This is a genomic window from Paracoccus sp. (in: a-proteobacteria), assembly GCF_030604785.1.
In the GTDB taxonomy this organism is placed as follows: Bacteria; Pseudomonadota; Alphaproteobacteria; order Rhodobacterales; family Rhodobacteraceae; genus Paracoccus.
In genome coordinates, this window is sequence record NZ_JAUVVF010000006.1 from 1 (window position 1) to 99,640 (window position 99,640).

Annotated in this window: 88 protein-coding genes; 39 read left to right on the forward strand and 49 right to left on the reverse strand. The window is 66.9% G+C overall.

Annotated elements, in window-relative coordinates; genetic code table 11:
* Nucleotides 1–168 precede the first annotated feature (168 nt).
* The 5 genes from dnaN to QAR72_RS03445 all read left to right on the forward strand — a co-directional run bounded on the left by dnaN (nucleotide 169) and on the right by QAR72_RS03445 (nucleotide 6,486).
* The gene (gene dnaN / locus QAR72_RS03425; RefSeq protein WP_304615964.1) at nucleotides 169–1,287 is read left to right on the forward strand and encodes a DNA polymerase III subunit beta; all 1,119 of its coding nucleotides are present in this window, start codon (nucleotides 169–171) and stop codon (nucleotides 1,285–1,287) included.
* Nucleotides 1,284–2,360 (forward strand): DNA replication/repair protein RecF, encoded by a 1,077-nt coding sequence (gene recF, locus QAR72_RS03430; RefSeq protein WP_304615965.1) that lies wholly within the window; start codon nucleotides 1,284–1,286, stop codon nucleotides 2,358–2,360. Before dnaN ends, recF begins: the two co-directional genes overlap by 4 nt.
* Nucleotides 2,357–2,992, forward strand: a complete 636-nt coding sequence (locus QAR72_RS03435; RefSeq protein ID WP_304615966.1) for a LysE family translocator — start codon at nucleotides 2,357–2,359, stop codon at nucleotides 2,990–2,992. Before recF ends, QAR72_RS03435 begins: the two co-directional genes overlap by 4 nt.
* 102 nt (nucleotides 2,993–3,094) lie before the next feature.
* Nucleotides 3,095–5,530, forward strand: coding sequence for a DNA topoisomerase (ATP-hydrolyzing) subunit B (gyrB, locus tag QAR72_RS03440; RefSeq protein WP_304615967.1), 2,436 nt, complete (start codon nucleotides 3,095–3,097; stop codon nucleotides 5,528–5,530).
* 260 nt (nucleotides 5,531–5,790) lie between these two features.
* Complete coding sequence (locus QAR72_RS03445; RefSeq protein ID WP_304615968.1) at nucleotides 5,791–6,486, forward strand: outer membrane protein; 696 nt, start codon at nucleotides 5,791–5,793, stop codon at nucleotides 6,484–6,486.
* 51 nt (nucleotides 6,487–6,537) lie between these two features.
* Here the strand turns inward: QAR72_RS03445 and pdeM are convergent, their stop codons facing one another.
* The 7 genes from pdeM to QAR72_RS03480 all read right to left on the reverse strand — a co-directional run bounded on the left by pdeM (nucleotide 6,538) and on the right by QAR72_RS03480 (nucleotide 15,111).
* Nucleotides 6,538–7,200 carry a ligase-associated DNA damage response endonuclease PdeM gene (gene pdeM, locus QAR72_RS03450; protein WP_304615969.1) on the reverse strand — a complete coding sequence of 221 codons (663 nt, stop codon included), beginning with the start codon at nucleotides 7,198–7,200 and terminating at the stop codon, nucleotides 6,538–6,540.
* A complete protein-coding gene (locus QAR72_RS03455; RefSeq protein WP_304615970.1) occupies nucleotides 7,197–9,572 on the reverse strand; it encodes a ligase-associated DNA damage response DEXH box helicase in 2,376 nt (791 codons plus the stop codon). The genes pdeM and QAR72_RS03455 overlap by 4 nt, the downstream gene beginning before the upstream one ends.
* Complete coding sequence (locus QAR72_RS03460; protein ID WP_304615971.1) at nucleotides 9,569–11,119, reverse strand: cisplatin damage response ATP-dependent DNA ligase; 1,551 nt, start codon at nucleotides 11,117–11,119, stop codon at nucleotides 9,569–9,571. The genes QAR72_RS03455 and QAR72_RS03460 overlap by 4 nt, the downstream gene beginning before the upstream one ends.
* Nucleotides 11,116–12,108, reverse strand: a complete 993-nt coding sequence (locus tag QAR72_RS03465) for a ligase-associated DNA damage response exonuclease (protein ID WP_304615972.1) — start codon at nucleotides 12,106–12,108, stop codon at nucleotides 11,116–11,118. Before QAR72_RS03465 ends, QAR72_RS03460 begins: the two co-directional genes overlap by 4 nt.
* Before the next feature lie 59 nt (nucleotides 12,109–12,167).
* The gene (locus QAR72_RS03470) at nucleotides 12,168–13,058 is read right to left on the reverse strand and encodes a DMT family transporter (RefSeq protein ID WP_304615973.1); all 891 of its coding nucleotides are present in this window, start codon (nucleotides 13,056–13,058) and stop codon (nucleotides 12,168–12,170) included.
* A 122-nt stretch (nucleotides 13,059–13,180) separates the two neighbouring features.
* The gene (locus QAR72_RS03475) at nucleotides 13,181–13,480 is read right to left on the reverse strand and encodes an HU family DNA-binding protein (RefSeq protein WP_304615974.1); all 300 of its coding nucleotides are present in this window, start codon (nucleotides 13,478–13,480) and stop codon (nucleotides 13,181–13,183) included.
* Between the two features lie 146 nt (nucleotides 13,481–13,626).
* On the reverse strand, nucleotides 13,627–15,111 hold the full coding sequence (locus QAR72_RS03480) for an AMP nucleosidase (protein ID WP_304615975.1): 1,485 nt from the start codon (nucleotides 15,109–15,111) through the stop codon (nucleotides 13,627–13,629).
* A 94-nt stretch (nucleotides 15,112–15,205) separates the two neighbouring features.
* Here QAR72_RS03480 and QAR72_RS03485 point away from each other — a divergent pair, with 94 nt between their 5' ends.
* The 3 genes from QAR72_RS03485 to QAR72_RS03495 are packed head-to-tail and all read left to right on the forward strand — an operon-like array spanning nucleotide 15,206 to nucleotide 18,306.
* A complete protein-coding gene (locus QAR72_RS03485; RefSeq protein ID WP_304616047.1) occupies nucleotides 15,206–16,063 on the forward strand; it encodes an SDR family oxidoreductase in 858 nt (285 codons plus the stop codon).
* A gap of 49 nt (nucleotides 16,064–16,112) precedes the next feature.
* On the forward strand, nucleotides 16,113–17,336 hold the full coding sequence (locus tag QAR72_RS03490; protein ID WP_304615976.1) for an FAD-dependent monooxygenase: 1,224 nt from the start codon (nucleotides 16,113–16,115) through the stop codon (nucleotides 17,334–17,336).
* A gap of 58 nt (nucleotides 17,337–17,394) precedes the next feature.
* Entirely contained in the window at nucleotides 17,395–18,306 is a 912-nt protein-coding gene (locus QAR72_RS03495; RefSeq protein ID WP_304615977.1) for a glutaminase, read from the forward strand.
* A gap of 80 nt (nucleotides 18,307–18,386) precedes the next feature.
* Here the strand turns inward: QAR72_RS03495 and QAR72_RS03500 are convergent, their stop codons facing one another.
* A complete protein-coding gene (locus tag QAR72_RS03500; protein WP_304615978.1) occupies nucleotides 18,387–19,808 on the reverse strand; it encodes a UdgX family uracil-DNA binding protein in 1,422 nt (473 codons plus the stop codon).
* Nucleotides 19,808–21,040: a putative DNA modification/repair radical SAM protein gene (locus QAR72_RS03505; RefSeq protein ID WP_304615979.1), complete on the reverse strand. Its 1,233-nt coding sequence runs from the start codon at nucleotides 21,038–21,040 to the stop codon at nucleotides 19,808–19,810. Before QAR72_RS03505 ends, QAR72_RS03500 begins: the two co-directional genes overlap by 1 nt.
* Nucleotides 21,041–21,192: 152 nt before the next feature.
* Here QAR72_RS03505 and QAR72_RS03510 point away from each other — a divergent pair, with 152 nt between their 5' ends.
* Together QAR72_RS03510 and QAR72_RS03515 are read left to right on the forward strand one after the other, a co-directional pair.
* Entirely contained in the window at nucleotides 21,193–21,780 is a 588-nt protein-coding gene (locus tag QAR72_RS03510) for a LolA family protein (protein ID WP_304615980.1), read from the forward strand.
* A gap of 87 nt (nucleotides 21,781–21,867) precedes the next feature.
* On the forward strand, nucleotides 21,868–23,115 hold the full coding sequence (locus tag QAR72_RS03515; protein ID WP_304615981.1) for an MFS transporter: 1,248 nt from the start codon (nucleotides 21,868–21,870) through the stop codon (nucleotides 23,113–23,115).
* Here QAR72_RS03515 and QAR72_RS03520 read toward each other — a convergent pair whose 3' ends face one another.
* Both QAR72_RS03520 and QAR72_RS03525 read right to left on the reverse strand, forming a co-directional pair.
* A complete protein-coding gene (locus tag QAR72_RS03520) occupies nucleotides 23,116–24,990 on the reverse strand; it encodes a glycosyl transferase (RefSeq protein WP_304615982.1) in 1,875 nt (624 codons plus the stop codon).
* A 2-nt stretch (nucleotides 24,991–24,992) separates the two neighbouring features.
* On the reverse strand, nucleotides 24,993–26,108 hold the full coding sequence (locus QAR72_RS03525; RefSeq protein ID WP_304615983.1) for a hypothetical protein: 1,116 nt from the start codon (nucleotides 26,106–26,108) through the stop codon (nucleotides 24,993–24,995).
* 193 nt (nucleotides 26,109–26,301) lie between these two features.
* Between QAR72_RS03525 and QAR72_RS03530 the strand changes: the two genes are divergently transcribed.
* The 3 genes from QAR72_RS03530 (at nucleotide 26,302) to QAR72_RS03540 (ending at nucleotide 29,106) form a co-directional block, all read left to right on the forward strand.
* Nucleotides 26,302–27,291 (forward strand): glycosyltransferase, encoded by a 990-nt coding sequence (locus QAR72_RS03530; RefSeq protein ID WP_304615984.1) that lies wholly within the window; start codon nucleotides 26,302–26,304, stop codon nucleotides 27,289–27,291.
* 102 nt (nucleotides 27,292–27,393) lie between these two features.
* Entirely contained in the window at nucleotides 27,394–28,539 is a 1,146-nt protein-coding gene (gene glf, locus QAR72_RS03535; RefSeq protein ID WP_304615985.1) for a UDP-galactopyranose mutase, read from the forward strand.
* Nucleotides 28,540–28,563: 24 nt separating this feature from the next.
* Nucleotides 28,564–29,106 (forward strand): hypothetical protein, encoded by a 543-nt coding sequence (locus QAR72_RS03540; protein WP_304615986.1) that lies wholly within the window; start codon nucleotides 28,564–28,566, stop codon nucleotides 29,104–29,106.
* A 3-nt stretch (nucleotides 29,107–29,109) separates the two neighbouring features.
* On the opposite strand, the gene fghA is transcribed toward QAR72_RS03540, so the two are convergent.
* The 6 genes from fghA to hrcA form a co-directional block, all read right to left on the reverse strand.
* The gene (gene fghA, locus QAR72_RS03545; protein ID WP_304615987.1) at nucleotides 29,110–29,943 is read right to left on the reverse strand and encodes an S-formylglutathione hydrolase; all 834 of its coding nucleotides are present in this window, start codon (nucleotides 29,941–29,943) and stop codon (nucleotides 29,110–29,112) included.
* Between the two features lie 12 nt (nucleotides 29,944–29,955).
* Nucleotides 29,956–30,468 (reverse strand): GNAT family N-acetyltransferase, encoded by a 513-nt coding sequence (locus QAR72_RS03550; RefSeq protein ID WP_304615988.1) that lies wholly within the window; start codon nucleotides 30,466–30,468, stop codon nucleotides 29,956–29,958.
* A complete protein-coding gene (locus QAR72_RS03555) occupies nucleotides 30,465–31,103 on the reverse strand; it encodes an ATP-dependent Clp protease proteolytic subunit (RefSeq protein WP_304615989.1) in 639 nt (212 codons plus the stop codon). The genes QAR72_RS03550 and QAR72_RS03555 overlap by 4 nt, the downstream gene beginning before the upstream one ends.
* An 81-nt stretch (nucleotides 31,104–31,184) precedes the next feature.
* Nucleotides 31,185–32,312, reverse strand: a complete 1,128-nt coding sequence (locus QAR72_RS03560) for an S-(hydroxymethyl)glutathione dehydrogenase/class III alcohol dehydrogenase (RefSeq protein WP_304615990.1) — start codon at nucleotides 32,310–32,312, stop codon at nucleotides 31,185–31,187.
* Nucleotides 32,313–32,437: 125 nt separating this feature from the next.
* Nucleotides 32,438–32,977, reverse strand: a complete 540-nt coding sequence (locus QAR72_RS03565) for a nucleotide exchange factor GrpE (RefSeq protein ID WP_442953542.1) — start codon at nucleotides 32,975–32,977, stop codon at nucleotides 32,438–32,440.
* Entirely contained in the window at nucleotides 32,977–34,032 is a 1,056-nt protein-coding gene (hrcA, locus tag QAR72_RS03570; RefSeq protein ID WP_304615992.1) for a heat-inducible transcriptional repressor HrcA, read from the reverse strand. Before hrcA ends, QAR72_RS03565 begins: the two co-directional genes overlap by 1 nt.
* A gap of 85 nt (nucleotides 34,033–34,117) precedes the next feature.
* On the opposite strand from hrcA, the gene rph reads away from it, so the two are divergent.
* From rph to QAR72_RS03595, 5 genes are read left to right on the forward strand one after another with little or no spacing between them, the layout of a single operon-like run.
* Nucleotides 34,118–34,831, forward strand: a complete 714-nt coding sequence (gene rph / locus QAR72_RS03575; RefSeq protein ID WP_304615993.1) for a ribonuclease PH — start codon at nucleotides 34,118–34,120, stop codon at nucleotides 34,829–34,831.
* A complete protein-coding gene (locus tag QAR72_RS03580; protein WP_304615994.1) occupies nucleotides 34,828–35,436 on the forward strand; it encodes a non-canonical purine NTP pyrophosphatase in 609 nt (202 codons plus the stop codon). The genes rph and QAR72_RS03580 overlap by 4 nt, the downstream gene beginning before the upstream one ends.
* Complete coding sequence (locus tag QAR72_RS03585) at nucleotides 35,429–35,803, forward strand: RidA family protein (RefSeq protein WP_304615995.1); 375 nt, start codon at nucleotides 35,429–35,431, stop codon at nucleotides 35,801–35,803. Before QAR72_RS03580 ends, QAR72_RS03585 begins: the two co-directional genes overlap by 8 nt.
* Nucleotides 35,800–36,963, forward strand: coding sequence for a radical SAM family heme chaperone HemW (gene hemW / locus QAR72_RS03590; RefSeq protein WP_304615996.1), 1,164 nt, complete (start codon nucleotides 35,800–35,802; stop codon nucleotides 36,961–36,963). Before QAR72_RS03585 ends, hemW begins: the two co-directional genes overlap by 4 nt.
* A gap of 1 nt (nucleotide 36,964) precedes the next feature.
* Nucleotides 36,965–37,318, forward strand: coding sequence for a YbaN family protein (locus tag QAR72_RS03595; RefSeq protein ID WP_304615997.1), 354 nt, complete (start codon nucleotides 36,965–36,967; stop codon nucleotides 37,316–37,318).
* A gap of 39 nt (nucleotides 37,319–37,357) precedes the next feature.
* Here QAR72_RS03595 and QAR72_RS03600 read toward each other — a convergent pair whose 3' ends face one another.
* The 7 genes from QAR72_RS03600 to QAR72_RS03630 all read right to left on the reverse strand — a co-directional run bounded on the left by QAR72_RS03600 (nucleotide 37,358) and on the right by QAR72_RS03630 (nucleotide 44,622).
* Complete coding sequence (locus QAR72_RS03600) at nucleotides 37,358–38,260, reverse strand: ParB/RepB/Spo0J family partition protein (RefSeq protein WP_304615998.1); 903 nt, start codon at nucleotides 38,258–38,260, stop codon at nucleotides 37,358–37,360.
* Complete coding sequence (locus QAR72_RS03605; RefSeq protein WP_304615999.1) at nucleotides 38,260–39,042, reverse strand: ParA family protein; 783 nt, start codon at nucleotides 39,040–39,042, stop codon at nucleotides 38,260–38,262. The genes QAR72_RS03600 and QAR72_RS03605 overlap by 1 nt, the downstream gene beginning before the upstream one ends.
* A complete protein-coding gene (gene rsmG, locus QAR72_RS03610) occupies nucleotides 39,035–39,625 on the reverse strand; it encodes a 16S rRNA (guanine(527)-N(7))-methyltransferase RsmG (protein WP_304616000.1) in 591 nt (196 codons plus the stop codon). Before rsmG ends, QAR72_RS03605 begins: the two co-directional genes overlap by 8 nt.
* Nucleotides 39,622–41,487 carry a tRNA uridine-5-carboxymethylaminomethyl(34) synthesis enzyme MnmG gene (gene mnmG / locus QAR72_RS03615; protein WP_304616001.1) on the reverse strand — a complete coding sequence of 622 codons (1,866 nt, stop codon included), beginning with the start codon at nucleotides 41,485–41,487 and terminating at the stop codon, nucleotides 39,622–39,624. The genes rsmG and mnmG overlap by 4 nt, the downstream gene beginning before the upstream one ends.
* A gap of 11 nt (nucleotides 41,488–41,498) precedes the next feature.
* Complete coding sequence (gene mnmE, locus QAR72_RS03620; protein ID WP_304616002.1) at nucleotides 41,499–42,764, reverse strand: tRNA uridine-5-carboxymethylaminomethyl(34) synthesis GTPase MnmE; 1,266 nt, start codon at nucleotides 42,762–42,764, stop codon at nucleotides 41,499–41,501.
* Between the two features lie 10 nt (nucleotides 42,765–42,774).
* Nucleotides 42,775–44,046 (reverse strand): transcription termination factor Rho, encoded by a 1,272-nt coding sequence (gene rho, locus QAR72_RS03625; RefSeq protein ID WP_304616003.1) that lies wholly within the window; start codon nucleotides 44,044–44,046, stop codon nucleotides 42,775–42,777.
* Between the two features lie 129 nt (nucleotides 44,047–44,175).
* Complete coding sequence (locus QAR72_RS03630) at nucleotides 44,176–44,622, reverse strand: CopD family protein (protein WP_304616004.1); 447 nt, start codon at nucleotides 44,620–44,622, stop codon at nucleotides 44,176–44,178.
* 484 nt (nucleotides 44,623–45,106) lie between these two features.
* Here QAR72_RS03630 and QAR72_RS03635 point away from each other — a divergent pair, with 484 nt between their 5' ends.
* The 4 genes from QAR72_RS03635 to QAR72_RS03650 are packed head-to-tail and all read left to right on the forward strand — an operon-like array spanning nucleotide 45,107 to nucleotide 48,197.
* Nucleotides 45,107–45,952, forward strand: coding sequence for a shikimate dehydrogenase (locus tag QAR72_RS03635; protein WP_304616005.1), 846 nt, complete (start codon nucleotides 45,107–45,109; stop codon nucleotides 45,950–45,952).
* Entirely contained in the window at nucleotides 45,949–46,536 is a 588-nt protein-coding gene (coaE, locus tag QAR72_RS03640; protein WP_304616006.1) for a dephospho-CoA kinase, read from the forward strand. The genes QAR72_RS03635 and coaE overlap by 4 nt, the downstream gene beginning before the upstream one ends.
* Complete coding sequence (gene dnaQ / locus QAR72_RS03645; protein ID WP_304616007.1) at nucleotides 46,529–47,230, forward strand: DNA polymerase III subunit epsilon; 702 nt, start codon at nucleotides 46,529–46,531, stop codon at nucleotides 47,228–47,230. Before coaE ends, dnaQ begins: the two co-directional genes overlap by 8 nt.
* Nucleotides 47,231–47,267: 37 nt before the next feature.
* Entirely contained in the window at nucleotides 47,268–48,197 is a 930-nt protein-coding gene (locus QAR72_RS03650) for a YihY/virulence factor BrkB family protein (RefSeq protein ID WP_304616008.1), read from the forward strand.
* Here QAR72_RS03650 and QAR72_RS03655 read toward each other — a convergent pair whose 3' ends face one another.
* A complete protein-coding gene (locus QAR72_RS03655) occupies nucleotides 48,198–49,001 on the reverse strand; it encodes a response regulator (protein WP_304616009.1) in 804 nt (267 codons plus the stop codon).
* 131 nt (nucleotides 49,002–49,132) lie between these two features.
* Here QAR72_RS03655 and QAR72_RS03660 point away from each other — a divergent pair, with 131 nt between their 5' ends.
* The 7 genes from QAR72_RS03660 to QAR72_RS03690 are packed head-to-tail and all read left to right on the forward strand — an operon-like array spanning nucleotide 49,133 to nucleotide 55,766.
* Entirely contained in the window at nucleotides 49,133–49,243 is a 111-nt protein-coding gene (locus QAR72_RS03660; protein WP_304616010.1) for a NepR family anti-sigma factor, read from the forward strand.
* A 37-nt stretch (nucleotides 49,244–49,280) separates the two neighbouring features.
* Nucleotides 49,281–49,847 (forward strand): RNA polymerase sigma factor, encoded by a 567-nt coding sequence (locus tag QAR72_RS03665; RefSeq protein ID WP_304616011.1) that lies wholly within the window; start codon nucleotides 49,281–49,283, stop codon nucleotides 49,845–49,847.
* 12 nt (nucleotides 49,848–49,859) lie between these two features.
* Complete coding sequence (locus tag QAR72_RS03670) at nucleotides 49,860–51,638, forward strand: sensor histidine kinase (protein ID WP_304616012.1); 1,779 nt, start codon at nucleotides 49,860–49,862, stop codon at nucleotides 51,636–51,638.
* Between the two features lie 38 nt (nucleotides 51,639–51,676).
* Complete coding sequence (locus QAR72_RS03675) at nucleotides 51,677–52,399, forward strand: paraquat-inducible protein A (RefSeq protein WP_304616013.1); 723 nt, start codon at nucleotides 51,677–51,679, stop codon at nucleotides 52,397–52,399.
* Nucleotides 52,396–53,085: a paraquat-inducible protein A gene (locus tag QAR72_RS03680; RefSeq protein WP_304616014.1), complete on the forward strand. Its 690-nt coding sequence runs from the start codon at nucleotides 52,396–52,398 to the stop codon at nucleotides 53,083–53,085. Before QAR72_RS03675 ends, QAR72_RS03680 begins: the two co-directional genes overlap by 4 nt.
* Nucleotides 53,078–55,132, forward strand: a complete 2,055-nt coding sequence (locus QAR72_RS03685; protein ID WP_304616015.1) for a PqiB family protein — start codon at nucleotides 53,078–53,080, stop codon at nucleotides 55,130–55,132. The genes QAR72_RS03680 and QAR72_RS03685 overlap by 8 nt, the downstream gene beginning before the upstream one ends.
* A 1-nt stretch (nucleotide 55,133) precedes the next feature.
* Nucleotides 55,134–55,766: a PqiC family protein gene (locus QAR72_RS03690; RefSeq protein ID WP_304616016.1), complete on the forward strand. Its 633-nt coding sequence runs from the start codon at nucleotides 55,134–55,136 to the stop codon at nucleotides 55,764–55,766.
* Here QAR72_RS03690 and QAR72_RS03695 read toward each other — a convergent pair.
* The 3 genes from QAR72_RS03695 to QAR72_RS03705 form a co-directional block, all read right to left on the reverse strand.
* On the reverse strand, nucleotides 55,763–56,542 hold the full coding sequence (locus tag QAR72_RS03695) for an inositol monophosphatase family protein (RefSeq protein WP_304616017.1): 780 nt from the start codon (nucleotides 56,540–56,542) through the stop codon (nucleotides 55,763–55,765). The genes QAR72_RS03690 and QAR72_RS03695 overlap by 4 nt on opposite strands.
* Nucleotides 56,529–57,893: a TldD/PmbA family protein gene (locus tag QAR72_RS03700; protein ID WP_304616018.1), complete on the reverse strand. Its 1,365-nt coding sequence runs from the start codon at nucleotides 57,891–57,893 to the stop codon at nucleotides 56,529–56,531. Before QAR72_RS03700 ends, QAR72_RS03695 begins: the two co-directional genes overlap by 14 nt.
* A 91-nt stretch (nucleotides 57,894–57,984) precedes the next feature.
* Complete coding sequence (locus tag QAR72_RS03705; RefSeq protein WP_304616019.1) at nucleotides 57,985–59,490, reverse strand: DUF2125 domain-containing protein; 1,506 nt, start codon at nucleotides 59,488–59,490, stop codon at nucleotides 57,985–57,987.
* Nucleotides 59,491–59,564: 74 nt separating this feature from the next.
* On the opposite strand from QAR72_RS03705, the gene QAR72_RS03710 reads away from it, so the two are divergent.
* Nucleotides 59,565–60,185, forward strand: coding sequence for an enoyl-CoA hydratase/isomerase family protein (locus QAR72_RS03710; protein WP_304616020.1), 621 nt, complete (start codon nucleotides 59,565–59,567; stop codon nucleotides 60,183–60,185).
* A gap of 27 nt (nucleotides 60,186–60,212) precedes the next feature.
* Here QAR72_RS03710 and QAR72_RS03715 read toward each other — a convergent pair whose 3' ends face one another.
* The 3 genes from QAR72_RS03715 to QAR72_RS03725 form a co-directional block, all read right to left on the reverse strand.
* Complete coding sequence (locus tag QAR72_RS03715; RefSeq protein ID WP_304616021.1) at nucleotides 60,213–60,641, reverse strand: hypothetical protein; 429 nt, start codon at nucleotides 60,639–60,641, stop codon at nucleotides 60,213–60,215.
* 87 nt (nucleotides 60,642–60,728) lie between these two features.
* Entirely contained in the window at nucleotides 60,729–62,135 is a 1,407-nt protein-coding gene (locus QAR72_RS03720) for a sensor histidine kinase (RefSeq protein ID WP_304616022.1), read from the reverse strand.
* Nucleotides 62,128–62,832 carry a response regulator transcription factor gene (locus QAR72_RS03725; RefSeq protein WP_304616023.1) on the reverse strand — a complete coding sequence of 235 codons (705 nt, stop codon included), beginning with the start codon at nucleotides 62,830–62,832 and terminating at the stop codon, nucleotides 62,128–62,130. The genes QAR72_RS03720 and QAR72_RS03725 overlap by 8 nt, the downstream gene beginning before the upstream one ends.
* Nucleotides 62,833–63,014: 182 nt before the next feature.
* On the opposite strand from QAR72_RS03725, the gene QAR72_RS03730 reads away from it, so the two are divergent.
* The 7 genes from QAR72_RS03730 (at nucleotide 63,015) to QAR72_RS03760 (ending at nucleotide 74,563) form a co-directional block, all read left to right on the forward strand.
* Nucleotides 63,015–64,256, forward strand: coding sequence for an ABC transporter substrate-binding protein (locus tag QAR72_RS03730; protein ID WP_304616024.1), 1,242 nt, complete (start codon nucleotides 63,015–63,017; stop codon nucleotides 64,254–64,256).
* A gap of 71 nt (nucleotides 64,257–64,327) precedes the next feature.
* Entirely contained in the window at nucleotides 64,328–65,200 is an 873-nt protein-coding gene (locus tag QAR72_RS03735; RefSeq protein WP_304616025.1) for a carbohydrate ABC transporter permease, read from the forward strand.
* Entirely contained in the window at nucleotides 65,190–66,044 is an 855-nt protein-coding gene (locus QAR72_RS03740; RefSeq protein WP_304616026.1) for a carbohydrate ABC transporter permease, read from the forward strand. The genes QAR72_RS03735 and QAR72_RS03740 overlap by 11 nt, the downstream gene beginning before the upstream one ends.
* Before the next feature lie 3 nt (nucleotides 66,045–66,047).
* Nucleotides 66,048–67,154 (forward strand): ABC transporter ATP-binding protein, encoded by a 1,107-nt coding sequence (locus tag QAR72_RS03745; RefSeq protein WP_304616027.1) that lies wholly within the window; start codon nucleotides 66,048–66,050, stop codon nucleotides 67,152–67,154.
* Nucleotides 67,155–67,166: 12 nt separating this feature from the next.
* Nucleotides 67,167–68,102, forward strand: coding sequence for a glucokinase (locus QAR72_RS03750; RefSeq protein ID WP_304616028.1), 936 nt, complete (start codon nucleotides 67,167–67,169; stop codon nucleotides 68,100–68,102).
* Nucleotides 68,103–68,210: 108 nt separating this feature from the next.
* Nucleotides 68,211–70,082 carry an autotransporter assembly complex protein TamA gene (locus tag QAR72_RS03755; protein ID WP_304616029.1) on the forward strand — a complete coding sequence of 624 codons (1,872 nt, stop codon included), beginning with the start codon at nucleotides 68,211–68,213 and terminating at the stop codon, nucleotides 70,080–70,082.
* Nucleotides 70,082–74,563, forward strand: a complete 4,482-nt coding sequence (locus tag QAR72_RS03760; protein ID WP_304616030.1) for a translocation/assembly module TamB domain-containing protein — start codon at nucleotides 70,082–70,084, stop codon at nucleotides 74,561–74,563. The genes QAR72_RS03755 and QAR72_RS03760 overlap by 1 nt, the downstream gene beginning before the upstream one ends.
* On the opposite strand, the gene QAR72_RS03765 is transcribed toward QAR72_RS03760, so the two are convergent.
* The 11 genes from QAR72_RS03765 to glpD form a co-directional block, all read right to left on the reverse strand.
* The gene (locus QAR72_RS03765; RefSeq protein ID WP_304616031.1) at nucleotides 74,557–75,882 is read right to left on the reverse strand and encodes an ABC1 kinase family protein; all 1,326 of its coding nucleotides are present in this window, start codon (nucleotides 75,880–75,882) and stop codon (nucleotides 74,557–74,559) included. The genes QAR72_RS03760 and QAR72_RS03765 overlap by 7 nt on opposite strands.
* Nucleotides 75,879–76,820: an NAD(P)/FAD-dependent oxidoreductase gene (locus tag QAR72_RS03770; protein ID WP_304616032.1), complete on the reverse strand. Its 942-nt coding sequence runs from the start codon at nucleotides 76,818–76,820 to the stop codon at nucleotides 75,879–75,881. Before QAR72_RS03770 ends, QAR72_RS03765 begins: the two co-directional genes overlap by 4 nt.
* 97 nt (nucleotides 76,821–76,917) lie before the next feature.
* Nucleotides 76,918–78,027: a Hint domain-containing protein gene (locus tag QAR72_RS03775; RefSeq protein ID WP_304616033.1), complete on the reverse strand. Its 1,110-nt coding sequence runs from the start codon at nucleotides 78,025–78,027 to the stop codon at nucleotides 76,918–76,920.
* A gap of 171 nt (nucleotides 78,028–78,198) precedes the next feature.
* Nucleotides 78,199–79,683: a glycerol kinase GlpK gene (glpK, locus tag QAR72_RS03780; RefSeq protein WP_304616034.1), complete on the reverse strand. Its 1,485-nt coding sequence runs from the start codon at nucleotides 79,681–79,683 to the stop codon at nucleotides 78,199–78,201.
* 69 nt (nucleotides 79,684–79,752) lie between these two features.
* On the reverse strand, nucleotides 79,753–81,456 hold the full coding sequence (locus QAR72_RS03785) for an ABC transporter substrate-binding protein (protein ID WP_304616035.1): 1,704 nt from the start codon (nucleotides 81,454–81,456) through the stop codon (nucleotides 79,753–79,755).
* Between the two features lie 76 nt (nucleotides 81,457–81,532).
* On the reverse strand, nucleotides 81,533–81,808 hold the full coding sequence (locus QAR72_RS03790; protein ID WP_219828945.1) for a DUF2160 domain-containing protein: 276 nt from the start codon (nucleotides 81,806–81,808) through the stop codon (nucleotides 81,533–81,535).
* Between the two features lie 12 nt (nucleotides 81,809–81,820).
* A complete protein-coding gene (locus QAR72_RS03795; protein WP_304616036.1) occupies nucleotides 81,821–82,681 on the reverse strand; it encodes a carbohydrate ABC transporter permease in 861 nt (286 codons plus the stop codon).
* A gap of 4 nt (nucleotides 82,682–82,685) precedes the next feature.
* Complete coding sequence (locus tag QAR72_RS03800; RefSeq protein ID WP_304616037.1) at nucleotides 82,686–83,552, reverse strand: carbohydrate ABC transporter permease; 867 nt, start codon at nucleotides 83,550–83,552, stop codon at nucleotides 82,686–82,688.
* Between the two features lie 26 nt (nucleotides 83,553–83,578).
* On the reverse strand, nucleotides 83,579–84,649 hold the full coding sequence (locus QAR72_RS03805; protein WP_304616038.1) for an ABC transporter ATP-binding protein: 1,071 nt from the start codon (nucleotides 84,647–84,649) through the stop codon (nucleotides 83,579–83,581).
* Between the two features lie 12 nt (nucleotides 84,650–84,661).
* A complete protein-coding gene (locus QAR72_RS03810; RefSeq protein WP_304616039.1) occupies nucleotides 84,662–85,744 on the reverse strand; it encodes an ABC transporter ATP-binding protein in 1,083 nt (360 codons plus the stop codon).
* 28 nt (nucleotides 85,745–85,772) lie between these two features.
* Nucleotides 85,773–87,371: a glycerol-3-phosphate dehydrogenase gene (gene glpD / locus QAR72_RS03815; RefSeq protein ID WP_304616048.1), complete on the reverse strand. Its 1,599-nt coding sequence runs from the start codon at nucleotides 87,369–87,371 to the stop codon at nucleotides 85,773–85,775.
* Nucleotides 87,372–87,629: 258 nt separating this feature from the next.
* On the opposite strand from glpD, the gene QAR72_RS03820 reads away from it, so the two are divergent.
* Nucleotides 87,630–88,394, forward strand: a complete 765-nt coding sequence (locus tag QAR72_RS03820; RefSeq protein ID WP_304616049.1) for a DeoR/GlpR family DNA-binding transcription regulator — start codon at nucleotides 87,630–87,632, stop codon at nucleotides 88,392–88,394.
* 49 nt (nucleotides 88,395–88,443) lie between these two features.
* On the opposite strand, the gene putA is transcribed toward QAR72_RS03820, so the two are convergent.
* Entirely contained in the window at nucleotides 88,444–91,842 is a 3,399-nt protein-coding gene (putA, locus tag QAR72_RS03825; protein ID WP_304616040.1) for a bifunctional proline dehydrogenase/L-glutamate gamma-semialdehyde dehydrogenase PutA, read from the reverse strand.
* An 81-nt stretch (nucleotides 91,843–91,923) separates the two neighbouring features.
* Between putA and QAR72_RS03830 the strand changes: the two genes are divergently transcribed.
* Nucleotides 91,924–92,421: an Lrp/AsnC family transcriptional regulator gene (locus QAR72_RS03830; protein ID WP_442953543.1), complete on the forward strand. Its 498-nt coding sequence runs from the start codon at nucleotides 91,924–91,926 to the stop codon at nucleotides 92,419–92,421.
* Here QAR72_RS03830 and QAR72_RS03835 read toward each other — a convergent pair.
* The 6 genes from QAR72_RS03835 to galU all read right to left on the reverse strand — a co-directional run bounded on the left by QAR72_RS03835 (nucleotide 92,418) and on the right by galU (nucleotide 99,548).
* Nucleotides 92,418–93,806 (reverse strand): sulfotransferase family 2 domain-containing protein, encoded by a 1,389-nt coding sequence (locus tag QAR72_RS03835; RefSeq protein ID WP_304616041.1) that lies wholly within the window; start codon nucleotides 93,804–93,806, stop codon nucleotides 92,418–92,420. The two genes, QAR72_RS03830 and QAR72_RS03835, sit on opposite strands and share 4 nt — an antisense overlap.
* A complete protein-coding gene (locus QAR72_RS03840; RefSeq protein ID WP_304616042.1) occupies nucleotides 93,803–95,503 on the reverse strand; it encodes a DUF5927 domain-containing protein in 1,701 nt (566 codons plus the stop codon). Before QAR72_RS03840 ends, QAR72_RS03835 begins: the two co-directional genes overlap by 4 nt.
* Nucleotides 95,500–96,531: a glycosyltransferase family 2 protein gene (locus QAR72_RS03845; protein ID WP_304616043.1), complete on the reverse strand. Its 1,032-nt coding sequence runs from the start codon at nucleotides 96,529–96,531 to the stop codon at nucleotides 95,500–95,502. Before QAR72_RS03845 ends, QAR72_RS03840 begins: the two co-directional genes overlap by 4 nt.
* An 80-nt stretch (nucleotides 96,532–96,611) precedes the next feature.
* Entirely contained in the window at nucleotides 96,612–97,664 is a 1,053-nt protein-coding gene (locus tag QAR72_RS03850; RefSeq protein WP_304616044.1) for a glycosyltransferase family 2 protein, read from the reverse strand.
* Complete coding sequence (galE, locus tag QAR72_RS03855) at nucleotides 97,661–98,647, reverse strand: UDP-glucose 4-epimerase GalE (protein ID WP_304616045.1); 987 nt, start codon at nucleotides 98,645–98,647, stop codon at nucleotides 97,661–97,663. Before galE ends, QAR72_RS03850 begins: the two co-directional genes overlap by 4 nt.
* 4 nt (nucleotides 98,648–98,651) lie before the next feature.
* The gene (gene galU, locus QAR72_RS03860) at nucleotides 98,652–99,548 is read right to left on the reverse strand and encodes a UTP--glucose-1-phosphate uridylyltransferase GalU (protein WP_304616046.1); all 897 of its coding nucleotides are present in this window, start codon (nucleotides 99,546–99,548) and stop codon (nucleotides 98,652–98,654) included.
* Between the last annotated feature and the right edge of the window lie 92 nt (nucleotides 99,549–99,640).

A 99,640-nucleotide genomic window follows, 5' to 3' on the forward strand; every position in this document is an offset into this window, starting at 1 on the left:
AGTCTGGAGCCTAGACAGGCAAAGATTATCAGTATCTGAGCCACATGTAACCCCCGATCCCTTGTTCGGGGGTTACTCTTGGCGACGAAAATCTTGTGACCGCTTCGCCGGGCCGTTAAAGATCAGGTCCGACGAACGGGCAAAAGGCCCAAGGGACAGGGGAAGCTGATGAAATTCGCCATCGAACGTGCCGTTCTGGTCAAGGCCGTGTCTCAGGCCCAGTCCGTCGTCGAGCGCCGCAACACGATCCCGATCCTGGCCAACGTCCTTATCGAGGCCAAGCCCGAGGGCGTCAGCTTCCGCGCCACCGATCTGGACACCGAGGTCGTGGACCGCGCCATGGCGCAGGTGGACCGCCCCGGCGCCACCACGGTCAGCGCCGTCATGCTGAACGAGATCGCCCGCAAGCTGCCCGATGGCGCGCTGGTGCAGATCAGCAGCGACGACGCTTCGGGTCGGCTCTCGGTGCAGGCCGGCCGCTCCAGCTTCAGTCTGGCGACGCTGCCGCGCGAGGATTTCCCGGTGATGGCCAGCAGCGAATACAGCGCGAATTTCAAGGCCAAGGCCGGGCTGCTCAAGCGCCTGTTCGACAAATCGAAATTCGCCATCTCGACCGAAGAGACGCGCTATTACCTGAACGGCGTCTACATGCATGTGGCCCAGGCCGAGGGTGGCCCGATGCTGCGCTGCGTGGCGACCGACGGGCACCGTCTGGCCCGCATCGACGCCCCCTTGCCCATCGGCGCCGAAGAGATGCCCGGCGTGATCGTGCCCCGCAAGACCGTGGCCGAGCTGCGCAAGCTGCTCGATGACGACGATGCCGAGATCGCCGTCTCGGTCAGCGAGACCAAGGTCCGCTTCGCCACCGCCGAGATCACTCTGACCTCGAAGGTGATCGACGGCACCTTCCCCGATTACAGCCGCGTCATTCCCGCAGGCAACCAGCGTAAGCTGGAAGTGGACGCGACCGATTTCGCCCGTGCCGTGGACCGCGTGGCCACCGTCAGCAGCGAACGCTCGCGCGCCGTCAAGCTGTCGCTGGATCAGGACCGGCTGGTCCTGTCGGTGAACGCCCCCGATGCGGGCGCCGCCGAAGAGGAACTGATCGTCGCCTATGCCGACGACGCGCTGGAGATCGGCTTCAACGCCAAGTATCTGCAAGAGATCGCGGCCCAGGTCGATCGCGACAATGCGGTCTTCCTGTTCAACGGCTCGGGCGATGCCGCGCTGATCCGCGAAGGCAGCGACGACAGCGCGGTCTATGTCGTCATGCCGATGCGCGTGTGACGCTGTCGCGCCTGTCGCTGGCGCAGTTCCGGTCGTGGAAGCGGCTGGACCTGTCGCTGGACGCGCGGCCCGTGGCGATCTTCGGGCCGAACGGCTCGGGCAAGACGAACATCCTTGAAGCCGTCTCGATGCTGGCGCCCGGTCGCGGGTTGCGGGGCGCGCCTGCGCCCGAACAGGCGCGGCAGGGGCCGGATGCAGGCTGGCGCATCCGCGCCACAGCCGATGGACGCGCGGTCGAGACGGGCGCCCTGCCCGGCCAGTCGCGCAGTGTTCTGCTGGACGACAAGCCCGTGCCGCAGACGGCGCTGGCGCGGCTGGTGCGCGTCATTTGGCTGGTGCCTGCGATGGACCGGCTGTGGACCGACACGCCCGAGGGGCGGCGCCGCTTTCTGGACCGGATTACGCTGTCGCTGATGCCCGATCATGCCGATCTTTCGCTGGCGTATGACAAGGCGATGCGCGAACGAAACCGCCTCTTGCGTGATCAGATCGGCGATCCCGGCTGGTATCGCGCGCTGGAAACGCAGATGGCCGAGGCAGGCGGCGCGATCACCCGCAACCGTCTGGACGCGCTGGCCGCGATCATGGCGCATCAGCAGGGTGGCGACTTTCCTGCCGCGCGGCTGGTGCTGATGCCGGGCGAGGGCTTTGCCGACGATCCCGACCCCGCCAGCATCGCGGCGCGCCTGGCCGCGATGCGGGCGCGCGATCTGGCGGCGGGGCGCACGCTGACGGGGCCGCATCGCGCCGATCTGGGCGCAAGCTGGGGACCGCAGGACATGCCCGCCGCCCTGTCCTCGACCGGGGAACAGAAGGCCCTGCTGCTGTCGCTGATCCTGGCCAATGCGCGGGCTTTGGCGGATCAGCCTGTCCTGCTGCTTCTGGACGAGGTCGCGGCCCATCTTGACGCCGACCGCCGCGCGGCGCTTTACGACCTGATCTGCGCGCTTCCGGCGCAAAGCCTGCTGACCGGCACGGGGGCCGAATTGTTCGACGCGATGGGCAGCCGGGCGCGACACTTGGCGGTGCTCCGCGAGGATGGCGCATCCGTCGCAACCGAGGAAACGGAATGACTTTGGGCTTCGAGGCGCTGTGGCTTTACGCAGGCGCAATGGTGGCGATCTGGCTGACGCCGGGTCCGGTCTGGGTGGCGATCATGGCGCGCGGCCTCTCGGGCGGCTGGGCGGGCGTCTGGCCGCTGGCCTTCGGCGTGGTGATCGGCGACCTGCTCTGGCCGCTTGTGGCGATCTTCGGGCTGTCGCTGGTCGCGGGGCAGCAGGCCGAGATCCTGTCGCTGCTGCGCTGGATCGCGGTCGTGGTCTTTCTGGGCATGGGCTGGGGGCTGATCCGCCATGCCGCGCGTCCCGTGGAGACCGACGGGCGCCTGACCCGCGCCGGGGGCTGGGCGGGCTTCAGCGCCGGGCTTCTGGCGATCGTCGGCAACCCCAAGGCGGCGCTGTTCTATGTGGGGGTGCTGCCGGGCTTCTTCCCCATCGGCCGCCTGACTAGGCCGGACATCGTGGTGATCGCGCTGATGTCAGGGCTGATCCCCTTCGCGTTGAACCTTGCGATGGGCGGCGGCATCGCCATGGCGCGGCGGCGGCTGGCCACGCCCGCCGGGATGCGACGGATGAACCTGATCTCGGGCTGGCTTCTGATCGGGGTGGGGCTGGTTCTGGGGCTGGGCCAGATCCTTTCCGCCTGAAGGGCAGCGAATCGCCACTTGACGGGGAAAAAACCCCGCCATCGCGTGACTTTGCCCCGGCAGGTGGCTATATCGGGACAAGAGTTACAGGAAACCTGACGCATGAGCGAAGCCGCATCCCAGCCTGCCGAATATGGCGCCGATTCCATCAAGGTTCTCAAGGGCCTGGAAGCCGTGCGCAAGAGGCCCGGCATGTATATCGGCGATACCGATGACGGGTCGGGCCTGCATCACATGGTCTACGAGGTCGTCGATAACGGCATCGACGAGGCGCTGGCCGGTCATGCCGATTTCGTGCGCGTCAAGATCCACGCCGACAGCAGCGTCAGCGTGCGCGACAATGGCCGCGGCATCCCCGTGGACATGCACCCGTCCGAGGGCGTCAGCGCGGCCGAGGTCATCATGACCCAGCTTCACGCGGGCGGGAAGTTCGACCAGAACAGCTACAAGGTCTCGGGCGGTCTGCACGGCGTGGGCGTGTCGGTGGTGAACGCGCTCTCCGACTGGCTGGAACTGAGGATCTGGCGCAACGGCAAGGAACATTACGCCCGCTTCGAAAAGGGCGACACGGTCGAGCATCTGCGGGTCGTGGGCGATGCGCCCGGCGAGTCGGGGACCGAGGTGCGCTTTCTCGCCTCGAACAAGCAGACCGACCCGAACGGCACGTTCAGCAATCTGGAATTCAGCTTCAAGACGCTGGAAAACCGCCTGCGCGAACTGGCCTTCCTGAACAGCGGCGTCCGCATCATCCTGGAGGACGAGCGTCATGCCGAGATCCAGAAGACCGAGCTGTTCTACGAAGGCGGCGTCCGCGAATTCGTGAAGTATCTCGACCGCTCGAAGACCTCGGTCATGCCCGAGCCGATCTTCATCACCGGCGAAAAGGGCGGCATCGGGGTCGAGGTCGCGATGTGGTGGAATGACAGCTACCACGAGACCGTGCTGCCCTTCACCAACAACATCCCGCAACGCGACGGCGGCACCCACCTGGCGGGCTTCCGGGGCGCGCTGACCCGCGTGATCGGCAAATACGCGCAGGACAGCGGCATCGCCAAGAAGGAAAAGGTCGACTTCACCGGCGACGACGCGCGCGAGGGGCTGACCTGCGTGCTGTCGGTCAAGGTGCCGGACCCGAAATTCTCCAGCCAGACCAAGGACAAGCTGGTCTCGTCCGAGGTGCGCCCGGCGGTCGAGGGGCTGGTGAACGAAAAGCTGGCCGAATGGTTCGAGGAAAACCCGACCGAAGCCCGGCAGATCGTGGGCAAGATCATCGAGGCAGCTTTGGCCCGCGAGGCTGCGCGCAAGGCGCGCGAGCTGACGCGGCGCAAGACCGCGATGGATGTGGCCTCGCTGCCCGGCAAGCTGGCCGATTGCCAGGAAAAGGACCCCGCGCTGAGCGAGCTGTTCATCGTCGAGGGTGACTCGGCCGGCGGCTCGGCCAAGCAGGGCCGGTCGCGCCAGAACCAGGCGGTGCTGCCCCTGCGCGGCAAGATCCTCAACGTGGAACGCGCGCGTTTCGACCGGATGCTCAGCAGCGACCAGATCGGCACGCTGATCACCGCGCTCGGCACCGGGATCGGGCGCGACGAATTCGACCTGAAGAAGCTGCGCTACCACAAGATCGTCATCATGACCGACGCCGATGTGGACGGCGCGCATATCCGCACGCTGCTGCTGACCTTCTTCTTCCGGCAGATGCCCGAGCTGATCGAGGCCGGCCATCTCTACATCGCGCAGCCGCCGCTCTATAAGGTCGGGCGTGGCCGCTCCGAGGTCTATCTGAAGAACGAGGCCGCGCTGGAGGATTATCTGGTCCAGCAGGGGATCGAGGGCGCCAGCCTGCGCCTTGCCTCTGGCGAGGAGATCACCGGCAACGACCTTGCCCGCGTGGTGGACGAGGCGCGGACTGCACGCCGCTATCTGCGCGCCTATCCCACGCATTACCCGCCCCACATCACCGAGCAGGCCGCCATCGCGGGCGCGCTGGTGCCGGGCCGGGTCGATGCCGATGCGCAGGACGTGGCCGATGCCGTCGCCGCGCGTCTGGACCTGATCGCCGCCGAATACGAGCGCGGCTGGCAGGGTCGCCCGACACAGGATGGCGGCATCCGCCTGTCGCGCACCCTGCGCGGGGTCGAGGAGAACCGCAGCCTTGACGGACAGATGCTGCGCAGCGGCGAAAGCCGCCGTCTGGGCGAGATGACTACCGCCCTGCAAGAGGTCTATGGCCGTGCCGCCCGTCTGGTCCGCAAGGATCGCGAGCAGCCGATCCACGGCCCGCTGAGCCTGCTTCACGCGATTTTCCTGGAGGGCGAAAAGGGCCTGTCGCTGCAGCGCTACAAGGGTCTGGGCGAGATGAACCCCGAACAGCTGTGGGAAACCACGCTGGACCCGGTGGCCCGGACAATGCTGCAGGTGCGAATCGAGGATCTGGCCGAGGCCGAGGATCTGTTCACCAAGCTGATGGGAGACGTGGTCGAACCCCGCCGCGAATTCATCCAGCAGAACGCCCTTAGCGTCGAAAATCTGGATACCTAGGCCCCTAAAGGCCATTTGTTGCCCAAATCACACGCCCTGTCCGTTCCGGCGGGCAGGATGAATGCGTTATTTGGGTGTTTTGTTTGCCATCGCGCCTGAAACGGAGTTATCGTTCGGCGCGTAGTATCGGTGCTGCCGCAGTGCGCGGCCAGAGGTGCAAGGGGTAATCCATGATGAATGCCAAGTCTATTATCGCAATCTGCGCCGCTTCGGGTGCTACGGCTCTCGCTTCCACGGTGGCAATGGCTGGCGGGACCGCCATGCCGATCGTCGATGTCGCCCCGGTCGAGATTCCGGTGACCCCTGCGGGCCGCAACTGGGAAGGCGGCTATGTCGGCGGCGCCCTTGGCTTCGGTTTCGGCGGTGACGACACGGTCGGCCTGCAGGCCTTTGACGGGTCGGGTCCGATCGGCCGTGCGACCGACATCACCGATGTCAAGATCTCGGGCGTGACCGGCTCGGCCCATGTCGGCTATCGCTGGCAGCGTGGCCAGTGGGTCGTCGGCCCGAACCTGGCCGCCGAACTCAGCGGCATCAGCGACTCGTCCTCGGGCAGCTTCAGCCTGAACGGCTTCGACTACGACACGACCGTCGAATCCGAAATCAAGTCGGTGATCGATCTGACGCTGAAGACCGGCTATCTGGTCGATCCGACCACCATGATCTATGGCGTCGCGGGCGTGTCGCGCGGCAGCTTCAACTACAGCTTCGAGACGACCGGCACCGGCGCCGGCAGCTTCTCGGGGTCGAGCAGCGAGGATTTCACCTCGACCGGCTATGTGCTGGGCTTCGGCGTCGAGCGCGCCTTCAGCGACCGTCTCTCGGGCTTCGGCGAATTCAACTATCGCAGCTACGGCACCAACGACATCACGACGCCGCTGGCCGTCGGCGACGGTACCACCCGCGCAACGCCCTCGCACAGCGCGATCAAGCTGGGCGTGAACTACGCGTTCTGATCCGTCTGACTTCTCAAAGACAGGAACCGGCGTCTTGCGGCGCCGGTTTTTTCATGCGCGCCGCAGGGATCGCACGGGCACGGGCAAGGCGCGAACGCCGCAGGCGATGGCCAGCCCCTCGGGGACCAAGGCGGTCAGCGAGGGATCGGTGATGTCCAGCCCACCGGTATAGGCGCCGAAGGCGGGCAGGATCAGGTGATCGCGACCCGCGAGAAAGCAGCGCCGCCTTTGCCCGGCCAGACGCAGACAAGGATGGAAATGTCCTGAAATGTCGGGCCCCTGACCCTGCTCTGCCTCGTGTCGAAAGGTCAGGCCGTCGAGGATCTGGGCCTGCTGTTCGCCGGGCAGGCGCGGGCAGATCGCGCCCGGATCGTGGTTGCCGCTGACCCAGATCCAGCGCCGCCCCGCAGCCATGCGCCCCAGCCTGTCGCAGACGGCATCCGGCAGCGCCCGGCCGGCCGCGTCATCGTCGAACCCGTCGCCCAGGCTGACCACGACCACGGGATCGGTCGCCGCGATCTCGGCCTCGACGCGGTCCAGCGTGGCCTCGGTCTCGTAGGGCGGCAGCAGCGCGCCGCCGCGCCGTGCCATGCGCTCGGATTTGCCCAGATGCAGGTCTGCCAGAACCAGCCAGCGCCGCGCCGGCCAGTAAAGCGCACCCGAGGGCCGCGCCAGCAGCCTCTGACCGCCGAAATCGAAAGCGTGATCCGTCACGTCAAGCCTGCCTCTGCCATCAGGGCCGCCGCCTCGGCCTCGGCCAGCCTTTCGCGGCCCTGCCCGGCGATCGGCACCCGCCCGAGCTCGAGTAGCAGGGGCGCCGCCATGGGCGAGACGCGGTCCAGTATGCGATGATCGCGGCCCGGCGACCGCGCCAGCATGTCCTCGATCCGGTCGAAATCCACAAGGCCCCGCCGTGCCTCGTCGGCGGTGATCCGCAGCAGCACATGGCCCGGATCGTATTTCCGAAGCGTGTCATACAGGATGTCGCTGGAAAAGGTCGCCTGCTTGCCGGTCTTGCGCTGGCCGGGCAGGTTGCGCTGGATCAGCCCCGCGACGATGGCCACGTTGCGGAAACTGCGCTTCATCACGGCATTGCCCGCCAGCCAGTCGCCCAGACCCTCGCGCAGGCCGACCGGGTCCAGCAGGGGCGCGGGGTCCGTGACCGGATCCAGCGACCAGATCAGCAGCGCGTAATCGGTAGCCAGAAAGCCCAGGGGGCCAAGCCCCGCCTCCTCCATCAGGCGCGTCATCAGCAGGCCAAGCGTCTGCAGCGCGTTCCGCCCGGCAAAACCATAGAGCGCGAACTGCCAGCGACCCTGATGGGGAAAGGTCTCGCTGACCAAGACGCCCGCGCGCGGCAGGGCGCTGACCCGCCCCTGCAGCGCCAGCCAGTCGCGGCTGCGGTCGGGCAGAGACCCGTGGGCCGAGGGATCGCCGATCAGCGTCTGCACCCGCTGCGAGAGCTGGGTCGAGGTCGCCAGTTTCAGCCCCGAGAACACCGCGATGCGTGGCTCTTTCGACGGCTGCTTCGTCACCTCGACGACCATCTCGCGCAGCCCGTCATAGCGCACCGTCTGGCCACCGATCAGGAACGTGTCGCCGGGCGAGAGGGTCGAGGCGAAGCTTTCCTCGACCTCGCCCAGAGGCGCGCCGCCCCGGCCCCGGAACCGGACCTTGAGCATCTCGGCCTCGACGATGGTGCCGATATTCATGCGGATGTCGCGCGCCGCGCGCGGATCGCGCAGCCGCCACAGCCCGCCGCGCTGCATCAGCCGCTGCCAGCGGTCATAGGCCCGCAGCGCGTAGCCGCCCGTCGCCGCGAAATCGAGGCAGGCATCGAAATCCGCGCGGCTGAGCCCGACATAGGGACCCGAGCGGGTGACTTCGGCGTAAAGCGCATCCGCGTCGAACGGCCCGGCGCAGGCGGTCAGCAGGATATGCTGGCAGAGCACGTCCAGCGGCCCCGGGCCGCGAGGATCGCCATCGAGGTCGCGCTCGGCCACGGCCTGAAGGGCTGCGACGCATTCCACCACCTCGAACCGGTTGGCGGGCACGATCCGGGCGCGGCTGGGGGCGTTGTAGCGGTGGTTCGCCCGCCCGATGCGCTGGACCAGCCGCTTGACGTTGCGCGGCGCGCCGACCTGAATGACCAGATCGACCGCGCCCCAGTCGATGCCCAGATCCAGTGACCCCGTCGCCACTACGGCACGCAGCGCGCCTGCGGCCATCGCGGCCTCGACCCGTTCGCGGGCCTCGCGCGAGAGGCTGCCGTGATGCAGGCCGATCGGCAGGTTCTGGTCGTTCGCCGCCCAGAGCGCCTGAAAGAACAGCTCGGCCTGCGCGCGTGTGTTGATGAAGATGATCGTCGTCGTCGCCTCGGCCACGGCCTTCAGCACGTCGGGAACTGCGTAATGCCCGCCCGCCCCGGACCAAGGCGGTGGCTTGGCCGTTTCCAGCATGGCGATGTCGGGATCGGGGCCGGGATCGGCGTGGATCACCTGCGCGCCCCCCATGAAGCGGGCCAGCGCGGTGGGGTCCTCAACCGTGGCCGAAAGGCCGGTGACGACCAGATCCGGCGCAAGGCTCCGCAATCGGGCCAGCGCCAGCATCAGCTGATCGCCCCGGCGGCTTTCGGCCAAGGCGTGCAATTCGTCCAGCACCACCCGCTTGAGCCCGCCAAAGATCAGGGGCGCCTGCTCGTAGGACAGCATCAGCGCCAGCGATTCCGGCGTCGTCAGCAGGATGTCGGGCGGATCGACACGCTGGCGGGCGCGCTGCGAGGCGCGGGTGTCGCCGGTGCGGTCCTCGATCCGGATGGCCAAGCCCAGATCACCCACGGGCCGCGCCAGATTGCGCGCGATATCCGCCGTCAGTGCCTTGAGCGGCGAGACATAGAGCGTGTGCATTCCCCGATGTGGCGCCGTCAGATCGACCAGCGAGGGCAGAAAGCCCGCCAGCGTCTTGCCACCCCCGGTCGGCGCGATCAGCAGGCTGTCGCCCGTGGCCTCAAGCAGCGCAAGTTGATGGGGGTGCGGTTGCCAGCCCTGACGGGCGAACCAGTCCTGAAAGGCGGGGGGCAGGGTCACGGAATCAGCGCCTTGAGGCTGTCCAGCCGGTCGGCCTCGGCCGCGGGCTTGTCCCACCGGATGCGGCTGATGCGGGGAAAGCGCATGGCCACGCCCGATTTGTGCCGGGCCGAGGCGTTCAGCCCCTCGAACGCGACCTCCAGCACCAGCAGGGGCGCAACGGCGCGGACCGGGCCGAAGCGGTCCACCGTGTTCTGGCGCACGAAGCGGTCAAGCTGGCGCAATTCCTCATCGGTGAAGCCGAAATAGGCCTTGCCGACCGGCACCAGATCGGCCCCGTCCCAAAGACCGAACGTGAAATCGCTGTAGAACCCCGAGCGTTTTCCGTGCCCGCGCTGCGCATAGAGCATCACCGCATCCACCACCATCGGATCGCGCTTCCACTTGAACCACGGCCCGCGCGGGCGACCGCCGACATAGGTCGAATCGCGGCGCTTGATCATCACGCCCTCGATCACCGGATCGGGGGGATCGGCGCGCAGGGCGGCCAGATCGTCCCATGTCGCGAAGGGCAGAAGCGGCGACAGGTCGATCCGGTCGCTGCCGAAATCGGCGGCCTCCAGCAGGGCGCGGCGGCCCTGCCACGGCCGGTCGCGCAGGTCCTGACCCTGCCAGATCATCGCGTCATAGACGCGCAGCGCGGCCGGGTGGCTGTCCAGCAGGGCGCGGCTGACAGACTTGCGGTTCAGCCGCTGTTGCAGGTCGCCGAAACTGCCCAGATCGCCGCCCCGGCGCACCAGCAATTCGCCATCGAGCGTGCCGTCGAAATTCAGCGCGTCCAGCAGGTCGGGGAAGGCATTGCCCAGATCCTCGCCGGTGCGGGAATAAAGCCGGCGCGTCCCGCCATCGTTGATCGCCTGGACCCGGATCCCGTCCCATTTCCACTCGGCGACATGTTCGGCGGGGTCCAGCGCGCGAAGCTGGTCCAGATCGACGGGGGTGGACAGCATGACGGGGCGAAAAGGCGCGCGGGCGGCCTGTTCGGGGCGCGGCCCGCCCGCGATCCAATCGAAAAGCGGCTGATAGGGGGGCGTCAGGCCGTGCCAGATCTCTTCGATGTCCTTGACGTCGGGGGCGCCCATCTCGGCCAAGGCCATCCGGGCCATGCGCGCCGACAGGCCCACGCGCATATTGCCGGTGGCCAGCTTCAGAAAGGCCAGCCGCTGCGACGGGCCCAGCCTGTCCAGCATCGCCGTGATAGCGCCGGGCAAGGCCGCGCGGCCCGTGTCGCGCAGGATGGCAACGGCTTCGCGCAGGGGAACATCCTCGTCCAGCCCACCCTCCCACAGCAGGGCGATGGTCTCGGCCAGATCACCCACGAAATCGTAGGACAGGGCGAAAAGCTGGCCGTCGATCCGGTCGGCCATCAGACCTCGCAACAGCCCCGGCGTCACCGCCCGCAGCTTCAGATCGCCGGTCAGGGCCGCCAGGGCATAGCCGCGATCCGGGTCGGGCGTCTGTTCCAGATAATGCCGCAGCAGCCGCAGCTTGGCATTGCGCGCGGGCGTGAAGGCCAGACGTTCCAGCAGATGCGCAAAGGCCCTCATTCCGGCTCGTCCTCGTAGCCGATCAGGCGCAGGGGGCGGGCGGTGCGGCCCTCGATCTCGCACCAGCGCATCAGCCCGTCCTCGGTGCCGTGGGTGATCCAGACCTCTTCGGGGTCCAGTTCGCGGATGGTCTGCGTCACCTGCGGCCAGTCCACGTGGTCGCTGATGACCAGCGGCAGCTCGACCCCGCGCTGGCGGGCGCGGGCGCGCACCGCCATCCAGCCCGAGGCAAAGCCGATCACCGGGTCGCGGAAGCGCTGCACCCAAGCGCTGGCAAAGGCCGAGGGCGGCGCGACGACCAGCTGCGCGTCGACCCGGTCAGCGGTGGCCGGGACCAGAGGGCCAAGGTCGATCCCCTGTTCCACGTGGAACCGGCAGAGCCGCTCCAGCGCGCCATGGATGGCGATGGGGCCGTCGATCCCGGCCTGACGCGCCAGCGCGATGACACGCTGTGCCTTGCCAAGCGCATAGGCGCCTATCAGATGCGGGCGTTCGGGAAACTCGGCCATGCTGGCGCGCAGGCGGGCCATTTCGGCCAGCGGATCGGGGTGGCGAAAGACCGGCAGGCCGAAGGTCGCCTCGGTCACGAAGATGTCGCAGGGCACGGGCTCGTAGGGCGCGCAGACCGGGTTCGGGGCGCGACAATAATCGCCCGAGACGACGATCTTCGGGCCGCGGTCGGGCATCACCGCGATCTGGGCCGAGCCGAGGATATGGCCCGCCGGATGGAAGCTGACGCTGACATCGCCGATGCGGATGACGCCTTGGGCGACCTGACGGCTGCCGGTGAAATCGGCGCCGTAGCGGATCGCCATGATGTCCAGCGTCTGGGCGGTGGCCAGAACGGCGCCGTGACCCGCGCGGGCGTGATCGCCGTGGCCATGCGTGATCAGGGCCCGCGGCACGGGGCGCACCGGGTCGATGTGAAAATCACCGGGCGGGCAGTAAAGCCCGGCTTCTGTCGGATGCAGGATCTGATCGGCGCGCATGGATGTAGGATGGCAAGGATTTCGTCGAAATCAACGCGACATCGGCGCCGGTGTTCCCCTCAGCTGGGCGGAGGCCGCTTGACCGGCGGCGCCTTGGACAATTGCACCATCAGGATGCCCGCCATGATGATCGCCACACCCAGGACGTCGCCCGCGCCCAGAGCCTCGTTCAGGAACAGGGCGGCGGTCGCCACGCCGAAAAACGGCGTCAGAAAGTGGAAGGTCGCGGCGCGGACCGCGCCGATCCGCCCGACCAGCAGGAACCAGATCCAGGTGGCTAGCAGCCCCGGCGCGATGACGGTGTAAAGAAACGCCCAGACCAGGCGCGGCGACCAGTTGACCTGCCATGTCTCGAGGAAGGGCGCGATCATACCAAGCGTGACGGACCCGACCAGCATCTGCAGGCCCACGATCATCATCACGTTGCCGCCCGAACTGGCGCCCCGCACGGTCAGCGTGGCCACGGCCAGCGCCAGGGCGGCGCCGAAGCACATCAGAATGCCCGTCAGGTTGCTGCCGCCGTCCAGCCGCGCGCCCATGATGATGGCCACGCCCAGCACGCCCAGCCCCAGCCCGACGATCCCCATCGGACGCAGCCTCTCGCCCAGAAGCGCCCAGCCGAGCGCGCCCACCATCAGCGGCATGGTCGCCGCGATGATCGAGGCCAGCCCGGCCTCGATCCACTGCATCGCCACCCAGTTCAGGCCCAGATACAGCGCATTCTGGCACAGGCCCAGGACGATCACGGCACGCCATTGCTGCGCGGTCAGGGTGCGCCATGTCTGGCCCATGGCCAGCGCGATCAGGATGCCGATCCCGCCCGACAGCGCAAAGCGCAGCGACAGCGCCATCAGGGGCGGCGCGTCGGTCACGATCATCCGGGTCGAGGTGAAGGCCGAGGCCCAGATGACGGCGAAGCCCAGCCCCATCAGGATCGCGCGAATGTCCATGAACCGGCCCCTGTTGCACACGGTGCAACAAGGGCTAGCAGAGCGTCACGGCCCCGTGAAGTCACAAAGCAAAAGGGCCGCGCCTTGCGGCACGACCCTTGCGTTCAGCGCATGGCTGGGGATCAGCTGTTGACGCTGTCCTTCAGAGCCTTGGCGATGGTCACGCGCACCTGCTTGTCGGCGGGCTTGGTCATCATTTCCTGGGTCTGCGGGTTGCGGACCTGACGCTCGGGACGGGCGCGGCAAGCGATCTTGCCGATGCCGGGCAGGGTCACGGCACCACCGCCGGACACTTCGCGGGTCACGACGGCGACCAGCGCGTCCAGCGCGGCGGCGGCCGATTTCTTGTCCGAGCCCATTTCCTCGGCCAGGGTTGCGACCAGCTGGGTCTTGGTCATCGGTTTGGCAGAAGCCGTAGCCATGTTTCTGTCTCCTCTCGCCCTGTTCCACCGGGCCACAATTAGCGCCTTTTGCGGCATATCGCCTGCTACACACGGTTTTTCCGGGCAGATCAAGCGTTTTTCGCCCGATGCGCGAAAACCGGCGTTTTGGCGTCGTTATCGCGCCCTCAGAGGAACGCCGTTTCACTGAAGGACCGCAACTTGCGCGAGTGAATCCGCTCCAGCGGCATGTCGCGCAGCTTCTCCATCGCCCGGATGCCGATCAGAAGGTGGCTGGCGACTTGGGTGCGGTAGAAATCGGTCGCCATGCCCGGCAGCTTCAGCTCGCCGTGCAGCGGCTTGTCGCTGACGCAGAGAAGCGTCCCGTAAGGCACGCGAAAGCGAAAGCCGTTCGCCGCGATCGTCGCGCTTTCCATGTCCAGCGCGACGGCGCGTGACAGCGACAGCCGGTGAACCGGGCCGGACTGATCGCGCAATTCCCAGTTTCGGTTGTCGATCGTCGCCACCGTGCCCGTCCGCATGATGCGCTTCAGCTCGTAGCCTTCCAGCTGCGTGACCTCGGCCACGGCTTCCTGCAGGGCCACCTGCACCTCGGCCAGGGCGGGGATGGGCACCCAGACCGGCAGGTCGTCGTCCAGAACGTGATCCTCGCGCAGATAGGCGTGGGCCAGCACGAAGTCGCCAAGGCTCTGGCTGTTGCGCAAACCCGCGCAATGGCCGACCATCAGCCAGGCATGCGGGCGCAGCACCGCGATGTGGTCGGTCGCGGTCTTGGCGTTGGATGGACCCACTCCGATATTGACCAGCGTGATCCCCTGCCCGTTCGGCCGCGTCAGGTGATAGGTGGGCATCTGCGGCATCTTGGGCAGCACCGCAATGGGCGCATCCGGGTCGGTGATGCGCTGATTGCCCGGCGCGACGAAGCCGGTATAGCCCAGCGCCGGATCGGCCAGCGCGCGGCGGGCATAGGCTTCGAACTCGTCCACATAGAACTGGTAGTTCGTGAACAGAACGAAGTTCTGGAAATGCTCGGGCTGGGTCGCCGTGTAATGGGCCAGCCGCGCCAGCGAATAATCGATACGCTGCGCGGTAAAGGCCGCCAGATGCTGGCTGCCATCGGGCATGGGCCCCGCAACGCCGTTCACGATGTCGTCGTTGACCGTATTCAGATCCGGCACGTCGAACACGTCGCGCAGGCTGAAATCCAGCACGCCCTCCTGCGGGACAGCCAGATCGGTCTGGGCGGCCACGGCGAAATGGACCGGGATCGGCGTGTCGCTGGCGCCGATGGTCACCGGAACGCCGTGATTGCGGATCAGCAGCGAAAGCTGCTCGGTCAGGTAATTGCCGAACAGGTCCGGCCGGGTGATCGTCGCCACATAGCTGCCCGGCCCGACCACATGGCCAAAGGACAGGCGGCTGTCGATCTTGGCGTGGTTCGGCACGGTCAGCCGCACCTCGGGGTAATAGGCGCGATAGCGGGCGCGGGGCTTCTCGCCGCCCAGGACGGCGGTGAAATGCTGCACCAGGAACCCGGTGGCCTGATCGTAAAGCGCGCGCAGCCTTGCGACCGCCTCTTGCGGATCGGTGAATGAGGCTCGGGGCAGCGGCTCGGGGGTCTCGATCGGCAGGAAACGGGTGTTCGTCGTCATCGGGCTGTCCTTGTTCATCGGGCAAAACTGCCAGCAGCCGGGCGGTCAGGCAAGCCGTCTGGCGCAGGGCGGCATGCCGGGTTACGGTCCCGTCATGGAAATGCTGGTATTCGGACATGGTTATTCGGCCGCCGCGCTGACACCCCTGCTGATGTCACAGGGCTGGCGCGTCACCGGCACGACGCGCGGCGATCCCGGTCGCGTGGCGGCCAGCGGCGCAGAGCCGCTGCTCTGGCCGGGGCAAGAGGACGCGCTGCGCGCGGCGCTGGCGCGGGCCGATGCGGTGCTGATCTCGGCCGCGCCGGGGCCGCAGGGCGACCCGGTTCTGGCCGAGTTCGCGGACGATCTGGCCCGCACGCGGCTGCGCTGGCTGGGCTATCTCTCCACGACCGGGGTCTACGGCGACCGTCAGGGCGGCTGGGTGGACGAGGACAGTCTACTCGACGGCTCGGGCCCGCGCGGTCAGGCCCGCATCCGCGCCGAGGCCGCGTGGCAGAAGCTGTCGCGCGACCATGGCCTGCCCCTGCACATCTTCCGGCTGGCGGGGATCTACGGCCCCGGACGCGGCCCGTTCGAGAAGGTCAGGGCCGGCACCGCGCGCCGGATCGTCAAGCCCGGTCAGGTCTTTTCGCGCATCCATGTCGAGGATATCGCGCAGGTGCTTCTGGCCTCGATCAACGCGCCGCAGCCGGGGGGCATCTACAATGTCTGCGACGACGATCCCGCCCCGCCGCAGGACGTGATCGAACATGCCGCGCGCCTTCTGGGCCTGCCCGTCCCGCCAGCGGTCGATTTCGACGAGGCCGCGCCCCTGATGTCGCCCATGGCGCGGTCCTTCTACGCCGACAGCAAGAGGGTGCGGAACGACCGGATCAAGCGCGATCTGGGCGTGCGCCTGCGTTACTCCGATTACCGCAGCGGCCTTGCCGCGCTGCTGGAGGCCGAGGGCTGAGGCCCGCCGCCGCATTGCCATTGCCGCCGCCCCGTGACTAGATCGCGCCATGAGACATGATTTCGACGTAGTGATTGCCGGAGGCGGGCTGAACGGCCCGACGCTGGCGCTGGCGCTGGCCGGGGCCGGGCTGTCGGTCGCCGTGGTCGATCCGCGCCGCGTCGATGACCGGGCGGGCGACACGTTCGACGGGCGCGCCTATGCGCTGGCGCTGGCCTCGGTCCGGCTGCTCTCGGCGCTGTCACTCTGGCCGGAGCTGGCAGGCGAAAGCCAGCCGATCCTGCAGGTCAAGGCCTCGCAGGGCCGCCCCGGAGAGGGAGCCGCGCCCTTCTTCCTGCATTTCGACAGCGCCGAGATCGAGGAAGGCCCCGTCGGCCACATGCTCGAGGACCGGTTTCTCTATCGCGCGCTGATCGGCGCGATGGAGGGTCGCGTCACCCATCTGCCGGGCCTTGCCGTGACGGCGCAAGAGCCCGGCCCGCACGGCATCGCGGTCACGCTGTCGGACGGGCGCCAGATCGCGGCGCGCCTTCTGGTGGGCGCGGACGGGCGCGGATCGGGTGTCGCCGCGCGGGCTGGCATCAGGCGGCAGGGCTGGGATTACGGCCAGACCGCGCTGGTCGCGGTGGTCGATCACGACCTGCCCCATCAGGGGATCGCGCATCAGTATTTCATGGCGACGGGTCCTCTGGCGATCCTGCCCCTGCCCGGCAATCGCAGCAGCGTCGTCTGGTCCGAGACGCGCGTGAATGCAGCCGCCATCGCCGCGCTGGAGGATGACGCCTTCCTGTCGGTGCTGCGGCCCCGCTTTGGCGATTTCCTAGGGCCGATCGCGCTGGCCGGGCCGCGTTTCGCCTATCCGCTCAGCCTGTCCTTGGCGGAACGCTATGCCGCGCCGCGCGTCGCGCTGATCGGGGATGCGGCGCATGGCGTGCATCCGATCGCGGGACAGGGGCTGAATCTGGGCCTGCGCGACGTGGCGGCCTTGGCCGAGGCGGTGGTCGAGGCCGCACGGCGAGGCGAGGATATCGGCAGCCCGCTGGTGCTGGAACGCTATCAGGGCTGGCGGCGGGCCGATGCCACGGCGCTGGCTCTTGGCATGGATGCCGTGAACCGGCTTTTCGCGACCGACAATCCCGTCATCTCGGCGCTGCGCGGGGCGGGAATGGGTCTGGTCAGCGCCCTGCCCGGCCTGAGGCGCGGCTTCATGCGGCAGGCGGCGGGTCTGTCGATCCACCCGATGCCGCGGCTTCTGGCCGGGCGGCCTCTTTAGGCTGTTCCCGCGCCCGCTTTCGCGCCATAGGCTGGCGCGTGACGCAGGAGGGGGCGGCATGGATCTGCAGGGTTTTCTTCGGGATCTGGACCGGCAGGTCCGGGATCTGGGCGATTGGGGCAAGGTCGCCGACTACATCCCGGAACTGGGGCGCGTCCCGCCCGACCAGTTCGGCATCGCGGTCGCCCTGGCCGACGGGCAGGTCCTTGAGGCCGGGCAGGCGCGGCAGGGTTTCTCGATCCAGTCGGTCAGCAAGGTCTTTGCGCTGGCCTGCGTTCTTGGCCGGATCGGCGAGCAGTTATGGAGCCGCGTCGGCCGCGAGCCGTTGGGCGATCGCTTCGATTCGATCCTGCTGCTGGAGCAGGAAAAGGGCCGGCCGCGCAATCCCTTCATCAATGCGGGCGCACTGGTCGTCACGGACGAGCTGCTGACCGGCCGCAGCCCGCAGCAGGCCTTGTCCGAGGTGGTGGGCTTCCTCAGGGCCGCAGCCGAGGATGACGCGATCCATATCGACAAGGCGGTGGCCCGGTCCGAGGCAAGGACCGGTCACCGGAACGCCGCGCTGGCCCATTACCTGCGCAGCTTCGGCAATCTGAAGAACCCGCCGGATCATGTGATCGGCACCTATTTCCATCAATGCGCCATCGAGATGGATTGCGTGCAGCTGGCCCGTGCGGGGCGGGTGATCGCCGGCCTGTCCTGCGCGCCCGCCCTGCTGTCGCCGGTCAAGCAGCGGCGCATCAACGCGCTGATGATGACCTGCGGGCAGTATGACGGGTCGGGCAATTTCGCGTTCCGGGTGGGGATGCCCGCCAAATCCGGAGTGGGCGGCGGGCTGCTGGTGATTGCGCCGGGCCGGGCCTCGATCGCGATCTGGTCGCCGGGGCTGGACGGCTGGGGCAACTCGCTGGCCGGGACCTTGGCGGCCGAGAGGTTGTCGGAATTCACCGGCTGGTCGGTCTTTGGCTGAGAAGTCGCAAGGGGGGCTGCCTGCCCCCCTCTTGGCCTGCGGCCAATTCACCCCCCGGGGATATTTGGACCAAGGCAAAGTCAGGCGATCAGGCCGGCCGCCAGTGACAGGTCGGCACGGAATTCCGACAGGGCGGCGGGTGCGCGGTCGGGCGGCAGGCGCAGGATAAGGCTGGGATGCCAAGTGATGAGGACCGGGCCGCCGTCAAGGGCGGGCTCGATACGGCCGCGGCGCGGCGTCAGGGGCTGGCGGTTCCCGGTAAGCGCCAGAGCCGCCGTGGCGCCCAGAGCGAGTGTCAGGCGCGGCGCCACGAGGCGGCGTTCGAGGTCGAGCCACCAGCGGCACTGCTGGATATGGCTGCCATCAGGGGATTGGTGGAGACGCCGTTTGCCGCGCGGGGCGAAGCGGAAATGCTTGACCGCATTGGTGAGCCAGGCACGGCCCGGATCAAGGCCGGTTTCGGCCATGGTCGTGCGCAGCAGCTGGCCTGCCGGGCCGACGAAGGGGCGACCCTGAAGATCCTCGTGATCGCCCGGAGCCTCGCCCACGATCATCAGGGGGGCATCCGGCGTGCCCTCGCCCCAGACGGTCTGGGTGGCGGCGTGGCAGAGATCGCATCGGGTGCAGCGGGCGGCCTGCGCGCCCGCATCCTGAAGCGTGGCCGGCGTCGTTTCGGGCAGGGGCTGGCGCAGCCGGGCCGTGATCTTGGGGGCGAAGGCAGGGGCGGTGCTGGCGCCCGCCTCGCGCATGGCCTGGACGCGGCGGGGCGCATCGGCCAGCATGTCGGGGATCAGCCGCGTCTCGGGCAGGTTCTTCCAGTATTTCAAGGGCATCTCGGACCGCATGGCCTGGGTCTTGATGCGGGCGGGATTGAAGATGTTGGCGAAATAGGTCTGCCACAGGTCGTGGCTGTGGTCGTCGGGCAAATCGGGGCGCGGTTCCGGCGGGGCATATTCGATCGCGCCGCCCATGAAGCGGGCGATGCCCTCGGGCGTGGCGATCAGCCAGTCCATATCCGCGAAGCGTTTGGCGAAGAAGGGTGTGCCGGCTTCGAGGATCGGATGTTCGGGTTCGAACCAGGCAGCGAAGCGGCGGCGCGGACCCTCGGACGGCAATTCGTGAAAGCGCACGAAGGCATGCATCTTGTGGATGTCGCGGCGCACCGACTTGGCCATGCGCGACAGCCGGTCCAGCATCGGGTCGGCGGGGTTCGACAGAAAACGACGGTCGTCCTGCGCACGGATCAGCGCCGCATAGAGCAGCGCCCAGCGCTCGGGGTCGGAATGGCTGGCCGCCTGTCGGGCCAGTTGCAGGAAATCCTGCGTGGCCGTCACCTTGTGCTGGCCGGGCGGCGGCGGGGGTTCGGCGCCGAAGAGGTCGGGCGGCGTGTCGGGATCGGCCCATGTCACCTCGGGCGGGGGGATGCGGGCCGAGGCAAGGTCGCGCGCAACCGCGCGCCATGCCTCGAACCGGGCGAAGCGCGGCAGCGTCACGCAGATCATCAGAAGAGGCTCAGCTGTTCGGGCGGGGGCGCGAAGCGGGCGCGCAGGCCCGCGCTGTCGGTCAGCGCGCCGGGCGACCAGTCGGGCAGGGTCACGAAGGGCTGCGCCTTGGACATGATCGCCCCCATGCGCAGCAGGTCGCCGTAGCGGACCGGCCCGTTGCGCCGCGCCGACAAGATGCGCGCCACGGTCTTGGTGCCGAAACCCGGCACGCGCAGCAGCATTTCGCGGCTGGCGCGGGCGACATCAACGGGGAACTGCGCGCGGTTGGCCAGCGCCCAGGCCAGTTTCGGGTCGATCGCCAGATCCAGATTGCCCGACGGGTGGGCGGCGCCGATCTCGTCGGCCTCGAACCCGTAGAAGCGCATCAGCCAGTCGGCCTGATAGAGCCGGTGCTCCCGCATCAGCGGCGGCTTGATCAGCGGCAACACCGCCGAGGCGTCAGGGATCGGCGAAAAGGCCGAGTAATAGACCCGCTTGAGCTGATAGCCCGAATAGAGATTGGCCGAGGTCTTCAGGATGTCGCGGTCGGTGGCCTGATCGGCACCCACGATCATCTGCGTCGATTGCCCCGCAGGCGCGAAACGCGGCGGGCGCCTGCCGGTATGGCTGCGCTCGGTCGCGGCCTCGCGGTTCAGGCGGACATCGGCCATGGTTGCGCGGATCGTCTCGGGGCGCTTCTCGGGGGCCAGGTCGCGCAGGCTGGCATCCTGCGGCAATTCGATGTTGACCGACAGGCGATCGGCGTAGAGCCCGGCCTCGGCCACCAGGTCGGGCGCGGCGTCGGGAATGGTCTTGAGGTGGATATAGCCCTTGAAGCCGTGATCCACCCGCAGCATCCGCGCGATGCGGACCATATCGCCCATCGTCTGGTCGGGGCTGCGGATGATGCCCGAGGACAGGAACAGCCCCTCGATCATGTTGCGCCGGTAGAATTCCAGCGTCAGGGTCACGACCTCTTCGGGGGAAAACCGGGCGCGTTCGACGTTGCTGCTGACGCGGTTGATGCAATAGGCGCAGTCATAGATGCAGAAATTCGTCATCAGGATCTTGAGCAGGCTGATGCAGCGCCCGTCCGGCGTGTAAGCGTGGCAGATCCCCGTCCCGCCCGCCGAGCCGATCCCGCCCGAGCGCGAATCGCGCCGCGTCGTCCCGCTGGACGCGCAGGAGGCATCGTATTTCGCCGCATCCGACAGGATCGCCAGCTTCTGCTGCAAGGTGAGTCGCGCCATGGTTCCGAAGATATGTTCACTTTGTGTTCCGCGCAAGATTGCGCCGGTGAAACAATCGCCCCGGAACCGTCACGGCGCCGCGATCATTCCCTGCCATCGCCATCCGCCAGTCGTGATGTGCAAGAAATTCGTAAAAGGATAAGAATGGCGCCATGAACATCAAAGCCCTCGCACTTGCGCCCGTCCTCGCCCTCGCCATGGCCATCCCGGCCTTTGCCGAGAGAATTTCACTCAACGAGATCTCGCGTTATCTCAATAGCCTGACCACGGTGACGTCCGAGTTCACGCAGGTGAACCCGGATGGCACGATCTCGACCGGGACGGTCTATATCCAGCGTCCGGGCCGGGTGCGGTTCGAATACAACAATGACCGCACGCTGGTTCTGGCCTCGGGCGGGAACGTCGCGGTGTTCGACGGCAAATCGAACAGCGGGCCGCACCAATACCCGCTGTCGCAGACGCCGCTGTCGATCATCCTGGACGCCAACATCAACCTGTCGCGCCCGAACATGGTGATCGGCCATACCGAGCAGAACAACGCCACCATCGTCACTGCGCAGGACCCTCAGCGGCCGCAGAACGGCAACATCCAGATGGTGTTCTCGTCACCGACCGAGCTGCGCCAGTGGATCGTGACCGACGATACCGGCGCCAAGACGACCGTGATCCTGGGCGAGATGCAGAAGGGCGGCTCGATCCCGGCCTCGCGCTTCTCGATCCAGGCGGCGATGGGGCAATAGGGCGCGATTGCGTCGATACAATCGCGTGATTGACCGGGTGCCGATCGCGCGGCAAGGCTGAGGCTCCGTTCACCCGGAGCCTCTTTCATGTCCGCCAATGCGCGCCTGTTCACCCCTGTCCTGATCGGCGGATCGCTGATCCTGCTGATCAACTTTGCGCTGCGCGCCAGTTTCGGGGTGTTCCAGATCCCCATCGCCGAGGATTTCGGCTGGCCGCGCGCCGAATTCTCGCTGGCCATCGCGATCCAGAACCTGGCCTGGGGCGTCGGGCAGCCGATCTTCGGCGCGCTGGCGGAACGGTGGGGCGACCGGTGGGCGATCATCCTGGGCGCGTTCCTCTATAGCGCCGGGCTGATCCTGACGGCCTTTGCGACCACGCCCGCCGGTGTGCAACTGCTGGAGATCATGGTGGGCTTCGGCATCGCCGGGACGGGCTTCGGCGTGATCCTGGCGGTGGTGGGCCGCGCGGCCAGCGACGAGAACCGCAGCCTGGCCCTGGGCATCGCGACGGCTGCCGGATCGGCCGGGCAGGTTTTCGGCGCGCCTTTGGCCGAGATCCTGCTGGCCTTCTATGCGTGGCAATCGGTCTTCATCATCTTCGGGGTGATCATCCTTGGCACGCTGGCCTTCCTGCCGATGCTGGGCAGCGGACGGCCTGCAAGCCCCGCCGCGCTGGAGGCCAGCATGGGCCAGGTCGTGGGCCGTGCCTTCCGCGATCCGTCCTTTCTGATGATCTTCGCGGGGTTCTTTTCCTGCGGCTATCAGCTTGGCTTCATCACCGCGCATTTCCCCGCCATGATCACCGAGATGTGCGGCCCGATCGAGCCGGGCGGCATGCTGGCGGGACTGGGCATCACCACGACCTCGGCGCTTGGGGCGGTCGCGATCTCGCTGATCGGGCTGGCCAATATCGCGGGCGCGATCCTGGCGGGGTGGCTGGGCAAGCGATATACCCGCAAATACCTGCTGGCGGGGATCTACACGATGCGGACCATCGCCGCCGCCGCCTTCATCCTGACGCCGATCACGCCCGCGACGGTCATCGTCTTTTCGCTGGTGATGGGGGCGCTGTGGCTGGCGACGGTGCCGCTGACCTCGGGGTTGGTCGCCTATATCTACGGCCTGCGCTACATGGGCACACTATACGGCTTTGTCTTCCTGTCGCACCAGATCGGGTCGTTCATCGGCGTCTGGCTGGGCGGCTGGCTTTACGACATTTCGGGCGATTACCTGCTGGTCTGGTGGATCGGCGTGGGCGTGGGCGCGTTCAGCGCGCTGATCCACCTGCCCGTGCGCGAGGCACCCCTGCGGATGCCCGCGCCCGCCGCGGCCTAATCAGCCCGCCTTGGCAATGGGCTGATCGGCGGGCTGAACCGCGACCTGATCGACTGTCGCCGGCGCAGGGTCCAGACCCAGACGGCGGCGCCAGAAGGCGTCGCTGGCCAGGCGCAGATAGCCCTCGCGCCAATCGGCGCGGATGGCGTCGTGATGACGCCACAGATGCCACATGTTGCGGGTCATCCGCCAAAGCTGCCGTGCCGCCTTGCGCTTGGAATGGTGGACGGTGAAGGCGTTGCCCTTGCCGTCCAGATAGGTGACCTGCGCGGCGGCCCAGGTCTGGCGGATCTCGCCCCGGCGGCCTGCGGGCAGGACGCGGCGATTGCCGATCCGGCGCCAGAACGGGATCAGATGCCCGTTCAGCGTCAGCTTCATCGCCAGCCGAACCACGGGGTTGGCCGGGTTCCAGCGGATATGGTCGGCGGGCGGAGGGCCTGCCAGCGGGCGGAAGGCCTCGACATCCCTGATCCGCGCCAGATCGGCGCGGCGGGCGGCCATATCGGCATTCTCCTCGAAGAAGTCGGGGCCGCGCATCACGTCCTCGAAGGACAGGTTCAGCGCCTCCATCGTCTCGTAATGGCATTGCAGCAGGCTGCGCCCGAAGAAGCGCAGCGGAATCGAGGCCAGCGTGGTGCGCGGGATCTCGACCCCGGGGATGGCGATGTGGTTCGCCATATGGCTGCGCAGGTCCAGATAGAGCGTGTTCAGTGATTCCTTGTCGGCAAAATTCGCATCCTGGAACGAGACCACGCCGGGCAGCGTCGTGATGCTGAAATCGTTGGCCAGCGAAAAGCCGACATCGTCGCCGCGCACGAAATAGGGAAAGGGCCGGAACCGGGTCGCGGCGATCGGAAAGGCGAAATACCACCAGCCGCCGTAATAATTCCCCGGCTTGCCCCCGGTCGAGGCGAATTCCATCGCCGCCGCCTCGTCGAAATCGCTGAGGTCGGTGCCCATGGATTCGGGCCGGCACTGGATGTGGAAGCGCGCGCCGTTTTCCCAGATCAGGTTCTTGAACTGCGCGTTTGTCAGCGCGCCCGCTACGGCGGCGTTGTCGTCGTTTGCATGGGCCAGCCACGCCCATGTGCGTTGCAGCGCGTCCATATGCACCGAGGCGTCGTCATCCATGAACAGGACATGCGTGGCGCCGCTTGCCTCGGCCTCGATCAGGCCGCGGGCAAAACCGCCCGCCCCACCCAGATTCTCGTTCGGGATGGGGGTCACATGGGCGCAGGGCTCGATCCCCGCGCTCTGGCCGTTATCGACGACCTGAAGATGCAGATGCGCCGCCAGCGGGCTGGTGGCCACGTAATCGCGGAAGCGGCGGACGCTGGCCTGCACGGCCTCTTCACGGCGAAAGGTCGTGATCGACAGCGCGATCTGTGGCTGGCGGCGGGGCGCCTGACGGGTCAGCCAGGCGATATCGTCCAGATGGCCCGTGCCGAAACTGGTCAGCGCAAAGGTCAGCACGCCGCCCAGGGCGTGCTGGATATGGCCGGTCAGATCGACAATCAGCGGCTGGCCTTCGGTCAGGGTCACGATCTCGGACAGGATCGTCTCGTCGGACCGGCGCGGCGCGTGCTGGCGCACGACCAGCGCGAATTCGCCCTGCCCGCGCAGCGACAGCGACAGGTCGGACAGGCCCGCCCCATGCTGCCACTTGCCCAGATTGAACAGGTTGAAGGCCGTGTCGAAGCCCAGTTCGGCCCCCGCGCCCACCTGGATGCGGCGCCGGCTGGCGCCCAGCCCCGCCGGCCCCGACAGCCGCACGTAAAGCGTCGGCTCTGACGAGATGCCGGGTTCGGGCCACAGCATCCCCTGCAGCAGATGCAGCGCGGGCAGGTGATCGGCGGCGGATGTCGGAAGGGTCACGGTCAGACCTCGATAGGGTTCGGGGTTGCGCGCAGATGCGCCAGGAATTCCTTGGCCCGCGCGGGCAGCGGCGCGATCCTGTCGTCGGTCAGGGCGGCCAGCGCGGCGCGCGTCGCCTCGGCCTGCGGCAGCGGGCGGCAGGACAGCATCGCGTCGATGTCGGGGAAGAAGGCCGCCTGCCCGGTGATGCCCGACAACCAGGCATGCGAGGGCAGGAAGGCCTCGAACATGGCGCGGCGGCTGTCGGCGCCGAACATCTCGATGTCGCGCGCGGGCGGCAGGTCGAAGGCAGCTTCGTGTTTCAGCAGGAACTGCACCAGCGCATGGGCTTCGGGCCGGGTCAGGGTGTGGTTGCCCTGACGCGCGATCTCGACCAGGGCGGGATGCAGGCTCTTGTTCGCGCGGCGGGCGGGGGTCATGTCGGCGGGAAAGTCGATGCCGGAATGGGCCGTGAAATCGGCCTCGGACCCGCCGGCGGACAGGATGTCGGCATAGTTGCGCAGCACCTTCCCCTCGCCCGGAACGCGGATCAGCCAATCCTCGACGGCCAGCCGATAGTTGAAATGGATCGTCGCCTCGTAATGGCGCCACCCCTCGCCCGCCAGCGGCCCCGGCTTTTCGCAGACCTTGACGCGCTGATTGTGCCACGAGGCCAGGTATTCATCGGGCCGCCTGAGCGCGCCATAGACCGAGAAGGTGGCATCCGGAAAGATGCGGGTCACTTCGTCGATCAGTTCGGGCTTGACCGCGCCGAAATTCGAGAACGCTTCCGAGCACAGCACGACCGCCTTCGGCTTCAGTTCCGCGACCTGAGACCGGATGGCACGGATCATCTGCTGGCGCGGCGGCAACAGGGTGAACTGGGCCGGAATGGGAAAGCCCGCGGCCTCGGACATGAACTGATAGGCCAGCGCGCTGTGGGGTTCGCGGATATTCGCGGTCAGCGCCGAGGCCCGATCGCCGGCCAGCATCCGCGCCGCGACCGAGGCCGCCCCCTGCATTTCGGTATAGGGATAGAGGATGCCGTGCCGGATCAGGCGGACCACGTTCTGCGACAGGAAGACCTGAAGCGAGGTCGATCCGACCTTGTGATGACCGATATAGAGGCTGACATGCATCCTGCGTGTTCGTCTCCGGTTGTGTGCGCCATTCCGGCGGGCCGGGGCCCGCCTGCCCCGATGCACCTACAGGCGGGTCGGGCCTGTCGCAACCCGTGCGGGGGCTGCCTCGGCGGAAAAGCGGCGGCGGCATTGCCGCGCGGGGCGGTGGCTGTTATGCACCCCCGTCCCTTCGCACACAAGGCAAGCGCGCGTGATCCACAGCCCCCCTGCCCCGGCGACGGCCCGCCCGATCATCGGCGCCATCGTCGTGACGCATAACCGCCTGCCCAAGCTGCGCGACACCCTGACGCGGCTTCTGGCCGAGGATCTGGACCGGGTGCTGGTCTTCGACAATGCCTCGACCGACGGGACCGCGGATCATCTGGCGGGGCTGGACGACGCCCGGCTGATCGTCCATCGCAGCGCCGACAATCTGGGCGGGGCCGGGGGCTTTTCGGGCGCGATGGCGCTGATGCGTGACCGGGTGGACCCGGACTGGATGCTGCTGATGGACGATGACGGCCGCCCCGCGCCGGGCGCCATCGCGGCCTTTCGCCAGGCCGACCTGACGGGCTGGGATGCCGCGGGGGCCGCAGTCTTCCACCCCGACGGCCGCATCTGCGAGATGAACCGCCCCTATCGCAATCCGTTCTGGCGGCTGCCCGAATTCCTGCGCACCCTGTCGGGCAGGGGTCGGCGCGGCTTTCATCTGACCGACGCGGCCTATGATCCGGCGGCGGGGCCGGTGGCGGTGGACATGACCTCGTTCGTGGGGTTCTTCGTCTCGCGCCGGGCCGTGGCGCAGGCCGGGCTGCCGGATGCGCGGCTCTTCGTCTATGGCGACGACCAGCTTTACACGCTGACCATGCGGCGCAAGGGGTTGGCCATCGGCTTTCTGCCGCAAGTCCGGTTCGAACACGATACCGAGGCCGCGCAGGGCGCCAGCGGGCTGGTGCTGCGGCCGTTATGGAAGGTCTACTACATGTATCGCAACGCCCTGATCGCCTATCGCGTGGCGGCAGGGCCGTTCTTCTGGCCGCTCGTGCCGCTTCTGGTGGTCAAGTGGCGGAGGAAGGCCCGCGATTACGGCGACGACGCGCCGGCCTTTCGCCGGATGCTGTCGCTCGCGCTGCGCGACGGGCTGGCGCGGCGGCTGGGGCGCGATCATGCCGATCTGGTCGAACGCGCGACGCGACGCTGAAAGCCGCGCGGGGAACGGCTTTCGCTTGCCCGCCCCCCGGCCAAGACGATATGGCCTGACAACCCCTGCGGGCGGAAACGACAGGAAACGAACGAGGCTGCGATGCGATTTCTTCTGGTGGGCGCCGGTCTTTCGGGCGCGGTGATCGGGCGCAAGCTGGCCGAGGCGGGGCATGATTGCCGCATCATCGACAGCCGCGACCACGTCGCCGGCAATTGCCACACGGCGCGCGACCAGGCGACCGGCGTGATGATGCATGTCTACGGCCCGCATATCTTCCACACCGACGATCAGGGCGTCTGGGATTACGTCAACCGCTTCGCAACCTTCATGCCTTTCCAGAACCGGGTGAAGTCCACGACCCAGGGCGCGGTCTATTCGCTGCCGATCAACCTGCTGACGATCAACCAGTTCTTCGGCAAGACCATGCGCCCCGACGAGGCGCGCGACTTCATCGCGGATCAGGCGGACCTGTCGATCGAGGACCCGCAAAGCTTCGAGGAACAGGCCCTGCGCTTCGTCGGCCGCCCGCTCTACGAGGCGTTCTTCAAGGGCTATACCGAAAAGCAGTGGGGCTGCAGCCCGACCGAGCTGCCCGCCTCGATCCTCAAGCGGCTGCCGGTGCGGTTCAACTACGACGACAACTACTTCTTCCACCGCTTCCAGGGGATGCCCCGCGACGGCTACACGCCCATGGTCGAGGCGATCCTGGACCACCCCCGCATCACGGTCGAGCTTTCCACCCCCTATGACCCCGCCATGGCCGAAGGCGTCGATCACGTTTTCTGGTCCGGCCCGCTTGATGGGTATTTCGATTACCAACTGGGCCGTCTGGGCTATCGCACGCTGGATTTCGAGCGGTTCGATCATCAGGGCGATTACCAGGGCTGCGCGGTGATGAATTACGGCGACCGCGAGGTGCCCTATACCCGCATCACCGAACACAAGCATTTCAGCCCTTGGGAAAGCCACGAGGGCAGCGTCTGCTACCGCGAATACAGCCGCGCGGCCGAGCCGGGCGACATCCCCTATTATCCGATCCGACTGGTCCGCGAGAAGGCGCTGCTCGAGGAATACATCGCGCTGGCGGAACGCACGCCGGGCGTGACCTTCGTGGGCCGGCTGGGCACCTATCGCTATCTGGACATGGACGTCACCATCCGCGAGGCTCTGGATGCGGGCGACGCCTTCCTGTCCTGCCTGACCGAGGGCCGGTCCGCGCCGGCCTTCCTGACCTCTCCCCGGTGATCCGCGCCTGATCGGAAGCCTGCCATGACCGAGCCACGCCCCCTTGAACCGGATGCGCGCATGCGCCCGATGCTGAACGAGATCCGGCAGCAGGATCATCACGGGGTGATCGGGCCGGGCGACAACCCGGTCGGGCATGACGCCTTTCTGTCGCTGGACCCCGAGGCGGGGATCACCGGCCGCTTCGCCTCGCGCCCCGGTCAGATCATCGAGCTTGAGCTGCAGCCCGCTTTCGGCATCCAGCCGCGCTGGCAGGGGCTGCACCTGCCGCTTGGGCCGGTCGATCTGTCGGATGCGGCGGCGTTCGGCCTGATCGCGCGCAGCGTGGCGCCTTTGTCGATGACGACGCGGATCTGCTTGCGCTCGGGCGTGGGGGCGGACATCGTGGACGTGTTTCTGCCGCGCCTGATGGTGTCCTACGACCAGCCGAGCCTTCATCACGACCTGATCGAACCCGCCGCCATGCCCGACCTGCCGCAGCAGGCCGATTGGCGCGACCTGATCCTGTTCTTCCGGCCCGGCCCGGTCAGACTGACCGTGCTGGACCTGCGGCTGTTCCTGGTCTGAGGATCAGGCCAGCCGTTCGGCGTGCCAGAAGACGTGATCGGCCATGAAGCTCTGGACGAACCAGTAGCTGTGATCAAAGCCGGGCTGCATCCGGAACTGGCCGGGCTGGCGGCGGGCCATCATCGCATGGGCCAGGGCCTCGGGGCGCAACAGGTCAAGGAACTGGTCGGTGCTGCCCTGATCGATCAGCACCTCTCCGGGATAGCCTCGCTCGGTCATCAGGATCGTCGCGTCATGGGCGCGCCATGCGGTGCGGTCCTCGCCCAGATAGGCGCTGAACTGCTTGCGGCCCCAATCGGATTCGGTCGGGTTCGCGATGGGCGCGAAGGCCGAGACCGAGCGATAGCGGTCGGGATGCGTCATCGCGATGGTCAGCGCGCCGTGGCCGCCCATCGAATGGCCGGTGATGCCCATCGCCTCGGGATCGACGGCAAGATTCTCACAGACCAGAGCCGGCAATTCCTCGGTCACGTAATCCCACATGCGGAAATGCGGCTTCCACGGGTCCTGCGTCGCGTTGACGTAGAAGCCCGCGCCCTGGCCCAGGTCATAGGCCTCGTCATTGGCCACGCCCTCGCCCCGCGGCGAGGTGTCGGGAAAGACGATGGCGATGCCGGCCTCGTCGCACCATTGCTGGGCGGCGGCCTTGGTCATCGCGTTCTCATGCGTGCAGGTCAGGCCCGACAGATACCACAGGACCGGCACCCTGCCGAACTGCGCAGCCTCCGGCAGAAAGACCGCAAAGGTCATATCCGTGCCGGTCGCGTGGCTGCGGTGGCGATAGACGCCCTGGGTGCCGCGAAAGCTGCGATTCTCGGAAACGGTCTCAAGGCTCATCCGGGTCTCCTTTCAGGATCTGGCGTTCAGGGTCTGGAACATGACCAGCGCATCGACCGGCCCTTGATCGGGATGCATGAAGGCGCCCGGCAGGCGGCCCACGATGTCGAACCCGGCCTTCTGCCACAGATGCACCGCGTCGGCATTGGTCGAGACGACGAAATTGAACTGCATCGCGCGGAAGCCCTGCCCGGCGGCCCAGTCCTTCGCATGTTCGACCAGCGCCCGGGCAATGCCGCGCCCGCGTGCCGCCGGGGCGGTCGCGAACGAGGCGTTGGCAACATGCGCCCCGCCGCCCGCGCGGTTGCGCCCGACATGACTGGTGCCCAGCACGGCGCCGTCAGCCTCGGCCACAAAGGCGGTGAAGGGCTCGGCGAACCAATCCGCGATCGCCTCGTCCCGGGTGACGTCGCGGGGCATGCAATAGGTCTGGCCCGCCCGGTAGACGGGTTCGAGGATGGACCAGATCGCGTCGTGATCGTCAGGGGTGGCGGGGCGGATGATCGCCCCGCTGGCCGTTGTCATTTCAGGTCGTCCACGCTGTGGATGACGCGGCCCAGCAGGCCGTAATCCAGCGCCTCGGCCGTGTTCAGCCAGAAGTCGCGCTGCGTGTCCTTCTCGATCCGCTCGACCGGCTGGCCGGTCGCCTCGGCGAAGATCTGGTTCAGGCGGTCCCGCATCAGGCGCACCTGTTCGGCCTGGATCATCATGTCCGACGAAGTGCCGCCGATCCCGCCCGAGGGCTGGTGGATCAGAAAGCGCGTGTTCGGCAGGCAGAAGCGGTTTTCCTTTTTCGCGGCCACGAAGATCAGCGCGCCCGCGCTGGCGACCCAGCCCGAACCGATGGTGCGGACGGTGGGGCGGATGAACTTGATCACGTCATGGATCATGTCGCCCGATTCCACATGCCCGCCGGGCGAGGAAATCAGCATGTTGATCGGATCGTCGCTGTCCTCGGCCAGCGCCAGAAGATGCGCGACGGTGCGCTGCGCCAGCTTGTCGTTGATCGGGCCGGCAACGATCACCGTGCGCGACTTGAAATAGAGCTTGGCGATCTTGTCACCCTCGGGCAGGCCGAGGCCGCTATCCTTGTCGCCCTTGTGGCGGCGGTCGTCGTCTTCCTGATCGTCGTCGTCATCGTCCAGCCACTGATGGCGCATCGGCCTGCTCCTTCGTTCGTTCTTGCGGCGACGGCGGCGCACGCAGCGCCGCCGTCCTTTTACCTAAGCAGAGGTGAAGGATCAGTAAAGGACGACCGAGCGGATCGATTCACCGTGATGCATCAGGTCGAAGCCCTTGTTGATGTCCTCGAGCGGCATCGTGTGGGTGATCATCGGGTCGATCTCGATCTTGCCGTCCATATACCAGTCCACGATCCGCGGAACGTCGGTGCGTCCGCGCGCCCCGCCAAAGGCAGTGCCTTTCCAGACGCGGCCGGTGACCAGCTGGAAGGGGCGCGTGCTGATCTCGGCCCCCGCAGGCGCCACGCCGATGATGATCGACTGGCCCCAGCCCCGATGGGTGCATTCCAGCGCGTCGCGCATGACCTTGACATTGCCCGTCGCGTCAAAGCTGTAATCCGCGCCGCCGATCTGGTCGAAGGGCGTCTTGGTCAGGTTCACGATCTCCTGCACGACGTTCTCGACATTCTTCGGGTTGACGAAATGCGTCATGCCGAAATGTTCGGCCATCGGCTTCTTGTCGTCGTTCAGATCGACGCCGATGATCATGTCCGCGCCCGCCAGACGCAGGCCCTGGATCACGTTCAGCCCGATCCCGCCCAGACCGAAGACGACCGCCTTGGCGCCGATTTCCACCTTGGCGGTGTTGATCACGGCGCCGATCCCGGTCGTCACGCCGCAACCGATATAGCAGATCTTGTCGAAGGGCGCATCCTCGCGGACCTTCGCCAAGGCAATCTCGGGCAGGACGGTGTAGTTCGAGAAGGTCGAGCAGCCCATGTAGTGGTGGATCGGCGTGCCATCCAGCATGGAAAAGCGGCTGGTTCCGTCGGGCATCAGCCCCTGCCCCTGCGTCGCGCGGATCGCGGTGCAGAGGTTCGTCTTGCCCGACAGGCAGGACGCGCATTGCCGGCATTCGGGCGTGTAGAGCGGGATGACGTGATCACCAGGCTTGACCGAGGTGACGCCCGGGCCGACCTCGACCACGACGCCCGCGCCTTCATGGCCGAGGATCGCGGGAAAGATCCCCTCGGGATCAGCGCCCGAGCGGGTGAATTCGTCGGTGTGGCAGATGCCGGTGGCCTTGATCTCGACCATCACCTCGCCGGCTTTCGGGCCTTCGAGGTTGACCTCCATCACTTCCAGGGGCTTGCCGGCCTCGACGGCCACGGCGGCACGGGTTCTCATCTTCTGCATCTCCTCTGGCGTGTCCCGCGACAGGTGTCCGCCGCGGGCTGTGGCGACAGGGTTGCCGCCACGGCCGGGATCTGCAAGTCGGAATAAGGTTGTAGCGCCGCCGGGCCGCTGCCGGATCAGGATGCGGGGGTCGAGGAGACGCCGACCTTGGCCGGACGCAGCAGCCGGTCATGCAGGCGGAAGCCGTTATCCATCACCTGGATGATCTGGCCCGCCACGGTGCCGGGAACGGGCGCCTCGAACATGGCCTCGTGCCAGGTCGGGTCGAATTTCTCGCCGGTGGCGGGGCGGATGACGGTGATGCCGTGCTTGGCGAAGACGTTGTCCAGCTCGCGCAGGGTCAGTTCCACCCCTTCGATCAGCGCGGCGGCGGCGGCGCGCTGTTCGTCGCCTGCCGCATCCAGCGCGCGTGTCAGCGCGTCATGCACGGGCAGCAGGTCGCGGGCCAGGCGCGAGCCGCCATATTGCTCGGCGTCGCGGCGATCCTTGTCGGCGCGCTTGCGGGCGTTTTCGGCATCGGCCAAGGCGCGCATGAACTTGTCGCGCAGCTCGTCGCGTTCGGCTGACAGCCGCGCGATCTCGTCTGCGGGATCGGCCAGCGGATCGGCCAGGGTTTCGTCCAGAGGCTGCTCGTTCTGCTCGGTCATGGTCTTCATCATCCTTTCCGGCCGGACAGAACCCGCCCGACCAGTTGCGCGGTATAATCGACGATCGGCACGATCCGGCCGTAATTCAGCCGCGTCGGGCCGATCACGCCAACCGCGCCTACGATCTTTCGGTCGGCATTCATATAGGGGGAAACGACCAGAGCGGAACCCGAAAGTGAAAAAAGCTTGTTTTCCGAGCCGATGAAAATGCGCACGCCGTCGCCCTGTTCGGCCAGTTCCAGAAATTCCACGATGTCGCGCTTGCGTTCCAGATCGTCGAACAGGATCCGCACCCGGTCCAGATCGGCGATCTCGCTGGCCAGCAGGTTGGACCGCCCCCGCACGATCAGCCGGGGATCGCTGCTTTCCTGCCCCCAGAGCGCGATGCCGGATTCGACCAGCTCGGCGGCCATCACGTCCAGCTCGGCCCGCCGCGCGGCGATCTGGTGGGCGATATGCGCGCGCAGTTCGGACAGGGTGCGCCCCTCGGCCATGGCGTTGAGGAAATTACCCGCCTCGCGCATCGAGGACGGCGTCTGCCCGGGGGGCGGGGTGAAGATACGGTTCTCGACATGGCCATCGGCGAAGACCAGCACCACAAGCGCACGGTCTGCGCCAAGGCTGACGAATTCGATATGCCGGATCGGCGCCTCGCGCTTGGGCATCAGCACCAGCGAGGCCCCGCGCGTGATCGTGCTGAGCGCGGTGCTGACCCGGTCCAGAAGCACATTCGTATCAGGATCGTCATTGCCGAGCGTCTGGTCGATGGCCGCGCGGTCCTGCGGATCGACGGCGTCGACCTCCATCATCCCGTCCACGAAGAGCCGCAGCCCCAGCTGCGAGGGCAGCCGCCCGGCCGAGACATGCGGGCTGTCCAGAAGGCCCAGATATTCCAGATCCTGCATGACGTTGCGCACGGTCGCGGCGCTGAGCCTTTCGGACAGGGCGCGCGTCAGGGTGCGCGAGCCGACCGGCTCGCCCGTTTCCAGATAGGATTCGACGACCCGGCGAAACACCTCGCGGGACCGTTCGTTCAGTTCATCCAGCAGCGATTCCTGGCTCATGGGCCCTGTCTTGTGATCCCCGACGGGGTTGCGTGAAGGTGCCCTCGGGCGGTATGGGCAGGCAGCTTCACGAAAAGGATGAATCATGCGCCCTTCAGGCCGGAATCTAAGCCAAATGCGTCCGATTTCAATTGAAACCGGGGTCATGCGGCATGCAGAGGGCTCTTGCCTGATCCGCTGCGGCGACACGCATGTCCTGTGCACCGCCTCGATCGAGGACAGCACGCCGCGTTTCCTGAAAGGCACCGGCCTTGGCTGGGTCACCGCAGAATACGGGATGCTGCCTCGCGCGACGAATACCCGCAACCGCCGCGAGGCCGCGACCGGTAAGCAATCGGGGCGGACGCAGGAAATTCAACGGCTTATCGGGCGCAGCCTGCGCGCGGGGATCGACCGTAGCGCGCTTGGCGAGCGTCAGATCACGGTGGATTGCGACGTGATCCAGGCCGATGGCGGGACGCGCTGCGCCTCGATCACCGGGGGCTGGGTGGCGCTGCGCCTGGCGGTGAACAAACTGCTGAAGGCCGGCGCGATCACCAGCGACCCGATCCTGGATCACGTGGCGGCCGTCAGCTGCGGCATCTATGCGGGCCAGCCGGTTCTGGATCTGGACTATGCCGAGGACAGCGAGGCCGGGACCGACGGCAATTTCGTGCTGACGGGCGCGGGTCGCCTGATCGAGGTGCAGATGTCGGCCGAGGGCGCGACCTTTTCGCGCGACCAGATGGCGCAGCTTCTGGACATGGCCGAGGCCGGGATGGCCGATCTGGTCGCAGCCCAGAAGGCGGCGCTGGCATGAGGGCCTTCACCGAAAAGCGCCTGCTGGTCGCCACGCATAATGCGGGCAAGCTGGCCGAGATGCGGGCGCTTTTCGCCCCCTACGGCGTCGAGGTAACGGGCGCCGCCGAGGCCGGTCTGGCCGAGCCTGCCGAGACAGAGGAAAGCTTTGTCGGCAATGCCCGCATCAAGGCGCGCGCCGCCGTCGAGGCGACCGGCCTTCCGGTTCTGGCCGATGACAGCGGGATTTCGGTCGATGCGCTGGACGGCGCGCCGGGCGTACACACAGCCGACTGGGCCGAGACCGGCTCGGGCCGCGATTTCCGCATGGCGATGGAGCGCACCTGGAATGCGATCCAGGCGACGGGCAAGCCCGCCCCCTTTGCCGCGCAGTTCCGCTGCACCTTGGTCCTGATGTGGCCGGACGGGCATGACGAGGTGTTCGAGGGCGTTCTGCCGGGTCAGGTCGTCTGGCCTCCGCGCGGGGCCGAGGGGCATGGCTATGACCCGATCTTCATGCCTGACGGCCATGACATCACCCTGGGCGTGATGCCGGCCGATCTGAAGAACAGCCTGAGCCACCGCGCGCTGGCGGTCGAAAAGATGATCGGGGCCGTCCTTGCATAGGATCACCACCGGATCGCCCTTCGAGGAGGCGTTGGCCTATAGCCGGGCAATCGTTCGGGGCGACTGGTGCTTTGTCTCTGGCGTGACGGGCTACGATTATGCCCGCATGGCCATGCCCGAGGACGCGCTGGATCAGGCGCGGAACTGCTTCACCACGATCTTCGCCGTGCTGGCCGAGGCCGGTTTCACACCGGGCGACATCGTGCGCGTGCAATACACGATCACCGATGCCGAACTGGTCGACCGAATCGCGCCCGCCCTGCGCGAGGCGTTGGGCGACGTGCGCCCCGCCGCCACGATGGTGGTGGCGGGGCTGATCCGACCCGAGATGAAGGTCGAGATCGAAGTGACGGCGTTTCGCGGATGATCGGGCAGGAGGATTGGCGGCATGGCGGCTTCGGGCTTTACGTCCATTGGCCCTTTTGCGCGGCCAAGTGCCCCTATTGCGATTTCAACAGCCATGTCTCGGCCTCGGTCGATCAGGCGCGGTGGGCGCGGGCGCTGGCCTCGGAGATCGCGCGTTTGGCCGAGGAATTGCCGGGCCGGCATCTGGACAGCATCTTCTTCGGCGGCGGCACGCCCTCGCTGATGCTGCCCGAGACCGTCGATCACGTCCTGCGCGCCGCCCGGGCCGCTTGGGGCTTTGCCAACCGCATCGAGATCACGCTGGAGGCCAATCCGACCAGCGTGGAACGCGAGCGCTTTCGCGGCTTCGCCGAGGCGGGCGTGAACCGCGTCTCGATGGGAATACAGGCGCTGAACGATGCCGATCTGCGCGCACTGGGCCGGATGCACGACGTCGCCGAGGCAAGAGCCGCTTTTGACGTGGCGCGCGACGTGTTCGAGCGGGTGAGCTTTGACCTGATCTACGCGCGGCAAGGTCAGGATCGCGCCGCCTGGCGGGCCGAACTGCGCGAGGCATTGGCGATGGCGGCCGACCACCTTTCGCTTTACCAGCTTACGATCGAACCCGGCACCGCCTTCGGCCGCCGCGCCGAGGCCGGGACGCTGCGCGGCCTGCCCGACGACGATCTGTCGGCGGACATGTATCATGACACGCAGGAGATCTGCGCGGCTGCAGGTCTGCCGGGATACGAGATCTCGAACCATGCCGCACCGGGCGGCGAGAGCCGTCACAACCTGATCTATTGGCGCCAGGGTGATTGGGCCGCCGTCGGGCCGGGCGCGCATGGACGGATCACCCTGCCCCATGGCCGCCACGCGACCGAGGCGCATCTGACGCCGGGCGCCTGGCTCAACGCGGTTGAGACAACGGGCAGCGGCGAGTCCCTGCGCGAGCCGGTGCCAAGCGACGAACAGGCGACCGAATTGCTGCTGATGGGGCTAAGACTGGCCGAGGGGATCAGCGAAAGCCGCCATGCACATCTGGCGGGCGCGTCGCTTCGGGCGGATGCGGTGGCGCGATTGCTGGATCTGGGCATGATCGAGCGCACCGGGGACCGTCTGCGTGTAACTGATGCGGGCCGCCCGGTGCTGAACGCGATCCTGCGCGAACTGGCGGTCTGACATGCGCCGCGTTTGGTTCGTCGTCGGCTGGATCTTCGTCGTGCTGGCGATCATCGGCACGGCGCTGCCGATCGTGCCGACAGTGCCGTTCCTGCTGGTCGCGGCATGGGCCTTTGCGCGGTCCTCGCCCCGCCTGAAACGGCGCATCCTGCGTCATCCGCGCTATGGCCCCCCCGTCCGGGCATGGCAGGAACGCGGCGTGGTCGGCCCTTGGGCCAAGGCCTGGGCGATCAGCGCGATGAGCAGCGGCGTGCTTCTGTCGTGGTGGCTGAACCTGCCCAAGGAAGCCGTGGCCATTCAGACTGTCGTCTGCCTGCTGGTCGCGCTGTTCCTTCTGACGCGGCCTTCCCGCTAGATACGGTGTCTGCTTCGGCAGGAACCACAGGATAGGGTATCAGTGACCGCCCAGAAGCTGGCAGAGCTTGTCCAGCTGATCGAGGTCCTTGTAGGTGATCACCACCTGCCCGCCATCGATGCCCGCGTGGCGGATCTGAACGCGCATGCGGAGATTGGCCGACAGATCGTCTTCGAGCGCGCGTGTGTCGCTGTCGCTTGTCTCGGCGGCAGCACCCTTCCGGGGACGCGCAGCATCAGGATTATCGCCTTGCGCGAGTTTGCGGACCATGTCTTCGGTTTCGCGCACCGAGAGACCCTTTTCGATCACCTTGCGGGCCAGTTGTTCAGGGTTTGCTGACGTGACGAGCGCGCGGGCATGCCCGGCCGTCAGACGCCCTTCCTTGACCAGCTCCTGAACGGGCTGCGGCAGGTTCAGCAGGCGCAGGAGGTTCGCAATATGACTGCGGCTCTTGTTCAGGGCCTCGGCCAAACGCTCTTGGGTGTGGCCGAAGCGCTCCATCAATTGCTTGAAGGACGCGGCTTCCTCGATCGCGTTGAGGTCGGCGCGCTGGATGTTCTCGATGATGGCGACTTCCAGCATCTCGGTGTCCGAGAAGTCGCGGATGATGACCGGCAGTTCGTGAAGCTGCGCCATCTGCGCGGCGCGCCAGCGCCGCTCGCCTGCCACGATCTCGTAGAGATCCTTGTCGCGCGGATGCGGCCGGACGATGAGCGGTTGCAGGACGCCCCTGCTGCGGAGCGAGGCCGCCAGTTCGTTCAGCGCCTCGGGGTCGAAACTGCGGCGCGGCTGGTTCGGGTTCGCGGTGATCTGCTCGATCGGCAGCGTGGCGCGATCGCGGGCCGGGCGATTTGCGGCCGGTTCGTCGGCCACAGAGATATCGGCCATAAGGGCGGAAAGGCCACGGCCCAGACCCCGCTTGATGGATTTGGGATCGGACATCATGCAATCTCCGGCAGTTTGAGACGGGCGGCGAATTCGGCCGCAAGCTGGCGATAGGCAATGCTGCCCTTGGACAGCGGATCGTAATGGAGAACCGGCATGGCGTGGGACGGAGATTCCGACACGCGCACGTTTCGCGGGATCACGGTGGTATAGACAAGCTCGCCCAAGGTCGCGCGCGCATCGGCTTCGACCTGTTGCGACAGGTTGTTCCGGTTGTCCGACATGGTGAGCACGACGCCGTTGATCCGCAGCGCCGGATTGGCGCTGGCGCGGACTTCGCGCACTGTCGTCAGAAGCTGCGAGAGACCCTCGAGAGCATAGAATTCGGCTTGCAGCGGAACGAGGACCGCATGGGCGGCGACCATTGCGTTGACGGTCAGCAGACCAAGCGCAGGCGGACAGTCGATCAGGATGATCGCGTCGCTTGGGGCGCCGTTGAGAGCCTGAGGCAGAAGCCGTAGACGGTCGCTGCGCTGCGACAGCTGCGCATCGGCCGATGACAGGTCCGAGGTCGCGGGAACGATGGAGAGGCGCGGAAATGCGGTCTTGCAGAGACCGGCCTCGAGCGTCACGTCGCCGGTGAGCAAGTCGAAGGAGGACCGGTCGCGTTGCTCTAGTTCGATGCCCAGGCCGGTCGAGGCATTGCCTTGCGGATCCAGGTCGATGAGGATGACCTCATGCCCCATCTCCGACAAGGCGGCGCCCAGATTGATGGCAGTCGTGGTTTTGCCGACCCCGCCCTTCTGGTTTGCGATCGCCACGATGTGAGCATCAGGCATGGGCGATGTCCCTCACGTTGAGAATGGCTGCTTCGGGGTCCGTCTTACTGGTAAAGGCTTCGTAGCGGAAATGCCAGTGCTTCGCGGCCTCGTCAGCCTCTTGTTGCCACCTGCGACCCTTCAGAAGCCACGCTTCGCCTTGGGGTGCGAGGTGGCGCTGCAGAAAGGGCAAAAGCTTGTCGAGAGGAGCAAGTGCGCGTGCCGACAGATAATCGGCATTCTGAGGCGACAGATCCTCAATACGGCACGCATGGACCGTCACCTTGGGCAGTGACAACTCGCGGATGACCGAGCGCAAGAATGCACATTTGCGCGAGTCACTTTCGACGAGGGAAACCCTCAGATCGCGATCTGCCCAAGCGGCTGCAAGAACGATACCGGGAAGGCCACCCCCGCTGCCGATATCCAACCAGTGGCCTTGTGGTTGCTCGACAAGTTCGGTCAATTGAAGGCAGTCAGCAAGGTGGCGCTGCTGTAGATCGTCCAGAGTGGACGGCGCCACAAGGTTGATCGCTGGATTCCATTTTCGGAGAAGCGCGCTGTAGATTTCGAGCCGTTCGCCTGTTTCACGTGAAACACTCATGCGCTCCGCGCCTTGACCGAGCGCTTGGCGGCGAGCAGCAGGACCGACAGCGCCGCTGGGGTCATGCCTTCGATTGCCGAAGCCTGCGCGAGTGTCGCTGGCCGCTGGTCTGACAACTTACGCGCCAGTTCCCCAGACAAGCTTCCAATGGTTGCATAGTCAAGCTCGGCCGGCAGGACGATCCCTTCATTCTGCCGAAGCGCCTCGATGTCGCGCTGCTGACGGTCCGTATATTGAGCATACATGGCGTCATTCCGCAATTGCTGCCATGTATCCGCGCCAATTTTCGGCAGGCCAGGGCAGAGCTGGTAGATCGTCGAAACATCCAGATCCTCCGAGCCCAGCAGCGTGAAAATCGAGCGGCGCTGTCCGTCCTGACGCTTCTCGATTCCGGCCTTTGAAAGTTCGTTCGGGCTGAACAGTGCAGCTTCAAGCGCGGCACGCGCGGAATCATAGCCTGATTGTCGTTCCTTGAAGGCCCGCTCCCTCTCGGCCGACACACATCCGATCTGGATCGCCTTGGGCGTAAGGCGTTGATCTGCGTTATCAGCACGAAGGGAAAGCCTGAACTCGGCGCGCGAGGTGAACATGCGATACGGTTCGGTTACGCCCTTGGTGACCAGATCATCCACCATGACGCCGATATAGCTGTCGGAGCGGCTGAACAAGACAGGGTCTGCCTGCCCTAAGGCTTCCCGCGCTGCGTTTAGGCCAGCGACGAGTCCTTGGGCTGCGGCTTCTTCATAACCTGTCGTTCCGTTGATCTGACCGGCGAGAAACAAGCCGGAGGCCGCCTTGACCGCCAAGCGGTGATCGAGGGCCCGCGGGTCCACATAGCTGTATTCCACCGCGTAACCCGGCTGAACAATCTCGGCCGCTTCCAGACCGCGGATTGAACGGACATAGGCGAGTTGGACGTCCTCGGGCAGCGAAGTGGAGATCCCGTTCGGATAGACAAGCGGCGAATCGATCCCCTCAGGTTCAAGAAAGACCTGGTGGGACTCCTTGTGCGCGAAGCGCGTCACCTTATCCTCGATCGAGGGACAATACCGAGGCCCCCGACCTGAGATATGCCCGCCATACATGGCAGAACGCCCGATATTCTCGCTGATGATGCGATGCGTTTCGGGATTGGTGTGAGTGATCGCGCAAGCGATCTGTGGCGCCTCCGGAGCTATGCTCAGGTACGAGAACAGCGACGGTTTATCGTCACCCGGCTGCTGCTCAAGCGCGTCCCAATCAATACTGTCGCGCAACAATCTGGGCGGAGTACCTGTCTTCAGGCGTCCAAGCGGCAGATTGAACTGGCGAAGGGAGTCAGCAAGCGGATTGGACGCCGCATCACCCCACCGGCCGGCGACACGGCTTTGATCCCCGATATGGATCCGGCCCTCAAGGAAGGTTCCGGTCGTCAAAATCGTAGCGCCGGACAGGACTTCGCCGAGGTTCGCCAAACGAACGCCGATCACACGCCGACCTTCGGTGAACAGGGCGACAACCTCGTCCAGGACCAGTTCCAAACCCCGACACTCTGCCAGCTCACTAGCTGCGTGGCGCTGATACAGTGCGCGATCCATCTGCGCCCGCGGACCTTGAACCGCAGGCCCCTTGCTGCGATTGAGCAACCTGAACTGGATTCCGGACTTGTCCGCGATCCTGCCCATCACACCATCGAACGCATCGATCTCACGGACCAGATGGCCCTTCCCGAGGCCGCCGATAGCCGGGTTACAGGACAGCGTTCCCACATCTTCAGCGCGCATCGTCACCAGCGCGACACTCGCGCCAAGCCGCGCTGCAGCCGTTGCGGCCTCAAGGCCAGCATGGCCGGCGCCAACGACGACGACATCATAGTGTTTCACGTGGAACACTCCTACTTCCCGATACAGAACGAGGCGAAGATGACATCTAGATAGTCCTCCGACCCGATTCGTCCAAGCAAACGATCAAGTGATGCGGCAGCCGCGCGTATGTGCTCTGCGGCCAATTCGGCAGGCTGCCCGGCGACAGAGTTCAGAGAATCGACAGCAAGCGCAATCTCCTGCCTCTGCCTGTCATGGCTGATCACGCCGGCCTGACTGACCCTTTGTCGCAGCCGGTCCGACAGCTCCGCCAACAGATCGTCCAGCCCATCTCCGGCTGCAGCGGAAATCATCAGCCCCGTTCCGCCGACAGAGAGATCGGCCTTGCTACGGACCAGCAGGTCGCCCTCCTGCCAAAGATCGTCAACCCTTCCGCCATCCGGGGACAGGTGGATGCGAAGATCCGCCAGACGCGCGCGATCTCGGGCTAGTCCGATTCCCATGGCTTCGATCGCGTCGCCTGCTTCCCTGAGGCCCGCAGTATCGAGGAAGGTCACCGCCAGACCATTCAGATCGTACCGCATCTCGATCACATCGCGGGTCGTTCCGGCAATCTCCGAAACGAGGGCCACGGTGCGATCGGCGAGCCGGTTCATCAAGGTCGACTTGCCGGCATTGGGCGGCCCGATGATTGCCACCTCAAAGCCCAACCGGACTCGCTCGGCGGCCTGAAACCCTGCCAGCTCGCGCTGCAGCTCGACGATCAGCTGCCCGACCAGATCAAAGACTTCCGCCGGAACGTCGTCGGGAACATCCTCGTCGGCAAAATCAACGCTGGCCTCGATCAAGGCCCCTGCCCTGATCAGCTTCTCGCGCCAACCGACGGCGCGCTGCGCGAGTTCACCGCTCGCGGTCCGCATGGCGAGCTGGCGTTGCGCCTCGGTCTCGGCGGCCAGCAGATCGCCCAGACCTTCGACCTCGACCAGGTCCATCCGGCCGTTGAGCAAGGCGCGGCGTGAAAATTCACCGGCCTCAGCCAAGCGGGCGCCACCGCGCTCCAGGGCGCGAGCCACCCGACGCACCACGACCGGAGCGCCGTGCAGATGCAGTTCGACACATTCCTCGCCGGTGAAGCTGGCCTTCTCGTCGAAACGGATCAGCATGGCCTGATCCAGAACCTCGCCATCCTCGACCAGGCGGCGCAGGTAAGTACGCCTCGCCTCGGGCAAGGCACCGCCAAGACGCTCGGCAAGCTGCCGCGCGCCGTTTCCGCTGATCCTTACAATGGAAACGCCACCCCGCCCGGGCGGAGTGGCTTCGGCATAGATCAGGTCCATTCCAGCCCCGTCAGGCGTTCATCGAATCGAAGAATTCACCATTACTCTTCGTCTGCTTCAACTTCGAAATCAGGAACTCGATCGCATCCGTCGTCCCCATCGGGTTCAGGATCCGCCGCAGCAGATAGGTCTTCTGCAGGTCCTTCGCATCGACCAGCAATTCTTCCTTCCGCGTGCCCGATTTCAGGATATCCATGGCCGGGAAAACGCGCTTGTCGGCGACCTTGCGGTCCAGAACGATCTCGCTGTTGCCGGTGCCCTTGAATTCTTCAAAGATCACCTCGTCCATCCGCGATCCGGTGTCGATCAGCGCGGTCGCGATGATGGTCAGGCTGCCGCCTTCCTCGATGTTCCGCGCCGCACCAAAGAATCGCTTGGGCCGCTGCAACGCATTCGCGTCCACGCCACCCGTCAGAACCTTGCCCGAGCTGGGAACCACGGTGTTGAACGCCCTACCAAGTCTTGTGATCGAATCGAGCAAAATCACAACATCTCGTTTATGCTCGACCAGACGCTTGGCCTTCTCGATCACCATCTCGGACACGGCGACGTGGCGGCTGGCCGGTTCGTCAAAGGTCGACGAGACGACCTCGCCCTTGACCGAACGCTGCATGTCGGTGACTTCCTCGGGCCGCTCGTCGATCAGCAGCACGATCAGGTAGCATTCCGGGTGATTGCGCTCGATCGAATGCGCGATGTTCTGCAGCAGCACCGTCTTGCCGGTGCGCGGAGGCGCCACGATCAGCGAACGCTGCCCCTTCCCGATCGGCGCCACCAGGTCGATGATCCGGGCGCTGCGATCCTTGATGGTCGGATCCTCGATCTCCATCTTCAGCCGCTCGTCGGGGTAAAGCGGCGTCAGGTTGTCAAAGGCCACCTTGTGACGCGCCTTCTCGGGATCCTCGAAATTGATCCGCTCGACCTTGGTCAGCGCGAAATAGCGCTCGTTCTCGCCCGGCGCGCGGATCACGCCTTCGACCGTGTCGCCGGTGCGCAGCGAATGCTGCCGGATCATGTCGGGGCTGACATAGATGTCGTCCGGGCCCGGCAGATAGTTCGCCTCGGTCGAGCGCAGGAACCCGAAACCGTCCTGGACGACCTCCAGCACGCCCTCGCCGCCGATTTCCCAGCCTTCCTCGGCATGCTCCTTCAGGATCGAGAACATCATCTCGCCCTTGCGCATGGTCGAGGCGTTCTCGATCTCCCATTCCTCGGCCATCGACAGCAGATCGGCCGGGCTCTTGGCCTTGAGGTCGGACAGGTTGAGGCGTTCTTCGGTCATGCGGCTGCAATCTTTCGCTGGCGCAGGCTCATGCCGCGCAAGGATGATGATCGTCGGAGAATCCCGCACCGGACGGCCGGGTTTGAGGCGGCACATACGCGCCATCCCCGCCCGAGTCAATCTTGGGCATCAGAACTTGATGATCACGGCACTCACGATCGCCACCATCAGCAGCGTCGGAACCTCGTTCATCATCCGGTAATGGCGCCCCTTCTTCGCCGCGCCCGCCTTCAGGCGCCGCGTCTCGCGCACGCACCAGATGTGAAACGCCGTCATGCCCAGAACGCCGGCCGCCTTGACCCAAGGCCAGGCGAAGTCCCAGCCGACGATCCCCGGAACAGAAACCAGCGTCAGCCCGCTCAGCCATGTGGCGATCATCGCGGGACGCATGATCAGCCGCATCAGTTTGTCTTCCATGATCAGAAGGCTCGCCACCGGCTCGGCCTGACCGGCATGGCGTTCCGAATGATAGACGAAAAGCCGGGGCAGATAGAACAGTGCCGCCATCCAGGCGATCACGGACATCACGTGAAACGCCTTCACGTAGGGATAGGTCAGCACAAGCCAGTCGAGCATCAGAGCCTCTTTCTTCTTCACTTAAATATAAGAAGGAAAGAAAAGGATGTTGTAGATGTAGGCCCTGTGCATAGCGGGATTGCGGCAAAAGGCCCACGAAAATCCCCAGATCCACCTGATGTGGACAGCCCTTGCCAACGGCCGCCTTCTAGCAAAAAGATCTTTATATTTCAATAACCAATCCTGTGGATAAGTTCGGGGATATTTTCCGGGGCGCCGGCCTGTCCACAGTTCGGCACGATCACCGTCCCGGGATGTCCACCTGTGGATCGCACGCAGCCGTTCCTGATTTGTCCGGGGCGGAATCCAGGCCCCTCGGCATCCGACCCGATTCCTGCCCATGATTCGACCCGATTCCCGCTCAGATTCGTCCACAGCCTGCGCCGTCCTTGCCACAGCGCGGGCTCTGTGCAGGGTCAGCAGGCTTTCTTCCTGCGCCGAAGCCGCTTAACCTGCGGACATGTCAACACATTCAGAGCATGCGATGTCAGAAGAGGCCTCAATCCGGCACGCACCCCTGGCCGGAGTGATCGGACTACCGATCGCGCACTCCCGCTCGCCCCGGCTGCATGGTCACTGGCTTCGGCGCTATGGTCTGCCGGGTCACTACATCCCGATGCCCGTCCTGCCCGAGCATCTGGCCGAAGTGCTGCGGGTCCTGCCGCAGGCCGGCTTTGTCGGCCTCAATGTCACGATCCCGCACAAGGAAGCCGTGCTGACGCTGGCCGATACCGTGACGGATCGCGCGGCGCTGATCGGCGCGGCCAACACGTTGATCTTCCGCCCGGACGGCAAGATCCACGCCGACAACACCGACGGCTACGGCTTCATCGCCAATCTGCGCCAGAATGCGCCCGACTGGGCGCCCGAGGCCGGCCCCGCCGCGGTGATCGGCGCAGGCGGCGCTGCGCGTGCCGTCGTCGCCTCGCTGCTGGATTCCGGCGTTCCCGAACTTCGCATCGCCAACCGCACCCGGCTGCGCGCGGAACAGATCAAGGCCGAATTCGGCGCGCGTCTGGTCGTCTATGAATGGGCGCAACTGGGCAACATGCTGGACGGGGCCGCGACGGTGGTGAATGCGACCTCTCTGGGGATGGAGGGCAAGCAGCCGCTTCGGGTGCCGCTGGATGCGCTGTCGCCCGACGCGCTGGTCACCGACCTCGTCTATACCCCGCTGATGACCCCCCTTCTGACCGAGGCGCAGGAACGCGGCTGCCGCATCGTGGACGGGTTGGGCATGCTGCTGCATCAGGCTGCGCCGGGATTCGAGCGCTGGTTCGGCCACCGGCCCGAGATCGACGACGAGACCCGCCGGGTCGTTCTGGGATGAGCTATCGTCTGGGGCTGACCGGCAGCATCGGCATGGGCAAATCCACGACAGCCGCGATGTTCCGCGACCTTGGCCATCCGGTCTGGGACGCAGACGAGGCCGTGCACCGGCTCTATGCCCCGGGCGGCGCGGCGGTCGAGCCGATCCGGGCGGCCTTTCCCGGCTGCATCTCGGCCGGTGGCGTCGATCGCGGTCTGCTGAAACAGGCCTTGGCGGCCGATCCGGGCGCGCTGGCGCGGCTCGAGGCGATCGTGCATCCGCTGGTGGCGGCGGACCGCGCCGCCTTCATCGCCGCCCATGCCTCGGCGCCGCTGGTCGTGCTCGACATCCCGCTTCTGTTCGAGACGGGCCGCGACCCCTCCCTCGACGGCGTCGCGGTCGTCTCGACCGATGCCGAGACGCAGCGCGCCCGTGTTCTGGCGCGGCCCGGGATGACGGCGCAGATGCTGGACATGATCCTGTCCCGTCAGATGCCTGACGCTGAAAAGCGCGCCCGCGCCGACTGGGTCATTCCGACCGACGACCTGCCCACCACCCGACAGGCCGTCCTGTCCCTGATCGAGGATATCCGTTCCCATGCGTGAGATTGTCCTGGACACCGAAACCACCGGCTTCGAGGCCGAAGGCGACGACCGCATCGTCGAGATCGGCGCGCTGGAGCTGGTGAACCATCTGCCCACCGGCCGCACCTTCCACGTCTATATCAATCCCGAACGCGCCATGCCGAAAGAGGCATTCGAAGTTCATGGCCTGGGTGACGACTTCCTGCGCGACAAGCCGAAATTCGCGCAGATCGCCCGCGACTTTTTGGACTTCATCGGTGCGGATTCGCGTCTGGTCATCCACAACGCGACCTTCGACATGCGCTTTCTCAACGCCGAGTTGACGCGGGCGGGTCATCCCGCGCTGCCGATGTCGCGCGCGCTGGACACGCTGGAGCTGGCGCGGCGGCGCTTTCCCGGCTCGCCCGCCACGCTGGACGCCCTGTGCCGGCGCTTCGGCGTGGACAATTCCGGCCGCGAACTGCACGGCGCGCTGCTGGATTCCGAATTGCTGGCCGAGGTCTATCTGGAACTGGTCGGCGGGCGTCAGCCCGACCTGGTTCTGGTCGGCCCCTCGGGCGGGCAGGCGGATGCCGCGGGTCCGCGCATGCAGCCCCGCGCGCAGCGCCCCCGCCCCCTGCCCCCGCGCCTGACCGAAGCCGAGGCCGAGGCTCATGCCGCCTTTGTCGGGAAGCTGGGCGAAGGGGCGGTCTGGCTGCGCTACAGCGACGCGTGATACGGACGGCCATTGCGGCGCGGGCCCTTGTTCCTGCATGGTCGAAGAAACAGGGCAGGTGCCGATGCTGACGATGCTGCGCGAGTTCTGGTCGTTCTGGGCCGCCATCCTGGAAAGGATGGACAAGACCCACATGACGCTGATCGCGGCCGGCGTGGCCTTTTACGCCATGTTCGCCGTCTTTCCCGGACTTGGCGCGATCATCGCGCTGTGGAGCCTGTGGTTCGATCCCGCCGTGGTGCTGACCTATCTGGACGTCGCGCATGAATTCATCCCCGGCGGCGCGGCCGAGATCGTCGACGATCAGGTCCTGTCCCTGACCGAGGGCGGCCAGACCGCCATCGGCTGGACCTCTTTCGTGTCGTTCCTGATCGCCACGATTGCCGCCCGGGCCGGGGTGGATGCGCTTATCCGGGGACTGAACGCGGCTTACGGCGTGCGCGCGCATTCCACGATCTTCGGCTTCATGCTGGCCTATCTGCTGACGCTGGTGATCGTCGGCATTTCGCTGGCGGGCCTCGCCACCATCGTGATCGTGCCGATCCTCTTGAACTTCTTCGTCTTTGCGCCGGTGCGGGGGCTTCTTGTCACCGCTTTGCCCTGGGTCGGGATGTTCGCACTGGTCATCGTGACCATCGGCATCCTCTACCGCTACGGGCCGAACGTGAAGACGCCGCGCACGCCCATCTTCACGGTGGGTGCGTTCTTTGCGGCGCTGCTCTGGTCGGCGGGCTCGATCGCCTTTTCGGCCTATCTGTCCAGCTTCAACAGCTACAACCGGATCTACGGCTCGATCGGGACGGTCGTGGCGCTGCTGATGTGGTTTTATCTGGCCGGCTTCTCGGTGCTGCTGGGCGCGCTGATCAATGTCGAGCGCGCCCGCAGGCGCCGGATGCGCGATGTGCGCGCCCTGCGCCGGCACGCCGATCCTGCCGGGCAGGACGGCGCATCCGGCGCCAAGGGCTGATCAGGCCTCCAGCCCCTCGGTCGAGGCGAAGAACATCGCCTGGCTGACGGCGGAACGCACCTGTTCCTCGCTGTAGGGCTTCGAGATCAGGAAGGCCGGCTCGGGACGTTCGCCGGTCAGCAGGCGCTCGGGGAAGGCGGTGATGAAGATCACCGGGATGTCGCCCATGTCGCGCAGCAATTCGTTCACCGCATCCACGCCGGACGAGCCGTCGGCCAGCTGGATGTCGGCCAGGATCAGGTCGGGGCGATACTTGCCCGCCAATTCGATGGCCGCGGAATGGGTGCGGGCGACGCCCGTGACCTCGTGGCCCATCGCCTGGACGATGCCCTTCAGGTCCATCGCGATGATCATCTCGTCCTCGATCACCATGACCTTGCCGCGGATCGCGCTGCCCATCTCGTTCAGGGCGATCTGGACCAGTTCTTCGGCCTCGGACGGTTCAATCTGCATCACGCGGGCGATCTGGTCAGGGCGCAGCTCCTCGATGGTGCGCAGCAGCAGCGCTTCGCGGGAATTGGGCGTCAGGCCGCGCAGGTGATCCTGGGCGCGGCGTTCGCGAGTCGACAGGTCGTGATCCTCGACCGGCTGGCCCGAACTTTGCCAGATCACGTGAAAGGTGCGGAACAGGCCGATACGGATATCCTCTTCCCCCTCGAGAACCGAGCGGTCGGTCAGGATCGCCTCCAGCGTGGCGGCCGCATAATTGTCGCCAGCGGTTTGACTGCCGGTCAATGCGCGCGCATAGCGACGCAGAAAGGGCAGCTCGCGCCCGATGGATTGGGCCAGATCGGCAGCGGTCATGGAACAGTCCTCATATTTCGCAACTTGCAAGGAACTATTATCACGACCTATCGGTTGCATCACGTGCGCACAAGATTTTCAGGATCGACAACACGATGCCAGCCAAACGCGACGACCGTCGGAGAGCAGCGGTGGAGAAGCAGATAGACGAAAACCTCAAGCGGGTCTACGAACAGGACGCCACGGACGAGATCCCCGACCGCTTTCTGGAACTGCTCCAGAAGCTGAAGGAACAGAAATGAGATCCGGCGCCTTTGCGTCGCGTGACAAGGCCATCCGATGAGCAACCCCCTTCAGGACGATCCGCGCGAACAGCTGGTCTCTCATCTTCCGGCGTTGCGGGCCTTCGCGCTGTCGCTGACGCGCGAGGGTGCGTCTGCCGATGACCTGGTGCAGGACACGATCGTCAAGGCCTGGACCAACATGGACAAGTTCCAGACCGGCACCAACCTGCGCGCCTGGCTGTTCACGATCCTGCGCAACACCTTCTATTCGTCTCGCCGCAAGACCAAGCGCGAGGTCAGCGACTCGGACGGGCTGCACGCGTCGCGGCAGGCCACCAAGCCCGATCACGACGGTCGCCTTGCGATGAACGATTTCCGCGCGGCCTTCGCGCTTTTGCCGGATGAGCAGCGCGAGGCGCTGATCCTTGTCGGGGCCTCGGGTTTCTCCTACGAGGAAGCCGCCAGCATGACCGGCGTCGCCGTGGGCACGGTCAAGTCGCGCGCCAATCGGGGCCGCCGCAAGCTGGCCGAGCTGCTGCATCTGGCAGACGGAGAGGAAATGCAGATGACCGATCAGGCCACACTTGCCGTCATGGCACAGAACCACGCAGCGTCCCGCTAGAACGGCGGACGAATGCGACGGATCGCGGAACGGCTGGACTTCACGCGGCGCCTTGGCTTTCGCCTGGGCGCCCTGTTGTCGATTGCGATCCTGCCCATCGGCCTGATCTCGCTGATCCAGAACCTGCACCTGTCGCGCGAGGCCGAACGCAGCGCCGAACTGGCGCTGCTAGGCCGCACGGCCTCGGCGGCGGCGGGGGAGCGGGCGCTTCTGCAAAGCGCCCTCGGCTCGGCCGAGGCCCTTGGGCCGGCGGTTCTGGAAACGATGGAGCAGCCGCAGCAATGCTCCGACCTGATGCGCAATTTCGTCCAGCGAAGCGCCACCTATCTTGCAGCCGCCTTCGTGCCGGTCGACGGCGTGACAAGCTGCCTGTCGGGCGATGTCGAGCGGGTCGACGTGAATTCGGCCCTGCCCCCGGGGATGGAGCAGCCGATGACGCGGGTCTTCGCCGTCCGGAACGCGCCGATCAGCCAACAGGCGGCGGTCGTCGTCATGCAGCCGTTGTTCTCGGGGACGGATTTCCTGGGCTACACGGCCGTGTCGCTGAGCCAGGATCTGCTGCGGTCGACCCATCTTCCCAATGCGGGAACCGAGGGCGCGCATATCATCAGCTTCAACAACCAGGGCGAATTGCTGACCGCCGACAGCGTTCTGGGCGCCAGGGCCGTGTCGCTTCTGCCGCGCGGGCTGGAACTGGCAACGCTGGCGCGGCAGGGGGAATCCTCGTTCCGGGCGCTGTCCGAGGGTGGCGAACGGCGCGTCTTCACCGTCGTTCCGGTCGTTCCCGGCCTTGTCTATGCGCTTGGCAGCTGGACACCGCGCACGGCGGGCTTCGGCGTGTTCCAGCTGTCGCGCGTGGGGGCGGTCATCCTGCCCGTGGCGTTGTGGGCGGTGTCGCTCGCCGTGGCCTATCTGGCCGTGTTCCGGCTGGTCCTGCGTCATATCAGCGTGCTGCGCGGCCAGATGCGGCGTTTCGCCATCGGTGCCCGCGACACCGCGCCCCCGGTTCTGGAAGATGCGCCGACCGAGATCGCGGATGTCAGCCAGACCTTCCACAACATGGCGCGCATCCTGATCCGCGACGAAGAGGCGATGGAGAAGTCGGTCGCCGAAAAGACCGTCCTGCTGAAAGAGGTCCATCACCGGGTCAAGAACAACCTGCAGCTGATCGCCTCGATCATCAACATGCAGAGCCGTCTTGTGGATGACCAGGACGCCAAGCGCGTGCTGCGTTCGGTCCAGGACCGTGTGGCGGCGCTGGCGACGATCTATCGCAACCTCTATCAGGCCGAACAGCTGGACGCGGTGCAGGCCGATGCGCTGCTGGGCGACATCATCGGCCAGATGGGCAATGTCGCCGCCGCCAGCGGGCGCGATCTGGACATCCGCACCCGGATCGACCCGCTGCGGATGGTGCCCGATCAGGCCGTGCCGCTGACCCTGCTGGCGACCGAGGCCTTCACCAACGCGCTGAAATATGCACGGCCCGGCCCGCACGAGGAACGCGCCCTCGTCACCGTGACCCTGACCGAACCGAAACCCGGCATCGGCCATCTGGAAGTGACGAATTCGGTCAGCGATATGCCGGTGGCCAGCGCGGGAACCGGTCTTGGATCGCAGCTGATCGAGGCTTTCGCCATGCAGCTTGAAGCGCAGGTCGAACATGACGCGACGCAGGGCCAGCACCGCGTGGCGGTCAGCTTCGATCTGGCGCGGGGCGGCCAGCCGGCGGGTCAGGACCCGCGCAAGGTGGTGCTGACATCGGCCGCGCGGGCGGGCTCGCGCCACTAGCCGCTTGCGCCTTGCGGGACCAGGCCTATCTTTCAGCAATGAGCGCCGAACCCTCATACGATCTTGCGACCGGCCGCGGCCTGATCGCCTGTCCCAGCTGCGATGCGCTGCATCTGCGCGAAGACATGGCCCCGGGCGAGACCGCGCGCTGCATCCGCTGCGGCCATGTGCTGGCCAAGCCGCGCGAGGGCGCGTTCGGCCAGCTGATCGCGCTGGCCTTCACCTCGATGGTGCTGCTGATCGGAGCGGTGTTCTTTCCCTTCCTCGAGGTCTCGACCTTCGGCTTCGGCAATGCCAGCTCGCTCTTTGACGTGGCGCTGGCCTTTGCGGACGGGGTGCTGCTGCCGCTCGTCGTCGCGGTGCTGGCGATGATCATCGGACTGCCGATCGCGCGGTCATTCCTGCTGGTCTACACTCTGGTCCCCTTGGCGCAGGGCCGCCCGCCCCACCGCCACGCCGCCACGGCGTTCCGCTGGTCGGAAACGCTGCGCCCCTGGTCCATGGCCGAGATCTTCGTGATCGGCACCGCCGTCGCGCTGGTCAAGGTGGCGGGCCTGGCCTCGGTGCATCTGGGGCCGGCCTTCTGGGCCTTCTGCGCGCTGATCTTCGTCAACCTCGCCAGCCGGTCCTTCATGTGCCGCACCTCGATCTGGGACGCGATCGAGCAATCGGGCCAGTCCGTCGATGACCGCGACCCTGCCGGCCCCCCTGCCGAGGCGCAGCGCCCCGCCAACCTTGCCGATCCGCAGGCCGGTGCATGAGCGCCCAGACCGAGCCGCAATCGCCGGTCCTGACCGCCCATCGCGCGGGCCTGATCGGCTGCCGGTCCTGCGGCCGCGTCTGGCCGCAAGATGAAGCCCATTGCCACCGCTGCGGGGCCGAACTGGTGCCACCCGACCGGCGCGGGCTGCAGGCCGTCTGGGCTTGGCTGATCGCGGGGCTGATCGCCTACATCCCCGCCAATGTCTTTCCGATGATGAGCACCCAGACCTTTGCCGGGCTGGCGGGCAATTCCGAAGCCACGATCCTCGGCGGCGTGATCGAGCTGATCCATTACGGCAGCTGGGACATTGCGGTCATCGTCTTCGTCGCCTCGATCGTCGTGCCGGTGGGCAAGTTCATCGCCATCGCCTGGCTGGCCGTGGTGGCCGGACGCCCGGCCAATGTCGATCAGGCGCATACGCGGCTGAAGGTCTACGAGGTGGTCGAATTCATCGGCCGTTGGTCGATGATCGACGTCTTCGTCGTCGCGATCCTGTCGGCGCTGGTGCAGCTTGGTTTCGTCGCCTCGATCAAGCCGGGCCCGGCTGCGGTCTCGTTCGCGCTGTCGGTTGCCTTCACGATGCTTTCCGCGCAAAGCTTTGACGCAAGGCTGATCTGGCGCGGCTTGCCGCTGCGAAGCCGAAGCAGTGCAGGCAGCGCCACGACAGGACCGAACGATGAGTGACACCCCCCCGCCCCTGAAACCGGCCAGCCCGGTCCGCAAGACTGCCGCCCGCGCGGCACAGGCCGGGGTCAACGTCATCTGGCTGGTTCCGATCATCGCGCTGGTGGTCACGCTGGGGATCGCCTGGAACGCCTTTCGCGACCGGGGCAGCCTGATCCAGATCGAATTCGCGGATGCCACCGGCATCACCGCCGGCGAGACGACCCTGCGCTTTCGCGAGATCATCGTGGGCCGGGTCGAGGCGGTGCAATTCACCCCCGATCTCGGCCGGGTGGTGGTCGATGTCCGCATCAACCGCGATATCGCGCAATATATCGACGACGAGGCCAGCTTCTGGATCGTGCGCCCGCAGGTCACCGCGCAGGGGGTGACGAGGCTGGACACTGTGCTGACCGGCGCCTTCATCGAAGGGTATTGGGACGCCGATGTCAGCGAGCCCGCGACCCGCTTCGTCGGGCTGGAACGTCCGCCCCTGATCCGCAACGACCAGCCCGGCACCTGGGTCACGCTGGCCATGGACGAGGCCGACGGTCTGAACGAGGGCGCGCCGGTCCTGTTCCGCGGCGTGGCGGTGGGCCGGATCGAGAATATCCGCCTGGATCCCGGCTCGGACCGCGTGCTGGCCGATGCCTTCGTCGAGGCGCCCCATGATGGCCGCCTGACCAGCGCGACGGTCTTCTGGGACACGTCGGGCTTTTCGCTGTCGCTTGGCGCGCAGGGCCTGTCCTTCAACGTGAATTCGCTGGCCTCGATCCTTCAAGGCGGCGTGGCCTTCGACACGCTGGCCAGCGGCGGCCGCCCGGTCGAGCCGCAGCAGGTCTTCAACGTGCAGCCCGACGAAGGCACGGCCCGCAACCTGCTGTTCAGCGGCGAGGATGACAGCCAGCCGCTGATGCTGGGCATGATCATCGACGATTCCCTGCGCGGCCTGACCCGCGGCGCCGATGTCCAGTTCCAGGGCCTGCGCGTGGGGCAGGTGAACGATCTGGCCGTCATCACCACCGAAGGGCCGGGCGGGCGGCCGGAACTGCGTCAGCTTGTGACGTTGGCGATCCGCCCCGGCCGCCTGGGTCTGGCCGACGATGCCGACCCGGCCGATGCGCTGGCCTTCCTGACCTCGGCGGTCGAGGACGGGCTGCGCGCCCGCGTCGCCAGCGCCGGCTTCCTCGGGACCTCGCTGATCGTCGAACTGGCCGAGATCCCCGACGCGCCCCCCGCCGCCATGGATCTGGAGGCCGAGCCGAACCCGCTGATCCCCTCGGTCGAGGGCGATCTCGAGGATTTCTCGGCCAGCGCGCAGGGCTTCATCGAACGCATCGGCCGCCTGCCGATCGAGGAATTGATGAACTCGGCCCGCGACATGCTGGACAGCATTACCGCGATCGCCAGCGATCAGGACACCCGCGCCATCCCCACCGCCTTGCGCGAAGCCATCGAGGATGGCCGTCTGGCCCTGTCCGACCTGTCGGCCATCACCGCGCAGCTGCGCGAGAACAACAGCGGCGAGACGCTGGCCCAGGCGCTGGAAGATGCCTCGGCCGCGTTTCAGGCGGTGTCCGAAGCCGCCGCCGATGTCCCCGAGATGGTCGAGCGGATCGATGCCGCCGCCTCTGCGGTCGAGGAATTCGGCTTTGCCGAGGTCAGCGCCCAAGTCGAGGGGATCCTGGCCGATCTGCGTGCCATGCTGGGCAGCGAGGATGCCGAACAGCTGCCGCGCAACCTGTCGAACACGCTGGAAGCCGCGACCGGCCTTCTGAACGACCTGCGCGACGGCAATGCGGCGGGCAACCTGAACAACGCGCTGCAATCGGCCAGCAATGCGGCGGACGAGATCGCCGCCTCGGTCCAGCAGCTTCCGCAGCTGATCCAGCGCCTTCAGGTCGCCGCCGCGCGCGCCGACGGGGTGCTGTCCAGCTATGGCGACCGGTCGGCCTTCAACAACGAGGTCATCGGCACCCTGCGCGAATTGCGCCGCGCGACCGAGGCTTTCGGCTCTCTGGCACGCATGATCGAACGTAACCCCCGCGCCTTCATTCTGGGACGCTGACATGACCAAAGCCCTTGCCCTGTTCCCTGCCGCGCTTCTGGCGCTTGGCGCCTGTTCCAACCCGGAAAAGACCGCGCGCCATCTGATCGACCCGCCCACTGCGGGGATTCAGGTGCCCAACCGGCTGGGTTCGGCGGTGCTGAAGGACGTGGCGCTGCCGCAATACGCGTCGGATCAAGAGGTCGCGTTCCAGACCGCCGATGGCGCCGTGCGGTCGAACCCGGACAATGTCTGGGCCGACAGCCCCAGCCGGGCCTTCACCACGGTGCTTGCCCGCGCCATCACCGACGTGTCTGGCGCGACCGTGATCGGCGAGCCCTGGCCGCTGGCTGAACCCCCGCGCCGCGAGGTCGAGGTGCGCGTCGAACGCGCGCTGGCGCAGGCCAACGGCATCTATCGTCTGAGCGGTCGCTATTTCGTGGCCGACGGGGCGGGCGGTGGCGCGAACCACGCGCGCAGCTTTGACATCAGCGTGCCGATGGCGGCGCAGTCGCCCGCCGCTACGGCTGCCGCGCAAAGTCAGGCCATCGCGATCCTTGCCCAGCAGATCGCCACCCTGTCCGGGCCGGGCAGCACCATCGCGACCAGCGCGCCTTCGGCCAGTGACCCGTTCGCGCTGCCGCCGCTTTTCTAGGCTAGCGCCTCCAGCAAGGCGCCATGCAGGCGGGGGCCTGCGACGATCAGCCCGTCCACCATCGCGCGCGGGCTGTTGAAGCGCATGACCCCCCCGCGCCGGTCGCTGACGCGCGCGCCTGCGCGTTCCGCGATCAGCGCGCCTGCGGCAATGTCCCATTCCCAAGCCGCCCGCAGCGACAGGGCCGCGTCGAAGCGCCCCTCGGCCGCAAGGCACAGCCGCCATGCCAGCGAGGACCGGAATTCGCGCCGGAAGGGCGGCACGATGCCGCCGCGCCAGTTTTCGGCTTCGGTCACGGCGCGATAGGTCAGCACCCGCGCGCCGTCTATCCCGGCATCCGAAGGCTTCAGCGGCTGGCCGTTCAGCAGTGCGGGACCGTCCTCGCGCGCGGTGTAGGTCAGGCCCTGCGCGGGCAGATGGACCACCGCCGCGACGATCCGTTCGCCGCGCGCCACGGCCAGCGAATGGGCGAAACTGTCCTGCCCGTCGATGAAGGCGCGGGTGCCGTCGATCGGGTCGATGATGAAGCAATGCTCGGCATCCAGCCGCGCCGGGTCGGCCTCGGATTCCTCGGAAAGCCAGCCATAGCCGGGCCGCGCGCCCATCAGTCGCGCGGCCAGCGCGTCATTCACGGCCAGATCCGCCTCGGTCACGGGACCCGCATCGCCGCCCTTGTCCCACGCCTTGGGATCGCGTCGCCAATAGCCAAGCGCGATCCGGCCCGCCTGTTCGGCGGCTTCGGCCAACAGGGCCAGATCGGCCTCAGGCGCCGGCAAGCGTCATGCCCTCTACCAGCAGGCTGGGAACCTCGATCCCGCGCCACGGCAGCGCGTCATCGGCGGCGATCATGCCGCGCAGCATGTCGCGCAGATTGCCCGCGATGGTGCATTCGTTGACGGGATAGGCGATCTGCCCGTTCTCGACCCAGAACCCCGCCGCCCCGCGCGAGTAATCGCCGGTCGTCGGGTTGATCGACGCGCCCAGCATCGAGGTCACGACCAGCCCGCGCCCCATCTGCGCGATCAGCGCCTGCTGGTCGCCCTGCCCGGGCGTCAGGATCACGTTGGAATGGCTGGGCGAAGGCGACGAGGCCAGACCGCGCGCCGCCGATCCGGTGCTGGCCATGCCCAGCTTGCGTGCGGAGGCCAGATCCAGCGTCCAGCCCTTCAGCGCACCCTTTTCCACGATGGCGCGGCGCTGCGTCGGCAGCCCCTCGGCGTCGAAGGGCCGCGAGGATGCGTAGCGCGGGCGCAGCGGGTCCTCGATCAGGTCCATGCCTTCGGGCAGGATCGCCTCGCCCAGATCGCGGCGCAGCCAGCTTGCGCCCCGCGCGATGGCGCTGCCATTGACCGCCGACAACAGATGGCCGATCAGCGATCCCGCGACCCGCACGTCATAGAGGATCGGAAAGGCGCCCGTGGGCGGCTTCCTGGCGCCCGCCCGCGCCAGCGTGCGTTCGGCGGCCAGAAGGCCGATCTCCTCGGGCTGGGGAAGGTCCTCGGCGAAGACGCGGGATTCGCCCGCGTAATCGCGTTCCATGCCCAGCCCCTCGCCGGTTATGGCCACGACTGATAGCGCATGGCCGGTGCGCGAATAGCCGCCCGAAAACCCGTTCGAGGCCGCAAGCCACATCCGCCTGCGGCTGTAGCTGGCATTGGCGCTTTCGACCTGGCTGATGCCCCTGACCGCCAGTGCGGCGGCCTCGGCGCGCAGGGCCGTGTCCTGCAATCCGGCAGGCTCGGGTTCGGGTGCGTTTTCGGCCAGTTCCAGCCCTTCGGCATCGCGGCGCGGCGACAGCTGGTCGGGATCGGCCAGACCGAGCGTGTCATCGACGGGCGCCTCGCGCGCCATGGCGACGGCGCGTTCGGCCATGCGGGCGATCGCCTCGGCGCTGTGATCCGAGGACGAGACCGCCGCCTGCCGCCCGCCGATCAGCACGCGCAGGCCGATTTCCAGCCCCTCGGCGCGTTCGGCCTGTTCCAGCGCCCCGGCCCGCACGTCGATGCTGACCGAGCGGCCGTCGACGGCCAGCGCGTCGGCCTGATCCGCGCCCGCACGCTGCGCGGCATCGATCAGGGTCTCGGCAAGGCGCCTCAGGCGGTCGCGGTCGGGGGTCTGGATCGTCATGGTCGGGGCTCGGGTCGTTCTTGCGCGGGGGCGTTGACGAAAAAAGGCCGGGGCTCTGCGCCCCGGCCGTTCGGTTATCCGGCTATGCCTGTCACTTGACCTGCTGGCCGTTGGCGAAGATCGATCCGTCCTGCCGGAACTCCATCTCGGTGCGCAGGCGGTTCTGGTCGCCATCGACCGGGCGGGCGAACATGGCCATCATCATCCGCGCGCCCATGACCTGGTCCTGCGGCACGACGCCCATCGCGACCAGCGTATCCAGCAGCGTGTTCACGCCGGTGAAATCGCCGGTCATGCGGCCCTCGGGCATGGTCGGGTCGTCGCCAAAGGTCAGCGCGCCCGTCACCTCGGCCGTGGCGCCGACGGCGGCGACCGCAATGCGGTTCACGTTCAGGCTGAGCGGCATCAGCGGCGGCGTCTCGGGCATGGCCTCGTCAGCCGTCATCAGGTCGGCGGTCAGCATCAGCTTGCCGTCCACATCGATGTTCAGGCTGGCCGGGTCGCGGGGCATCTGCTGCTCGGGGTCGAACATCGACCACAGCGATTCGTCCAGCGTCATCTGGTCCAGCACGTAGCGCAGCGCGAAGGGCTGCGGCTGATCGCTGGCCAGAAGCGGCATGACCAGACGCGTCGTCACCTCGGCGATGTCATAGGACATGGTTATGCCAAGGGCCGGGTTCTCGGTGGTCAGGGCCATCCCCGTGCCGCCGCCGCCGATCTCGAGCCCGTCGGCCGACATCTTCACCGCCAGTTCGCTGGTGGCCGCCGCAAAGCTGCCGCTGCCCTGTTGCGGCTCACCCATGGGATCGTTGCCGTCGCTGGCGAAATTCGCGGTGATCGCGCCGGTTCTCATGGTCACGTCAGCCGTCAGGCCGGCGCGCAGCGCGGCCGAGGGATCGGCGTCCATGCTGGTGCCGTCGCCGGGGGTAAAGCCGGTGCCGGTCGCTTCCAGCGCCTCGATCCGCAGGCTGGCCTCGACATTCTGCACTTCGGGCCCGGCCTCGTCGTTGCGCGTGGCGGCAAAGGTCAGGTCGGTGCTGTCGGCGCGGAAGGTGAAGTCCTGCTCGTTGCCGGTCTCAAGCAGGCGGATCGCCTGGGCGCCTTCAAGGCCGGTCATGGTCAGGACCAGCGGCGTCTGGTCGGCCAGATCGGTGGTGGTGCCGGTCAGGCGCAGTTCCGGCACGGTCGAGGCATGACGCATATCCTCGACGGTGCCGCTGGACAGCGTCTGGTTGCCCGGCATCTGCAGGACAAGGTCCATGCCGCTTTCCTCGCCCGACGGATCGGTGAAGCGACCGGTCATGGTCATGTCGCCCTCGATGGTCGAGCGGACCTGACCGTCGCCCGCATCCTCGAAGACCATGCGCGGCAAGGTCGCCACGAAGCTGCCCTCGGCCTCGGGCGGGGCGCTGAGGGTGACGTTCTCCAGAACCAGACGGTCCCGGCCTTCATCGCGGTTGCCGATTTCGACCAGCGTTCCTGAATCGGTCAGGCTGCGTTCGATGTTGGCCCAGACATCCGCGGGGCTGAGATCGGCAAGGGCCGCGCCGGCCCCAAGGATCAGCGCAAGCGCCGATGTTGCAATGGGACGAAACATGGCTGATACCTTTCGCAAGACAAATCCGAGCATGATTTCTGGCACAGGCAGGCCCAAAGGGAAAGAGGCAGGGGATGATCGGCACCGAGCGTCTGTCGGGCGGCGAAATGGCGCTCATCACCCTCGACCGGCCCGGAAAGGCCAATGCCCTGGCCGAAGAGATGCTGCGTGCCCTGATCGCCGCCTTCGACAAGGCCGAGGCAGAGCGGGTGAAGGCCGTCATCCTGACCGGAACCGGCAAGGTCTTTTCGGCGGGGGCTGATCTGGATGCCGCGCGGGCCGGGCTGGCGCAGTCGGATCTGTGGACGGCCTTGTCGGGGCGGGTGGCATCGATGCCCTGCCTGACCATCGCGGCGCTGAACGGCACGATGGCGGGCGGGTCATTCGGGATGGGGCTGGCCTGCGACATCCGGCTGGCCGTCCCCGAGGCGCAGTTCTTCTATCCGGTGATGCGGCTGGGTTATCAGCCGCCTCAGGGCGACCCCGAGCGGCTGGCCGCGCTGATCGGACCGTCGCGGGCGCGCATGATCCTGATGGGCGGTGCGCGGATCGGCAGCGACGAGGCGTTGTCATGGGGTCTGATCGACCGCATCCACGACCGCAGTGCGCTGCTGGTTGCGGCGCAGGATCTGGCGGCGGCGGCTTTGTCGGCTTCGGCCGATCACGTGGCGGCTCTGAAGGCCCGGCTGGCGTGACAGCACCAGCAGGTTTGTCCAGCCGCGTCAGAAGCCGAGGCTGCTGTAATAGACTTCGGCCTCGCGGTCGGTCGTGTAGCCCACGCCCGAGGCGATGATGCAGCTGGTATCGTCCTCGCGCGGGGCAACGACGCTCCAGGTGCCCATGATGTCCGAGGCCCAGAGCTCGGTCCCCTCGGCGCCGGCCGTGACGATCACCTCCTCGGCGAAGTCATGGCGCAGGGTAAAGGCGATCTCGTCGTCGCTGGCGCAATAGGGCTGGTCCTGCGTGGCCTCGGCCGAGACGGGCAGCTCTTCGATCAGGCGCAGCAGGTCGGGGGCGGGGATGTCGGCCATGGCGGACCAGCTTTCGACCGCGCCTCCGGGGCTGGCCTTGGCGGCGGCGGGCAGGACCGACAGCAGCGCGACGCTGCCGGCCAGTCCAAGGCGGGCGATGCGGTTGGCGATGCGGTTCATGGTCTGGCCTTTCTGTTTCCGTTCGGTCAGGGTTGACATCGCAAAAACGCAAGGGCCCGAAAGGCAGTTCCGGTGACGTAGGGTCAGTCACGCCCAGTTGCGGCACAGTTGCAGGCGCGCGACCAGCCCCTGTCCGTCGCGCAGGAAGTCCAGCCGCCCCCCGTGCTGGGCCGCCACGGTCGAGACGATGGCAAGGCCCAGACCGACCCCGCTTGCGCCCTCGGCATTCTCGCCGCGCTGGAACGCGCCGGTCAGCCGCGCAAGGTCCGTATCGGACAGCGCCGAGCCACGATCGATCACGCTGATGCGGGCATCGTCGGCATCGGCTTCCAGCGTGACATCGGCGGAACGCCCGTATTTCAGCGCGTTGTCGATGAGGTTTGTCAGTGCCCGCCGGATCGAGGTCGGCTGCGCGCGCATCAGGATGGTCGGGTTCTCGACCAGAGGCCGGGTGATCGCCCGGGCGAACAGCGTGCCCGATGGCGCGGCGCGCGGCGGCGCAAGGCGCAGCGTCACGGGCAGGCCGACATCCTGGTAATCGGCCACGACCGCCTCGACCAGCGAGGTCAGAGAAATCTGGCGGAACGGCTCGGCCCCGATCTCGGCGCGGGTATAGGTCAGCACGCCGTCGATCATGCTGGTCATCTCGTCGATGTCATGCTCCAGCCGGGCGCGCAGGGCCTCGTCCTCGATCAGGGCGCTGCGCAGGCGCAGGCGGGTGGCGGGCGTGCCCAGGTCGTGGCTGACCCCCGACAGGACCAGCGCCCGGTTTTCCAGCGCGGCGCGGTCCTGCGCGACATAGGCGTTCACGGCCTCGGCGGTCTGGCGCAGTTCCTCGACCCCGCCGACGGGCAGGGCCGCATTGCGCGCCCGGTGATCGCGCAAGGCTGCGGCAAAGGCGGTGAAGGCGCCCGACACCTCGGCCACCCAACCGAGCAGCGCGGCCAAGGCGCCGATCGCCACCGCCCCCGCCAAGAGGCGTCTGTCAGAGGGCGCCGCGTCACAGCCCCAGATCGTCGCGCCCTCGACCCTGACCCAAGGGCCAGAGCCGGATTGAAGGTAAAGCTGCGGCTGGCTGCAGAATTGCGCCAGCGTCCGCGTGACCGACGCCAGACCCGCCGCCTGCCCCGTTCCGCCAAGGCTTTCCACCCGCGAGACCGGATACTGAATGTCGGGCGAATGCACGCGGATCGACAGGCGCAGCCCCTGCGACAGGTCGGGCCGCCCGCCACCGGTCAGGGCCAGCACGGTTTCGTGCCAGCCGGGCGCCAGGGGCGGCGGCTCGCGCAGCGGGGTCAGGGTCGTGCCCAGAGGCGTCGGGCCGCCATTCACCAGGCTGTCATGCAGCGCCAGCCCCGTCACATAGGCCCGCGACAGGTGATCGCGCCATGCGGCATCGCTGGAGGTCCACAGCCAGGTCGCGCCCGCCCCGGCCAGCATCGCCAGCACGACCCACAGGCTGGCCAGCACCCGAAGGCTGGGCCGCCTAGTCATCCGCCCGCGTCACTTCGGCGGCCAGCACATAACCGACCCCGCGTTCGGTGCGGATCAGGCCGGCATCGGTCTTTTGCCGCAGGCGGCCGACCAGCATGTCGATGGCCCGGCCCTCGGCGGCCTCGTCATCGTCCAGGGCGGCGGCGATCTCTTCGCGGGTCAGGGGGATCAGCGGATTGGCCAGAAAGACGCGCAGCAGCGCGGTCTCGCGTGCCGACAGCGTGACCTGCCAGCCGCCCGGCGCCGTCACCTCGTCGCGGCGCGCGTCATAGCGCCAGCCGCCAAAGCGCAGCACGCTGTCGCGGCGGCGGTGGATCAGGCTGGGCGCCCTGCCCGCCCGGCGCAGAACCGCACGGATGCGCGCCAGCAGCAGGTCGGGGTTGAAGGGCTTGGCGATGTAATCGTCGGCGCCGACCTCGTATCCGGCCATGCGCTGATGATCGGCCGACAGCGCGCTGACCATGATGATCGGCACGTCCTGCGCGGCCCGGATCTCGGCGCACAAGGCGACGCCGTCATCCTCGCCCAGGGACACGTCCAGCAGGATCAGATCGACGCGCCCCGATTTCAGCGCCGCCAGCGCGCCCGCGCGGCTTTCGGCCAGCGTCACATGCAGCCCCTGCCGTTGCAGATAGGCGGCCAGCATGGTGGCCATGTCGGCGTCGTCCTCGACCAGCAGCAGACGGTGCAGGCTCATTCGGTTCCCCCTCGGCGGATCGTCATAGCAGGGTCGCGGCGGGTTTCGTAACAGTTTGTAACGAAGCGCCGCGAAATCTGTCCGGCGCATGGCCGCCATGCATTGCACGAATGCCCGCCTGTTTGGCATCTTCCGGATCAGGCAGGGCCAAGGTCCCTGCGCTGAAAGATCTGGGAGGATCCATGAAGCTGAAAACCGTTCTGGCGGCCTCGACCGCCGTGATGATGGCTGGCCCGGTGCTGGCCAATCCGCAGGCCGAAGTGCTGCATTGGTGGACCTCGGGCGGCGAGGCCCGCTCGGTCGCCGTCCTGCAGGAGCAGTTCGCCGCCGAGGGCGGCACCTGGACCGACATGCCCGTCGCGGGCGGTGGCGGCGATGCGGCGATGACCGCCCTGCGCGCCCGCGTCCTGTCGGGCAATGCGCCGACCGCCGTGCAGCTGAAGGGTCCGGCGATCCAGGAATGGTATGAAGAGACCGGCCTTGCCGATATCGGTGCCGTGGCCGAAGAGAACGGCTGGGCCGACGTCCTGCCCGCCCAGATCGCCGAGCACATGAAATGCGAGGGCGAATGGTGCGCCGCGCCGGTGAACGTGCACCGCGTCAACTGGATCTGGGGCAACAAGCAGATCCTGGACGAGCACGGCATCGAGATGCCGACCACCTGGGACGAATTCAACGCCGCCGCCGCGAAGCTTCAGGAAGCCGGCGTGACGCCGCTGGCCCATGGCGGTCAGGCCTGGCAGGACGCCACCGTCTTCGAGACCGTCGTTCTGGGCATCGGAGGGCCGGAATTCTTCCAGCAGGCGCTGGTCGATCTGGACCCCGAGGCGCTGACCTCGGACACGATGAAGCAGGTCTTTGACCAGATGCGCACGATCCGCGGCTATGTCGATCCGAACTTCTCTGGCCGCGACTGGAACCTGGCCACCGCCATGGTGATGAACGGCGAGGCCGCTTTCCAGATCATGGGCGACTGGGCCAAGGGCGAGTTCCTGGCGGCCGGGAAAGAGCCGGGCACCGATTTCGTCTGCGCGCAGACCCCGGGCAACGGCTTTCTCTACAACGTGGACAGCTTCGCCTTCTTCAACGTCGAGGGTGACGACAAGCAGCAGGGCCAGGCCCTTCTGGCGCGCCTGATCATGGGCGAGGACTTCCAGAAGACCTTCAACCTGAACAAGGGCTCGATCCCGGCACGCACCGACGTGGCTCTGGACGAGTTCGACAGCTGCGCCGTCGCCTCGGCCGAGGCGATGAATGCCGGCGCCCAGGACGGTTCGCTGCTGCCCAGCTATGCCCACGGCATGGCGCTGCGCGGCGCCCCGGCCGGTGCGATCACCGATGTGGTGACCGCGCATTTCAACAGCGACATGTCGTCGGATGACGCCGTGCAACAACTGGCCGACGCCGTCGCCAACGCGATGTAATCCCGGCCCGACTGCCCCGCGCCATGCCGCACGGCCCTTGGCGCGGGGCTTTTTCTTTGGGGATGCCTGACATGGAATGGCTTGAACGCAACGTGCCCAAGCTGGTCTTGGCGCCGTCCTTCGTGGCGATCCTGGTCTTCGTCTACGGCTTCATCGCCTGGACCGCCTGGATCAGCTTTACCCGCTCGCGGCTGATGCCGCGCTACGAACTGGACGGCTTCATCCAGTATGAACGCCTCTTTGCCGCGCCGCGCTGGGACGTGGCGATGAACAACCTGTTCATCTTCGGCGGACTTTTCATCGTGATCTCGATGGTCATCGGTCTCGCGCTGGCGATCTTCCTCGATCAGAAGATCCGGGCCGAGGGCGTCTTGCGGACGATCTACCTCTATCCCATGGCGCTGTCGCTGATCGTGACGGGGACGGCGTGGAAATGGATCCTCAACCCCGGACTGGGCGTGCAGGAAATGGTGCGCGGCTGGGGATTCGAGAATTTCGCCTTCGACTGGCTGATCCGGCCCGACATGGCGATCTACACCATCGTCCTGGCCGCCGTCTGGCAGGCCTCGGGCTTCGTGATGGCGCTGTTCCTGGCGGGCCTGCGGTCGGTCGATACCGAGATCATCCGCGCAGCCCAGGTGGACGGCATCCCGACCCATCGCATCTATTCCGCGATCATCATCCCGACCATGGCCCCGATCTTCCTGTCGGCCTTCATCGTGCTGGCGCATCTGGCGATCAAGGCCTTCGACCTGGTCATCGCCCTGACCGGAGGCGGCCCCGGCTACGCCACCGACCTGCCCGCGACCTACATGTATGCGATGGCCTTCTCGCGCGGCGATCTGGGTCAGGCGGCGTCCAGCGCGATGATCATGATGATGGTCATCTTCGCCATCGTGGTTCCCTATCTCTACAGCGAATTGAGGCCGCGCCGTGACCAGTAACACCGTCTTGCGTTGGGGCCTCTACGGCATCCTGTTCCTGTTCGCGGCCTTCTACCTGATGCCGCTGTTCGTGATGCTGACCACCTCGCTGAAAAGCCTGGAAGAGATCCGCACCGGCAGCCTTCTGGCCCTGCCGCGCGAGATCACCTTTGCCCCCTGGGCCGAGGCTTGGTCCACCGCCTGCGCGGGCACCCAGTGCGAGGGGCTGCGGCCCTTCTTCTGGAACAGCGTCCTGATGGCCGTGCCCGCAGTCGCGATCTCGACCGTGGTCGGCGCGCTGAACGGCTATGTCTTCGCGCAGTGGCGGTTCCGGGGCGCGAACCTCTTCTTTGCCGCGATCCTCTTCGGCTGCTTCATCCCCTTCCAGGTCGTGCTGCTGCCGATGGCGCAGATGCTGGGCCTGATGGGCATCGCGGGGACCATCCCGGGGCTGATCTTCGTGCATGTCATCTACGGCATCGGCTTCACCACGCTGTTCTTCCGCAACTACTACGTCACCATCCCGCAGGAGCTGGTCCGCGCGGCCAAGGTCGACGGGGCGGGGTTCTTCCGCATCTTCTGGTCGATCTTCCTGCCGATCTCGCTGCCGATCATCACCGTCTCGGTCATCTGGCAGTTTACGCAGATCTGGAACGACTTCCTCTTCGGCGTGTCCTTCAGCGGGCCGGGCAGCCAGCCCGTCACCGTGGCGCTGAACAACATCGTCAACTCCACCACCGGCGTCAAAGCCTACAACGTGGACATGGCCGCCGCGATCATCGCCGCGCTGCCCACGCTGCTGGTCTATGTCGTCGCCGGCAAGTACTTCATCCGCGGCCTGACCGCCGGCAGCGTCAAGGGATAAGCCATGCCCATCCTGGAAATCGACCACCTGCAGAAAGCCTATGGCGACACCCACATTCTGCACGACATCAACATCGCGATCGAACCGGGCGACTTCCTGGTCCTGGTCGGCCCTTCGGGCTGCGGCAAGTCAACGCTGCTGAACTGCATCGCGGGTCTTGAGCCGATCACCGGCGGTACGATCCGCATCGCCGACCGCGACGTGACGGGCGTCTCGCCCAAGGACCGTGACATCGCGATGGTGTTCCAGTCCTACGCGCTTTACCCGACGATGAGCGTGGCGAAGAACATCACCTTCGGCATGCAGGTGCGCGGCGTCGACAAGGCCACGCAGGAGCGCAAGCTGGCCGAGGTCGCGCGCCAGCTGCAGATCGAGCAGCTGCTGAACCGCAAGCCCGGCCAGCTGTCGGGCGGCCAGCGCCAGCGCGTCGCCATGGGCCGGGCGCTGGTCCGCGATCCGGCGCTGTTCCTGTTCGACGAGCCGCTGTCGAACCTTGACGCGAAACTGCGCGTCTCGATGCGGACCGAGATCAAGAAGCTGCATCAGGATCTGAATGCCAGCATCGTCTACGTGACGCATGACCAGATCGAGGCGATGACGCTGGCCACCAAGATCGTGGTGATGAAGGGCGGCGTGATCCAGCAGATCGGCACGCCGGCGGAAATCTACAACAAGCCCGCCAACATGTTCGTCGCCGATTTCATGGGCAGCCCTGCGATGAACCTGATCCCGGCGCGGGTCCGAGCCGAGGGCGGCCAGACCCGGATCGAGATCGACCGCCCCGGCGATGCGCCGCTGGTCATCACCGATCCGGTGGCCCGCGACCTGCCGGCCGAGATCGTTCTGGGCGTCCGCCCTGAGGACATCCACGAGGCGACGGGCAACGCGCACCTGCCCGGCACGGCGCAAGGGGCGGGCGGCGATGTCCTGATCGAGATCGTCGAACCCGCAGGCGCGGATACCTTCGCGGTCACGCATCTCGGCGGCAAGCCGGTGACCGCCCGGCTGCGCGCGGAAAGCGCGGTTCAGGCGCGCAAGCCGTTTCCGCTGGCTTTCGACCTCTCGAAAGTGTCGTACTTCTCGCCTAAGGATGGCCAGAGGCTGAACTGAAAGGGACCGGCGATGGCGATGCTACTGGGCGATGTGGGCGGCACCAATGCCCGTCTGGCGATTGCGCGCAACGGCGTGATCGACCAGACGACGGTGACGCGCTTCAAGGGTGACGACTTCGCCAGCTTTGACGATGTCGTGCGCCGCTTCATGGCGGAACAGCACCAGCCCAACATCTCGTCGCTGTGCATCGCGGTCGCCGGGCCGGTCAGCGGGGGTCGCGCCTCGCTGACGAACCGCGACTGGTCCTTTGACGAACAGAACCTCGCGCGGCTGACCGATGCCGACCATGTGCGGCTGATCAACGATCTGACCGCGCTTGGCTATGCGACCCCCGCGCTGAAGGGCGAGGGCCTATCGGTCCTGCGCCCCGCCCCCGAGGATCGCGCCCGCAACGGCCAGGCGCTGGTCGTAGGGCTGGGCACGGGCTTCAACGTCTGCGCGGTCCGCGTGCTGCCCGGCGGCGCGATCACCGCGCTGGAGGCCGAAGAAGGTCACACCCACCTGCCCGCCAACATCATGGCCCGCCTGATCGACCGCGTCGGCGCGGATGCGGCGCAGGGTTTCTTTTCCACCGAAGAGACATTCGCGGGCCGTGGCCTGTCGCGCCTGCACGCCGCGATGACCGGCACCGATCCCGTCCGCAGCGAGGATATCGCCGCCGCCGCCGAGGCGGGCGACGCGGCCGCGAACGAGACCTATGACTTCTTCGCCGAACTGGTCGGACTGCTCTGCCGGGAACTGGCCCTGCGCTTCATGCCGCTGGAGGGGCTGTTCCTTGCGGGCAGCGTCGGGCGCAGCATCGCAGGGCGGATGGACCGCTTCACCCCGGCCCTGCTGTCCGAGGTCCATATGCGCCACATTCCCGAAAACGCGCCGGTTTTCCTGATCCGCGACGACATGGCCGCGCTGCATGGCTGTCTGGCCGCGCTGAACCAGCCCGGCTGACGCAACGCAAAGGTTAAGCGACAAGTCGCCTTTTCGCCGTGGAATTGCTGGATTTCACGGGCTGATCCTGTTTCAATCGGTCCCAAGAACAAAAGGGCGGGCAGGGCGATGCGTCGAATTCTGGGAACTGTGCTGGCGGTTTCGACCGCGCTGGCGGGCGTGGGCCTTGTGCCGGGCGATGCGCGGGCGCAATCCTCGTGGCCCTTTTCCGGCCTGTTTGGCGGCGACGAGGAAGGCCCCGTCGCTCTGGACATCACCGTGGCCGGGGGCGAGGCGGGGCTGGAACGCGCCTTCCGCAACACCTCCCTGATCGCTGCGGCCTTGGCCGAGGACCGGATCTCGGGCCAAGATATCCTTGCGGCGGCGCGGGCGGATTACGCGCGCATCCTGGGCGTCCTTTATGACGAGGGCTATTATGCGGGCGAAATCAGCATCACCGTGGACGGCATCGAGGCCGCCGAGGTCGCGCCCCTTGATGCGCCCGATCTGGTGCGCCGTGCGGTGATCGCCGTCGATCCCGGCCCGCGCTTCCGCTTTTCGCGAGCCCAGGTCGCGCCGGTCGCGCCGGGCAGCGACATTCCCGACGGCTATGCGGCGGGCGAGGTGGCCGGAACCGGCACGATCCGCCGCGCGGCGGTCGCGGGTGTCGATGGCTGGCGCAGCGCGGGCCATGCCAAGGCCGATATCGCGGGCCAGGAGATCACGGCCGAACATGACACCAGCACCGTCGACAGCCGCATCGCGCTGGAGCCCGGCCCCGCCGTGCGCTTCGGCCAGATGCGCGTCAGCGGCAACCAGCGCCTGAACGAACGCCGCCTGCGCAAGATCGCGGGCTATCCCGAGGGCGAACGCTTCGACCCCGACGATCTGGACACCATCCGCAGCCGCCTGCGCCGCACGGGCATCTTTTCCGCCATCACCCTGACCGAGGCCGACGACCTGCGGCAGGGCAACATCCTCGACGTGGATCTGACGGTCGTCGAACAGCGCCCCCGCCGCATCGGCGCGGGTTTCGAGATCTCGAACACGGACGGGGTGCTGGTCTCGGCCTACTGGATGCACCGCAACCTGCTGGGAGGGGGCGAAAGGCTGCGGATCGACGGGCGGATCAAGGATATCGGCTCGACCACAAGCGATCGCGATGACGAGCTGACCCTGCGGATCGACCGGCCGGCCACCATCACGGCGGACACGACCGGCTATGTCGAGACCTCGATCTCGCGCATGCGCGAAGAGGATTACAGCGAGGACAGCGCCAGCCAGTCCCTGGGCTTCAGCCATATCTTCAGCGACCGGCTGACGGCGGACATCGCCGCGCAATACCGCATCAGCCGGGTCTTCGACGCCAACGGCCGTACGAATTTCCGCGTCCTGGCGCTGCCCTCGGATGTCGTATGGGACCGCCGGGACGAGCCGAACAACGCAAGGCGCGGCACCTGGCTCAGCGCCGAGATCATGCCGTTCTACGGCTTTGACGAGACCGATTCGGGTCTGCGCGCGCTTGGCGAGGGGCGCGCCTATGTCTCGTTCGGCGAGAACGATCGCTTCACGCTGGCCACGCGGGGGCGGCTGGGCAGCATCTTCGGCAGCGATATCCGCCGCACGCCGCGCGGCTTCCTGTTCTATTCGGGCGGCGGGGGCTCGGTCCGGGGGCAGCCCTATCAGAGCCTTGGCGCCGACGTCATCACCACCGGCACAGAGGGCCAGAACATCCGCACAGGCGGCATGAGCCTGGCAAACGCCACTGCTGAACTGCGCTTTCAGGTGCGCGACCGGATCGGGCTGGTCGCCTTTGCCGATTACGGGCGCGTCTGGTCCGAAGGCGGCTTCGAGGGCATCAACCGCGACCATGCCGGCGCGGGGATCGGCGTGCGCTACGACACGCCGATCGGGCCGCTGCGTCTTGATGTGGCCGGGCCGGTCGCGGGCGACACGGGCAGCGGCGTGCAACTTTACCTCGGATTAGGGCAGGCTTTCTGATGCGGCGCTTGTGGATATTCGTCTTCGCCCTGTTCTTCCCGCTGGCCGTCCTGGCGCAGAGCGCGGCCGAACTCTCCGCCGAGATCGAGGATGATCGCGGCTTTCTGACCGGGCTTCTGGAACGCAGCCTGTCAGGCGCAGGCCGGACCGTGGTGATCGAGGGCTTCCAGGGCGCCCTGTCGTCCCGCGCGACCTTCACCGAGATGCGGATCGCCGACGAGGACGGCGTCTGGCTGACGCTGCGCGACGGGGCGATCCAGTGGAACCGCAGCGCCCTGCTGCGCCGCCGGATCGAGATCGCCGAACTGACCGCGCGCGAGATCATCCTGCCCCGCCTGCCCGAGGCGCAGGAAAGTGCCGTCCAAGCCGAGGTTCCGGTCTTTGCCCTGCCCGAACTGCCCGTGGCGGTGAACATCGAGCAGATCCGTGCCGAGCGCGTCACCCTGGGCGAGCCGGTGATTGGGGTCGAGGCCGCCTTGCGGATCGACGGGGCCATGAGCCTTGACGGAGGCGAGGGCGAGACGCAGCTGAACGTCACCCGGCTAGACGGGGTGCGCGGCGAATTCGTGCTGGACAGCGCCTTTTCCAACGAGACGCGCATCCTGCGGCTGAACCTCGCGCTGGACGAGGCTGCGAATGGCATCCTGGCGAACCTGATCGACCTTTACGAACGCCCCGCCCTGACCGCGCAGATCAGCGGCGAGGGGCCCTTGTCGGATTTCGCCGCCGATATTCGGCTGGCCACCAACGGCCAGCCCCGGATCACCGGCCGGATCAGCGCCAATGAACGCCCCGACGAGACCGGCACCCCCGGCACCGCGTTCTCGGTGCAGATCGGGGGCGACGTCGCCTCGCTTCTGCGTCCGCAGGATCGCGTGTTCTTCGGCCGCGACACGCGGCTGCTGGCCGAGGGCTGGCGCGCCGAGACGGGCCGGATCGAGCTGCCGCAGCTGAGCCTTCAGACCGAGGCGCTGAGCCTGACCGGATCGCTTTCGACGAACGACCAGAACGCGCCGCAGCTTGCGGAATTGCAGATCCTTCTGGGCCGCGACGCGAATGCGCCGGTCCTGCCGGTTCCCCTGCCCTTTGCCGATGCCGGCACGACGGTCGATTCCGGGCGGCTGCAATTGTCCTATGATGCGGCCGAGGGTCAGGGCTGGACCCTGACCGGGCGGGTCGGCCAAGTCGACCGGGGCGATCTGATGATCGGCCAGCTTCTGCTGGATGGCGGGGGCGAGATCGTGCTGGATGACGGCGCCCTCGTCGAGGTCACGGGCGGGCTGTCCTTTGGTGCGGCGGGGCTGGTCTTTGCCGATGCCGGACTGGCCCAGGCGGTGGGCGACGAGGTGCGGGGCCGGGCCGGGTTCAACTTTACCCCCGGCAACGTGCTGGACGTCTATGACGTGCGTCTGGACGGGGCCGATTTCGGCGTGAACGGCGACTTCCTTGTCGCGGGTCTGGCCAGCGGCATAACGCTGTCGGTCGATGTCACTGCGCGCCACCAGGATCTGTCGCGGCTGTCGCTGCTGGCCGACCGCGACCTGACCGGCAGCGCCGAGGCAGAGCTGAACGGCTATTACATCGTGCTGAACCGGGCCTTTGACCTGGATGCGCGCATCACCGCGACCGATCTGACGCTGGACCAGCCGCAGCTTGACCGCCTGCTGGGCGGCGGCTCGGATATCGTGGTCGAGATCAGGCGCGACGAGACCGGGATCGAGGTCGAGGAAATCAGCCTGTCCGCCGCCCGCGTCACGCTGGACGCATCGGGGCGGATCGACAGCCTGTCCAGCGATCTGGTCGCCCAGATCTCGATGCCCTCGCTGGCCGAGGCCGATCCCGATTTCGGCGGCAGCCTGATGGCCGAGGCGCGGCTGAACGGCCCAAGCGGCCAGCGCCGCCTGACCGTCTCCGGCGAGACGATGGATCTGCGCATCGGGATCGACGCCGTGGACCGCGCGCTGGCCGGCATGACGAACCTGACGCTGATCGCGGGCCAGACGCCGGACGGCTATCAGCTGGACAGCTTCCGCTTCGCCAATCCGCAGATCACCGCCTCGGGCGAGGGGGTATTTGCCGAGGGCGCGCTGGACGCGACGGCCGATATCGCGCTGCCCAGCCTGTCGGCGCTGGACCCGCGCTGGAGCGGCGCGCTGACGGCCCGCGCCCGCCTGACCGAAGAGGAAGGCCGCCGCATCATCGACCTGACCGGCGAGGGCACCGACCTGTCGCTTGGGCAGGGCAATGTCGACGGCGCGCTGACCGGGCGCACCGACCTGCGCGTTCTGGCCGATCAGGCCGAGGGCGTGGTGACGCTGCGCGATGTCCGCATCACGAACGACCAGCTGCGCGCCACGGCCTCGGGGTCGATTGGCGAGGGGGTGACGGATCTGGTGGCCGATCTTCAGCTGGACACGCTGGCGCCCTTTGGCCCGGGCTGGCGCGGATCGCTTGCCGCATCTGGCAGTTTCCGCGAGGCCGGCGACGGGATGCGGCAGCTCAGTCTGCAGGGCACCGGGCGCGATCTGGCGCTTGGACAGGCGCAGGTCGATGGCGCGCTGGCCGGCGAGACGCAGCTGACGCTGGAGGCGACCGAGGCCGAGGGCGTGCTGTCGATCCAGACCGCACGGATCAGCAATCCCCGGCTTCAGGTCGATGCGACAGGGCAGCTTGGCGACGGCGCGACCGATCTGGCCGCGACCATCGCGGCGGGCGATCTGCGCTTTCTGGGCAACGGCATCGCGGGCGCGCTTCAGGCGCAGGCGCGTGTGCTGGATCAGGGCGGGCAGCGCCTGATCACCGCCAACGGCAATGCCAGCGGCCTGCGCGTCGGACAGCCGCGCGTTGATCCCGTTCTGGCGGGGCAGACGGTTTTTGACCTGGCCGCCACGCAGGATGCGGCAGGTGTCAGCCTGCAACGGTTGCAGCTCCGCAACCCGCAGGTGACGGTCGAGGCCAGCGGCGATCCGGCCACGGGACTGCTGGTGGACGGGCGGCTTGCCAATCTGGGGCTGATCGTTCCGGAATTTCCCGGCCCCGCCACCCTGCGCGGCACCTTGCGCGAGGATGGGGCCAATCTGGTCATGGACCTTAACGCCACCGCGCCGGGCAGCGTGGAGCTGCGGATCGCGGGCGTGGCGGCGCGCAACGGGCAATCGGCCGATCTGGCCATCACAGGCAGCGCCGATTCCGCCTTGGCCAATACCGCGCTGCGGACCCGCAGCCTGTCGGGCCCGCTGGCGATCAACCTGCGCCTTGCCGGTCCCCTGGCGCTGCAATCGCTGTCGGGGCAGGTCGCGCTGTCGCAGGGGCAATTGTCCGATCCGGGGCTGGGCATCCGGCTTGAGGGGATCAATCTGGTCGCGGCCTTCCAGAACGGCCAGCTTCGGCTGGACGGGGGCGGCGGCTTCGCAGCGGGGGGCAGCATCGCGGTGTCCGGCCCCGTCGATCTTCAGGGCGGCTCGCTGGATCTGGCGGTCAGCCTGAACCAGGCGGTGCTGCGCGATCCGAACCTCTACGAGACGCGTCTGGACGGGACGGTCCGCATCTCGGGCAACCTGGCGGCGGGGCCGCTGGTCTCGGGGCGGATCATCCTGGACGAGACCGAGATCCGCATCCCCTCGACCGGGCTTGGCGGCGCGCGGGGCATTCCCGACATCCGCCATGTCGGCAACCAGCGTCCCCCGGTGCGCGCCACGCGCGCCCGCGCGGGGCTGGAGGGCTATCCCAGCCCGGCCGCCGCGGCCGCGGGGCTGGCGGGTCCACCTGCGGTTCCGGCGCGCAATCCGCCGCGTCTCAACCTGTCCATCGAGGCGCCGAACCGCGTCTTTGTGCGCGGTCGCGGCGTCGATGCCGAACTGGGCGGGGCCTTCCTGGTGCAGGGCACGTCGCGCAATGTCGTACCGATCGGCAATCTGGAACTGATCCGGGGCCGTGTCGATCTGCTGGGCAACCGCTTCAACCTGACCGAGGGGCTGATCGAATTGCAGGGCAGCCTGATCCCGGTGATCCGCCTTGTGGCCGAGACGCAGCGCGACGGCATCACCACCCGCATCGTGATCGACGGAGAGTTGCGCGAACCCGATATCCGCTTCGAATCCTCGCCCGAACTGCCCGAGGAGGAGGTGCTGTCCCAGCTTCTGTTCGGGCGGGGCCTCGACACGATCACGCCCCTTCAGGCGGCGCAGCTGGCCAATGCGGTCGCGGTGCTGGCCGGACGGGGCGGGGCGGGGATCATCGGCAATCTGCGTGACAGCGCGGGGCTGGACGATCTGGACCTGACGACCGATGCCGACGGCAATGTCGAATTGCGCGCGGGCCGCTACCTGACTGAGAACGTCTATACCGACGTCTCGGTCGGAGAGAGCGGTCGCAGCACGATCAACCTGAACCTCGACATCACGCAGAGCCTGCGGGCGCGGGGTTCGGTCGGCAGCGACGGCAGCAGCAGCCTCGGCGTGTTCTTCGAGCGCGATTACTGATCGCGATAGGGCGCGACCAGCGCGCCCAGATCGACACGCGCGCGCAGCCGCGCCAGCAGCAGGTAAAGCCCGCCGAACTTGCGGTGCAGGAACAGGATCTCGGGCGGGGGCATCTCGGCCCGGTCGCGGCGTTGGGTGATCTCCATCACCATTTCGGCGATGCGCTGCGGGATGTCGGTCCCGGCCAGGTCGAACAGGCCCTGCCGGCGCAAGGGGCCGAAGGCCAGTTCCATCATGTCCAGCAGCAGCGCCTTGTGCGCGGGCTGGGTATCCTCGCGGAAATAGCCGATGGCGATGGCGGCCTCGTCGATGGCCTTGCGGTCATCCTCCAAGGCGGCGCGCAGCAGGCGGCGATATTGCGGACCGACATGGTCCGAAAAGCTGCGCGTCGCCCCGAAATCCAGCAACACCACCCGGCGGCTGTCCGGTTGCCAGCGGTAATTGGCGAAATTCGGATCGGTCTGCATCAGGTTGAAGCTGAACAATTCCTCAAGCACCAGACGGGCCAGCGCATGGGCGGCGCGGTCGCGGACGGGTTGATCCTCGTCGGCCAACGTCTCGATGGGGCGGCTTTCGATGAAATCCATCGCCAGCACGTCGCTGCGGGTGAATTCCGGGTCGGGCCGGGGCAGCAGGAATTCGGGCCGCCCGGCCAGCGCCTCGGCGTAGCGCAGCATCTGGCGGGCCTCGTGTTCGTAATCGGCCTCGGCCTTCAGCTGGGCGCGGGCCTCGTCCAGCAGGGGCGGCAGGTCGATCCCCTTGGGCAGCAGGCCCGGCATCCGCAGCAGCAGCGCAAGGTTGTCGATGTCGCTGTCGATGCTGTCGCGGACGCCCGGATATTGCACCTTGATCGCGAGATCGCGCCCGTCCTTCGTCTGCGCGCGGTGCACCTGCCCGATCGAGGCCGAGGCGATGGGCCGCGTCTGGAACCGCTGGAAGCGCGGCAGCCAGCCCTCGCCCCAGGCGCGGTCAAGCTGGACGCGCAGCTGGCGCGGCGGCATCGGCTCGGCATCGGCGCGCAGCCGCGACAGGATCTGCGTCAGTTCGGGCGGCAGGAAATCGCCCGCGTCCATCGACAGAAGCTGCCCCATCTTCATCACCGCGCCCCGCATCCGCGACAGCTGGTCGGCCAGCCGCATCGCATTGGCGGGCGTCATCAGCAGATCCTGTGCGCGCGGTCGTTCGCCCTGCGCCAGCCGCGCGACGCCCGAGGCCAGCGCCCTGCCCCCGATCCCGCCGGCCAGCGCGCCCATCCGCAAGGCCCGCGACAGCCGCCCCGAGGGCACGGCGCGGCCCTTGTAGTCGTCATCGCCGCTCATGTCCGGGCCAGCAGGTCTTGGGCGATGGCCTGACCGCTGTGAAAGCCGTCCTCGGCGCGCGGCCCGAGGCACCAATCGCCCCCCACCCACAGCGCGCCCTGCCGCAGGAAGGGCTGGCCAAGCGGGACATCCACCTGCGCGTAAAGCCAGCGATGGGCGACGGCCTGCAGCAGATGTTCGGGCTGCGCGCCGATGGCCTTGAGAAGCATCGGCGCCAGCATCGCGGCCAGCGCGTCGAAGGGCAGGTCGATATGGACGGCGCTGAAGGCCGGATCGGACTGCACGACCCAGCCCGTCGGGCCATCCTGCGGGCGGCCGGGTTTGGCGCTGTCCTGCGCGATCCAGGCCAGCGCACCCTCGCCCTTGCGGGTGACGAAGGGACGGGCTGCGGCACGGTCCAGCACCGCCATCAGCGTGATCGAGGGCAGCATCGCCACCCGTGACAGCGCGTCGGCCAAGGCGTGATCGGCGCCCAGCAGCGCACGGGCCTGCGCGGGCGGGATGGTCAGCACCAGATGCCGCGCGTCCACAGCCTGATCGCCCAGCATCACGCGCCATCCGTCATCCAGAGGCGCAAGGGCCGTGACTTGCGCGGATTGGCGCACCTCCAGCCCCTCGGCCAGATGACGCACCAGACCCGACATGCCCGGCTGGCCCACATGGACCACGCCATCGTCCAGCGGCCATGGCGCGGCATGAGACCCGGCCTCGGCCAGCAGGGCGGCGAAACCGGGCGTGCGGGGGCGCAGATATTGCGCGCCGTGGTCAAGGATCATGCGGTCCGGCAGCCGCCGTGTCGCCATGCGCCCGCCGATGCGGCGGCCCTTGTCCAGAACCAGAACCCTGCGCCCCGCCTGCGCCAGAAGGCGCGCGCAGGATATGCCGGTGATGCCCGCGCCGACGACGATCACATCGGTGATGCTGTTGCCCTGATCCATGCTGCCTTTCCTGCGCCGGCTCTTGCGGCACAGTCAGGACAGGCGCGGGCGCGAAAGGCAAGGCGATGTTTTGTCCCGCCCTGCCCCGTCTCGGTGGTCAGACCTGCGCCGCCAGCAGCGGCTTGCCGCGCTGGTGATGGCGCGCGACCATCTGCCGGGCGCGGCGGCCGCGCGTCAGCGGACGGGCGGGCTGAGGGTCGTGATCCAAGTCGAGGATCTCGGGAAACAGCATGGCGATCTCGCGCCGGGCCGCCGCGCCGACCGCCTTGAGCGCCTGCCGCCCGGTATAGAGCGATTCCGTCACCAGCCCGTTCGAGCGCAGCAATTCGTGCCGGTCGAACAGCAGATGCACATAGGTCACGCCAGTCGCGTCGCGGTCGATCTCGACCCCCGGCAGGTCCAGCAGGTGTCGCGCCGCCACCAGAACCTCGGTCGCGCCGAACATCCGCTCTGCCACTTTCGACCGGACAAGGACGCGGTGCTGCGGTGACAGGCGCAGGTTGCGCTCGGGCGCACCCTCGCCCAGCGCGCCGGCGCGTATCAGGATTGGGCGCAGATGCGGCGCGCGGTCCAACATGTTGGCGTCCAGATGGCGCTGGCCCGCCCAGGCGACCGGGCGAAGGCCGCGATCCTCCGTCCAGACCAGCGTTCCGGCGGTGATGGCATCCACCCGCATCTCGCCCGAGGCGGTGCGGATCAGCGTGTCAGAGGCGAAGCAGGGGATGAGGAATTCCCCGATCTGAGGCTCCAGAACCGATTCGTCCGTCTGGAAGATCTGCCCCGGCGTGACGGGGAAGTTCGACACGATGAACCCGGTCTGCCCGTCGGGCTGGGTCAGGTCGATCGCGGTGATCGCCATCCAGTCGGCTTCGTCCTGCCGGGCGAAATAGACCAGATCCGGCCTGCCGATATCCGCCGTGAAGCTGTTCCACGACGTGCCGCCATCGGTCGAATACTCAACCACGATGGGGGCGAAGGGCACGGCGGTGTTGCCTGCAGGGTCTTGGCTGCCCGTCACCGTCAGCCGCCAGCCTGTCACGTCTGCGCGAGAGGTGATCGCACCTGCCGCAATCAGCCGGTCGGCCGGGTGGTTGTTGTTGATCCTGAGCTGCTGATCGATCGAGGGCGGGCTTATCGAGATGACAAGCCCGACCGAGTTGAAGTCGCCAAGCTGGTCGTTGGCGAAGGTAAGCTGGAACGTTGACATGGCTGGACCTCGTGAAACACATCCGAAAAGATAAAATCCTATCTATTCGGATAGCTCGAGTTAACCTTACGTCAAGAATTTTGTGCATTCATAGCGCGAAAAATTATCGCGTCGGTTGTAACTTGGGCACGCGGAAGCGGCGGACGTGCATGACGCCGCCGCATCGGGCGCTCAGGAACAGACCCCGATCGTCGCCTGGATGGCGCGGCGCCATTCATCCTGACGCTCGGTTCGAAGCTCGTCCGACATCTGCGGCTGGAAGCTGCGTTCCAGTGCCCATGACCGGGCGAAGCCTTCGGCATCGGGATAGATCCCCTGCCGCTGGCCCGCCAGCCAGGCGGCTCCGAGGGCGGTCGTTTCGGTGATGCGGGGGCGGTCAACCTGCGCGCCGATGATGTCCGAGAGGAACTGCATCGCCCAGTCCGAGGCCGCCATGCCGCCATCCACCCGCAGGGCGGTGCGGCCATCGCCCTGCCAGTCGGCGCGCATCGCCTGAAGCAGGTCAAGCGTCTGGAAGCCCACGCTTTCCAGTGCGGCGCGGGCCAGTTCGGCGGGGCCGGAATTGCGGGTCAGCCCGAAGATCGCGCCCCGGCATTCGGGCTTCCAGTAGGGCGCGCCCAGTCCAGTGAAGGCCGGGACCAGGATCACGCGCTGGCTTTCATCGGCGCTTTCGGCCAGGGGCTGCGTCTCGCGCGCCTCGCGGATGATCTTGAGCCCGTCGCGCAGCCATTGCACCACCGCGCCGGCGATGAAGATCGAGCCCTCCAGCGCGTAGGTCGGCTTGCCGTCAAGCTGATAGGCGATGGTCGTGAGCAGCCGCTGGCTGGAGGCGACGGGCGTGTCGCCGGTGTTCAGCAGCGCAAAGCAACCTGTGCCATAGGTCGATTTCATCATGCCGGGCTGGAAACAGGCCTGCCCCACTGTCGCCGCCTGCTGGTCGCCTGCGACACCTGTGATAGGAACCGGGCGGCCGAACAGGTCGGGCCGGGTGGTGCCGAAGTCGGCCGAGCAATCGCGCACATCGGGCAGCATGGATTGCGGGATGCCGAACAGGTCGCAGATGGTCGCCGACCAGCGGCCCTTGTGGATGTCGTAAAGCATCGTGCGCGCGGCATTGGTCGCGTCGGTCGCATGGACCGCGCCGCCGGTCAGCCGCCAGATCAGCCAGCTGTCCACGGTGCCAAAGGCCAGATCGCCCGCCTCGGCGGCGGCGCGCGCGCCCTCGACATGATCGAGGATCCACTTGACCTTGGTGGCCGAGAAATAGGGATCCACCAGCAGACCCGTGCGGGCGGTGATCATGTCGCCATGGCCTGCGGCTTCAAGGTCGCGGCAGAATTCGGCGGTGCGGCGGTCCTGCCAGACGATGGCGTTGTGAACGGCCTTGCCGGTCTTGCGGTTCCAGACCACGACGGTCTCGCGCTGGTTGGTGATGCCGATGGCGGCGATGGTCGGATTGCCCGCCTTTTCGATGGCCGCGCGGCAGGTCGCGGCGACGGTTGCCCACAGATCCTCGGGGTCGTGTTCGACCCAGCCGGAACGGGGGAAATGCTGCGGAAACTCTTCCTGCGCGCTGGATCGGACATTCATGTCGGCGTCGAACAGAATCGCGCGGGACGAGGTCGTGCCCTGATCGATGGCAAGGATATGGGTCATGGTCTTCCTCGGGTCGGGCTGAAAAAGGGGGCACGGTCGACCGCGCCCCCCAAGCCTATCGCGCGGGCCTTATTGCTGCCAGCGCTGGATCAGTTCCTCATAGGCGATGGTCACCGGCTCGGGCTTCTCGTTCTCGAGCTTCGGCTTCGGCGCGCCTTCGCGGTCCAGCCAGACCTGCGGGTCCTCGGGCTCGTTCAGGACCGGACCCAGATCGCCCTGGACGCCCGAACGCTGAAGACGCTCGAGCACGGCTTCCTGCTGCTCGCACAGCGCGTCCAGCGCCTCTTGCGCGGTCTTGGCGCCCGACGAGGCGTCACCGATGTTCTGCCACCACAGCTGCGCCAGACGCGGGTAATCCGGCACGTTCAGGCCGGTATCCGACCAGCGCGTGCGGTCGGGCGAGCGGTAGAACTCGACCAGGCCGCCCAGCCGGGGCGCACGTTCGGTGAAGCTGTCGTGACGGATCGAGCTGTCGCGCACGAAGGTCAGGCCGACATGGCTCTTCTTGGTGTCCACGGTCTTCGAGACGATGAACTGCGCGTAGAGCCAGGCCGCCTGGGCGCGGTCGACCGGGGTCGATTGCATCAGCGTGGCCGAGCCCACATCCTGATAGCCGACCTTCATCCCCTCTTCCCAATAGGCGCCATACGGCGAGGGCGCCATGCGCCATTTGGGCGTGCCGTCCTCGTTCATGACCGGCAGACCTTCCTTGACCATGTCGGCGGTAAAGGCGGTATACCAGAACATCTGCTGGGCGATGTTGCCCTGAGCGGGAACCGGCCCGGCCTCGCTGAAGGTCATGCCCGCGGCCGCCGGGGGCGTGTAGTTCTTCAGCCAGTCGATGTATCGCTCGATCGCGTAGACCGCTGCCGGGCTGTTGGTCGCGCCGCCGCGCGCCACGCAGGAACCCACGGGCTGATAGTTCTCGTTGACGCGGATGCCCCATTCATCGACCGGGAAGCCGTTGGGTTCGCCCTTGTCGCCCATCCCGGCCATGGACATCCAGGCATCGGTAAAGCGCCAGCCGAGCGACGGATCCTTCTTGCCGTAATCCATGTTGCCCCAGACCGTCTGGCCGTCGATCTCGCGCCCGGTGAAGAACTTGGCGATGTCCTCATAGGCGGACCAGTTCACGGGGACGCCCAGCTCGTAGCCATATTCCTCGCGGAAGGCGGCCATGATCTCGGGATCGGTGAACCAGTCGTGGCGGAACCAGTAGAGGTTGGCGAATTGCTGGACCGGCAGCTGGTAGAGCTTGTCGTCCGGGCCGGTGGCCGAGGCCAGGCCGATGAAGTCGTCCAGATCCAGGTTCGGGTTCGTGAAATCCGCGCCTTCGCCGGCGATCCAGTCGGTGATGTTGCGGACCTGCTGATAGCGCCAATGCGTGCCGATCAGGTCCGCATCGTTGATATACATGTCATAGACGTTCTCGCCGGTCTGCATTTGCGTCTGCAGCTTCTCGACGACGTCGCCCTCGCCGATCAGGTCGTGGGTGACCTGAATGCCGGTGATGGCGGTGAAGGCCGGCGCCAGGACGCGGGCCTCGTATTCGTGGGTGGTGATCGTTTCCGACACCACGTTGATCGACATGCCGCGCAGAGGCTCGGCCGCGTCGATGAACCACTGCATCTCGGCTTCCTGCTCCTCGCGGGTCAGGACCGACATGTCGCCGATCTCGGAATCGAGGAACGCGCGCGCGGCCTCGATATCGGCGAAGGCGGGGCCGGTCAGAGCCAGCAGGACCGCCGTGGTGGACATCAGCTTCAGGTTCATCTTTCCCTCCCTGTGAACCGTCGAGGTCAGTCTTGTCGGATGGCCGGGCCCCTCACGCCCGGCCATCCCAACCTTGTCACACCCACCGGAATACGGCGGCGGCGTAGACAAGGCAGATCAGCAGCGCCCAGGGCTGCATCGCCGCCCCCATCACCCCCAGCCAGGCGAGGTTGATGAAGGCAGAGCCCAGAAGCGTGATGAACAGTCGGTCGCCCCGCGTCGTCTCGATCCCCAGCACGCCGCGACGGGGCGTTTCGGGGAAGCGGATCGCCAGCACCGTGAAGGTGACCAGCAGCAGGGCGATGATGATGAAGAAGATCGCGGTGGGTTGGGTCCATGCCATCCAGGACATAGCGGGCCTCCGTTACACGCGGCCCAGGGCAAAGCCCTTGGCGATGTAGTTGCGGACGAAATAGATCACCAGCGCGCCCGGAACGATGGTCAGCACCCCGGCCGCGGCCAGAACGCCCCAGTCGATCCCTGATGCGCCCACGGTGCGTGTCATCGTGGCGGCGATGGGCTTGGCGTTCACGCTGGTCAGCGTGCGCGACAGCAGCAGCTCCACCCACGAGAACATGAAGCAGAAGAACGCCGCCACCCCGATCCCGGACGAGATCAGCGGCATGAAGATCTTCACGAAGAAGCGCGGGAAGCTGTAGCCGTCGATATAGGCGGTCTCGTCGATCTCTTTCGGGACGCCGCGCATGAAGCCTTCCAGGATCCAGACCGCCAGCGGCACGTTGAAGAGGCAATGCGCCAGCGCCACCGCGATATGCGTGTCGAACAGGCTGACCGAGGAATAGAGCTGGAAGAAGGGCAGCGCAAAGACGGCGGGCGGCGCCATGCGGTTCGTCAAGAGCCAGAAGAACAGGTGCTTGTCGCCCATGAAGTGATAGCGGCTGAAGGCATAGGCCGCAGGCAGGGCCACCGCGACCGAGATCACCGTGTTCATCACCACGTAGATCAGGCTGTTCACATAGCCCATATACCAGCTGGGGTCGGTCAGGATCGTGACATAGTTCTGAAAGGTCAGGTTCTGCGGCCACAGGCTGAACGTGCCGGTGATCTCGGCATTGGTTTTCAGGCTCATGTTCAAGAGCCAGTAGATCGGCAGCATCAGGAACAGCAGGTAGAGCCCCATGATGATGACGCTGCCCTTGACGCGCGGCAGGGCGCGGCTGCGGCTGCGGGGCGTGGCGGCGGCGGTTGCGGTCAGGTCGGCCATGGCGTCACCCCCTTTTGTCCAGATTGGTCATCACGGTGTAGAACACCCACGAAATCAGCAGGATGACCAGGAAATACATCAGCGAGAATGCGGCGGCGGGACCGAGGTCGAACTGGCCGAGCGCCATCTTCACCAGGTCGATCGACAGGAAGGTGGTGGCATTGCCCGGCCCGCCCCCTGTCACGACGAAGGGCTCGGTGTAGATCATGAAGCTGTCCATGAAGCGCAACAGGACCGCGATCATCAGCACGCCGGCCATCTTGGGCAGCTCGATATAGCGGAACACCTTCCAGCGGCTGGCCTGGTCGATCTTGGCGGCCTGGTAATAGGCGTCGGGGATGGATTGCAGCCCGGCATAGGCCAGCAGCGCCACAAGCGAGGTCCAGTGCCAGACATCCATCACGATCACCGTGGCCCAGGCATGGGCGGGGTTCTGCGTGTAGTTGTAGCTGATGCCCAGGCTGTTCAGCGTATAGCCCAGAAGCCCGATATCGACGCGGCCGAAGATCTGCCAGATCGTGCCGACCACGTTCCACGGAATCAGAAGCGGCAGCGACATCAGCACCAGCACCACGCTGGCCCAGACGCCTCGCTTGGGCATGTTCAGCGCGACGAGGACGCCTAGCGGGATCTCGATCGCCAGGATGATCCCGGAAAAGGCCAGCTGGCGCCACAGGGCGTTCCACATCCGGTCGGATGCCAGCAGCTCCTCGAACCAGCCGAGACCGTGCCAGAAGAAGACGTTGTTGCCGAACGTGTCCTGAAAGGCGTAGTTGACCACCGTCATCAGCGGGATCACCGCCGAGAACGCGACCAGCACCAGAACCGGCAGAACAAGGAACCAGGCCTTGTGGTTGACGGTCTTTTCCATGTTTTCCCCCTCCCCTCTGGTGCGCGTCAGGCGGCTGCCACGCGCCAGTCGTCGGCGTAGATGTTGACCCGCAGAGGATCGATCGCCACGCGCCCCATGTCGGGGGTGACGGCCTGATCCTCGGCGGCGATGATGTTGATGTCGTGACCGGCCAGATCGGCGCGGATGATGCGGTGGCGGCCGACATCCTCGATCCGGTGGATGGTGACGGGCAAGCCCTCGTCTGCGGTCAGGCGCAGATGTTCGGGGCGTATGCCCAGCTGCACCTTGCCCGACAGGCCGCGATAATCGCCCGCCAGCGCCGTGACGCCGCCCGGAATCCGCGCCTCGCGTCCCGATACTTCGGCCGGCAGCAGGTTCATCCCCGGCGAGCCGATGAAATAGCCCACAAAGGTGTGCTCGGGCCGGTCGAACAATTCCTCGGGCGTGCCGATCTGCACGACGCGGCCGTCATACATGACCACGACCTTGTCGGCGAAGGTCAGGGCTTCGGTCTGGTCATGGGTGACGTAGATCATCGTATGGCCGAAATCGTGGTGCAGTTTCTTCAGCTGCGTGCGCAATTCCCACTTCATGTGCGGGTCGATCACGGTCAGCGGCTCGTCGAAGAGAAGCGCGTTCACATCCTTGCGGACCATGCCGCGGCCAAGGCTGATCTTTTGCTTGGCATCCGCCGTCAGCCCGCGGGCCTTGCGGTCCAGCATGTGTTCCATGCCGATCATACGGGCGATCTCGTTCACGCGCTCGGCGACGTAGCTTTCCGGGCGGCCGCGATTGCGCAGCGGAAAGGCCAGGTTGTCGCGCACGGTCATCGTGTCGTAGACGACCGGGAACTGGAACACCTGCGCGATGTTGCGTTCCGCCGTGGGCGCGTGGGTCACGTCCACGCCGTCGAACAGGATGCGCCCCTGCGACGGCACCAGAAGCCCCGAGATGATGTTCAGCAGCGTCGATTTCCCGCAGCCGCTGGACCCCAGCAGCGCATAGGCGGCGCCGTCCTCCCAGTCGTGGTTCAGCTCTTTCAGCGCGAAATCATCGGGGCCCTTGGGCTGGGGCAGGTAGGAATGGGCAAGGTTGTCCAGCGTGATCTTGGCCATCGTCCGAACCTCTCAGGCTGCAAGGGCATAGGGCGCGGGGGTGACCAGGCGGCCATCCTCGGCGAAGACATAGATGTGGCGCGGCTCCAGCCAGACCGGCAGGGCGGCGTCCAGCGCCAGATCGTGGACGCCGTGGATCAGCCCCACCCACCGCGCGCCGTGATGGTCCAGGTGGATGAAGGTCTCGGACCCGGTCAGTTCGGTCACGACCAGCCGCGTGTCGAAGCGGATCGCATCGGCCGAGGGCTGGTGCAGATGCAGGTGGTTGGGCCGGAAACCCGCCAGATAGGTGCCGTCGGGCAGCCCCGCCAGCGCACCGGCAGGCGCGTGGCTGTCGCCATAGGACATGCGCCCCTGCGCCAGTCGCACCGGAAGGAAGTTCATCGGCGGATCGCTGAAGACGCGCGCCGTCGTCGCGTCGACCGGCTGGCGATAGACCTGCGGTGTCGGGCCGAATTGCGTCACGCGGCCCTCCCACAGGGTCGCGGTATTGCCGCCCAGCAGCAGCGCCTCTTCGGGTTCGGTCGTCGCGTAGACGAAGATCGCGCCCGATGCCTCGAAGATGCGGGGGATCTCGACGCGCAGTTCCTCGCGCAGCTTGTAGTCGAGGTTGGCCAAGGGTTCGTCCAGCAGGACCAGACCGGCATTCTTGACCAGCGCGCGGGCCAGCGCGCAGCGCTGCTGCTGGCCGCCCGACAATTCCAGCGGCTTGCGCGTCAGCATCGGCGTCAGGCGCATCAGCTCGGCGGCCTCATGCACGCGGCGGTCGATCTCGGGGCGCGAGACCCCCATCAGCCGCAGGGGCGAAGCGATGTTCTCGTAGACCGTCATCGCCGGATAGTTGACGAATTGCTGGTAGACCATCGCCACCTGACGGTCCTGAACGCGCATCCCGGTCACGTCCCGGCCCTGCCAGATCACGCGCCCCTGCGCGGGGCGATCCAGCCCCGCCATCAGCCGCATCAACGAGGTCTTGCCCGAGAGCGTCGGCCCCAGCAGCACGTTCATCGTGCCTTTCTCAAGGCGCAGGTCGGTGGGGTGGATGTGAACCTGCCCCTCGACGACCTTGCTGACGCCCTTCAATTCCAAAGTCATGTCATTCCCCCTCCCCTTGACTGCCGCCCTATTCGGCGGCAGCCGATGCGCCGCCCCGGCGGGCGCGCATCCAGTCGTTCAGTGCGTCGATCTGGTCCTGCGTCATCCGCAGTCCCAGCTTGCTGCGGCGCCAGACGATGTCCTCGGCGCTGCGGGCATATTCGCGCTCCATCAGCCAGATCACCTCGGCCTCGGTCAGGGTCGCGCCGAAATCGCGGCCCAGATCGGCGGCATCCCGGGCGCCGTTCAGCACAAGCTTGGCCTCGCTGCCATAGGCGCGAACAAGGCGCAGCGCCCAAGGCGCGCTGAGAAACGGATGCGCGCCCCGCAGGTCGCAGACCAGCCGGCCCACCGCATCGACCGGGAAATCTCCGCCCGGCAGGGGCGCGCCCTTGGTCCATGCGCCGGGCAGGCCCGGAAAGAAGGGCGCGATCTTCTGCAGCGCGGATTCCGCAAGGCGGCGATAGGTGGTGATCTTGCCGCCGAACACGTTCAGCACCGGCGCGCCGCCATTCTGGTCCACCTTCAGCGTGTAGTCGCGCGTCGCCGCCGTCGCGCTTTGCGCCCCGTCATCGTAAAGCGGACGCACGCCGGAATAGGACCAGACGACATCCTCGGGCCCAAGCTGGCGCGTGAAATACTGATTGGCGAAGGCCAGCAGGTAATCGCGCTCCTCGGGCGTGCATTCGGGCTTGCGCGAGGGGTCGTCATGTTCGGCATCGGTCGTGCCGATCAGGGTGAAGTCTGTCTCGTAGGGGATGGCGAAGATGATCCGCCCATCGGTCCCCTGGAAGAAATAGCACTTGTCGTGATCGTAAAGCCGGCGCGTCACGATATGGCTGCCGCGCACCAGGCGCACGCCCTCGGTCGAGTTCAGGCGGATCTTGGTCTGGATGATCTCTCCGACCCAGGGGCCGCCGGCATTGACCAGCATCTTCGCCAGATGCTGCCGCGTCTCGCCGGTTTCGCTATCTTGCGTCGTGACGCGCCAGTGTTCGTTTTCACGCTCGGCCGAGAGGACGCGGGTGCGGGTCAGGATCCGGGCGCCGCGCGCCTCGGCGTCGCGGGCATTCAGCACGACCAGCCGGGAATCCTCGACCCAGCAATCGGAATATTCAAAGGCGCGCTCGAATCGCGCCTGCAGGGGGGCACCTTCGGGCGTGCCGGGCAGCGACAGGGTCGCGGTGCCGGGCAGAATCTTGCGGCCGCCGAGATTGTCGTAGAGGAACAGGCCCAGCCGGATCAGCCAAGCCGGGCGCCGCCCGCGCATCCACGGCATGACCACGCCCAGCAGCTTGGAGGTGGGCGTGTCGGATTCGAACCGCATCTCAGGGTGATAGGGCAGGACGAAGCGCATCGGCCAGCTGATATGCGGCATCGCGCGCAGCAGCACCTCGCGTTCGATCAGTGCCTCGCGGACCAGCCGGAACTCGAAATACTCCAGATAGCGCAGGCCGCCGTGAAACAGCTTGGTCGAGCCCGACGAGGTCGCCTGCGCCAGATCGCCCATCTCGGCCAGGGTGACGGACAGGCCGCGCCCCGCCGCGTCACGGGCAATCCCGCAGCCATTGATGCCACCGCCGATCACGAAGAGATCGGTCATGTCCTGGGTGCTGCCTGCCGTCATGCCAGCCTCGTCGTCTTGCGCTTCCGAGGGGATCATGGCGCAGGACGCGCAGAAAGGAAAGAACTTTGTTTTCTTTTTTGTTCGTGCATGAAAGTGCTGACAAGGCTGGGATTTTCGGACTTTCCGCGCTGCAGAACCGATTTTCACGTTGTGCAAAGGGCATAGCAGGCGAGGCCGGATGTTCGTTCTGGAAAAATACGAAAAACTTGCGCGGACGAATCGAACATGGCAATTCTGGTCAACCTGACCGGAGCGCGCATGTCCCAATCCTTTCGCCAGCCCGAAATCCTGGAAATCGCCCGCCGCGACGGCAAGGTGACGGTCGACGCGCTTGCGGCGCATTTCGGCGTGACTTTGCAGACGATCCGCCGCGACCTGACCGAACTGGCCGAGGCCGGGCGGCTGGAACGGGTGCATGGCGGCGCGATCCTGCCCTCGGGGGTCAGCAATATCGGCTACGAGGAACGCCGCGCCCTGAACCAGGAGGCAAAGACCGCCATCGCGCGGGCCTGCGCCGCCGAGGTGCCCGAGAACATCTCGCTGTTCCTGAACATCGGCACCAGCACCGAGGCCGTTGCCCGTGAATTGCTGGGCCATCGCAACATGCTGGTCGTCACGAACAACATGAACGTCGCCAATATCCTGGCCGCCAATCCCGATTGCGAGGTGATCGTCACGGGCGGCAACCTGCGCCGGTCGGATGGCGGGCTGGTCGGCACCCTCGCGGCCGAGACGATCCGGCAGTTCAAGTTCGATCTGGCGGTGATCGGCTGCTCGGCGCTGGACCGCGACGGCGATCTGCTGGATTTCGACATTCAGGAGGTCGGCGTCAGCCAGACCATCCTGCGCCAGTCGCGCCGCACGTTTCTGGCGGTGGATCATTCCAAGCTGAAGCGCAGCGCACCCGCCCGGATCGCATCGCTGGCCGAGCTGGATTGCGTCTTCACCGACCGCCCGCTGCCGCCGGAACTGACGCGGCTGTGCCAGGTCTGGGATACGCGCGTGGTCGCGGCGCAGGGCTGAGCACAGGCACCGGGGGCGCTTGCCCCCGATGCCCAGGGTCGCGAACGGGTCAGCCTGCCAGAAGGGCCGCGTTGCCGCCCGCTGCGGTCGTGTCCACGCACAGATGCCGTTCATGCAGCACATGCGCCTGATCGGGCATCGCGGTCAGCAGCGGAACCAGCGGACCCTGACGCTGCGCCAAAGCCTTGGCCATGTCGCGGGCCGTCGCCTCGTCGCCCCACCACAGAACCGCCGAGAGGCCCGGCAGATCCACCAGCGCATCCGGCGAAAGCGTGCCTTGGGCGGTGACGGCCTCGGCCCCCAGGGCGCGGACGGCCCGGGCCTGAGCCTCGGCACTTTCGGCCCCCGGACCAAGGCAGAGCACCGGCGGGCGGGGCGTCAGGGTCAGGCGGTTCAGCTCTCCGGTCGGGCCGGGCATCAGGGTTTCCGAGACGCTGCGCGCGGGCGCGTGCCCCAGCAGGCCTGCAAGGCGGGCCGGATCGTCGCGGGTCGTCCACTCGCTGCCCCCTTCAGGGCGTTCGGGCGCGAAGAAGCGCGGCAGATAGAGCGGGCCGCCCGCCTTGGGGCCGGTGCCCGAAAGCCCCTCACCGCCGAAGGGCTGGCTGCCGACCGTCGCGCCGACCTGGTTGCGGTTGACATAGAGATTGCCGGCATGAACCGCGTCGGCAACCTCTTGCACGCGGCTGTCGATGCGGCTGTGCAGGCCAAAGGTCAGGCCGTAGCCGCGCGCATTGATCGCCTGGATCACCTTGGGCAGGTCGGCGGCGCGGAAGGTCGCGACGTGCAGGACGGGTCCAAAGATCTCGCGTTCCAGATCCTCGATCCCGGTGACGCGGATCAGGGTCGGCGGGACGAAGCACCCGTGCTGCGGTGCGGCGCGCTGGTGCAGGATGCGGGCGCGCTGCGCCTCGATCCAGTCAAGGATGCCCTGCCGCGCCTCGGGGTCGATGACCGGGCCGACATCGGTCGAGAGATGCCAGGGATCGCCCACGGTCAGTTCATCCATCGCACCCCGGATCATCGCGATGACGTGGTCGGCGATGTCCTCCTGCACGTAAAGGCAGCGCAGGGCCGAGCAACGCTGACCCGCCGAGCGGAAGCTGGAGGCGATGATGTCGCGCACCGCCTGTTCGGGCAGGGCGGTGCTGTCCACGATCATCGCGTTCAGCCCGCCGGTTTCCGCGATCAGCGGCGTGCCGGGAACCATGTGCTGCGCCATGCTGTCGGCGATGCGGCGGGCGATCTCGGTCGAGCCGGTGAAGACCACGCCGTCGATGCGCGGATCGCGGGTCAGCGCCGCGCCGACCGTGGCGCCGTCGCCCGGCAGCAATTGCAGCGCCGAGGCCGGGACGCCCGCCTTGTGCAGCAGGCGCACGGCGAAGGCGGCGATCAGGGGCGTCTGTTCGGCGGGCTTGGCCAGGACCGCGTTCCCGGCCATCAGCGCGGCCGCGATCTGGCCGGTGAAGATGGCCAGCGGAAAGTTCCATGGGCTGATCGCGGTGATGATGCCGCGCGGCGCGTCACTGCGGGCCTCGCCCTGCTGGGCGTAGTAGCGCAGGAAATCCACCGCCTCGCGCAGTTCGGCCACGGCGTCGTTCAGGGTCTTGCCCGCCTCGCGGGCGAGGATGGCGAAGATCGGGCCGAACTGGGCTTCGTAAAGGTCAGCGGCGTGGCGCAGGACCTGCGCGCGTTCGGCGGCGGGTGCATCCCAGGTCCGGGCATCCTCGATGGCGCGGGTGACGGTCTCGGCATCGGCCTCGGTCACATGGGCCAGAACCTCGCCATTGGCGGGGTTCACGACCGGCTGGCGCGGGCCGGTGGCCGGGCGCATTGTGATCGGGGCGGCGTCGTCCAGCGCGACCTGGCGGCCGGCGTCGATGCGGGCCAGCACGTCGTCGGCATTCAGGTCGAAGCCCTGCGCGTTGACGCGCCCTTCGCCATAGATCGCGGCGGGGGCCTTCAGCGCCTGCGGGGCGCGGGCGGTGGGCAGCGCGTCAAAGGGGTCGCGGGCGATGTCCTCGGGGGCGACATCCTCATCCACGATCTGGTTGACGAAGCTGGAATTCGCGCCGTTCTCCAGCAGGCGGCGCACCAGATAGGCCAGCAGATCGCGATGCGCGCCGACCGGGGCATAGATGCGGCAGCGCGTGCCGTGATCGGTCAGCACGATGTCGTGCAGCCGTTCGCCCATGCCGTGCAGGCGCTGGAATTCGAAATCCACGCCCTTGGCCATGTCGAGGATCGCGGCGACGGAATGGGCGTTGTGGGTGGCGAATTGCGGATAGATGCGGTCGGCATGGGCGATCAGCTTCTTCGCGCAGGCGATGTAGCTGACATCGGTTGCCGTCTTCGAGGTGAAAAGCGGGAAGTCGGGATGGCCCTCGACTTGGGCGCGCTTCATCTCGGTATCCCAATAGGCACCCTTGACCAGACGAACCATGATGCGGCGGTCCAGACGCACGGCCAGCGCGTGCAACCAGTTGATCACCGCGCCCGCACGCTTGCCATAGGCCTGCACGACCACGCCGAACCCGTCCCAGCCCGCCAGTTCGGGATCGGACAGCGCGGCCTCGATCACCTTCATCGACAGGGACAGGCGGTCCTGTTCCTCGGCGTCGATGTTCATGCCCATATCGGCGGCGCGGGCCGCGCGGGCCAGATCGCGCACCACGGGGACCAGTTCGGCCATGACGCGGGCCTCTTGCGCGACCTCGTAGCGGGGATGCAGCGCCGACAGCTTGATCGAGATGCCGGGATTGGCGCGCACATCGCCCTTGTCGCAGGACTTCGCGATGGCCGCGATCGCGTCGGCATAGGACCGGGCGTAGCGGTCGGCATCCTCGCGCGTCATCGCGGCCTCGCCCAGCATGTCGTAGCTGTAGCTGTAGCCCTTGGCCTCCAGCGTGCGGGCGCGCGACAGGGCGTCGGTGATGGTCTGGCCCAGCACGAACTGGCGGCCCATCTCGCGCATGGCGCGCTGCATGGCGGCGCGGATCACCGGCTCGCCCAGACGGCGGATCGCGCCGCGCAGCGTGCCCGCGATGCCCGGTTGCGGATCGTCCAGCACGCGCCCCGTCAGCATCAGCGCCCAAGTCGAGGCGTTCACCAGGCTGGAGGCGCTTTCGCCCAGATGCCTGCCCCAATCCGAGGGCGCTATCTTGTCCTCGATCAGCGCGTCGATGGTCATGCGGTCGGGCACGCGCAGCATCGCCTCGGCCAGACACATCAGCGCGACGCCCTCGCGGGTGGACAGGCCGTATTCCGCCAGCATGTGCTCCATCATCGTCGGCCGCGACTGCGCGCGGATGCGGCGGACCAGATCGGCGGCATTGGCGCTGATGCGCGCGCGGGCCTCGGCGGACAGTGCGGCCTCGGCCACCAGCCGGTCGAGGATCGTGGGCTCGGGGGCGAACTTGGCGGCGGATTCAAGGGCTTTCAGGTCGGTCATGGCGCGGCTCCGGGATGATGGCGCCATGATACGGCAGCAGCCATGGTCCTTGTGACCAAAACCGGGCTATTCTGTAGCCCGATGGACCATCGCCAAGAGGAATTCGCGATGAACGAGCTTCTGGACCCGATCAACCGCCGCATCCTGTCGGAACTGGTGGCCAACGCGCGAATCCCGATCACGGAACTGGCGCGCAAGGTCGGCCTGTCAAAGACCCCCGTCGCAGGCCGCATCCGCGCGCTGGAGGAGGCGGGGCTGATCACCGGCTACCGGGCGATGCTGTCGCCGCTGAAGCTGGGGCTGACCCATGTGACCTATGTGGAGCTGCGCCTGTCCGACACGCGCCAAAAAGCGCTGGAGGCCTTCAACGCCGCCGTCCGCGCCATCGAGGCGGTCGAGGAATGCTACATGATCGCCGGCGGCTTCGACTATCTGCTCAAGGTGCGGTCGCGCGACATGGCCGATTACCGCCGCATCATGGCCGAACAGATCTCGGCCCTGCCCCATGTCACCGCCACATCAAGCTATGTCGCGATGGAGGCGGTTGTGGAACAGGGCTGGACCGGGGCCGAGGGTTAATCCTCGAAGCCAAAGGCGATGTAGTCGCGCAGATAGGCCTGTTTCGCGGCCTGAAGCAGAGGCTTCTGGCGCAGGAAGTCGGGCATCGGCTCGGGCTTGAAGTGCTGCAGCCTGGGATTGCGGATGCCGGCCGTGTCGATCAGCGCGGGCAGGTCGTCGGTCAGCCGATCCTCGCGCAGGATCATGTCGGGCGAGACGAAGCGCGCGAAGCCCGCAACCACCTCGGACTGGCTGGCCCAATAGGGGCTGGTCGGCAGCGTCGTCTGGGCGTTCAGGTTGCGGCGCAGGAAGTCCAGGAACGCCTCGAACAATTCCAGCCGCCTGTCCTGCGACAGGCCCGGCAGGTCGCCATCGGCGGGCAGGGCGACGCGCTGGACATCGCGCATCGCCTGCCGGATCTCGGCCGGAGCCTCGGTCAGCAGGTTGTCAAAAGCCGACCAAGCGCGAAACAGCGGGTGGCGCAGGACGGTGAAGCTGCGATGGCCGGGATGCTTGCGCTTCCATTGGCGCAAGGTCGTCTGGGTAAAGCCGGATTGCAGGTCGTCCAGACGGGCCAGCCAGTCGGCCACGCCCTGCGGTCCGCCCTTGATCGGCATGTGCAGCAGCCCGCGCCCCGATTCCACCGCGATGAAGCCGGGCACCGAGGGGCCGCGGCGCGGTTCGAAATTCGGCACGCGGCGCAGCATGAACGGGTCCATCTGCTGAAGGTCGTCCTGCATCTCGTCGAAATTGCGGACCTTGTCGGCCAGTTCGCGCGGGTTCTGCGGCACCTGATCGCGCGCCGGTTCGACCCGCGCCACATCGGTGCGGCCCATCCAGTGGACAAGGCCGGTCATCACCTCGGCGTCGCGCAGATCCTCGTATCCCAGCCAGAAGGCCGACTGCCCCGAGACCTGCAACCGGTGCAGGACGCGGCGCTGGAACCGCTCGATCGCGGTCAGCATCTCGCGGAATTCGGTGCCGTCATAGGTGATGGCGGCCGGGATCGGGGTCTCGGTCTCGTTCAGCTTCCACTGGTTGGTTTCCCAGGCCAGCCGGGTCGAGACATAGCTGTCCAGCGGGTTGCGGGTCAGCACGATCTTGGCGCAGCTCCGGTCCTCGATGATGCGGTCGAAGACGCGGGGATCGTGGTCGTGGAAATAGCGGAAGCCGGGCAGATGGCCGGGCCGCTCCATCAGCTTGCGATAAAGGACCATCGGGTCCGCCTCGCGCTGTTCGCGGGTGATGCCCTGCAATTCGTCCTTGTCGGGCCAGCCCATCATGTAGGGGTTGAACGCCTCGCCGAAGCAGGTGACGCCCTTGATGGCGTTCAGCGTCGCCTCGAGCAGGTTCGAGCCGGTGCGCATCTCGGCGAAGATCACGAAGGATCGGAAGGCTTCGGTCATTCTGCGGCCGTCCTTTCGGTCAGGCTTTGTTCGGGAAGCTCCAGCCCCTCGCCCGTCAGGCGGGGACGCAGGCCGGAATTGCGAAGCTGGCGCAGCAGGGCGGGCAGGCCCGCGGTGTTGCGCATCCGGGGCATGTCCGCGGCGGGGTGGACCGGCACCTGAAGCTGTTGCAGCGCCGCCCCCAGGATCGCCTGCGGGCGGGCCATGAAGTCGTTCAGCTCGTGGATCTGCACGCGCGCCTTCACCCAGACCGAGTTCAGCACCTCGAGCTGCTTCAGTTCGGCCCGCTGAAGCTGAGCGCTGATCCGGCGGATGTCGTCAAAGGGCATGTCGCAATCCAGAAGCGGCAGCATCCACGCCCCCGTCACCACATGGAATTGCGCATTGGGATCGGTCGCCATGAACCAGTTCAGTTTCTGGTTGTCGCGCGGGCTGAACTGGAAGACCTGCATCCGGTTCGTCACCCGGATCAGCGCGGTCAGGAAACCCTGCGGATCGCGGTCGCGGATCTGCGGAATGGACGAGATCGCGCCCGGCCCGACCTGCGGCCGGCCCGCGAATTCGACCATTTCGGGGCCCAGCAGGTGGCCGTGGACATCGGCCTCGACATGGGCGGCAAGCCAGGTCTCGAATTCCGGAAAGATGTCGCTGAAGCCCTGAAAGATCGCATAAGGCGCCGAGGTCTTGCCGTTCTCGCAATCCTTGCGTGGAAAGCGGCTCTGCATGTAGAGGCCGGGCCGCCCCAGAAGCCTGCGCCGCACAGTGCGGTTGATCAGGCGCTCGAAATGCTGAGGCTGGGGCGGGGCCGGATCGACCTGCGGTTCGGCCGCCAGCGGAAAGCGCGTCATCAGCCCGGTCGAGCCCTTCCAGACCTTGCGCGCCACGAAGCAGCGCGATTCCTCGAGCAGCAGCATGTGGTCGTCGTAAAGCTGATAGGGCTTGCCCTCGTGGTCGAACTTGGCCAGCGTCAGCGACTGGCTTTCGATGCGGATCGCATGCCGCCGGGCCAGCGTCTGGAAATAGCTTTCGTCGGGAATCCAGGTCAGCCGGAAATAGCGGTCGAATTCGGTCCGGCGCGGGTCCTCAAGGATCGCGCGCAGGGTCGCGGTGGTCAGGCACCACCATTGCGAGCCCAGATGCGGGGTGATCCCCTTCGGGATGCGCCGCCGGAAGCCCAGACGCCGCTGCAGGTTCACCAGCCGGTCGAACAGCCAGCGCCGCCGCCGCCAATCCAGCGGATAGAACAGGGTGAAGCGTTCCTCGTTCAACCCGCCCACCGTCCAGCCGACATCCAGCGCATTGACCGATTCGATGTGGTCGCGCTGCGGGTCCTCGGCCAGATAGGCGATCAGGTCGCGGATCGGTCGCAGCGGCAGGCAGGACCCCGAGGCCAGGTAGACATGGGTCAGGTCGGGATGCGCGGCCAGCAGCGCCTCGGCGGCCTCTTGCGTGGCGCGCACCAGGCTGAAGCGGCCCCAGTCGCAGGGATGGCGGCGTGAAAAGACCACCTGCGGCAGGTCGGCCAAAGCCGCGCGCATTCCGCGCATCGCCTTGGGCGTGGCCTTGGCATCGACATGGATCGCGATGCGGGCCCCGCCCTCGACCCAGATGCGCGCCATGCGGGCGGCCATGTCCAGATCGGAATGGCACAGCATCACCACGCCAAGGCGGACCGGGGCGTTGGCGGGCGCGATCATGCCCAGTTCCCCCGCGAGATCAGGCCCAGATCCTCGAGCTGCCGCCAGCCCGTATATTCGCGCGACTCGCTGCACCACAGATCGGTGCCGCGCCCGCGCAGGCCCGCGTGATAGGCCTTGTATTCGCGGCTGTTGGCGTAGTGCTGGCCGCGATCCAGTTCCTCGGCGGACTTGTCGGCGAACAGCGACAGGAACTTGGCGTGCAGCAGGCAGCCCGAGGCCTGTTCGCCGCCATCCTCGTCATAGACAAGGTTCAGGCTGCGCGGCAGCAGCATGTGGGTCGAACTGACATAGGCATAGCGCCAATACCATTTCACCAGCGGGATCTTGTTCAGCGCCGGGCCGGCCAGCGGGTCTTCGGTGAAGAAGGCGCGCGTCCGGGGTCCCCCCTGGATCCACAGATTGCCGTAATAGGCGTTCTTGCTGATCGTGTAGTTGGCGGGGTCGAACCAGCGTGCGATCGCAAAGGGATTGGTGCCCTCGGTATAGGGCTGCTCCTCGATCTGGCCCTTGGGATACATGTCCAGAAGCATCGCCGGAAAGGACCGCCGCCCCGAACTGTCCAGCCAGCTTGTCAGCGCCCCAAGCGGGCGGTTGTCGCAATGGGGGTAGACGAAGAACTCGTCGGGATCGACCGTCAGGCACCAATGGCCGTTGCCATGGCGCATCAGCAGCCAGTTGATCCAGTCCATGCCAAAGCGCGACTTCTTGTAGCCGGACTTGGTCCACCAGACCGAGACGTCGGGCTGTTCGCTCAGATAGGCGCCGCTGCCGTCATCGCTGTCATTGTTGACGAACAGGAAATGGTTGACGCCCAGCTTGCGATAGTAATCCAGAAAATAGGGCAGCCGCGCCTTTTCGTTGCGCAGCGTGACGAAGGCCAGGATGTCGCCCTTGCGGATGCGCCCGGTCCGATCCACCACCGGTTTGAGCGCGCGCCGGCGATTGAACGCCCGAGCGACAAGATATTGTCGCTCTGACCGCCGTTTCAGACGATCTGCAAGGGATAAGGCCCGCGAACGAAACATCAGACCCTGCGCTAGACAGCGGCGGAACGGTTGAAACTCATGCCTCTAGCAATGTTCGGCACCGGCATTCTTGGCAAGCCCTAATCGCCGACATCTTGATCGGTTGCACCGGGCCAGTTGCCTTGACCCATCAGCCCCAGCTCGACCAGTTGTCGCCAGTCGTGGAACCGGACCGAATCCGGGCCGTGCAGGACCGGCCTTTCGGTCAGGCTGCCATGATAGGCGCGATAGGGCGCCGGATCGACGAAATGCTCGGCCCGGTGCAGTTCCTCGGCGGATTTCTCGACGATCTCGGGCAGGAACTTGCTGTGCAGCAGCACGCCCGACAGGCGCGGATCGCCCGGCCCGTCCCAGAGCAGGTTCAGCCGTGGCGGCAGCATGGAATGGGTCGAGTTGAAATAGGCCATGCCCCGCCGCCAGCGGATCAGCGGCAGCTTGTTCAGCGTGGGCGCGCGTTCGGGGCGGTCGGCAAAGAAGACCCGGTCACGGACCCCGCCCTGAACCCACAGATTGCGGCGCGGCAGGATGCGCCTGCTGCGATGCGGCCCGGCATCGAACCAGGGCAGGCGTGCGGTCAGCGGGGCGTCATCCGGCGCGTCGGTCGTGCCAAGCGGGCCGGTGGGGTAGAGGTCCAGCATCAGCGCGCCGATGCCCTCGATCCGCTCGGCATCCAGATGACGGGTCAGGGCGCGCAGGTTGTGGTTCTCGTATCCGGGATAGATCAGCAATTCGTCTGCATCGACGGTGACGCACCAATGCCCGTGGCCATGGCGTCCCAGCAACGCCATCGTCCAGTCCATCCCGAAGCGCGAGGCCCGGTAGCCGCCCCCGCAATGCCAGATGGACACGTCCGGCTGGCCCGAAAGATACGCGATCGAGCCGTCATCGCTGCCATTGTCCACGATCAGACAGTGATCGACGCCAAGCGCACGGTAATGGTCCAGAAAGCCGGGCAGGCGGTTGATCTCGTTCCGGATCGTCGCAAAGGCCAGGATGTCGTCCGGCCGAATCGCCGCCGTGCGGTCGGTGATGGGCCGCAGGCTTCGCCCGGCCCGCCGGGCGCGCCACAGCAGCTTGCGCCGCTTCCAGCGCAGCCGCAGGGCCCACCACAGCGCGCCGGCGGCGCCGGTCACGCCTTGTAATCGCCCGTCTGGTGCCAGCGCCAGGCGTCGGTGATCATCTGCTTCATGGTCGAGCGATCCGGGCTCCAGCCCAGTTCCGACTTGGCGCGCAGGCTGCCGCAGACCAGCTTGACCGCATCGCCGCCCCGACGCGGGCCATCGACCATCGGCACCTCGCGATTGGTGACGTGGCCCGTGGCCTCGACCACTTCGCGGACCGAGAAGCCGTCGCCTGTGCCAAGGCAGAAGACCCGGCTGCCCTTGCCCGCGCGCAGCCATTCAAGGCCCTTCACATGGGCATCGACCAGATCCATCACATGGACGTAGTCGCGGATGCAGGTGCCGTCGGGCGTGGGATAATCGGTGCCGTGGATTGTCAGCGCCGCGCGCTTGCCGTCCACCGCGTCCAGGATCAGCGGGATCAGATGCGTCTCGGGGCGGTGGAATTCGCCCACCTCGGCATCGGGATCGGCGCCCGCCACGTTGAAATAGCGGAAGATCACGTGGCGCAGGCCATGCGCGGCCTCGAAATCGACCAGCATGTCCTCGATCGCGCGCTTGCTGGCGCCATAGGCGTTCAGGGGCGCCTGCGGCGTATCCTCGTCCAGCACCTCGCCATCGCGGTCGCCATAGGTCGCGCAGGTCGAGGAGAAGACGAAATCCATGCAACCGGCCGCCACGGCCGCCTCGATCAGGTTCAGCGAGCCCGACACGTTGTTGCGCCAGTATTTCCCGGGATGAGCCATCGCCTCGCCGACCTGGCTCAGCGCCGCGAAATGCAGCACCGCGACCGGCTTCCATTCCGCAAAGGCGGCATCCAGCGCGGCGCGGTCCATCAGATCGGCCTCGACCGCCGGGCCGAAGCGGACGGCATCACGCCAGCCGGTCGAGAAATTGTCCAGCGTGACGGGCACATAGCCCGCCGCCGCCAGCGCCTTGCACGCATGCGAGCCGATATAACCGGCGCCGCCGGTCACGAGAACATGGTTGCTCATTCGATTACTCGGCTGCGCGGCGCATCGCCATCACCTGATACAGGTATTCGGCGAATTCGTCCTTGAGGTCGTCGCGTTCCAGGCCGAATGCCACGGTCGCCTGCAGGAAGCCGGCCTTCGAGCCGCAATCGAAGCGCTGGCCACGGAAGCGCAGGCCATAGACGTTGCGCCCGGCCTCGATCTCGTCGGCGATGGCATCGGTCAGCTGGATTTCGCCACCGGCGCCCTGCTTCAGCTTGTTGAGGTTCTTCATGATCGTCGGCGCAAGGATGTAGCGGCCGATCACGGCAAGGTTCGATGGCGCATCCTCGGCCTTGGGCTTCTCGACCATGCCCTTGGCGCGCACGATGGCGCCCATATCCTCGGCCACGTCCAGAACGCCGTAGGACGACACCTTGTCGGAAGCGACCTCCATCGTGGCGACCATGCTGCCGCCGGTCTCGCCATAGGCTTCGATCATCTGCTGAAGGCAGGGCGGCTCGCCCTGGATCACGTCATCGGTCAGGACGACGGCAAAAGGCTCGTCATCCGACAGAAGCCGCCGGGCGCACCACACGGCATGGCCAAGGCCAAGAGCCTTGTGCTGGCGAATATAGGCGATCGCGCCGGAATCCATATTGGTGCTGCGAAGCACGTCCAGCAGCTTGTCCTTTCCGGCCTTCTTGAGGTTCGATTCAAGCTCGTGGGCATGGTCGAAATAATCCTCGAGCGCGCCCTTGCCGCGCGAGGTGACGAAGATGAATTCCTTGATGCCGGCCGCCCGCGCCTCGTCAATGGCGTATTGGATCAGGGGCTTGTCCACCAGCGACAGGATCTCTTTCGGGATACTCTTCGTTGCGGGCAGAAATCGCGTGCCGAGTCCGGCTACGGGGAAGATGGCTTTCGTAACCTTGCGGCCCATGGAGAGATACCTCTTTCATTCCGACAAACGGCAAATGCTGCAACAGCATTATCCCGACACCAACCGAATACAACCAGAGTTTATTCGTTAGG

What these genes read in the sequence shown, in the direction of transcription:
- QAR72_RS03785 (WP_304616035.1), bottom strand. Translation starts at nt 81,456, where the DNA reads ATGAACCTGAAGCTGATGTCCACCACGGCGGTCCTGCTGGCTCTGACC.
- QAR72_RS03500 (WP_304615978.1), bottom strand. Translation starts at nt 19,808, where the DNA reads ATGATCTGCGTGACGCTGCCGCGCTTCGCCCGGTTCGAGGCATGGCGC.
- QAR72_RS03550 (WP_304615988.1), bottom strand. Translation starts at nt 30,468, where the DNA reads ATGACAACGGCCAGCGGGGCGATCATCCGCCCCGCCACCCCTGACGAT.
- QAR72_RS03630 (WP_304616004.1), bottom strand. Translation starts at nt 44,622, where the DNA reads ATGCTCGACTGGCTTGTGCTGACCTATCCCTACGTGAAGGCGTTTCAC.
- QAR72_RS03700 (WP_304616018.1), bottom strand. Translation starts at nt 57,893, where the DNA reads ATGACGATCCAGACCCCCGACCGCGACCGCCTGAGGCGCCTTGCCGAG.
- QAR72_RS03650 (WP_304616008.1), top strand. Translation starts at nt 47,268, where the DNA reads ATGGTCGAAGAAACAGGGCAGGTGCCGATGCTGACGATGCTGCGCGAG.
- QAR72_RS03470 (WP_304615973.1), bottom strand. Translation starts at nt 13,058, where the DNA reads ATGGACATTCGCGCGATCCTGATGGGGCTGGGCTTCGCCGTCATCTGG.
- QAR72_RS03735 (WP_304616025.1), top strand. Translation starts at nt 64,328, where the DNA reads ATGGAATGGCTTGAACGCAACGTGCCCAAGCTGGTCTTGGCGCCGTCC.
- QAR72_RS03595 (WP_304615997.1), top strand. Translation starts at nt 36,965, where the DNA reads ATGCGCCGCGTTTGGTTCGTCGTCGGCTGGATCTTCGTCGTGCTGGCG.
- QAR72_RS03715 (WP_304616021.1), bottom strand. Translation starts at nt 60,641, where the DNA reads ATGAACCGCATCGCCAACCGCATCGCCCGCCTTGGACTGGCCGGCAGC.
- galU (WP_304616046.1), bottom strand. Translation starts at nt 99,548, where the DNA reads ATGGGCCGCAAGGTTACGAAAGCCATCTTCCCCGTAGCCGGACTCGGC.
- QAR72_RS03675 (WP_304616013.1), top strand. Translation starts at nt 51,677, where the DNA reads ATGAGCGCCGAACCCTCATACGATCTTGCGACCGGCCGCGGCCTGATC.
- QAR72_RS03515 (WP_304615981.1), top strand. Translation starts at nt 21,868, where the DNA reads ATGTCCGCCAATGCGCGCCTGTTCACCCCTGTCCTGATCGGCGGATCG.
- hemW (WP_304615996.1), top strand. Translation starts at nt 35,800, where the DNA reads ATGATCGGGCAGGAGGATTGGCGGCATGGCGGCTTCGGGCTTTACGTC.
- QAR72_RS03720 (WP_304616022.1), bottom strand. Translation starts at nt 62,135, where the DNA reads ATGACTAGGCGGCCCAGCCTTCGGGTGCTGGCCAGCCTGTGGGTCGTG.
- QAR72_RS03710 (WP_304616020.1), top strand. Translation starts at nt 59,565, where the DNA reads ATGATCGGCACCGAGCGTCTGTCGGGCGGCGAAATGGCGCTCATCACC.
- QAR72_RS03750 (WP_304616028.1), top strand. Translation starts at nt 67,167, where the DNA reads ATGGCGATGCTACTGGGCGATGTGGGCGGCACCAATGCCCGTCTGGCG.
- QAR72_RS03600 (WP_304615998.1), bottom strand. Translation starts at nt 38,260, where the DNA reads ATGTCCGATCCCAAATCCATCAAGCGGGGTCTGGGCCGTGGCCTTTCC.
- rsmG (WP_304616000.1), bottom strand. Translation starts at nt 39,625, where the DNA reads ATGAGTGTTTCACGTGAAACAGGCGAACGGCTCGAAATCTACAGCGCG.
- QAR72_RS03465 (WP_304615972.1), bottom strand. Translation starts at nt 12,108, where the DNA reads ATGCGCGCCGATCAGATCCTGCATCCGACAGAAGCCGGGCTTTACTGC.
- QAR72_RS03540 (WP_304615986.1), top strand. Translation starts at nt 28,564, where the DNA reads ATGACCGAGCCACGCCCCCTTGAACCGGATGCGCGCATGCGCCCGATG.
- dnaQ (WP_304616007.1), top strand. Translation starts at nt 46,529, where the DNA reads ATGCGTGAGATTGTCCTGGACACCGAAACCACCGGCTTCGAGGCCGAA.
- QAR72_RS03565 (WP_442953542.1), bottom strand. Translation starts at nt 32,977, where the DNA reads ATGAAGACCATGACCGAGCAGAACGAGCAGCCTCTGGACGAAACCCTG.
- fghA (WP_304615987.1), bottom strand. Translation starts at nt 29,943, where the DNA reads ATGAGCCTTGAGACCGTTTCCGAGAATCGCAGCTTTCGCGGCACCCAG.
- glpK (WP_304616034.1), bottom strand. Translation starts at nt 79,683, where the DNA reads ATGACCCATATCCTTGCCATCGATCAGGGCACGACCTCGTCCCGCGCG.
- QAR72_RS03655 (WP_304616009.1), bottom strand. Translation starts at nt 49,001, where the DNA reads ATGACCGCTGCCGATCTGGCCCAATCCATCGGGCGCGAGCTGCCCTTT.
- dnaN (WP_304615964.1), top strand. Translation starts at nt 169, where the DNA reads ATGAAATTCGCCATCGAACGTGCCGTTCTGGTCAAGGCCGTGTCTCAG.
- coaE (WP_304616006.1), top strand. Translation starts at nt 45,949, where the DNA reads ATGAGCTATCGTCTGGGGCTGACCGGCAGCATCGGCATGGGCAAATCC.
- glpD (WP_304616048.1), bottom strand. Translation starts at nt 87,371, where the DNA reads ATGACGGCAGGCAGCACCCAGGACATGACCGATCTCTTCGTGATCGGC.
- QAR72_RS03580 (WP_304615994.1), top strand. Translation starts at nt 34,828, where the DNA reads ATGAGGGCCTTCACCGAAAAGCGCCTGCTGGTCGCCACGCATAATGCG.
- QAR72_RS03705 (WP_304616019.1), bottom strand. Translation starts at nt 59,490, where the DNA reads ATGTTTCGTCCCATTGCAACATCGGCGCTTGCGCTGATCCTTGGGGCC.
- QAR72_RS03840 (WP_304616042.1), bottom strand. Translation starts at nt 95,503, where the DNA reads ATGATCGCGCCCGCCAACGCCCCGGTCCGCCTTGGCGTGGTGATGCTG.
- gyrB (WP_304615967.1), top strand. Translation starts at nt 3,095, where the DNA reads ATGAGCGAAGCCGCATCCCAGCCTGCCGAATATGGCGCCGATTCCATC.
- QAR72_RS03775 (WP_304616033.1), bottom strand. Translation starts at nt 78,027, where the DNA reads ATGTCAACGTTCCAGCTTACCTTCGCCAACGACCAGCTTGGCGACTTC.
- QAR72_RS03685 (WP_304616015.1), top strand. Translation starts at nt 53,078, where the DNA reads ATGAGTGACACCCCCCCGCCCCTGAAACCGGCCAGCCCGGTCCGCAAG.
- QAR72_RS03560 (WP_304615990.1), bottom strand. Translation starts at nt 32,312, where the DNA reads ATGAGAACCCGTGCCGCCGTGGCCGTCGAGGCCGGCAAGCCCCTGGAA.
- QAR72_RS03835 (WP_304616041.1), bottom strand. Translation starts at nt 93,806, where the DNA reads ATGACCGAAGCCTTCCGATCCTTCGTGATCTTCGCCGAGATGCGCACC.
- QAR72_RS03745 (WP_304616027.1), top strand. Translation starts at nt 66,048, where the DNA reads ATGCCCATCCTGGAAATCGACCACCTGCAGAAAGCCTATGGCGACACC.
- QAR72_RS03555 (WP_304615989.1), bottom strand. Translation starts at nt 31,103, where the DNA reads ATGCGCCATCAGTGGCTGGACGATGACGACGACGATCAGGAAGACGAC.
- QAR72_RS03805 (WP_304616038.1), bottom strand. Translation starts at nt 84,649, where the DNA reads ATGGCCAAGATCACGCTGGACAACCTTGCCCATTCCTACCTGCCCCAG.
- QAR72_RS03635 (WP_304616005.1), top strand. Translation starts at nt 45,107, where the DNA reads ATGTCAGAAGAGGCCTCAATCCGGCACGCACCCCTGGCCGGAGTGATC.
- rho (WP_304616003.1), bottom strand. Translation starts at nt 44,046, where the DNA reads ATGACCGAAGAACGCCTCAACCTGTCCGACCTCAAGGCCAAGAGCCCG.
- QAR72_RS03755 (WP_304616029.1), top strand. Translation starts at nt 68,211, where the DNA reads ATGCGTCGAATTCTGGGAACTGTGCTGGCGGTTTCGACCGCGCTGGCG.
- QAR72_RS03445 (WP_304615968.1), top strand. Translation starts at nt 5,791, where the DNA reads ATGCCGATCGTCGATGTCGCCCCGGTCGAGATTCCGGTGACCCCTGCG.
- QAR72_RS03490 (WP_304615976.1), top strand. Translation starts at nt 16,113, where the DNA reads ATGAGACATGATTTCGACGTAGTGATTGCCGGAGGCGGGCTGAACGGC.
- QAR72_RS03725 (WP_304616023.1), bottom strand. Translation starts at nt 62,832, where the DNA reads ATGAGCCTGCACCGTCTGCTGCTGGTCGAGGACGACGCCGACATGGCC.
- QAR72_RS03760 (WP_304616030.1), top strand. Translation starts at nt 70,082, where the DNA reads ATGCGGCGCTTGTGGATATTCGTCTTCGCCCTGTTCTTCCCGCTGGCC.
- QAR72_RS03505 (WP_304615979.1), bottom strand. Translation starts at nt 21,040, where the DNA reads ATGGCGCGACTCACCTTGCAGCAGAAGCTGGCGATCCTGTCGGATGCG.
- QAR72_RS03475 (WP_304615974.1), bottom strand. Translation starts at nt 13,480, where the DNA reads ATGGCTACGGCTTCTGCCAAACCGATGACCAAGACCCAGCTGGTCGCA.
- putA (WP_304616040.1), bottom strand. Translation starts at nt 91,842, where the DNA reads ATGACCGACCTGAAAGCCCTTGAATCCGCCGCCAAGTTCGCCCCCGAG.
- QAR72_RS03525 (WP_304615983.1), bottom strand. Translation starts at nt 26,108, where the DNA reads ATGCATGTCAGCCTCTATATCGGTCATCACAAGGTCGGATCGACCTCG.
- QAR72_RS03765 (WP_304616031.1), bottom strand. Translation starts at nt 75,882, where the DNA reads ATGAGCGGCGATGACGACTACAAGGGCCGCGCCGTGCCCTCGGGGCGG.
- QAR72_RS03480 (WP_304615975.1), bottom strand. Translation starts at nt 15,111, where the DNA reads ATGACGACGAACACCCGTTTCCTGCCGATCGAGACCCCCGAGCCGCTG.
- mnmE (WP_304616002.1), bottom strand. Translation starts at nt 42,764, where the DNA reads ATGGACCTGATCTATGCCGAAGCCACTCCGCCCGGGCGGGGTGGCGTT.
- galE (WP_304616045.1), bottom strand. Translation starts at nt 98,647, where the DNA reads ATGAGCAACCATGTTCTCGTGACCGGCGGCGCCGGTTATATCGGCTCG.
- QAR72_RS03665 (WP_304616011.1), top strand. Translation starts at nt 49,281, where the DNA reads ATGAGCAACCCCCTTCAGGACGATCCGCGCGAACAGCTGGTCTCTCAT.
- QAR72_RS03810 (WP_304616039.1), bottom strand. Translation starts at nt 85,744, where the DNA reads ATGACTTTGGAATTGAAGGGCGTCAGCAAGGTCGTCGAGGGGCAGGTT.
- QAR72_RS03605 (WP_304615999.1), bottom strand. Translation starts at nt 39,042, where the DNA reads ATGCCTGATGCTCACATCGTGGCGATCGCAAACCAGAAGGGCGGGGTC.
- QAR72_RS03795 (WP_304616036.1), bottom strand. Translation starts at nt 82,681, where the DNA reads ATGGCCGACCTGACCGCAACCGCCGCCGCCACGCCCCGCAGCCGCAGC.
- QAR72_RS03770 (WP_304616032.1), bottom strand. Translation starts at nt 76,820, where the DNA reads ATGGATCAGGGCAACAGCATCACCGATGTGATCGTCGTCGGCGCGGGC.
- QAR72_RS03680 (WP_304616014.1), top strand. Translation starts at nt 52,396, where the DNA reads ATGAGCGCCCAGACCGAGCCGCAATCGCCGGTCCTGACCGCCCATCGC.
- QAR72_RS03790 (WP_219828945.1), bottom strand. Translation starts at nt 81,808, where the DNA reads ATGTCCTGGATGGCATGGACCCAACCCACCGCGATCTTCTTCATCATC.
- glf (WP_304615985.1), top strand. Translation starts at nt 27,394, where the DNA reads ATGCGATTTCTTCTGGTGGGCGCCGGTCTTTCGGGCGCGGTGATCGGG.
- QAR72_RS03730 (WP_304616024.1), top strand. Translation starts at nt 63,015, where the DNA reads ATGAAGCTGAAAACCGTTCTGGCGGCCTCGACCGCCGTGATGATGGCT.
- QAR72_RS03485 (WP_304616047.1), top strand. Translation starts at nt 15,206, where the DNA reads ATGGAAATGCTGGTATTCGGACATGGTTATTCGGCCGCCGCGCTGACA.
- QAR72_RS03435 (WP_304615966.1), top strand. Translation starts at nt 2,357, where the DNA reads ATGACTTTGGGCTTCGAGGCGCTGTGGCTTTACGCAGGCGCAATGGTG.
- QAR72_RS03820 (WP_304616049.1), top strand. Translation starts at nt 87,630, where the DNA reads ATGTCCCAATCCTTTCGCCAGCCCGAAATCCTGGAAATCGCCCGCCGC.
- QAR72_RS03510 (WP_304615980.1), top strand. Translation starts at nt 21,193, where the DNA reads ATGAACATCAAAGCCCTCGCACTTGCGCCCGTCCTCGCCCTCGCCATG.
- QAR72_RS03800 (WP_304616037.1), bottom strand. Translation starts at nt 83,552, where the DNA reads ATGGAAAAGACCGTCAACCACAAGGCCTGGTTCCTTGTTCTGCCGGTT.
- QAR72_RS03845 (WP_304616043.1), bottom strand. Translation starts at nt 96,531, where the DNA reads ATGTTTCGTTCGCGGGCCTTATCCCTTGCAGATCGTCTGAAACGGCGG.
- QAR72_RS03690 (WP_304616016.1), top strand. Translation starts at nt 55,134, where the DNA reads ATGACCAAAGCCCTTGCCCTGTTCCCTGCCGCGCTTCTGGCGCTTGGC.
- rph (WP_304615993.1), top strand. Translation starts at nt 34,118, where the DNA reads ATGCGCCCTTCAGGCCGGAATCTAAGCCAAATGCGTCCGATTTCAATT.
- QAR72_RS03495 (WP_304615977.1), top strand. Translation starts at nt 17,395, where the DNA reads ATGGATCTGCAGGGTTTTCTTCGGGATCTGGACCGGCAGGTCCGGGAT.
- hrcA (WP_304615992.1), bottom strand. Translation starts at nt 34,032, where the DNA reads ATGAGCCAGGAATCGCTGCTGGATGAACTGAACGAACGGTCCCGCGAG.
- QAR72_RS03460 (WP_304615971.1), bottom strand. Translation starts at nt 11,119, where the DNA reads ATGAGGGCCTTTGCGCATCTGCTGGAACGTCTGGCCTTCACGCCCGCG.
- QAR72_RS03830 (WP_442953543.1), top strand. Translation starts at nt 91,924, where the DNA reads ATGGACCATCGCCAAGAGGAATTCGCGATGAACGAGCTTCTGGACCCG.
- QAR72_RS03670 (WP_304616012.1), top strand. Translation starts at nt 49,860, where the DNA reads ATGCGACGGATCGCGGAACGGCTGGACTTCACGCGGCGCCTTGGCTTT.